This window comes from Streptomyces sp. NPDC041108 (assembly GCF_055592645.1).
In genome coordinates this window covers 342,710-455,072 of sequence record NZ_JBVIYK010000004.1, presented here as the reverse complement: position 1 = coordinate 455,072, position 112,363 = coordinate 342,710, and the positions used below count along the sequence as shown (strand labels likewise).

The 112,363-nt window shown below is 71.0% G+C and carries 104 protein-coding genes, 1 tRNA gene and 1 pseudogene (1 of these 106 only partly in view); 50 read left to right on the top strand and 56 right to left on the bottom strand.

The features are described from left to right. Positions 1–441 carry the start of a thiamine pyrophosphate-binding protein gene (locus ACZ6BB_RS15210; RefSeq protein WP_471615651.1) on the bottom strand. Its footprint begins 1,260 nt before the window's first position, so the window shows 441 of its 1,701 coding nt (coding positions 1–441); it begins with the start codon at positions 439–441; its stop codon lies off the left edge, out of view. Between the two features lie 44 nt (positions 442–485). Beyond that, positions 486–1,943: a benzaldehyde dehydrogenase gene (locus ACZ6BB_RS15205; RefSeq protein WP_471615650.1), complete on the bottom strand. Its 1,458-nt coding sequence runs from the start codon at positions 1,941–1,943 to the stop codon at positions 486–488. Between the two features lie 160 nt (positions 1,944–2,103). Between ACZ6BB_RS15205 and ACZ6BB_RS15200 the strand changes: the two genes are divergently transcribed. Then, a complete protein-coding gene (locus tag ACZ6BB_RS15200; RefSeq protein WP_050789665.1) occupies positions 2,104–2,574 on the top strand; it encodes a VOC family protein in 471 nt (156 codons plus the stop codon). After that, entirely contained in the window at positions 2,571–3,335 is a 765-nt protein-coding gene (locus ACZ6BB_RS15195; RefSeq protein ID WP_471615649.1) for a glucose 1-dehydrogenase, read from the top strand. Before ACZ6BB_RS15200 ends, ACZ6BB_RS15195 begins: the two co-directional genes overlap by 4 nt. Positions 3,336–3,681: 346 nt before the next feature. Here ACZ6BB_RS15195 and ACZ6BB_RS15190 read toward each other — a convergent pair whose 3' ends face one another. After that, positions 3,682–4,530 (bottom strand): SDR family NAD(P)-dependent oxidoreductase, encoded by an 849-nt coding sequence (locus ACZ6BB_RS15190; RefSeq protein WP_471615648.1) that lies wholly within the window; start codon positions 4,528–4,530, stop codon positions 3,682–3,684. A gap of 148 nt (positions 4,531–4,678) precedes the next feature. On the opposite strand from ACZ6BB_RS15190, the gene ACZ6BB_RS15185 reads away from it, so the two are divergent. Continuing rightward, on the top strand, positions 4,679–5,578 hold the full coding sequence (locus ACZ6BB_RS15185; RefSeq protein ID WP_471615647.1) for a TetR/AcrR family transcriptional regulator: 900 nt from the start codon (positions 4,679–4,681) through the stop codon (positions 5,576–5,578). On the opposite strand, the gene ACZ6BB_RS15180 is transcribed toward ACZ6BB_RS15185, so the two are convergent. Next, on the bottom strand, positions 5,535–6,125 hold the full coding sequence (locus ACZ6BB_RS15180) for a TetR/AcrR family transcriptional regulator (protein ID WP_471615646.1): 591 nt from the start codon (positions 6,123–6,125) through the stop codon (positions 5,535–5,537). The genes ACZ6BB_RS15185 and ACZ6BB_RS15180 overlap by 44 nt on opposite strands. Positions 6,126–6,230: 105 nt before the next feature. On the opposite strand from ACZ6BB_RS15180, the gene ACZ6BB_RS15175 reads away from it, so the two are divergent. After that, entirely contained in the window at positions 6,231–6,548 is a 318-nt protein-coding gene (locus ACZ6BB_RS15175) for a hypothetical protein (protein ID WP_471615645.1), read from the top strand. A gap of 123 nt (positions 6,549–6,671) precedes the next feature. Here the strand turns inward: ACZ6BB_RS15175 and ACZ6BB_RS15170 are convergent, their stop codons facing one another. The 8 genes from ACZ6BB_RS15170 to ACZ6BB_RS15135 all read right to left on the bottom strand — a co-directional run bounded on the left by ACZ6BB_RS15170 (position 6,672) and on the right by ACZ6BB_RS15135 (position 15,441). Further along, the gene (locus ACZ6BB_RS15170; RefSeq protein ID WP_470790012.1) at positions 6,672–8,282 is read right to left on the bottom strand and encodes an FAD-binding oxidoreductase; all 1,611 of its coding nucleotides are present in this window, start codon (positions 8,280–8,282) and stop codon (positions 6,672–6,674) included. Further along, positions 8,279–9,028, bottom strand: coding sequence for an ABC transporter ATP-binding protein (locus ACZ6BB_RS15165; RefSeq protein WP_470790014.1), 750 nt, complete (start codon positions 9,026–9,028; stop codon positions 8,279–8,281). Before ACZ6BB_RS15165 ends, ACZ6BB_RS15170 begins: the two co-directional genes overlap by 4 nt. Then, positions 9,025–9,741: an ABC transporter ATP-binding protein gene (locus tag ACZ6BB_RS15160; protein ID WP_469500698.1), complete on the bottom strand. Its 717-nt coding sequence runs from the start codon at positions 9,739–9,741 to the stop codon at positions 9,025–9,027. The genes ACZ6BB_RS15165 and ACZ6BB_RS15160 overlap by 4 nt, the downstream gene beginning before the upstream one ends. Next, entirely contained in the window at positions 9,738–10,814 is a 1,077-nt protein-coding gene (locus tag ACZ6BB_RS15155) for a branched-chain amino acid ABC transporter permease (RefSeq protein WP_471615644.1), read from the bottom strand. Before ACZ6BB_RS15155 ends, ACZ6BB_RS15160 begins: the two co-directional genes overlap by 4 nt. A gap of 3 nt (positions 10,815–10,817) precedes the next feature. Beyond that, positions 10,818–11,687 carry a branched-chain amino acid ABC transporter permease gene (locus tag ACZ6BB_RS15150; protein ID WP_471615643.1) on the bottom strand — a complete coding sequence of 290 codons (870 nt, stop codon included), beginning with the start codon at positions 11,685–11,687 and terminating at the stop codon, positions 10,818–10,820. 34 nt (positions 11,688–11,721) lie between these two features. After that, positions 11,722–13,053: an ABC transporter substrate-binding protein gene (locus tag ACZ6BB_RS15145; protein WP_471615642.1), complete on the bottom strand. Its 1,332-nt coding sequence runs from the start codon at positions 13,051–13,053 to the stop codon at positions 11,722–11,724. A 73-nt stretch (positions 13,054–13,126) separates the two neighbouring features. Further along, positions 13,127–14,737 (bottom strand): FAD-binding oxidoreductase, encoded by a 1,611-nt coding sequence (locus tag ACZ6BB_RS15140; protein WP_471615641.1) that lies wholly within the window; start codon positions 14,735–14,737, stop codon positions 13,127–13,129. 80 nt (positions 14,738–14,817) lie between these two features. Beyond that, positions 14,818–15,441, bottom strand: coding sequence for a hypothetical protein (locus ACZ6BB_RS15135; protein WP_471554529.1), 624 nt, complete (start codon positions 15,439–15,441; stop codon positions 14,818–14,820). Between the two features lie 108 nt (positions 15,442–15,549). Here ACZ6BB_RS15135 and ACZ6BB_RS15130 point away from each other — a divergent pair, with 108 nt between their 5' ends. Together ACZ6BB_RS15130 and ACZ6BB_RS15125 are read left to right on the top strand one after the other, a co-directional pair. Then, positions 15,550–16,305 carry a glucose 1-dehydrogenase gene (locus tag ACZ6BB_RS15130; RefSeq protein ID WP_099935560.1) on the top strand — a complete coding sequence of 252 codons (756 nt, stop codon included), beginning with the start codon at positions 15,550–15,552 and terminating at the stop codon, positions 16,303–16,305. 80 nt (positions 16,306–16,385) lie between these two features. Then, positions 16,386–16,955 (top strand): MarR family winged helix-turn-helix transcriptional regulator, encoded by a 570-nt coding sequence (locus tag ACZ6BB_RS15125; protein ID WP_471615640.1) that lies wholly within the window; start codon positions 16,386–16,388, stop codon positions 16,953–16,955. Positions 16,956–17,219: 264 nt separating this feature from the next. Here the strand turns inward: ACZ6BB_RS15125 and ACZ6BB_RS15120 are convergent, their stop codons facing one another. Genes ACZ6BB_RS15120 through ACZ6BB_RS15110 form a run of 3 tightly spaced genes read right to left on the bottom strand, consistent with a single transcriptional unit; the run spans position 17,220 to position 19,904 of the window. Beyond that, positions 17,220–18,182, bottom strand: coding sequence for a hypothetical protein (locus tag ACZ6BB_RS15120; RefSeq protein ID WP_471615639.1), 963 nt, complete (start codon positions 18,180–18,182; stop codon positions 17,220–17,222). 46 nt (positions 18,183–18,228) lie between these two features. Further along, positions 18,229–19,701, bottom strand: a complete 1,473-nt coding sequence (locus ACZ6BB_RS15115) for an aldehyde dehydrogenase family protein (RefSeq protein ID WP_471615638.1) — start codon at positions 19,699–19,701, stop codon at positions 18,229–18,231. Next, positions 19,698–19,904, bottom strand: a complete 207-nt coding sequence (locus ACZ6BB_RS15110) for a hypothetical protein (protein ID WP_471615637.1) — start codon at positions 19,902–19,904, stop codon at positions 19,698–19,700. The genes ACZ6BB_RS15115 and ACZ6BB_RS15110 overlap by 4 nt, the downstream gene beginning before the upstream one ends. Before the next feature lie 294 nt (positions 19,905–20,198). Here ACZ6BB_RS15110 and ACZ6BB_RS15105 point away from each other — a divergent pair, with 294 nt between their 5' ends. Genes ACZ6BB_RS15105 through ACZ6BB_RS15095 form a run of 3 tightly spaced genes read left to right on the top strand, consistent with a single transcriptional unit; the run spans position 20,199 to position 22,171 of the window. Further along, positions 20,199–21,419: a PucR family transcriptional regulator gene (locus ACZ6BB_RS15105; protein WP_471615743.1), complete on the top strand. Its 1,221-nt coding sequence runs from the start codon at positions 20,199–20,201 to the stop codon at positions 21,417–21,419. Continuing rightward, positions 21,420–21,830, top strand: coding sequence for a hypothetical protein (locus ACZ6BB_RS15100; protein ID WP_471615636.1), 411 nt, complete (start codon positions 21,420–21,422; stop codon positions 21,828–21,830). It begins immediately after the preceding gene. A 17-nt stretch (positions 21,831–21,847) separates the two neighbouring features. Continuing rightward, the gene (locus ACZ6BB_RS15095) at positions 21,848–22,171 is read left to right on the top strand and encodes a transposase (protein WP_469500735.1); all 324 of its coding nucleotides are present in this window, start codon (positions 21,848–21,850) and stop codon (positions 22,169–22,171) included. A gap of 119 nt (positions 22,172–22,290) precedes the next feature. On the opposite strand, the gene ACZ6BB_RS15090 is transcribed toward ACZ6BB_RS15095, so the two are convergent. Next, a complete protein-coding gene (locus ACZ6BB_RS15090) occupies positions 22,291–22,461 on the bottom strand; it encodes a hypothetical protein (RefSeq protein ID WP_469500737.1) in 171 nt (56 codons plus the stop codon). A 190-nt stretch (positions 22,462–22,651) separates the two neighbouring features. Between ACZ6BB_RS15090 and ACZ6BB_RS15085 the strand changes: the two genes are divergently transcribed. After that, complete coding sequence (locus ACZ6BB_RS15085; protein ID WP_471615635.1) at positions 22,652–26,077, top strand: DNA polymerase III subunit alpha; 3,426 nt, start codon at positions 22,652–22,654, stop codon at positions 26,075–26,077. Between the two features lie 5 nt (positions 26,078–26,082). Beyond that, on the top strand, positions 26,083–27,054 hold the full coding sequence (locus tag ACZ6BB_RS15080) for a DNA polymerase Y family protein (RefSeq protein WP_471615742.1): 972 nt from the start codon (positions 26,083–26,085) through the stop codon (positions 27,052–27,054). A gap of 69 nt (positions 27,055–27,123) precedes the next feature. On the opposite strand, the gene ACZ6BB_RS15075 is transcribed toward ACZ6BB_RS15080, so the two are convergent. Further along, positions 27,124–30,699 carry a hypothetical protein gene (locus ACZ6BB_RS15075; RefSeq protein ID WP_471615634.1) on the bottom strand — a complete coding sequence of 1,192 codons (3,576 nt, stop codon included), beginning with the start codon at positions 30,697–30,699 and terminating at the stop codon, positions 27,124–27,126. Then, on the bottom strand, positions 30,644–31,852 hold the full coding sequence (locus ACZ6BB_RS15070) for an ATP-binding protein (protein WP_471615633.1): 1,209 nt from the start codon (positions 31,850–31,852) through the stop codon (positions 30,644–30,646). Before ACZ6BB_RS15070 ends, ACZ6BB_RS15075 begins: the two co-directional genes overlap by 56 nt. Before the next feature lie 663 nt (positions 31,853–32,515). On the opposite strand from ACZ6BB_RS15070, the pseudogene ACZ6BB_RS15065 reads away from it, so the two are divergent. Together ACZ6BB_RS15065 and ACZ6BB_RS15060 are read left to right on the top strand one after the other, a co-directional pair. After that, positions 32,516–33,694: pseudogene (locus tag ACZ6BB_RS15065) on the top strand (helix-hairpin-helix domain-containing protein); the annotation flags it as partial. Then, positions 33,691–34,659: a DNA polymerase Y family protein gene (locus tag ACZ6BB_RS15060; RefSeq protein WP_471615632.1), complete on the top strand. Its 969-nt coding sequence runs from the start codon at positions 33,691–33,693 to the stop codon at positions 34,657–34,659. The pseudogene ACZ6BB_RS15065 and the gene ACZ6BB_RS15060, both read left to right, overlap by 4 nt. 17 nt (positions 34,660–34,676) lie before the next feature. On the opposite strand, the gene ACZ6BB_RS15055 is transcribed toward ACZ6BB_RS15060, so the two are convergent. Beyond that, entirely contained in the window at positions 34,677–35,051 is a 375-nt protein-coding gene (locus ACZ6BB_RS15055; protein WP_275459461.1) for a cupin domain-containing protein, read from the bottom strand. 181 nt (positions 35,052–35,232) lie between these two features. Here ACZ6BB_RS15055 and ACZ6BB_RS15050 point away from each other — a divergent pair, with 181 nt between their 5' ends. Together ACZ6BB_RS15050 and ACZ6BB_RS15045 are read left to right on the top strand one after the other, a co-directional pair. Then, on the top strand, positions 35,233–35,679 hold the full coding sequence (locus tag ACZ6BB_RS15050; RefSeq protein WP_471615631.1) for a MarR family winged helix-turn-helix transcriptional regulator: 447 nt from the start codon (positions 35,233–35,235) through the stop codon (positions 35,677–35,679). A 173-nt stretch (positions 35,680–35,852) separates the two neighbouring features. Continuing rightward, positions 35,853–36,722 (top strand): esterase/lipase family protein, encoded by an 870-nt coding sequence (locus ACZ6BB_RS15045; RefSeq protein ID WP_471615630.1) that lies wholly within the window; start codon positions 35,853–35,855, stop codon positions 36,720–36,722. A gap of 97 nt (positions 36,723–36,819) precedes the next feature. Here ACZ6BB_RS15045 and ACZ6BB_RS15040 read toward each other — a convergent pair whose 3' ends face one another. Further along, entirely contained in the window at positions 36,820–36,969 is a 150-nt protein-coding gene (locus ACZ6BB_RS15040; RefSeq protein WP_471615629.1) for a hypothetical protein, read from the bottom strand. Between the two features lie 289 nt (positions 36,970–37,258). Between ACZ6BB_RS15040 and ACZ6BB_RS15035 the strand changes: the two genes are divergently transcribed. Continuing rightward, a complete protein-coding gene (locus tag ACZ6BB_RS15035) occupies positions 37,259–38,023 on the top strand; it encodes a dienelactone hydrolase family protein (protein ID WP_471615628.1) in 765 nt (254 codons plus the stop codon). Between the two features lie 180 nt (positions 38,024–38,203). Here the strand turns inward: ACZ6BB_RS15035 and ACZ6BB_RS15030 are convergent, their stop codons facing one another. Next, entirely contained in the window at positions 38,204–38,338 is a 135-nt protein-coding gene (locus ACZ6BB_RS15030; protein ID WP_318810304.1) for a hypothetical protein, read from the bottom strand. Positions 38,339–38,475: 137 nt separating this feature from the next. On the opposite strand from ACZ6BB_RS15030, the gene ACZ6BB_RS15025 reads away from it, so the two are divergent. Beyond that, on the top strand, positions 38,476–39,150 hold the full coding sequence (locus tag ACZ6BB_RS15025; RefSeq protein ID WP_471615627.1) for a class I SAM-dependent methyltransferase: 675 nt from the start codon (positions 38,476–38,478) through the stop codon (positions 39,148–39,150). Here the strand turns inward: ACZ6BB_RS15025 and ACZ6BB_RS15020 are convergent. After that, complete coding sequence (locus ACZ6BB_RS15020; RefSeq protein WP_471615626.1) at positions 39,131–39,631, bottom strand: ribonuclease FAU-1 family protein; 501 nt, start codon at positions 39,629–39,631, stop codon at positions 39,131–39,133. The genes ACZ6BB_RS15025 and ACZ6BB_RS15020 overlap by 20 nt on opposite strands. After that, positions 39,612–40,541, bottom strand: coding sequence for a GNAT family N-acetyltransferase (locus tag ACZ6BB_RS15015; protein ID WP_471615625.1), 930 nt, complete (start codon positions 40,539–40,541; stop codon positions 39,612–39,614). The genes ACZ6BB_RS15020 and ACZ6BB_RS15015 overlap by 20 nt, the downstream gene beginning before the upstream one ends. Before the next feature lie 71 nt (positions 40,542–40,612). On the opposite strand from ACZ6BB_RS15015, the gene ACZ6BB_RS15010 reads away from it, so the two are divergent. Next, positions 40,613–40,981 carry a GntR family transcriptional regulator gene (locus ACZ6BB_RS15010; protein WP_471615624.1) on the top strand — a complete coding sequence of 123 codons (369 nt, stop codon included), beginning with the start codon at positions 40,613–40,615 and terminating at the stop codon, positions 40,979–40,981. A 78-nt stretch (positions 40,982–41,059) separates the two neighbouring features. Here ACZ6BB_RS15010 and ACZ6BB_RS15005 read toward each other — a convergent pair whose 3' ends face one another. Then, on the bottom strand, positions 41,060–41,836 hold the full coding sequence (locus ACZ6BB_RS15005; RefSeq protein ID WP_471615623.1) for a DUF72 domain-containing protein: 777 nt from the start codon (positions 41,834–41,836) through the stop codon (positions 41,060–41,062). A gap of 50 nt (positions 41,837–41,886) precedes the next feature. Then, positions 41,887–42,981, bottom strand: a complete 1,095-nt coding sequence (locus ACZ6BB_RS15000; protein WP_471615622.1) for a DUF5925 domain-containing protein — start codon at positions 42,979–42,981, stop codon at positions 41,887–41,889. Positions 42,982–43,259: 278 nt separating this feature from the next. Here ACZ6BB_RS15000 and ACZ6BB_RS14995 point away from each other — a divergent pair, with 278 nt between their 5' ends. After that, positions 43,260–44,066 (top strand): SGNH/GDSL hydrolase family protein, encoded by an 807-nt coding sequence (locus ACZ6BB_RS14995; RefSeq protein ID WP_471615621.1) that lies wholly within the window; start codon positions 43,260–43,262, stop codon positions 44,064–44,066. Here the strand turns inward: ACZ6BB_RS14995 and ACZ6BB_RS14990 are convergent. The 4 genes from ACZ6BB_RS14990 to ACZ6BB_RS14975 form a co-directional block, all read right to left on the bottom strand. Next, a complete protein-coding gene (locus ACZ6BB_RS14990; protein ID WP_471615620.1) occupies positions 44,050–45,807 on the bottom strand; it encodes a serine/threonine-protein kinase in 1,758 nt (585 codons plus the stop codon). The genes ACZ6BB_RS14995 and ACZ6BB_RS14990 overlap by 17 nt on opposite strands. A 60-nt stretch (positions 45,808–45,867) precedes the next feature. Then, positions 45,868–47,751 (bottom strand): HoxN/HupN/NixA family nickel/cobalt transporter, encoded by a 1,884-nt coding sequence (locus ACZ6BB_RS14985; protein WP_471615619.1) that lies wholly within the window; start codon positions 47,749–47,751, stop codon positions 45,868–45,870. Then, positions 47,748–49,427 (bottom strand): tetratricopeptide repeat protein, encoded by a 1,680-nt coding sequence (locus tag ACZ6BB_RS14980; RefSeq protein ID WP_471615618.1) that lies wholly within the window; start codon positions 49,425–49,427, stop codon positions 47,748–47,750. Before ACZ6BB_RS14980 ends, ACZ6BB_RS14985 begins: the two co-directional genes overlap by 4 nt. 136 nt (positions 49,428–49,563) lie before the next feature. Continuing rightward, entirely contained in the window at positions 49,564–51,087 is a 1,524-nt protein-coding gene (locus tag ACZ6BB_RS14975) for a DUF4331 domain-containing protein (protein WP_471615617.1), read from the bottom strand. Between the two features lie 265 nt (positions 51,088–51,352). Between ACZ6BB_RS14975 and ACZ6BB_RS14970 the strand changes: the two genes are divergently transcribed. The 3 genes from ACZ6BB_RS14970 (at position 51,353) to ACZ6BB_RS14960 (ending at position 53,172) form a co-directional block, all read left to right on the top strand. Continuing rightward, a complete protein-coding gene (locus tag ACZ6BB_RS14970) occupies positions 51,353–51,895 on the top strand; it encodes a sigma-70 family RNA polymerase sigma factor (RefSeq protein WP_471615616.1) in 543 nt (180 codons plus the stop codon). A gap of 82 nt (positions 51,896–51,977) precedes the next feature. After that, complete coding sequence (locus ACZ6BB_RS14965) at positions 51,978–52,790, top strand: anti-sigma factor (protein WP_471615615.1); 813 nt, start codon at positions 51,978–51,980, stop codon at positions 52,788–52,790. 115 nt (positions 52,791–52,905) lie between these two features. Beyond that, on the top strand, positions 52,906–53,172 hold the full coding sequence (locus ACZ6BB_RS14960) for a hypothetical protein (RefSeq protein WP_059082105.1): 267 nt from the start codon (positions 52,906–52,908) through the stop codon (positions 53,170–53,172). A 44-nt stretch (positions 53,173–53,216) separates the two neighbouring features. Here ACZ6BB_RS14960 and ACZ6BB_RS14955 read toward each other — a convergent pair whose 3' ends face one another. From ACZ6BB_RS14955 to ACZ6BB_RS14945, 3 genes are all read right to left on the bottom strand, one after another. After that, positions 53,217–54,440: a CaiB/BaiF CoA transferase family protein gene (locus tag ACZ6BB_RS14955; RefSeq protein WP_471615614.1), complete on the bottom strand. Its 1,224-nt coding sequence runs from the start codon at positions 54,438–54,440 to the stop codon at positions 53,217–53,219. A 104-nt stretch (positions 54,441–54,544) separates the two neighbouring features. Next, a complete protein-coding gene (locus tag ACZ6BB_RS14950) occupies positions 54,545–55,327 on the bottom strand; it encodes an ABC transporter permease (protein ID WP_471615613.1) in 783 nt (260 codons plus the stop codon). Continuing rightward, positions 55,324–56,292, bottom strand: a complete 969-nt coding sequence (locus ACZ6BB_RS14945) for an ATP-binding cassette domain-containing protein (protein WP_471615612.1) — start codon at positions 56,290–56,292, stop codon at positions 55,324–55,326. The genes ACZ6BB_RS14950 and ACZ6BB_RS14945 overlap by 4 nt, the downstream gene beginning before the upstream one ends. A 63-nt stretch (positions 56,293–56,355) precedes the next feature. Between ACZ6BB_RS14945 and ACZ6BB_RS14940 the strand changes: the two genes are divergently transcribed. Then, positions 56,356–57,063: a TetR/AcrR family transcriptional regulator gene (locus ACZ6BB_RS14940; RefSeq protein WP_471615611.1), complete on the top strand. Its 708-nt coding sequence runs from the start codon at positions 56,356–56,358 to the stop codon at positions 57,061–57,063. Between the two features lie 6 nt (positions 57,064–57,069). Here the strand turns inward: ACZ6BB_RS14940 and ACZ6BB_RS14935 are convergent, their stop codons facing one another. The 3 genes from ACZ6BB_RS14935 to hmgA are packed head-to-tail and all read right to left on the bottom strand — an operon-like array spanning position 57,070 to position 60,388. Next, positions 57,070–58,263 carry a type ISP restriction/modification enzyme gene (locus ACZ6BB_RS14935; protein WP_471615610.1) on the bottom strand — a complete coding sequence of 398 codons (1,194 nt, stop codon included), beginning with the start codon at positions 58,261–58,263 and terminating at the stop codon, positions 57,070–57,072. Between the two features lie 21 nt (positions 58,264–58,284). Further along, the gene (locus ACZ6BB_RS14930) at positions 58,285–59,034 is read right to left on the bottom strand and encodes a GntR family transcriptional regulator (protein ID WP_471615609.1); all 750 of its coding nucleotides are present in this window, start codon (positions 59,032–59,034) and stop codon (positions 58,285–58,287) included. 28 nt (positions 59,035–59,062) lie between these two features. Beyond that, on the bottom strand, positions 59,063–60,388 hold the full coding sequence (hmgA, locus tag ACZ6BB_RS14925) for a homogentisate 1,2-dioxygenase (RefSeq protein ID WP_471615608.1): 1,326 nt from the start codon (positions 60,386–60,388) through the stop codon (positions 59,063–59,065). A 346-nt stretch (positions 60,389–60,734) separates the two neighbouring features. Between hmgA and ACZ6BB_RS14920 the strand changes: the two genes are divergently transcribed. The 10 genes from ACZ6BB_RS14920 to ACZ6BB_RS14875 all read left to right on the top strand — a co-directional run bounded on the left by ACZ6BB_RS14920 (position 60,735) and on the right by ACZ6BB_RS14875 (position 73,332). After that, on the top strand, positions 60,735–61,352 hold the full coding sequence (locus ACZ6BB_RS14920; protein ID WP_471615607.1) for a TetR/AcrR family transcriptional regulator: 618 nt from the start codon (positions 60,735–60,737) through the stop codon (positions 61,350–61,352). A 274-nt stretch (positions 61,353–61,626) separates the two neighbouring features. Next, the gene (locus ACZ6BB_RS14915; protein ID WP_471615606.1) at positions 61,627–63,882 is read left to right on the top strand and encodes a molybdopterin oxidoreductase family protein; all 2,256 of its coding nucleotides are present in this window, start codon (positions 61,627–61,629) and stop codon (positions 63,880–63,882) included. Positions 63,883–64,003: 121 nt separating this feature from the next. Then, positions 64,004–65,461 carry a CitMHS family transporter gene (locus ACZ6BB_RS14910; protein ID WP_471615605.1) on the top strand — a complete coding sequence of 486 codons (1,458 nt, stop codon included), beginning with the start codon at positions 64,004–64,006 and terminating at the stop codon, positions 65,459–65,461. 79 nt (positions 65,462–65,540) lie between these two features. After that, on the top strand, positions 65,541–66,803 hold the full coding sequence (locus ACZ6BB_RS14905) for an MFS transporter (RefSeq protein ID WP_471615604.1): 1,263 nt from the start codon (positions 65,541–65,543) through the stop codon (positions 66,801–66,803). 100 nt (positions 66,804–66,903) lie between these two features. After that, positions 66,904–67,530 carry a hypothetical protein gene (locus tag ACZ6BB_RS14900; protein WP_471615603.1) on the top strand — a complete coding sequence of 209 codons (627 nt, stop codon included), beginning with the start codon at positions 66,904–66,906 and terminating at the stop codon, positions 67,528–67,530. Positions 67,531–67,588: 58 nt separating this feature from the next. Beyond that, on the top strand, positions 67,589–68,401 hold the full coding sequence (locus tag ACZ6BB_RS14895; protein ID WP_471615602.1) for a class F sortase: 813 nt from the start codon (positions 67,589–67,591) through the stop codon (positions 68,399–68,401). Between the two features lie 125 nt (positions 68,402–68,526). Continuing rightward, positions 68,527–68,997: a DUF3574 domain-containing protein gene (locus ACZ6BB_RS14890; protein WP_471615601.1), complete on the top strand. Its 471-nt coding sequence runs from the start codon at positions 68,527–68,529 to the stop codon at positions 68,995–68,997. A gap of 143 nt (positions 68,998–69,140) precedes the next feature. Beyond that, complete coding sequence (locus tag ACZ6BB_RS14885; RefSeq protein ID WP_471615600.1) at positions 69,141–70,529, top strand: aldehyde dehydrogenase family protein; 1,389 nt, start codon at positions 69,141–69,143, stop codon at positions 70,527–70,529. Between the two features lie 113 nt (positions 70,530–70,642). Next, positions 70,643–71,728, top strand: coding sequence for a Zn-dependent alcohol dehydrogenase (locus ACZ6BB_RS14880; RefSeq protein WP_471615599.1), 1,086 nt, complete (start codon positions 70,643–70,645; stop codon positions 71,726–71,728). A gap of 269 nt (positions 71,729–71,997) precedes the next feature. Beyond that, entirely contained in the window at positions 71,998–73,332 is a 1,335-nt protein-coding gene (locus ACZ6BB_RS14875) for an MFS transporter (protein WP_471615598.1), read from the top strand. Here ACZ6BB_RS14875 and ACZ6BB_RS14870 read toward each other — a convergent pair. After that, a complete protein-coding gene (locus ACZ6BB_RS14870; protein ID WP_471615597.1) occupies positions 73,329–74,306 on the bottom strand; it encodes a DMT family transporter in 978 nt (325 codons plus the stop codon). The genes ACZ6BB_RS14875 and ACZ6BB_RS14870 overlap by 4 nt on opposite strands. Before the next feature lie 122 nt (positions 74,307–74,428). Next, positions 74,429–75,088, bottom strand: coding sequence for a TetR/AcrR family transcriptional regulator (locus ACZ6BB_RS14865; protein WP_471615596.1), 660 nt, complete (start codon positions 75,086–75,088; stop codon positions 74,429–74,431). Positions 75,089–75,163: 75 nt separating this feature from the next. On the opposite strand from ACZ6BB_RS14865, the gene ACZ6BB_RS14860 reads away from it, so the two are divergent. The 5 genes from ACZ6BB_RS14860 to ACZ6BB_RS14840 all read left to right on the top strand — a co-directional run bounded on the left by ACZ6BB_RS14860 (position 75,164) and on the right by ACZ6BB_RS14840 (position 79,163). Beyond that, positions 75,164–76,315: an acyl-CoA dehydrogenase family protein gene (locus tag ACZ6BB_RS14860; RefSeq protein ID WP_471615741.1), complete on the top strand. Its 1,152-nt coding sequence runs from the start codon at positions 75,164–75,166 to the stop codon at positions 76,313–76,315. A gap of 90 nt (positions 76,316–76,405) precedes the next feature. Beyond that, on the top strand, positions 76,406–76,693 hold the full coding sequence (locus tag ACZ6BB_RS14855; RefSeq protein WP_319369262.1) for a YiaA/YiaB family inner membrane protein: 288 nt from the start codon (positions 76,406–76,408) through the stop codon (positions 76,691–76,693). Positions 76,694–76,811: 118 nt separating this feature from the next. Next, on the top strand, positions 76,812–77,438 hold the full coding sequence (locus ACZ6BB_RS14850) for a TetR/AcrR family transcriptional regulator (RefSeq protein ID WP_471615595.1): 627 nt from the start codon (positions 76,812–76,814) through the stop codon (positions 77,436–77,438). A 325-nt stretch (positions 77,439–77,763) separates the two neighbouring features. Next, positions 77,764–78,462 (top strand): glycoside hydrolase family 11 protein, encoded by a 699-nt coding sequence (locus ACZ6BB_RS14845; RefSeq protein ID WP_471615594.1) that lies wholly within the window; start codon positions 77,764–77,766, stop codon positions 78,460–78,462. Continuing rightward, on the top strand, positions 78,459–79,163 hold the full coding sequence (locus ACZ6BB_RS14840; RefSeq protein ID WP_471615593.1) for a polysaccharide deacetylase family protein: 705 nt from the start codon (positions 78,459–78,461) through the stop codon (positions 79,161–79,163). Before ACZ6BB_RS14845 ends, ACZ6BB_RS14840 begins: the two co-directional genes overlap by 4 nt. A gap of 60 nt (positions 79,164–79,223) precedes the next feature. On the opposite strand, the gene ACZ6BB_RS14835 is transcribed toward ACZ6BB_RS14840, so the two are convergent. After that, complete coding sequence (locus ACZ6BB_RS14835; RefSeq protein ID WP_471615592.1) at positions 79,224–79,685, bottom strand: MaoC family dehydratase; 462 nt, start codon at positions 79,683–79,685, stop codon at positions 79,224–79,226. A 108-nt stretch (positions 79,686–79,793) separates the two neighbouring features. Here ACZ6BB_RS14835 and soxR point away from each other — a divergent pair, with 108 nt between their 5' ends. Further along, positions 79,794–80,294, top strand: coding sequence for a redox-sensitive transcriptional activator SoxR (gene soxR, locus ACZ6BB_RS14830; RefSeq protein WP_471615591.1), 501 nt, complete (start codon positions 79,794–79,796; stop codon positions 80,292–80,294). A gap of 33 nt (positions 80,295–80,327) precedes the next feature. Here the strand turns inward: soxR and ACZ6BB_RS14825 are convergent, their stop codons facing one another. Continuing rightward, positions 80,328–81,404, bottom strand: a complete 1,077-nt coding sequence (locus tag ACZ6BB_RS14825) for an RNA ligase (ATP) (RefSeq protein ID WP_471615590.1) — start codon at positions 81,402–81,404, stop codon at positions 80,328–80,330. 268 nt (positions 81,405–81,672) lie between these two features. On the opposite strand from ACZ6BB_RS14825, the gene ACZ6BB_RS14820 reads away from it, so the two are divergent. Then, on the top strand, positions 81,673–82,194 hold the full coding sequence (locus tag ACZ6BB_RS14820) for a hypothetical protein (protein WP_471615589.1): 522 nt from the start codon (positions 81,673–81,675) through the stop codon (positions 82,192–82,194). A 115-nt stretch (positions 82,195–82,309) separates the two neighbouring features. Here ACZ6BB_RS14820 and ACZ6BB_RS14815 read toward each other — a convergent pair whose 3' ends face one another. Then, positions 82,310–82,912 carry a hypothetical protein gene (locus ACZ6BB_RS14815; protein ID WP_471615588.1) on the bottom strand — a complete coding sequence of 201 codons (603 nt, stop codon included), beginning with the start codon at positions 82,910–82,912 and terminating at the stop codon, positions 82,310–82,312. Positions 82,913–83,246: 334 nt separating this feature from the next. On the opposite strand from ACZ6BB_RS14815, the gene ACZ6BB_RS14810 reads away from it, so the two are divergent. Beyond that, positions 83,247–86,060 (top strand): penicillin acylase family protein, encoded by a 2,814-nt coding sequence (locus ACZ6BB_RS14810; RefSeq protein WP_471615587.1) that lies wholly within the window; start codon positions 83,247–83,249, stop codon positions 86,058–86,060. Positions 86,061–86,176: 116 nt separating this feature from the next. Here ACZ6BB_RS14810 and ACZ6BB_RS14805 read toward each other — a convergent pair whose 3' ends face one another. Then, positions 86,177–87,496, bottom strand: coding sequence for a serine-threonine protein kinase (locus tag ACZ6BB_RS14805; RefSeq protein ID WP_471615586.1), 1,320 nt, complete (start codon positions 87,494–87,496; stop codon positions 86,177–86,179). Positions 87,497–87,598: 102 nt separating this feature from the next. Then, positions 87,599–88,855 carry an exo-beta-N-acetylmuramidase NamZ family protein gene (locus ACZ6BB_RS14800; RefSeq protein WP_471615585.1) on the bottom strand — a complete coding sequence of 419 codons (1,257 nt, stop codon included), beginning with the start codon at positions 88,853–88,855 and terminating at the stop codon, positions 87,599–87,601. A gap of 245 nt (positions 88,856–89,100) precedes the next feature. Between ACZ6BB_RS14800 and ACZ6BB_RS14795 the strand changes: the two genes are divergently transcribed. Continuing rightward, entirely contained in the window at positions 89,101–89,865 is a 765-nt protein-coding gene (locus ACZ6BB_RS14795; protein WP_471615740.1) for an SDR family oxidoreductase, read from the top strand. Positions 89,866–90,005: 140 nt separating this feature from the next. Further along, positions 90,006–90,599, top strand: coding sequence for a TetR/AcrR family transcriptional regulator (locus ACZ6BB_RS14790; RefSeq protein ID WP_471615584.1), 594 nt, complete (start codon positions 90,006–90,008; stop codon positions 90,597–90,599). Between the two features lie 252 nt (positions 90,600–90,851). Here the strand turns inward: ACZ6BB_RS14790 and ACZ6BB_RS14785 are convergent, their stop codons facing one another. From ACZ6BB_RS14785 to ACZ6BB_RS14750, 8 genes are all read right to left on the bottom strand, one after another. Beyond that, positions 90,852–92,075: an acyl-CoA dehydrogenase family protein gene (locus ACZ6BB_RS14785; RefSeq protein WP_471615583.1), complete on the bottom strand. Its 1,224-nt coding sequence runs from the start codon at positions 92,073–92,075 to the stop codon at positions 90,852–90,854. A gap of 6 nt (positions 92,076–92,081) precedes the next feature. Continuing rightward, positions 92,082–93,116, bottom strand: a complete 1,035-nt coding sequence (locus tag ACZ6BB_RS14780) for a phosphotransferase family protein (protein ID WP_471615739.1) — start codon at positions 93,114–93,116, stop codon at positions 92,082–92,084. A 239-nt stretch (positions 93,117–93,355) separates the two neighbouring features. Next, on the bottom strand, positions 93,356–94,267 hold the full coding sequence (locus ACZ6BB_RS14775; protein ID WP_471615582.1) for an MBL fold metallo-hydrolase: 912 nt from the start codon (positions 94,265–94,267) through the stop codon (positions 93,356–93,358). 173 nt (positions 94,268–94,440) lie between these two features. After that, entirely contained in the window at positions 94,441–94,737 is a 297-nt protein-coding gene (locus tag ACZ6BB_RS14770) for a hypothetical protein (RefSeq protein WP_327743595.1), read from the bottom strand. Positions 94,738–94,879: 142 nt separating this feature from the next. Next, on the bottom strand, positions 94,880–95,212 hold the full coding sequence (locus ACZ6BB_RS14765; protein ID WP_471615581.1) for a DUF202 domain-containing protein: 333 nt from the start codon (positions 95,210–95,212) through the stop codon (positions 94,880–94,882). Then, the gene (locus tag ACZ6BB_RS14760) at positions 95,209–95,601 is read right to left on the bottom strand and encodes a YidH family protein (protein ID WP_471615580.1); all 393 of its coding nucleotides are present in this window, start codon (positions 95,599–95,601) and stop codon (positions 95,209–95,211) included. The genes ACZ6BB_RS14765 and ACZ6BB_RS14760 overlap by 4 nt, the downstream gene beginning before the upstream one ends. 171 nt (positions 95,602–95,772) lie before the next feature. Next, positions 95,773–96,288: an NUDIX hydrolase gene (locus ACZ6BB_RS14755; RefSeq protein ID WP_471615579.1), complete on the bottom strand. Its 516-nt coding sequence runs from the start codon at positions 96,286–96,288 to the stop codon at positions 95,773–95,775. 86 nt (positions 96,289–96,374) lie between these two features. Continuing rightward, positions 96,375–97,277, bottom strand: coding sequence for a DMT family transporter (locus ACZ6BB_RS14750; protein WP_471615578.1), 903 nt, complete (start codon positions 97,275–97,277; stop codon positions 96,375–96,377). A 304-nt stretch (positions 97,278–97,581) separates the two neighbouring features. Between ACZ6BB_RS14750 and ACZ6BB_RS14745 the strand changes: the two genes are divergently transcribed. From ACZ6BB_RS14745 to ACZ6BB_RS14735, 3 genes are all read left to right on the top strand, one after another. Beyond that, positions 97,582–99,237 (top strand): FAD-binding dehydrogenase, encoded by a 1,656-nt coding sequence (locus ACZ6BB_RS14745; RefSeq protein ID WP_471615577.1) that lies wholly within the window; start codon positions 97,582–97,584, stop codon positions 99,235–99,237. Between the two features lie 127 nt (positions 99,238–99,364). Then, positions 99,365–100,138, top strand: coding sequence for a molybdopterin-dependent oxidoreductase (locus ACZ6BB_RS14740; RefSeq protein WP_471615576.1), 774 nt, complete (start codon positions 99,365–99,367; stop codon positions 100,136–100,138). Further along, positions 100,122–100,745 (top strand): cytochrome b/b6 domain-containing protein, encoded by a 624-nt coding sequence (locus tag ACZ6BB_RS14735; protein ID WP_471615575.1) that lies wholly within the window; start codon positions 100,122–100,124, stop codon positions 100,743–100,745. Before ACZ6BB_RS14740 ends, ACZ6BB_RS14735 begins: the two co-directional genes overlap by 17 nt. A 96-nt stretch (positions 100,746–100,841) precedes the next feature. On the opposite strand, the gene ACZ6BB_RS14730 is transcribed toward ACZ6BB_RS14735, so the two are convergent. Beyond that, positions 100,842–102,239 (bottom strand): GntP family permease, encoded by a 1,398-nt coding sequence (locus ACZ6BB_RS14730; protein WP_471615574.1) that lies wholly within the window; start codon positions 102,237–102,239, stop codon positions 100,842–100,844. Positions 102,240–102,322: 83 nt separating this feature from the next. Beyond that, complete coding sequence (locus ACZ6BB_RS14725) at positions 102,323–102,841, bottom strand: gluconokinase (RefSeq protein ID WP_471615738.1); 519 nt, start codon at positions 102,839–102,841, stop codon at positions 102,323–102,325. Positions 102,842–102,985: 144 nt separating this feature from the next. Between ACZ6BB_RS14725 and ACZ6BB_RS14720 the strand changes: the two genes are divergently transcribed. After that, positions 102,986–103,711, top strand: a complete 726-nt coding sequence (locus tag ACZ6BB_RS14720) for a FadR/GntR family transcriptional regulator (protein ID WP_471615573.1) — start codon at positions 102,986–102,988, stop codon at positions 103,709–103,711. Positions 103,712–103,717: 6 nt separating this feature from the next. Here the strand turns inward: ACZ6BB_RS14720 and ACZ6BB_RS14715 are convergent, their stop codons facing one another. The 4 genes from ACZ6BB_RS14715 to ACZ6BB_RS14700 all read right to left on the bottom strand — a co-directional run bounded on the left by ACZ6BB_RS14715 (position 103,718) and on the right by ACZ6BB_RS14700 (position 109,884). After that, entirely contained in the window at positions 103,718–104,161 is a 444-nt protein-coding gene (locus ACZ6BB_RS14715) for a YchJ family protein (RefSeq protein ID WP_471615572.1), read from the bottom strand. 10 nt (positions 104,162–104,171) lie between these two features. Continuing rightward, on the bottom strand, positions 104,172–105,563 hold the full coding sequence (locus ACZ6BB_RS14710; protein ID WP_471615571.1) for a M1 family metallopeptidase: 1,392 nt from the start codon (positions 105,561–105,563) through the stop codon (positions 104,172–104,174). 77 nt (positions 105,564–105,640) lie between these two features. Then, positions 105,641–109,516 carry a Pls/PosA family non-ribosomal peptide synthetase gene (locus ACZ6BB_RS14705; RefSeq protein ID WP_471615570.1) on the bottom strand — a complete coding sequence of 1,292 codons (3,876 nt, stop codon included), beginning with the start codon at positions 109,514–109,516 and terminating at the stop codon, positions 105,641–105,643. A 283-nt stretch (positions 109,517–109,799) separates the two neighbouring features. Beyond that, positions 109,800–109,884: transfer RNA gene (locus ACZ6BB_RS14700), tRNA-Leu, on the bottom strand. 199 nt (positions 109,885–110,083) lie between these two features. Here ACZ6BB_RS14700 and ACZ6BB_RS14695 point away from each other — a divergent pair. The 3 genes from ACZ6BB_RS14695 to ACZ6BB_RS14685 all read left to right on the top strand — a co-directional run. Next, positions 110,084–111,409, top strand: coding sequence for a M20/M25/M40 family metallo-hydrolase (locus ACZ6BB_RS14695; protein WP_471615569.1), 1,326 nt, complete (start codon positions 110,084–110,086; stop codon positions 111,407–111,409). Positions 111,410–111,553: 144 nt separating this feature from the next. Beyond that, on the top strand, positions 111,554–111,787 hold the full coding sequence (chpH, locus tag ACZ6BB_RS14690; RefSeq protein WP_033531632.1) for a chaplin ChpH: 234 nt from the start codon (positions 111,554–111,556) through the stop codon (positions 111,785–111,787). 133 nt (positions 111,788–111,920) lie between these two features. Further along, positions 111,921–112,363, top strand: a 443-nt coding sequence (locus ACZ6BB_RS14685; RefSeq protein ID WP_471615568.1) for a chaplin, incomplete at its 3' end; no start/stop codon positions are given.

Here is a 112,363-nt window from a genome sequence, read left to right as displayed (position 1 = left end):
GGCGAAGCCCTGCCGCAGGACGTCGGTGAGGAGGTCGGCCCGGTCGACCCGGACCGACCACTTGGTGACGGGGGCGAACACCTGGTCGGTGGCGACCTCCTGGCTGGCGCCCCGGTGCGCGGTCGCCGTGGCGCCGCGGCCGCCGAGCACGATCATGGGCAGGGCCCCGACGTATGCCTCCGCGACCGCGGTGAGGGTGTTGGTGACGCCCGGTCCGGCGGTGACCAGGACCACGGCGGGCCGGCCGGTGAGCTGGGCGTACGCCGCCGCCATGGCTGCCGCATGATGCTCATGGCGTACCAGGAAGCTGCTGATGCCAGGCGTGCGGTGGATGGCGTCGTAGAGGGGCAGAACATGACCGCCGGGCATGCCGAAGACATGGCTGACGCCCTCGGCCCGCAAGGCATTGACGATGGCCTGACCGGCGTTGATCTCGCCCATGGCGGCGCGACTCCTGTTCTGGCGTGCTGGTTACGGGTGTCCGGTCAGAAGGGGTAGGGGGCGATCCGGGGGCGCGCGGTGAGCCACTGGGTCTCGGTGAAGGCCTCGATGTTGGCCTCGGGGCCGCCGAAGCGCGACCCGGTACCGGAGGCGCCGACGCCGCCGAAGGGGGCGTTCGCCTCGTCGGAGACGGTCTGCTCGTTGATGTGGACGATGCCGCTGGGAACCGCGTCCGCGATAGCCATGGCGTCGCCGACGTCACCGAGGATGCCGAGGGAGAGCCCGTACTCGCTCTCGGACGCGAGAGCGATGGCCTCCTGCGTCGTGGCGAAGGGCACGACGGGCGCCACGGGGCCGAACACCTCGTCCGTCCAGGCGGGCATCGCCGGGGTAACGGCCGCCAGCACGGTCGGGGCGTAGAAGAGGCCCTGGTAGGTGCCGCCGGCGGCGAGCCGGGCGCCGGCGGTCACGGTCCGCCGCACGAGGTCGTCGACGCGCCCGAGCTGCCGGTCGTCGATGAGCGGGCCCAGCGCGACCTCACCGGACGCCGGGTCGCCGACGGGCAGGTGGGCGGCCTTGGCGGACAGGGCTTCCACGTAGGCGTCGTGCAGGCTTTCGTGGACCAGGTGGCGGCCGGTGGACATGCATATCTGGCCCTGGTGCATGAAGGAGCCGAAGGCGCCGGCGGAGGCGGCCAGCGCCAGGTCCGCGCCGGGCAGCACGATGAGGGCGTTGTTCCCGCCGAGTTCCAGGTGCGTGCGCTTGAGATGGCGGGCACCCAGCTCTCCGACCCGGCGGCCCGCCGCCGTGGATCCGGTGAAGGAGACGACGCGGACCTCGGGAGCGGTCACCACGGCCTCGCCCACGTCGGCGCCGCCTGGCAGTAGTTGGAGGAGTCCCTCCGGCAGACCGGCTTCCTGGAAGATCCGTACGAGGGCGACTCCGCCGCACACCGCCGTGCGCGGGTCGGGCTTGAGGAGTACCGCGTTGCCCAGCGCGAGGGCCGGGGCGACGGAACGGATGGACAGGATGACCGGGAAGTTGAAGGGTGCGATGACGCTGACCACGCCCGCCGGGCGGCGCCGGGCGAAGCTCCAGCGTGCCTCGTCGGACGGCAGCACAGTGCCGTGCGGATGGCTGGGCAGCGCGGCGGCCTCGTAGCACTCCTGGGCGGCGATGTGGGTCTCCAGCGCCGCCTTGGAGCGGATGGCGCCGCTCTCGCGGACGATCCAGTCCTGGATCTCCTCGGCGTGCGCCTCCCACAGCGCGCCGGCCCTGCGCAGGACGGCGGCCCGCTCCCCGGGCGGCCGGGCCGCCCACTGTGCCTGCGCGGCCGCCGCTCGGGTGGCGGCCTTGCGCGCGTCCTCCGCGTCGGCCATCCCGATGGCGCCGAGCGGGTCCCCGGTGGCGGGCTCGATGACCGGGGCGGTCCCGCCGGAACCGCCGGACCAGCCGTCGGCAAAGATCTTCGCAGTCCATGTGTTCGCGTCGAGAAGGCTCACGATGCACTCCCTGAAGTGATTAGACTTCACAGTATTGTCGTGTGTTTCAATTTCGCAAGACCTGTGCACGGATGGTCCTTCCACCTGCAGAAGTCTTGTTGCCGACATCGCCAGACTGCTTAGATGTCTTAGATTGTTGACTACTCCACAGGAGGCAGCGATGTGCTCGATGCACCCTACGGCGGCAGCGGCACCCCAGGCCTCGGCCGCAACCACGGCCATCGACCATGTCGGACTGTCGGTCCGTGATCTCGACGCGGCCGTCGTCTTCTACACCAAAGCCCTCGGACTCACCGAGGAGTTCCGCTTCGAGGTCGAGGACCAGCGCATGCGTGCTGTGGTGCTGCGCGCCGCCGACGGCTACGCGGTGGAGCTCATGTCCCGCCCCGATTCGGTCCCCTCGCCCCCCGCGTCCGACCCGAACACGGCCGTACTGCGCCAGGGTTACGGGCATTTCTGCCTTCGGGTGAGCGACTTGGACGGCCTCTACGACCGAGTGCTCGCCGCGGGCGCCTCAGTGATCGTGCCACCGGGCCCGGCCCCCCACCCCGATGTCCGCTTCGGCTATCTCGCCGATCCTGAAGGCAACCTGATCGAGCTGATCCAGATTCGCGAGGGAGCAACGCTGTGACCGGCACACCGGTCATGGAGGGGAAGTCCGGACTGGTGACGGGCGGCGCCGGCGGTATCGGCCGGGCCAGCGCGCTCGCCTTCGCACGGGCGGGTGCCGCGGTGCTTGTCAGCGACCTGGAGAGCTGCCGGGACGGCGGGGAGCAGACGGTCGAGCTGATCGGGAAGGAGGGAGGCCGTGCCCGCTTCGTTCCCTGCGATGTCACCCGCGAAGCGGACCAGGAACGGCTGGTCGCCGAAACCGTACGAGCTTACGGGCGGCTGGACTTCGCGCTGAACAACGCCGGCGTCGAGCACCAGGCGAGCCTCGTCGACATGGAGGCCGCCGACTTCGACCGGGTCATCGCCGTCAACCTCAAGGGCGTCTGGCTGGGGCTGAAGCACCAGATCCGGCAGATGCTCGCCCAGGGCGGCACCGGCGCGATCGTCAACACATCCTCGCTGGCCGGGCTGGTGTCGCCGCCGCTGCTCGGAGCGTACGTGGCGAGCAAGCACGGTGTGCTCGGCCTCACCAAGACGGCCGCCGTGGAGTACGCCGAGTCCGGAATCCGGGTGAACGCCGTGTGTCCTGCCTCCATTCGCACACCGCTCATGGACGCGCTGACGGACGATCAGCTTGCCCAGTGGGTCAGCCGCATGGCCATCAAGCGGCTCGGTGAACCGGAGGAGGTCGCGGCGGCGGTGGTGTGGCTCTGCTCGGACCAGGCGAGCTTCGTGACGGGGGTCGGTCTGCCGGTCGACGCGGGGGCGTCGGCGATGTGAACCCTCCGGCGGAGGATGACGTGCCTGTTCTTGAGTTGACTCAGGAGTAGTTGACGAGATCCCGTCCGATCGGAAGATCGGGCGGGATCTTCGCTGCGCCACAACCGCGACCGTGCCCTGCTGGCGTTCTGGGTCTCCAACGGGGCGCGGGCGGAGGAACTTCTGACGTGCCGGCAGCGGGATGCTCTGCCCGGTGAGCAGCTGCTGGGGGTGGTGCGGAAGGGGGCGCGGGCGCATCAGCAGGTGCCGTCGTCAGCCGACGCGTTCGTGTGGCCGCGCCTGTATCAGGAGGGGGCGTGGTGGCCTTACCCCACACAAGATCACCAACAGAGTCCCGGTATTGAGTTCAGGCCGCCTCGGGAACCGGGAAGCTGCGGCGCATCAGGGCGTCGAAGGCGGCGTCGGGGAGCAGGCGCTTGGCCAGCATGGTGGCGCGGGCGAGCGCGCCGATCGCGTACCGGGCGCGGGGCTTGGCGGTGGTGGCGGCGCGGACGATCACCTTGGTGGCGGCCTCGGCGGGGACGGCGCCGCTGCGGCGGGTGAAGGCGTGGTTGGCGTACATGTCGGCGAGCCTGGCGCGGAAGCCGGCGTACGGGTCGGCGGCGTCCGTGGCGGGGGCCATGGTGTCGACCGCGGTGGTGCTGAACTCGGTGATGGTGGGCCCGGGTTGGACGACGACGACCTCGACGCCGAAGGGCGCGACCTCCAGGCGCAGCGAGTCGCTGATCGCCTCCACGGCGTGCTTGCTGGCGTGGTAGAAGGCGCCGCCGGGAGGGGAGAAGCGGCCGGCCATGGAGGAGAGGTTGACGATCCGGCCGTGCCCGGCGCGGCGCATGCCCGGCAGCACCAACTGGGCCATCCGGACCAGGCCGAAGACGTTGGTGTCGAACTGGGCGCGGACCTCGGCCGGGGTGGCGGACTCCACGGGCAGGTGCAGCCCGAATCCGGCGTTGTTGATCAGGATGTCGACGCTGCCGTGCTCGGCCTCGACGGCGGCCACCGCGTCCGCCATCGACTGCTCGTCGGTGACGTCGAGCGGCAGGGTGGATATGCCGAGAGCGGCCAGGTCGGCCAGGGTCTCGGGGCGGCGGGCGGTGGCGTACACGCGGTGGCCGAGCCGGTGCAGGGCCAGCGCGGCCTGCCGGCCCATGCCGGAGGAGCAGCCGGTGATCAGGATGGTCCGGGGCGGGGTCATGGGGTGGCCTTTCGGTGCAGGAGGTCCCGGACGGCGGCTTTGGCGCGGTCCAGGTCATCGGTGGGGAGGGGGTCGAGGCCGCCGGGGCGGTCGAGTTTCATCCTAAGCTAAGTTTGCAGCGGACTGCAACATTGCGGCGGGCTGTAACTTGCAAGCGTTCTGCGAGCAAGGTCTGCGGGAGCGCGGTAAGGCAAGGCGCAGCGAGGCGGTCATCCGTGCGGCCTTCGAGTTGTTCGCCGAGCAGGGCTACGACGCCACGACGGTCGCCGAGATCGCGGAACGGGCCGAGGTCTCGCCGCGCACGGTGGCCCTGTACTTCCGTTCCAAGCAGGACATCGCCATGTCCAAGTTCAGCGAGGGCGCGGACCGGCTGGCCGAGGCGATGCGTGAGCGGAGCCCCGATGAGCGTGCGGTGGACGTCCTCGGGCGGTGGCTGCTGGCGGAACACGAGTCGGGCGACGACGAGATGATGGAACTGGAACGCCGCATGTTCGTCGCCAACCCCGAGTTGGCGGCGCTGCGGACGGCACGGATGGACGCTGCCGTCCGCGAATCGACCAGAGTCGTCGCCGCGGACCTCGGCGTCGAGGGTCGGGCCATCATCATCGAGCCGTACCGCTGCGCACCACACCGCGCGGACACCGCACCGGCCCCGCCCCGGGTGCGCCCCGCCGCGTTCCAGCTCACCCGGGCGAACCGACGACCGGCCGCACCACCGGCCGCCGGCAGCGCACCCCGCGCTCCGCCTCGCCTTCGCGATCCCCGCGGCCTTGGCCCTCCTCCCGCTGGTGACCGCTCGCGCTTTCGCCCACGGGGTGCACCACTCCTGAAAATGTGGAGAGCCGGCGTGCGGTGCCAGTGCCGCGGCAGGCAACCTTCGCCCCGTCGCGACGCTTCCCCCGGCCCCAAGGGGGGTGGGGAGGTGCCCCATGCACGCTCGCCCAGCCTTCGACAGGGAGGCGCCCCTTCGCCGCAACTGGCCGAAAACCCAAGGGCACCCGGCGCTAGCCGGCGTCCCGGGGAAGGGACTCGATGGCCGCCTCGATGAGGCGCAGGGCGACCACCGCGGCCCGTTCGAGGTCGGACTCCTCGCCGCCCGTGAAGAGCTCGATGATGATGGCGGTCGCCGCGACGGCCACCATCCGGGGGCCGACGGAATCCGGGGCGACGCCGAGGTCCGCGGCGACGACTCTGGTCGATTCGCGGACGGCAGCGTCCATCCGTGCCGTCCGCAGCGCCGCCAACTCGGGGTTGGCGACGAACATGCGGCGTTCCAGTTCCATCATCTCGTCGTCGCCCGACTCGTGTTCCGCCAGCAGCCACCGCCCGAGGACGTCCACCGCACGCTCATCGGGGCTCCGCTCACGCATCGCCTCGGCCAGCCGGTCCGCGCCCTCGCTGAACTTGGACATGGCGATGTCCTGCTTGGAACGGAAGTGCAGGGCCACCGTGCGCGGCGAGACCTCGGCCCGTTCCGCGATCTCGGCGACCGTCGTGGCGTCGTAGCCCTGCTCGGCGAACAACTCGAAGGCCGCACGGATGACCGCCTCGCTGCGCCTTGCCTTACCGCGCTCCCGCAGACCTTGCTTCACCATGGCGCCAAGATTACTGCAAAGTTACAGCCCCTCGCAATGTTACAGTCTGCTGCAAATTTAACTTAGGCTGCAGCCGTCTCGACGGATCGGCGACAGGGAACAGTCATGGCTGGAAAGTTGTACGCACGCGGCCGGTGGGCGGCGCGCCGCCGGCGCTGGGTGGTGGTGGGCTGGCTGCTGCTCGCGGTGGTGGGCGGGCTCCGGATCGCCCTCCACGGGAACCTCTCCACGCAGCTCAGCGTGCCGGGGATCGAGGCGCAGCGGGCCACGGACCTGCTGAAGAAGGAGTTTCCGGAGGCCGCCGGGCCCGACGCGCGTGTGGTGTTCGCCGCGCCGCCCGGTGTGACGCTGCTCGGCGGGAAGGAGCAGGCCGCGATCGCCTCGAGCCTGCACAACGCCGCCTCGGTGCCCGGGGTGCTCTGACGAGGCAAGTGCCGGGCGGGACCCGCGAGTTCGGGCCCCCGGCACTCTTGTGTCCGAACACCTCTGCGTGAGGCACGTCGGGCCCGCGGCCTGGTGCCGCGGGCCCGACTCACGTATGTGCTGTCAGCGCAGCGCCCGCGCCCTGATCCCCTGCTTGCCGGGCGAGAAGATGCCCTGCGGGTCGAGGCAGTCCTTGACGGTTTCGTTGAAGCGGCGCTGGGCGTGGCCGCCGAAGTCGAAGGTGTCGGCGACAGCGTCCATGTGGCGCAGGTGTGTGCGGTAGACGCCGTAGCCGCGGCGGGCGCCTTCCGGGATGAGCCGGCCGATCACGTCGTACGCGTGCCGGGTCTGCGCCGCGTCGGCCGTGTTGAACCACAACGAGGTGATGTTGACGAAGGCGCGCGGGGTGAGCATCAGGGAGGTGGCGTAGTCCAGGCCTTCGGCCGCGAGGGCGGAGCGCAGCCAGCGGTTCTGCTCCAGCGCCTCCTCGCCGGTGAGCGGGGCGACGGGGGAATAGTCGAGGTGGCCGCCCACGCCGTGTTCGTCCCAGCTGAGGTTGTCCAGCAGGTCGAGCGTGGGGACGCCGGCCTGGGTGGTGTCGGACTGGTGCCGGATGCGCGGCAGGGCGGCGGCCGGCCCGTCCGGGACCGGTTCGACGGGCGCCGTGAGCCGGTCGACGGCGGTGGCGCCGTCGTATGCGCGAGCGGTGAGGCGGGCGCCGGGGATGGCCTCGAAGGCGCGGCGGCAGATCTCGTACTGCTGCTCCACGATTTCCGCGTGGCCGTACAGGGCGAAGCGCATGTACCAGCGGCCCGTGTCCGTCTCGCGGGCTATACGGTCGATGGCCTCCTCCGGAAGCGCGCCCTCTCCCCGGTACCAGTACTCGCGGGGGACACCGCTGAGCGCGCCGCCGACGAGCATCGTGTTGTACGCGATGGGGTAGTTGGGGATGGTGCGGTCCAGGAGCAGCGGGCGGACGGTGTCGACGAGGGCGACGATGTCCTCCTCGCGATCGACCCGCACGTCGCAGGACATGTACACCTCGGGCTGCGGTACGAGCCAGCAGCCCATCTTGGTGACGACGCCGTAGTTGGACTGCATGAACATCCCGTCGGCCGACGGACCGAAGCCGGGCTTGCGCACGGGCCAGGACGGGTTGCCCTCCATGGCGCCCATGCCGGTACGCAGCAGGGAGCCGTCAGCGAGGACGACCTCCATGCCGCTCTGGCGGCCGGGGTGGTCGCCGAGCGGGGTGAAGCCGACGCCGTGATCGAGGCAGTTGCCGATGACGCTGCCCCAGCCGAGGTCGGGGATGGAGGGCCACAGGGCGAGGCCGCGCCGCCGGATCTCCTCGAAGAGGTCGAAGAAGCGCACACCGGGCTCGACCACGCAGTACGCGAGGTCTTCGTCCAGTTCGAGGATGCGGTTCATGCGACGCAGGCTGACCGAGACCGAGCCGGTGGTGGCCGGGGCCGGACCGCCGTATCCGTTGTTGCGGCCCTGGGAGAACGTCCACAGCGGCAGGCTGTGTTCGCCGGCGATCCGGACGACGGCCTGGACCTCCTCGACGGTCGCGGGCGAGACGACAGCGGAGGGGATGTGCTCCTGCCAGGAGGCGTGGGCGTAGGGATCGCGGTACGGCAGCAGGTCCTCGGGGCGGTGCAGGACATGCTCCGGGCCGAGGGCGGCGGAGAGAGCGGCCAGAGCGTCGGCGGAGAGGGGCGGTCGGGTCATGACGGGGAGTCCTCGGCATTCGTGCGCAGCAGGTACGCGGCGCTCAGCTTCTCGGGGTTGTCCTTGAGCTCCTGTGCCGTGCCGCTGAAGCGGATGCGGCCGCCCTCCAGGATGTGGGCGGTGGTGGCCAGGGCGAGGGCGACGTGTGCGAACTGCTCGATGAGCAGGACGGCCGTGCCGGCGGCGGCGACGTCGGCCAGGACCGGCATCAGACGCTTCACCACGACCGGCGCCAGGCCCAGCGACAGCTCGTCCACGACCAGCACGGACGGCCGGGAGGCGAGTGCCTGGGCCAGGACGACCATCTGCTGCTGCCCGCCGGACAGGGCACGGGCGGGGGTGTGCCAGCGTTGCCTCAGCTCGGGGAAGAGCTCCAGCGCGTACTCGACTCCGGTCCGGCGGGCCTCTCGGCCGAGGGCGTAGACCGCGGCGTGCAGGTTGTCACGGACGGTCAGGCTGGGCAGCAGCCGCCGTCCTTCGGGTACGACTGCCACCCCGGCCGCCCGCACCTTCTCGGGCCGGCGTCCCGTCAGCTCGCGCTCGCCGAGCAGGAGGCGCCCGCCGGTGGGGCGCAGGATGCCGCCGAGCGCGAGGACCAGGGTGGACTTGCCCGCGCCGTTGGGACCGAGGAGAGCGGTGACCTCTCCGGCGGGGATGTCGAGACGTACGTCGTGCAGCACGGTCCGGCTTCCGCGCACGACACGGAGCTCTTCGACGTGCAGCGCGGGCGCGGTGGTGACGGTCATGCGATCTCCTCGGTACCGAGGTAGGCCCGCACGACATGCTCGTCGCGCAGGACCTCCTGGGTGGGACCGGCGGCGACGATCCGGCCGAAGTCGAGCACGGCGGTGACGTCGCAGCAGGCAGACACCAGGCTCATGTCGTGGTCGACCAGTACGGTCATGGCGTCCAGCTCCGCCGGGATGCGGCGGATCACGGCACCGATCCGGCCCGTCTCCTCGTCCGGCAGCCCCGCGGCGGGCTCGTCGAGCAGGACCACGCGGGGGCGGCCGACGACCGCACGGGCGAGCTCGACCAGCCGTCGTTCTCCCGCGCCCAGGGCGCCGACCGGGGCCGTGGGGCTGACGGAAAGGCCGACGAACTCCAGGGCGGTGAGCACGTCGCGGTGGCGGTCGCGGCGGTGGCCACCGGTGTGCTCGTGGACCATGGCCACGTTGTCGTACACCGACAGCTGCTCGATCGCCTGCTCGGTCTGGAAGGTGCGGCGCAGCCCCCAGCGGGCCCGGCGGTGGCCCGGCAGGGCCAGCAGGTCGTCACCGAATGCCAGGACGCGGCCGGTCGCCGGGGTGACGAAGCCGCTGAGTACGTTGAAGAAGGTGGTCTTGCCGGCGCCGTTGGGGCCGATCAGGCCGCAGGCGCCGCCGGGCAGCGTCAGATCCACGGCCTGGATGGGGGTGACGCCGCCGAAGCGTACGGTCAGCTCCCTGATCTCGATCATGACGTGGTCCTCCGCACCCGGACCCGGGCACCCAGCCGGGCCAGGTCCCGGCTCAGCTGGCCGACGATGCCCTCCGGCGAGGTGACCAGTGTCTGCACGAGGCCCACCCCGAAGACGATCAGCAGGACGTTGCCGCTGACCCCCCAGGTGTCGAGCAGGGCGGGCATCGCCTTCAGCAGCAGCCCTGCCACGACGGCTCCGGCGAAGTGGTACATGCCCGCCATCAGCAGGGCGGCCAGCAGAGTGATCGACTCCTGCGGGGGGAACTGGTAGACCGTCAGCCCGCCCGCGCTGGCTGCCAGGAGGGCCCCGGCCACACCGGTCATGAAGCACGCCAGGGCGAAGGCCCACAGCTTGTACAGGGTGACGTTGATCCCGGCGGCCACCGCCGCGTGCTCGCTCTGCCGGATCGCCGCCCAGGCCCTGCCCGGCCTGCCCCGGGTATGGGCGATGGCCAGCAGGAACATCAGGGCACAGACCACGACCGTGTAGCGGAAGTACGCGGTGTCGCCGGCGGCGACGGCGGGCCGGGCCAGCGGCACGGTGCCGGATTTCACGGGGTCGTAGCCGAGGAAGCCGGGTCCGCCGTTGGGGAAGTTGATGTTGGTCAGCACGATGGTGACCGCGGCGGCCAGCATGAGGGTGATCAGGGCCAGGTACAGGCCGGACAGCCGCAGGGCCGGAAGCCCGATGACGATCCCGATCAGACCGGTCACCACACCGGTGGCCAGCACTACCAGCCAGAACGGCAACGCGCCGGTCTGGCCCAGCCGCTGCGCGGTCCAGCCGCCGACCGCGAGCATCGCGATCTGGCCCAGTGAGATCAGCCCGACCCGCCCGTACAGCACGCTCAGACCCAGGGCCGCGACCGAGAACACCGCCGCGGCGGTGAGGACCTGGATCCAGTACGCGCTGGTGAACAGCGGCAGCAGGAGTGCGGCCGCCGCCGCCACACCGGCCGGCCAGGCCGCTGCCGACAGGGGCTGTCGCAGCCCGTGCCCGATGGCTGCCGTCGGGTGCCGCGCTTGGCCGCCCGGTGCGGTGGCGCGGTGCGCGTCTTCGAGGACGTTCATTCGTCAGACCCTTGTCTGTGACGGGCGGCGGACGGCCATGACCAGCACGACCGCTATCGCCACCAGGAACGGCGTCATGGACCGGTAGGAGGACAGGCTCGCCACGGAAGTGAGCAGGGACTGGGCGACCCCGATGACCAGGCCGGCAGCCAGCGTGGTCCACAGCGACTCCAGCCGTCCGACGAGGGCGGCGGCCAGCCCCGAGATGATCAGGAACGTCAGCCCGGTGATGTCGAGGCCGACCAGGTTGGACAGCACGATCCCCGCCACGCCGAAGACGACGCCGGAACCCAGCCAGGCGGCCGCCTCCACCCGGCGTACCGGTACGCCCAGCAGCGCGCTGCTCTCCCGGTCGTCGGCCAGCGCGCGCATCGCCGTGCCCAGCGCCGTGCGGTCCAAGGACAGCGCGGTGACGGCGGTGAGCAGCAGGCCGAGCGCCAGGCTGATCAGCTGGGTGCCGTTGACGTGGACGGTGCCGAGGACGATGCCCCAGGCGGTCGTGGGCAGGGAGAGGGAGTAGGTCTGCGCGCCCCAGATCCAGGACATGGTGCCCAGCAGGACGAGCGTCAGACCGAGCGTGGCCGCGGCCTTGACCAGCGGTTCGCGCTGGGCGAGTCGGGGACCGAGGAGCAGGCCGTACAGCAGGGTGATCGCCGCCGACAGCGCCACGCCGAGTGCGGCCGCGGGCCAGACGGACAGGCCCGCGGTGGTGGCCAGGGAGCAGGCGGTGAAGGCACCGACGGCGCCGACCGCTCCGCCCGCCAGATAGAGCACTCCGGTGGTGCGGTACAGGACCACGATGCCGACGCCGGAGAGCGAGAACACACCACCGAGAGCCAGTCCGAGAACGAGGAAGGGCAGAAGGCTCGGCATGGGAGACATCCTGTTCCGATCGGACAGTCGGCGGTCAGCCGAGACCGATCTGCTTCTCGTATGCGCGGATCTCGGCGAATTTGTTGTTCGGGAGGGCGGGCATCTCCGAGCAGTCCTGGGTCTGCGCCCACTGACCGCTCTTCGGAGTGATGGTCCGGGTGGTGTTGTTGGCGGTGTGGAACGCCTGGGTGCCGAAGTACCAGGGCTTGCAGTACAGGTCGGACCGGTAGTCCTTGACACCCTTGAACGCCGCGCCCACGGTGGCGGTGGTGTAGTCGCCGGACTTGATGCTCAGCAGCGCCTGGACGGCAATCCGTGCGGCGGTGAAGCCGAGCTGGCCGAAGTTTCCGAGCTGGGTCTTCGGGGCGTACTTCTGACGCAGCTGGAGATAGAGCTGGTTGTCCGGACCGGGCGAGCCGGCCAGGTTCACCTCGGCGTTGACACCCAGCTTGCCGTCCCAGGCGCTGCCCAGCTGCTGGAGCATGGACTGGTCGTTGCAGCCCGCCGGGCAGCCCCATAGGGCCTGGTCGATCAGGCCCTGCTGCTCGATGGCCTTGAACACTTTCAGCGCCTCACCCGCGTTGAGGTTCGCCACGACACCGCCGCCGGCGCCCGCGGCCTGGGCGGCCTTGAGCGCGAGGCCGTTGGCGTCGGCGATCGGGACGTTCTCCACCCAGGCGGTGACCGGTACGCCGGCCTTCTTGCCGAGCTCCTTGATGCTGGAGTTGACGGCGTTGGAGTCGGGTGTGTTGCTGGTGAAGACGACCAGTTTCTTGGCGCCTTTGTCGAGCAGGTACTGGGCGGTGGCCAGCGCGCTGTAACTTGCGCCGACGTTGACCGGCGCGATGGCGGGGGAGTTGAAGCAGTCGAGGGACAGGCCCGCGTCGATGCCGTAGACGGCCTTCTTCTCGTAGGTCTTGGCGTTGACCGAGCAGTCCAGGACGCTGCTGCTGGCGGTGAAGCCGACGATCTTCTCGGTGTCGATCAGCTTGGTCGCCAGGGACGCGGTCAACTGCGGGTCGAGCGCGTCCTTTTCCACGACGAGCTTCACGGGGCGGCCGTTGATGCCGCCGTTGGCGTTGACGCAGGAGAAGTACGCGTTCGCCATGTCGGTGACGTCGGTGAAGCTCAGCCCGGGGGTGTCAGAGACGATGGCACCGAGCTTGATGGCCGGCCCGGTGGCCGTCTTGCCGTTGCCGAGGCCGCACTTGGAGGCCTTGGACGGCTTCGCGGAGGAGGCCGCGGGGGCGCCGGTGCCGGTGGAGGCGCAGCCGGTGGCCAGCAGGGCCAGGAGGGGTGCGCAGGCGGCGACGGTGAGCACGCGGGTGCTCGTGGATCTGTGCGGGCGATTGCCGTTGGTCTTCACAATGGGCTCCGTTGCTCACGGTGGTCGACTGGGGCGAAGGGGAAGGGAGAGAGGGCGCGCGGGCGGAAGCGGGTCAGCGGCTGGGCGACACGTCGCGCAGGTGGCGCAGTCCGGAAGGCCAGACGCCCTGCTTGCCGGGGGAGAGAATGCCGTGTGGGTCGAGCGCGTCCTTGAGTCGCTCGTTGAAGCGGCGCAGCGCGTGATCGCCGAAGTCGAAGGTGTCGGCGACGGCGTCCATGAAGTCGACGTGCGTGCGGTAGACGCCGTAGCCGGCCCCGGCGAGGGCGCGGACCAGTTCGGGGTAGAGCCGGTAGGCGTCGCCGGTCTGCTTCTCGTCGCAGGGGTTGAAGTAGAGCTGGGCGACGTTGGTGATGTGCCGCTGGCCCAGGATCATGGCGGGGTCGTAGTCCAGCCCGCTGCCGCTCAGCTGGTCGTCCAGCAGGGCATGCACCCGTACGACGTCCTCCCCGCGCAGGGGTGAGACGGTGGAGAAGTCGAGATGGCCGCCTCCCTCGCCGCTGTACCAGGACAGTGCCCGCATCAGGTCCAGGCTGGGGATGCCCGCCTGGACCTGGGCGTTCTGATCTCGGGCGGTGTCGTGTACGGCGTGTCCGGCGAACTTCTCGCCGACGACGTGGACGCCGGGGATGACCGACAGTGCCTTCCTGATCCGGGCGAGGCGGGCGTCGACGATGCCCTCGGTGCCGTACAGCGCGAAGCGCATGTTCCAGCGGCCGAGGCCCATCCGTCGGGCGAGCCGGAGAACCGCGTCCTCGGGTACGGGGCCGGGACCGTCGTACACCTCGGCACGGGTGGGTGCGCCGTCCATGACGGAGGCGATAAAGAGCGGATGGCCGATGGCGGGGTGGTTCTGGAGGGTGCGGTCCAGCAGGAGGGGGCGAAGCGCGTCGATGAGGACGGGCAGGTCCTCCTTGCGGGGCACCTGGACGCCGCCGGAGAGATAGCACTCCGGCTCGGGCATCAACCACACTCCCGCCCGGGTGACGATGGAGAGTCCGGACTGCTTGAACAGACCGTCGGCCGTGGGACCGAAGCCACGGGGGTAAGCGTGCCAGGCACGGTTGCCGGACATCGCGCCCATGCCGGTGCGCAGCAGACTCCCGTCGGGCAGGACGACCTCCAGGCCGCACAGCCGGGCGGCGTGGTCGCCGTCGACGGTGTAGCCGATCCCGTGGTCGAGGGCGTTGCCGATGACGCTGCCCCAGCCGAGGTCGGGGGCGGAGGACCAGACCTTGTGACCGCCGGCCCGCAGGTGGTCGTACAGGTCGAAGAAGCGCACACCGGGCTCGACGACCGCGTAGGCCAGTTCCTCGTTCACTTCGAGGACGCGGTTCATGCGGCGCAGGCTGACCTGCACCGATCCGGGGACGCGGGGGGCGGGTCCGCCGTAGGCGTTGTTTCGGCCCTGGGAGAAGGTCCACAGCGGGACGCGGTGCTCGCCGGCGATGCGGACGACCGCCTGGACCTCTTCGACGGTGGCCGGCATGACGACGGCGGCCGCGGTGTGGTCGCTCCAGCCCGGGTGGGAGAAGGGGTCCCGGAAGTCGTCGACGGTTTCGGGGGCGGTGAGGACCGCGTCCGTGCCGAGCGCCGCGACGAAGGCGTTGGCGGCGGCGTCGGGGAGCGGGCGGACGGTGGTGTGGGAAGGTGGCTGGAAAGGCACGTCGGGCCTCCCGTACATGCGGGCCGACTCGGACCCGCGGGTGCAGAAAAATACTGAGAGATCTAACCGATTTCTGGAAGCTACGCCGGGGTCACACCCACGTCAATAGGTGGGTCGAGCAACGGTGCCAGCAGGTCAGCGGCCTGCTGCGGCGTGACGACGTCCGCTGGATCCATGCGGTGGACCTCGCGTGAGGCGCGGTCGATGTAGACGTGCTCGCCGAGCAGCTTGACGGCCTCGTCATAGGGCCAGACATTGGCCACTTTGTGGGTGACGAGGTAGTGGGCGTCGAGGTCGTCGACGTCCTCGCCCATCGCGGGCTTCATCAGCGCACCCGGGACGATCTGCCCCAGCAGTGACTCGATGGCCAGTCCCCAGTCCGCGACCGCGATGCGCTCGGTGAGCGGCACGAGCACGTTCAGTCCGGCGTCGGTCATCGTGCGGTAGAAGCCTTCGACGGCGTCATGGCCGTCGAAGACGGCGGTGTTGTCGCCTTCGGCGATGCGGTAGACGGGGTGAGGCACGGTCAGATCCGGGTCGAGGATCTCCGGCCACCGGCCGGACACCTCCAGCATGGCGTGGCGGCGGAAGTTGGTCAGGATCGCCCGTTGACGGGGATCGGTCGCGAGGCCGAGCTGGCGCTCTGCCTCGCGCGGGACGTTCAGGACGTCCAGTCGCGGCACGACGGCCGGAATGAGGCGCACGGTGCGCTCCTCTCACTCTGAAGCGGCCTCAACGTAGCAACCAATTAATTAGAGGTCTAGGTATTGAGCGGGTGTGAATTACTAAGACATCGAGCTAGTCTCGGAGGCATGGAGATCACAATGAAGGGCAAGGCCGGGCTGGTCACCGGCGCGGCAGGTGGCATCGGACGAGCCGCCGCCGTGGCATTCGGGCGCGCCGGGGCGGCGGTCGTCGTCGCCGATCTGGGCAGCCGACGCGCCGCCGGACTGGAGACCGTGCGGCTGGTCGAGCAGGCCGGCGGGCGGGCACTGTTCGTCGCGTGCGACGTCACCGAGGCCGACGAGTGCACCGCACTCGCGGCGACCGTGGCAGAGACGTACGGGCGGCTGGACTTCGCGCACAACAACGCGGGTATCGCCGTGCAGGGCAGCGTCACCGACACCGACGAGGCGGCCTTCGACCGTTGCCTCGCCGTGAACGTGAAAGGGGTCTGGCACGGGCTGCGGGCGCAGATCCCCCTCATGGCCGCGTCGGGTGGCGGTGCGATCGTCAACACCGCGTCGCTCGCCGGGCTCATCGGCCTTCCGCAGGGTGCCGCCTACTCCGCGAGCAAGCATGCCGTGATCGGTCTGACCAAGACCGCCGCCATCGAGTGCGCGGACCGGAACATCCGGGTCAACGCGGTCTGCCCGGCGGCGGTCCGCACCGACATGATCGCCGCTCTGCCGCCCGAACTCCAGGCGCAGGCCGTAGCCCCCCAGGCGATCAAGCGGTTCGCCGAACCGGAGGAGATCGCCGATGCCGTGCTCTGGCTCTGTTCCGACGCGTCTTCCTTCGTGACCGGGACCGCCCTGCCCGTGGACGCGGGGGCCACCGCCTCGTAACCGGGCAGAACGTAGGGCGAGTCGGCGATATGCTGAGACCTCTCAGTAACTTCTCCTATTGGTGAGGACAGATTCCCTTCATGCAGTCGAGCCAGTCCCAGCTCCCGATCCCCGGCGATCCGGCCGAGGCCGACGCCCAGGCCGTCGAGGCCGTGCGATCCTTCGCGCCGGACGCGGACATCGACGCCATGCTCATGATCTTCGGACTGGTAAGAGCGGCTGAACGGCTCCAGCAGGACTTCGAGGTCAGCGTCCAGCGCCCGGCCGGCCTCACCTGGGCGGGCTTTCGTGCCCTGTTCGCGGTCAAGACGGTCGGCGAACTGACCCCGCTGCAGCTCGCCCGGCTGACCAACGTCTCCCAGGCCAGCGTTTCGGCGGTGCTCAACACCCTGGAACGCAAGGGACTCATCCAGCGCAGCAGGTCGGACAAGGACGGCCGGTCCGTCACCATCCAGCTCACCGACTACGGACACGACGTGGTCGGTGAGCTCTTCGCACGCAACAACGCCCGCGAGGCCGAATGGGCCCGAGCCCTGACCGCCCGCGAGCGCGGCACCCTGATCCGGCTGCTGCGGAAGATCCGTCGACATGAGGTCAGCACGATCACGGACGCCACCCGAGTGGTGAACGGTGACGTCGGCACGCCGTGAGCCTTCGCAACGAACCGGTGGGTGAGGCGGCGGGCCGCGCCGTGTCGGCTGACGGCGTTGCCAGCGCCTCGGTCGGAGCGATCCGGGCAGCACGGACTGCCGGGTACAGGCCGGCAGTGGCCCTCACAAGGGTCGAGGAGACGCCGACCGCGACCGCCCGGCGGGGGACGGTAGCCGGCTGACGACCGCCGCGGGGTCGAGTTCGGGAGCCGGTGCGGACGGGGCGAGGATCCCGACGACCGTGTACCGGTCCCAGCCGACACGTCAGACGTCCGTACTCGTCGACCCGTCCGGCACGGGCCGTTCTCCCCTCATGCCGGCCAGAGCGGCCTTCAGCCGGCCGCCCATCGGGGTCTCCGGGCGGGGCTCGGCGAACGCGGCGCGGATCGGCGCCACCTCGACCGGGTCGGGCGCCCACCGGACCTGGACGGTGATGAGCGTGCGCAGTGTCCGCCGCAGGGTCCGGACCACGAGCGGTCGCGGGCCCTTGAGCCCGTGGACGGCGAGCAGGTCCGGGGTGGCAAGGGACAGCACGAGGGCACGACCGAGCCCGTGCAACGGGCGGGGGAACCAGCGGTCGCAGAACTGCTGCAGCATCGCCTCGGCGACGACGTTGCTCTCCGGAGCGGTCGAGTAGTCGTTGCGCTCGAAGTCGGAGAGGAAGGCGAGCATCCCGTCGAAGTCCGCCGGCAACGGGACGCCCTGGTCCGAACCGATACGGAACAGCCCGGCGATCTGCGACCAGTGCCGGTAGGCGGCCCGCTGCTCCTTGGCGCTGAAGCCGGGCAGACCGAGCCGCTGCATCACCCGGTGCGGCTCGGCGGCGAGGATGCAGATCGTGTACGTGTACTGGCGTACGTCCAGGATCGCGTCGGGGTACTTCCCCGCCCAGGCGTCGTGCTGCCGGTTGACCCGTTCGACGGACTCACGCACGCTCGGGTCGTGCGCACCCTCGCCGAGGTACCAGGTCCACACCGCGTGCATGGTGCCCTCTATACGACGCTGCTGGTGCAGGACGACCTTGCCCTTGCCGCCGCGGACGAGTGTGCGTGCGCCGCTGCCCGGCCCGACGAGCCGCAGGAAGCCCTGGCACACCGCCATGTTGAGGATCATCGGGCTGGTCCGGTAGGCGTTGCCGAGCTGCCAGATCCGGGCATGGTCGACGTCCGGGTCGAGCGCCTCGATCTCGGCGTTGATCCACTTGCGCGGTTTTTCCCTGGTGGTCACGTGTCCTCCTCGGGTTCCTGATCGGGTCTGGTGATTTCGTCACGCATCAGCGCTGGATCGCCTTGGTCTCCAGAAACTCCTCCAGTCCCTGGGCGCCGCCCTCGCGGCCGACGCCGGACTGCTTGTACCCGCCGAACGGCGCGCCCGGGTTGAACGCGGCCCCGTTCACCTCGATCTGACCGGCCCGCAGGCGCCGGGCCACCCGCAGCGCGCGTTCCGGATCGGCCGACCAGACCCCACCGGCCAGGCCGTACTCGGTGTCGTTGGCGATCCGGACGGCGTCGTCCTCATCCTGGTACGGCATGATCGACAGGACCGGGCCGAAGATCTCCTCACGGGCGATCGTCATCTCCGGGGTGACGCCGGAGAACACGGTGGCCGGCACGTAGTACCCCCGGCCCGGGTCGGCAGGGTCGCGCCCGCTCTCCACTCCGCCGACGACCAGGGTCGCGCCCTCGTCGATACCCTTCTGGATGTACGACCGGACTCGCTCCAGCTGGACCGAGCTGACCAGCGGCCCCAGCCGGGTCCCCGGGTCGGACGGATCGCCGTGCCGGTACTCGCCGGCCACCCGGGCGGCGATCTGCTCCGCCTCGGCCAGCCGGCCGACCGGCACCAGCATCCGGGTCAGCGCCGAGCAGGTCTGACCGGAATTGACGTAACACTTGGCCAGGCCGTCGGCTACCGCCCGCTCGAAGTCGGCATCGTCGAGCAGCACGTTGGCCGACTTCCCGCCGAGCTCCAGAGCGACCCGCTTGACCGTCTCGGCCGCCACCACCGCGACCCGCTTCCCGGCCCGGGTGGAGCCGGTGAACGACACCATGTCGACCCCGGGATGCGCCGCCAGCGCCTCGCCGACCACCGGGCCGAACCCGCTGAGCAGGTTGAAAACCCCGGCCGGCAGGCCGACGTCGTCGAAGATCGAGGCCAGCGCATGACCCGCCAGCGGAGCCACTTCGGTCGGCTTGACCACCACCGTGCAGCCGGCCGCGAGCGCAGCCGCCACCTTCAGCACGATCTGGTGCAGCGGGAAGTTCCAGGGGGTGATGCAGCCGACCACACCGATCGGTTCCCGCACGATCAGGGAGTTGCCGACCTCGGGGCCGTCGAACGTGAAGCTCCTGGCCAGCCGGGCGAAGTTCGCCAGGTTGAAGGCAGGCAGGCCGACCTGTATGGATGCGGCGGCCTGCAGCGGCATCCCCATGTCTCGGGAGATCAGCGCGGCGATCTCGTCGGTCCGGGCCACCAGCGCCTCGTGGGCTTTTTCCAGGTAGTCCGCCCGCTCGCCCGGCGGCCGGGCCGACCAGGCCGGCAGCGCCCGGCGCGCAGCGGCCACCGCGCGATCCACGTCCGCCGGTGTCCCGGCCGCGACCTGGGCGATCACTTCCTCGGTGGCCGGGTTCAGCACCTCGATCCGGTCGGTCCCGGCCGAGGTCACCCACTCACCGTCGATGTACAGGGAGGTCCGGTCCAGCACCTGGCCGCCTGCGGGGGTGCCGATGTAGGCCGGGGCGCTCAACGGTCGGCGTCCGTGTGGATCACCATGCCGCGAATGTTCTTGCCTTCTTTCATGTCCTGGTACTCCTGATCGATGTCTTCGAACCGGTACTTGTTGGTGATCAGCTCGTCCAGGTTCAACCGGCCGGCCTGGTAGAGGGAGAGCAGCGCGGGGATCTCGACTCGCGGGTGGCTCTTGACCCCAGAGATTCCGTGCGCGAGCAAAACGATCGGTGGGGCCCCTCGATCGTCGGAAGCGGCGGGACGGAAGATCGTTGCTTCACGCTCGCCATCACCGGACCTGAATCGCGCTTCAGCCCGGGGCCCTAGCACACGAGTCACCTGACTCTCCCATCGTCGTTCGCCTTTGTCCGATCGCGGGGCCGGCCGAGTGCACCGACGCACTCATGGTCGACCTGTGACAGGCGCCACTCAATGGTGGAGTGCACAGCACTACCCGAGAGACCAGTGCATAGTGCACAGTCGCAGGGCACAGGGAGGAGCGGTAGTGTGAGCGCTATGCATGGCGCCGGTTTGCGGGGCGACTCCGAAAAGTTGCTACGCACCATGTGCAAGGCATTCCTGGCCGATCCCTCCGTCTTGGGTCCGATCCAGGACGCACTTGTCAACGCAATCGATGCCCGCTTCGGATCGGACCCCTCCATTGCAGAGGCGATCGGTGAGGCGACCCGGGCCTACTCGCATCATTGGGCACGCTCGATGTACGAGGACCCGTGGCGGGACGTGGAGCCCCTCCTGACAAGCCAGATCGTCAACATCTCGCGCGACGGATATCGCTGGGGTGAGGAGGACACCTTCCGCGCTTCCAACTACGCCGCTCAACAGGCGATGTGGTCCATCTTGATGCGGATCGCATTTTCACTGTGCGATGAAACCGCCGTCCTGCAGCCCGCGCTTGACCGGGCCTCGCGCTCACTGTCGCTCTGGGTCGACCGCACAGTCACTGCCGTGATCGACATTCTGGAGCAGGAGCGCGCAGGTCTGTCGGGCGACGAGCACGTAAGACGCCTCGAGCTTGTCAATCTCATCCTGGGTGGAGCACCGGTTCCTGTGACCGGCGCTGATCAGAGTCTCGGATACTCGCTTTCAGCCAGACATTTGGGGGTAATCCTCTGGGCGCCACCACAGTTCGCCGATCGCGCGGCACTCGTGCAGGTGGCGAGCGAGCTCAGCCGGATCGCGGAGTCCAGAAGCCGACTGCTCGTTCATGCCAGCGCTTCGTCGCTGTGGCTGTGGCTGACGCCCGGAATCCCAGTTTCGGCCGAGGCGCTCGAGACCGCTCTAGCCCCGCACCGCGACGTCAGGCTTGCGATCGGTTCATTGGACGAGGGAGTGGACGGATTCCGACGCACCCACGACCGCGCGGTGGAGACCCAACGGCTGGTGCAGAGCAACAACGCGCACCGGGTCGCCTTCTATGACGACGTCGCCGCCGTCATATTGCTGGCCCGAGATGAAGCCCGGCTACGCGAATTCATCTACGCGACTCTCGGCCCGTTGGCCTCAGGCCCACAGGACCTACGTGACACGCTGCGAATGTTTATCCACCAGCGGTACAACGCATCCCGGACAGCAGAGCTGCTGTTCACCCACCGAAACACCATCCTGCAACGCATTCGCCGCGCCGAAGACCGCCTGCCCGTCACTCTGGACCGGCACGGCACCAATGTCGGCATCGCCCTGGACGCGATGCACTGGCTGAACCTCCAGGACGAGTAGGTGCAGCCCATCATCTGGGCCGGGGACGCCACACTGTCCAGCGGTACGCCCGCGCCGCCCGCCGGCAGGAGATGGTCAAAGGGCCACAAGCGCCAACGCCCCAGCAAACTCGACCGTTTCAAGCCCTACCTCGAACGACGCTGGGCCGAGACCGAGGGCCGGGTGGCGATTCTCGAACTCCGCCGCGAGATCTCCGCACGCGGCTTCCGCGGCGCCTACTCCACCGTCCACGACTGGGCCCGGCGCGACCTGCCCCGGCGAGAAGGCTTCACACCCGCCCCGCCACCGCCGTCCGTGCGGCAGGTGACCGGCTGGCGCACCCGGCACCCCGCCACCCTGACCGAGGAGGAGAAACTGCACCGCAAGACCGTGCTCGACCACTGCCCGGAACTCCCTCCGCCGCAGAGCTGACCAACTCGTTCGCGGAGATGCTCACCACGCTCAGCGGCGACCGCCTGCCCGAGTGGATCACCGAAGCCGGCGACGCCGACCTGCCCGGCACCAGCAGCTTCGCCACCGGCCTGTACAGCGACTTCGACGCGGTGACGGTCGGGCTGACCACCGACTGGAACTCCGGCCCGGTCGAAGGGGTAGTCAACCGGATCAAGATGCTCAAGCGGCAGATGTTCGGCCGCGCGGGCTTCCGCTCCTACGGAAACGCGTTCTCCTCGCGGGACGCTGCGTGGCCGGCTCACGGAACTTGTGCCAGACCCCAGAACTCGCGCCGCTACTCACAGCGGTGCGCGCGGTAGCCGAGGTGGTGGTGACGCGGATCCGCACACCGCCGAGCTTTTCCTTCAGATTGTCGATCCGTAACCCGGGTCATGTGTCAGGAGTTGCAGTTGCAGGAGCAGAGGGTGCCAGCCCGGCCCTACCGCGCGAAGTCGATCAGGCAGTTGTCGAGCAGGTGACGCACTCCCGGCCTGAGGATCTTGCATGCTTCCATCTTGCCTTCTTCGGCCGTGCATGGCGTGGAGCAGTTGACCGTAGCCAGGCGATCTTGTTCACGCTGGAACGCCTCACCTTGCGCGCGGCTGTCCACCACCGCGTCCAGGCGTGAACGGCAGCCAGGCACCTTCAGGGCCGGGCAAGGTCATCAGCAAATGCGTGTGACGCAACTGTGAGGTCCTTCCGCATGCGCCTATCGAACGAACGTGCGACCCTTGGGTTATGGTGAGGACCTCGCGGGATGGGACAGGCGAAGGGGGGCTTGTGGGTACCAGGAGGTGTGTATGTCGTTTACGCACCTTCACGTCGCCAGCGGCTACTCGCTGCGCTACGGGGCCAGCCATCCGCAGGCGCTTGCGGAGCGGGCGGCGGAACGCGGACTGGATGCTCTGGCGCTGACCGACAGGGACTCCCTTGCCGGCGCCGTGCGCTTTGCGAAGGCGTGCGAGCGAGCTGGAGTACGACCGCTGTTCGGCACTGATCTGGCGGTTCCCGGTGCGCCGGGATCCCGGTTGTCTGGGACGGAGCGGCAGCGCACTCCGGCCAAGGGTGGTGCCTTCGTGACGGAGGCCCCCTTCCGGGCGGTGTTCCTGGCTCGGTCCGCATCGGGCTGGGCCGAACTGTGCCGGCTGGTATCGACTGCGTCGGCTGAGGGGATCTCCTGGGAGGACCTGACGAGCGGGAGCGAGGGGTTGTTCGTGCTGCTCGGGGCGGGTTCCGAGGTGGGCCGCGCGCTGGCGTCGGGGCGGCCGGACCGAGCGGCGCTGCTGCTGGAGCCATGGCGGGAGCGGTTCGGGGAGGCACTGCGGCTGGAGGTGGTCTGTCACGGACGGCCTGGCGCCGGACCGGGGTCGCTGCGGCTGGCCGCGCGGATGGCGGGCTTCGCCGCCGAGCAGCAGGTGGAGGCCGTTCTCAGCAACAGTGTGCGATATGCCGACCCGTACCAGCGGGAGGTCGCTGACATCCTGGATTCCGCGCGTCTGCTGGTGCCGATCGACACCCGGGATGCGGCACGGCTGGACAGCGGGCAGCGATGGCTGAAGGACGCTGGAGAGATGGAACGGATAGCCGGGCAGGTCGCTGAGGCGATGGGCGGACGTGGCGCTGAGGCGCAGCAGCTGTTGAAAGCGACCGAGGAGACGGCGGCGGCCTGTGTGGTCGATCCGGGCGAGGCGTTCGGACTGGGGCGGCTGAATCTGCCGGAGCCCGATTTGGTGGGTGCCACTGCGGAGTCGGCTGACCGAGTACTGGCCGAACGGTGCGCGGCGGGAATGATGAACCGCGGCTATCACCGGGAAGTGGCGCGGTGGGACCGGCTGGAGGCTGAGCTTCGGATCATCGCCGGGCACAGCTTCGCCGGCTACTTCCTGACCGTCGCTGAGGTCGCGGCGGAGGCCAAGAAGCTGGGCATCCGGGTCGCTGCGCGTGGCTCGGGGGTCGGTTCGCTGGTCACTCACCTCCTGGGGATCAGCCCGGTCGATCCGGTGGCGCACGGCCTGGTCATGGAGCGGTTCCTGTCCGCGCGGCGATCCGCGCTGCCCGACATCGACCTGGATGTGGAGTCTGCTCGGAGGCTCGAGGTCTATCAGGCAGTACGCGAGAGATTCGGGGCCGCGAGAGTGGCGACGCTCGCGGTGTACAAGACGTACCGAGTGCGTGGGGCGATCGAGGACGTGGCGCGGGCGCGGGGCATGGACCCTGATCGGGCCGTGCAGCTCGCCAAGGCGTTTCCGCACATCCGGGCCCGGGACGCACGGGCGGCACTGATCGAACTGCCAGAGCTCCGAGAAGTCGCCGGTGAGGATCACGGCCGGTTGTGGGAGCTGGTGGAGATGCTGGACGGCCTGCCGCACGAGGCCGCGATGCACCCGTGCGGGCTCCTGGTGTCCAACGCCGGGCTGCTGGCGCGCACCCCCGTGATGCCGACCACCGTCGAGGACATCGCCATGGCCCAGTTCGACAAGGAGGACATCGAGGACACCGGCCACCCGAAGATCGACATCATCGGAGTGCGGATGCAGTCGGCACTCGCCCACGCGGTCGCCGAGATCGAACGGGTCACCGGCGAGCGCCTCGACCTGGACGACCCGGCACAGGTGCCGCCCGGCGATCCGGCAACCTACGACCTGATCACATCCGGTGACACCTTGGGCACGTTCCAGCTCGAAAGCCCAGGCCAACGTGAGCTGGTCAGAAATCTGCGGCCACGGTCGTTCCTCGATCTGATCATCGACATCAGCCTGTTCCGGCCGGGCCCGGTGGCAGCGAACATGGTGAGCCCGATGATCGAGGCCCGTGACGGTCGAACCCAAGCCCGCTATCCACATCCGCACCTGAAGCCCATCCTGGAGGAGACCAAAGGGCAGGTGGTCTTCCACGAACAGGTCATCGCGATCATGACGACCATGACCGGTTGCGACCGCGGAATGGCCGACGAGGCCCGCCGAGCGCTGTCCGAACCGGACCGACGTGGCCGTATGCGGGCCTGGTTCGCCGCTGAGGCCCGCGTTCGCGGCTACCAGGCGCAGGTCATCCGGGAGGTGTGGGAGATCCTGGAAAGCTTCGGAAGTTTCGGCTTCGCGAAGGCGCATGCAGCGGCATTCGCGCAGCCGGCCTACCAGTCCAGCTGGCTCAAGGCCCATCGGATGGCGGCTTTGCTGGCCGGACTGCTCACCCATGACCCGGGGATGTACCACAAGCGAGTCCTGGCCGCGGACGCTCGCAGGCACGGGGTGCCCCTCCTGCTGCCCGACATCAACCATTCCCAGTCCGCACACACAATCGAACTGGTGTCTGGTAAGTGGGGAGTTCGGGTAGGTCTGTCCCAAGTGCGTGGCATCGCCGAGGCCGAGGTCGAGCGCATCACCGGCGCGCAGCCCTACACCTCACTGGGCGATTTCTGGCAGCGCGCCCGCCCCAGCCGGCCGCTGGCCGAACGCCTGGCCCAGGTCGGGGCGATGGACGCCTTCGGTCCCCGGCGCGAGTTGCTGCTGCAGATCGCCGAGCTTCACCGATCCAGCCGAGGGCGTGACTCCACCTCGGGACAACTCCCCATGGACAACGACATCGACACGTCGGGGGACGGCAGCACTACGGCGGGGCTGCCGGTCATGAGCGCCTCCGAACAAATCGCCGCGGAACTCGACGTACTCGGCATGGACATCTCCCGGCACCTGCTGGAAGATCACCGATCCCTGCTGGCCGACATCGGCGCGACTCCCGCCGCCGACCTGCCGCACCTGCGGCATGGCGCCCCTGTCCTGGTCGCCGGCATCAAGGTCGCCACCCAGACCCCACCGATCCGCTCCGGCAAGCGCGTCATCTTCGCCACCCTCGACGATCCCAGCGGCCTGTCCGACCTGGCGTTTTTCGAGGACAGTCACGCACGCTGCGCCCACACGGTCTTCCACAGCAGCCTGTTGCTGGTGCGCGGGACAGTGGCCCGGCGCCCGCCGCGTGCCTTCAGCATCACCGGCACCGCCGCCTGGGATCTGGCCGAACTCATCGACCTGTATCGCGACAAAGGCCCAACCGCCGTCGCCGACCGCCTCGCCCGTCCGGCAGCCGCTGCTGCTCCAACCGCCGCACGCCGGACCATTACCCAGCCCACCGGCTACGAACTGCACCCCTGGGCCGACCTGAAGCCCCCCGGTGCCCCGGCCATCAACGGAAGAACCTTCCATCACTCCAGCCCCGGAAGCGCCGGGTGACCACGATGATCCTCTACATCCACTTCGGACCATGCAACGAAGAAACGTTTCGTCATCTTTTGGGAATGCTCGGCGAGATCACCCCGGTCGTGCAGGGACTGCCACCCGACGCGGCATTCGCTGACGTGTCGGGGAGCACGCGGTACTTTGACCGCGACGCCACGGGGCTGGCGGCCCTGATCCGTATGCGTGCTGCCGCGGGCTTCGACGCCGACTGCACGATCGGCGTCGCCCCCAACCCGCTGCTCGCTCAACTGGCCGCCAACCGTGGAGCACCCGGCGCGATTCGCACCATCCCCGACACTCCTCAGGACATCACCGCTTTCCTCGCAGGCATGCCTGTCGCTGCCCTGCCAGGAGTGGGGCCGGCGACGGTACGTACCTTGGCCTCCTACGGCCTGGCCACCCTCGACACGATCGCGGTCACCCCGCTGTCCACACTTCAACGCATCCTGGGCACGGCCGCCGGGCGGCAGCTACACCAGCGGGCGGCAGGTATTGACCCCACCCGTGTCATCCCAGGCGCCCCGGCTCGTTCCCTCTGCGCAGAGCACCGTTTCGGGCGAGACGAACTCAACCCCGATCAGCAGCGCCGTGTCCTGTCACACCTGGTCGAACGCCTCGGCGCCCAACTCCGCAGCGAACAGCAGGTCTGCCGATCCCTGAGCCTGACCGTCAGATACGCCGATCATTCGACGACCACACGCAACCGCACCTTGCCGGAGCCCACCGCACACAGCCCACAACTGCGCCTCGCCACCTACGCGTTGTTCGCCATCCTCGGCTTGCAGCGAGCCAGGGTCCGAGGCATCACCCTGCGGGCGGACGGTCTGTTCGACGCGGACTCGGCCACTCGACAGCTCACCTTCGGTACCAGCGACGACAAGACACGCCGGATTGAGGCCGCAGCTGATAGAGCTCGAGCCCGCTTCGGTCCCAACGCGGTGCGACCTGCCAGTACGGCGGGACTGACCTGACCCTTTCGGGATGCCGACAGCGTCGGACACGAACCGGGAGTCATCACGAGGTCATCGCCCCGAGGCAGATCACTGGCTTGCCCACTCGTCGGTCTTCCTGTCGATGTCGATCGCCCCGGCCTCGACCAAGGAGTCCAGGAGATCCAGAGTGCACTCACGCTCCGAGCTCCCTGCACGAGTACTGGCATAGAGGGAGAGAACGACATCGGCGACCTCGAAGGCGATCGCGGAGTCACGTGTACTGATGTCGCCCACAGTCCGAGTGCCAGCGCTCAGCCAGGTTTCGCACAGGGACAGACCCGCAGCAACCGGCAACTCCGTCCCTGCTTGGTCGAGTGCGTGAAAGACCTCCTGCGGGAAATCTGCGAATGCCAATGTCGGTACTAGAGCCATCAGGAGCGACTCGCGCCTGATCAACGATCCGTTTATATGGCGCACGAACCCGATCGCAGCTTTGCGCACACCTTGATCTTCATCGTTGAGTAGGCGTACAAGTAGCCCCTCATCCGCACTTACCTCGGCATCCGGGGTCCGGGATACCTGAGGCAGATCCTCGACGTGCACGGCCAGCGCTTCGGCCACTCCGCTGCGTGAAGCCGCATCACGGAGGCTCTGTTCGAACAGATCCTGCGGGTGCGGTCTCCGTTCCGGCTCCAAGGCCCCGATGCCCAGGATGGTGGCCATCGCAGCGAGGGCACCGCCACGGCGGCGGGCATCCGGTGAGTCGGCCTCCAGCATTCGTTGGACGAGCGTAAGTCCCAGATCCGCATTGCTACGGAGGAGTTGCCACGTGAGCCGGTCAAGGTAGGGGGCGACGAACTGGGCGTCATCGGCCAGGCTGAGCCAGCTTCGGCTCAATTCAGAGGCAGCACCCTGATCCGACAAATGGACGCGGGTCAGGATCACTGGACACCAGATGCGGACCTGGGCTGCGTCATCAACTACGAGACTCCGGATGGCCGGCAGGAGTGCCGTCAATCGCTCCGCTCTGTGCTCCCCGGGGCCAAGCAGTTGTGCGATGCAGAAAGCCGCAGCGCCTCGGTCCGAATTCAGACCCGCATTGGCGTGCTCCTCGCCGGGAGCGGGCGCCGCCCTCGGGATCGGGTCGACTGCAGTCGTAGCCACGGCGACGAGCCAGGCGAGTACCCGCTCAGGCAATTGCGCTCCCGCAAGCTTGTCCAGCAGTGAGCACAGTTGCCGATTGAAAGCTGCGACTCCCCAGCCTGACACAGTTGCGACCGTGTCGACGACCGCACTGAGTATCCCGTCAGAGGGCAGATCGAGAGCACTGCCAAGCCCGCGGAGGATAGCGAGCGTGCACCGGTGATCGTGCTGTGGACCGATACGAGCCGTCACCAATCGTGCAAACCGCACAGGCTGAGAACGCGCCGCTGACTCCAAAGTCCCCAGTCGGACTGGGGATTGGTCGTAGTTGTTGATTGCTTCGATCCATTGGTCATCGGTCAGCGGTCCCGGTTCAGATTCGGGGTCTCCTCCGCGGAGTTGGTGGACCCACGCGTCGGAGGTTGTCGGCGCCGACCCGAATAGTTCCGTCAGCCGAGTGAGCCGTTCACGTGCCGATTGTTCAAGCCGGGCACCGATCCGCCGTTCGATGATGGAGAGCACCACGAGCTGCTCATGGGCGAGTTGTTGATCCCTGCTCACGGACGTGGCGCCTGAACTGGATCTGCTCACCGGGGCGGAGGCGGCATCAAGGTCCAGCGATGCATACGGTTCGATGGCGAGAGCCACTGAGCTTTCTCGGACCGACTCTGTACCTGTGTCCGCGAGATGGGCCAGGACCTCACCCCAAGCCCACGCAACCGTGGAGTTCAGAGGAAGGCCACGTACATCGTCTCGTGAAGCCCAAGCCAGAGCAGCCGGGTGCAGTTCCGGCGCGCACTCACTGAAGGCTGAGGCAGCAAGTTGATGAGCCAAAAGAAGATCAGTCGAGGTGCACTGCTCAAGGTATTGCGCTCCCTCGGCCGGATGCGCGGCGGCAGCCAGACACAGCGCCGTCCGCAATCCCTCGACCGCTTCCCCTTCCAGATCAGGAGGCAGTCCGACGGCCGTGCCGAAACCTCCATTCCGTAGCCCTGGGCCGCTGTGATCCGGAGTCCCTGTGGGACGCCACCACACCTGGAAGTCGATCTCGTTGAGCTCTGCGAGCAACGGTTCGGTCAGCTTCTCCAGGAAAGCGACTGGATCACGCTCTGCGGCACGCTGGAAGATCCGAAGACCTGTTCCCTCCCGGGACCTAAAGATCGAATGATCGAAAGCGTTCCGAGCCCCAGAAGCCCTTGCGATCTGTGCCCGGGTTTCAAGCCAGGCACGCAGCGCGGTCGCGACTGGCGCCGTGGTACGTCCTGCAAGGGTACTGAGAGCATGGAATCCATCCGAGCCACACAGCGCGGCCACAGCCTTGCCCAATACGGTCTGTTGAGAGGTAGCTTCACCCGCTGCGGTCTCCGGCATGGCTGCGTAGCTGTTCCCGACCGTCATCGCGGTCGCACAATAGAGATCTACGGTGGCTTGACCTGCGGTGGGGCCAGCGAGAAAGACCGTCCACAGGAACATTGGTGTCCACGGCAGCGCGATGCTCGGGTCACGTGCCACAGGTATCAGGCCCGCGCAGATCTCTTCTGGTGAGACCCGCGCTGATTCGGTCAGCATCCACCGGGTTTGGTCTGAGGAAAACCCTGACAATCCGTTGCCTGGAGCTGCGGGTCGGCCGAAGGCACCGTCGAAGCTAGCACTGACACTGTCCATCAGCCCGTGGTTCAGCAGGTGGGGGACGAACCCAGAGCTCACTAGAACGCGCGTAGCATTTCGAGAGAGGGGGTCGGCTGAGTTGAGAGCAAGGTTGATGACATGCTCGAACTCATAAAGCTTCACTGACGCCATAGACTTCAGCCATGTCAGTACGGCTGCGCGGATGTGTGATCGGTGATCCGTTGCGTACGAGAGTATGGCTTCGAGGTCTTCTTTGTAATGATCCAGATCGAGTTCGCGTTCGAGGGAAAGCACAGCACGAACCAGGCGTCGGCACATCAAGTCCTGGGAGTTCCCCTGGATCAGACTGACGGCTGAACCGCTGGCTTGGATGTGCTGCCTCGCGAATGCATAGTCGAAGTACACCTCGTGGAAGAAGCGTACTCGGCCACGGTCCTCGACCAGCAGGCCTTCCCCAATGAGTGCGTCCAGCGTATCCGGACCGGGTTCACCGATTACATTGCGAGGGACAGAGAGGGATCCTGTGCCGCTGAGTCGGCGGGCGAACGCTGAGACACCCCGTGCATAATTGTCGACGCCAAGACGCTGATTGAGTCGTCTACGTATCTCGCCGTCAAAGGCATCAAGCAACTGAGTCAGTGTTGTGGTACGCGTGACGTCGAATTCTGCTCGCCCATCGCTGTCAGCATCGGAGACCAGTTCTGCGAGCAAGCGCAGAGCGAACGGACTGCTCAACAACTTCCGTTGTGTGACGGACAGTCCAGTGGGATCGACTCCCAATCCCATCAAAGCTTCGCGGATATGCGCATCGGTGAGGGGACCAAGGTCGATCACCGTGAGGTCGCCCAACAACCCTTTAAGTTGACGGTCGTTGTCCAGGTCGTAGCGACGGCAAGCGACGAGGAGTCGCATGTCTCCACTGGCTCGTGCGGTCTCGAGCACTTCCCGAACTCCACCAAGGACGGGATCGCCCTGGCCCGCTGAAACGGGACAGCGCGTCCAGCTGATCAATTACTAAGACACTTGGGGCACCGGCAGCCGCTCGCTCCAGAACCGCGGATGGAGAGGCGCCGAAGCCGACTGCATCCTGTGCTCCTAGTTGACGCGCCGTATGCGATGCGTCCGTCACATCGAGACGGAGTGCCCCAACAACTACGCCGTCCGCTGCCAGCCGCGCGCATACCTCAGCGAGAGCGGTGGATTTCCCGGCGCCAGGAGCGCCGGCCACGAGTACACCGGGACCTCCGGCCGGGGCCTTCAAGGCCTCGACGATCTGCTCGACCTCAGGGCGGGCGATCAACGAAAGTGATTGCGGCCTTCGTCGACGGACTCCTTCGACGTAGCGCTCACTGACTTCCCGGACGGTTACAACAGAAGAGTGGTCGTACCCATCGCGAGGCCTGTATCCCTCTTCTTTCAATGCCGACCACAGGAACTGAGCTGTCAACCGGGTAGAGATGTGTTCCAAGAGAAGATCGCCGAGGAATAGCATGGCATTCTTCGGATCCCCGGTTACCTGTGTCTCCAAGGCGCCTATTGCGGCGTCCTTGAGCGGATGATCGTTGATCAGGTGGAAGGTGAAGCCTCGAAGCAGACTACGCACTCCGGCATGGTCCGCTTCCCATGCGTCAAGGAGGGTGTCGACGTCTGCTTCTTCGGCTTCCGTGAAGGAGGCCGTCCAATCGTCCAGAGAGAGGCGCCGAGCCTTGTCCGACACGTTCTCCAAAGCGCATGACTTGCCCGAGGCAAACACCACCTCAGTTCCCTGCCTCAAATGGCGCTCGAACGGATCCAGCAGGCCCTCCGTCCGAAGGGCATTCAGCGTCCACGAAGAGGCACGGCTGCGCTTGCACTGATGCACCTGGTCCGGCCCTGACGGCTGATGACCGTAAAGGCGGAACTCCACTGCATCACCAGGAGGCCCTGGAACCTCGATCTGGATGGCGTCATAGTGGCCGCGGAGGACCGGAACCACGCCTCGCCAGATCGTCCACCAGCCTTCGTAGCGATTGCCTAGCTTGTCGGCAACCCCGCCACCCATGGCCGAGACTCGTTCACCTGTCACGGACCTGCCTCCTCCCCGCCGGTTAGTAGGAGCCTCTCATGAGATTGTCTCCGGTGCTGCTGGTCCTGGCAGTGGACTGTGATGAAGCACGGTGGCCGTATGTGACCGAGCGCTCGATGTTCCAGTCCTTATCCTGTGCCTTGAATAATGACCGTTCTTGAAGCGAAGATGCTTCGTTCCGCCGGTTCACATTCGATGACTTGATACTTGAAAGGAACGGGAGTGTCTGCGTCAGGGAATGTTGAGAATATCTCGTCCATGAGGCGAAGGGCGGCCGTGAAGCCCAGAGTCTCGCGTACGCTACGGAACTCTCGATTAGTTTTCCCTATTGGCAAACGTGACTCAAGATCAAAGAGGCTGCGATTCATCACTGCTTTCCTGTAAGCGAAATGGAGGCATTGCGCCCGACGTGGTCAAGGGCCGTCGAGACGTTTTGCAACTGACTGGAGGCGAAGACCGTGGCATTTAACACATGCGTTCCCCTCTCCGGGCTCGAACGCTAAGAAATCCCTCGATCGGATGAGTTTCGAGATAGATCTATTCCTGAAGTCCACTGTCTCACCCCGCCCGTCGGCGGGCTCCTATCTGATCATCCAAAACTCTGGGGAGATCTGCGTCGGCCGTTCAGGGCGATGTCTCATGAGACATGCAGATCGCGAAGAACGGGCACACGCGGTGGCGTTCGCGGTGCCGACGTACCAGTCGGCGTGGCTGAAGACGCACCATCCGGCGGCGTTCTACGCCGGGTTGCTCACGCACGACCCCGGGATGTACCCGAAGCGGCTGCTGCTCGCGGACGCGCGGCGGCGGGGGGTGCCGGTCCTGCCGCTGGACGTGAACCGGTCGGCGGTCGCTCACCGTATCGAACTGGTGTCTGAATCAAAGGGGTCGGGGGAGGAGCGGACCTGGGGGATCCGGCTCGCCCTCTCCGACGTGCACGGCATCAGCGAGGCCGAGGCGGCGCGGATCGCGGACGGGCAGCCGTACGCCTCGCTGCTGGACTTCTGGGAGCGGGCGCGGCCCAGCAGGCCGCTGGCCCAGCGGCTCGCCCAGGTCGGCGCGCTGGACGCCTTCGGCGCCAACCGGCGTGATCTGCAACTGCACCTGACCGAGCTGCACCGGGGCGCCCGGGGCGCGGGCGGCGGGCAGCTGCCGCTGTCCGGCGGCCGCAGGACCGCCTCCGCCGGGCTGCCGGACCTGTCCTCCGCCGAACGGCTCAGCGCCGAGCTGGGCGTGCTGTCGATGGACGTCTCCCGCAATCTGATGGACGACCACCGGGCGTTCCTCGACGAGCTGGGCGTGGTGTCGGCGCGGCGGCTGCGTGAGACGCGGCACGGGGAGACGGTCCTGGTCGCGGGCGCCAAGGCGGCGACCCAGACCCCGCCGATCCGCTCGGGCAAACGGGTCGTCTTCACCACCCTCGACGACGGCACCGGCCTGGTCGACCTCGCCTTCTTCGACGACTCCCACGACGCCTGCGCCCACACCGTCTTCCACTCCTGGCTGCTGCTGGTGCGCGGGGTGGTGCAGCGGCGCGGACCGCGCAGTCTCAGCGTGGTGGGCGCAGCGGCCTGGAACCTCGCCGAGCTGGTGGAGCTGCGGCGCGAGGGCGGCCTCGACGCGGTGGCACCCCGGCTGGCGGAACCCGTGGACACCGGCACCGCCCCCGGCGACGCGGCCCCCGACGGCGGACCGCGCGGGGACACCGGCCGCCGGATCCGTATGTCCACCGGCTATCGGATGCACCCCTGGGCCGATCTGCGGCCCGCGGGCGACGAGCCCTCTCAAGGTCCTTCTCAGGTACGGAAGTTGTGGCACCAGAGTCCAGGGAGTGCGGGATGACCATCCTCTGCGTACGTTTCCAGCTGCCGCCGAAGTACGAGGCCGCCCTGCCCGGTCTCCTCGGTGTGGTCGAGGACTTCACCCCGGTCGTGGAGGCGCTGCCGCCGGACGGCGCACTGGCCGATCTGCGGGGCGCCGAAAGGTACTTCGGCCGGGACGCCGAGGAACTGGCCCGGCTGATCCGGGTCCGCGCCCTCGCCCTGTACGGCGTCGACTGCCTGATCGGCGCCGGGCCCGGGCCGCTGACGGCGCGGCTCGCGCTGGGGGCGGCGGCGCCCGGATCGCCGTGCGCGGTGCCCGAGGACCTCGTCGTGGACTTCCTCGCCGAACTGCCCGTCGCCGCGCTGCCCGGCGTCGGCACCGCGACCGCCCGCACCCTGGGCGAGTACGGGCTGGACACCCTCGGCGCCGTCGCCCGCGCGCCCCTGTCCACGCTCCAGCGCCTGGTCGGGGCGAGGACGGGCCGCGACCTGCACGAGAAAGCCAACGGCGTCGACCGGGACCGGGTCGTACCGAACGCCGTCGCGCGCTCACTGGCCACCGAACAGACCTTCTCCCGCGACGAGCTGAACCCGGACCGGCACCGCCGCGCCCTGCTCGCCGGCACCGCGGAACTGGGCTCCCGGCTGCGCGCCCTGGAGAAGGTCTGCCGCACCCTGACCCTCACCGTCCGCTACGCCGACCGGTCCTCGACGACGCGCACCCGCACCCTCGAGGAGCCGACCGCGCACTCCCCGGCGCTGACCTCGACGGCCTACGCCCTGTACGACGCCCTCGGCCTCCAGCGGGCCCGTGTCCGCGCGATCGCCCTGCGCGCCGAGGGTCTCACCCCCGCCGACCGGGCCTCCCACCAGCTCGCCTTCGACCCCGTCGACGAGAAGGTCCGCCGTATCGAGGAGGTCGCCGACCGTGCCCGGGCGAAGTTCGGCCCCCACGCGGTGATGCCGGGGACACTGGCCGCGTAACCGTCCTCGTGCGGTGGTCAGTTGGCCCACGGGGGAACGATCCGCGTGCCGTCGGCCAGCTCCGCCTCCAGGCCGAGGGAGGTGGCGACCCAGGTGACGGCGGTCTCCGCCGCCGGGTTCTCGACGGTGAGGGTGGCCCCCGCGTTGACGATCAGGGTGTCACCGGCGGCGACCCGTTCGGTGCGGCCGTCCAGCGTGACCACCAGCTCGCCGCTGAGCAGATGCAGGATCTCCTCCCTGGTGACGGTGTGCGCGGGCGCCTTGGTCCCCGGCGGGATCTCGCCCCGCCAGGCGGCCAGTTCCCGGCTGCCGGTGCGCGGGGTGGCGTACGAGACGAAACGGGCGCCATGGATCTCGTGGGTGACGGCTTCGGACGGACGGACGACAGGCATGCGGGCCTCCTGGGGCCTCGGGGTCCCCTTCGGTCCTCAGGACCGGCGGACCGGCGGACGGGCGGACGGGCGGACGGACGGGCGGACGGACGGACGATGGAACAGATGGTCAAGCTGCTTGACCATCTGGCTATATGGTCAAGCAGCTTGACCAATTCGTCAAGGGTGTTTCAATGCAGGCGTGCAGAACTCCGAAGCCCTGGCCCTGACCGCCGTCCTGCTCGCCGCCGCCGGCGACCTGACGCGCCGCATCGACGAGGGGGTCGCGGCCCGCGGCTTCGAGGCGCGGCCCTCGTACGGCTTCGCGTTCACCCGGCTCGCCCCGGACGGGGCGACGGTCACCGACCTCGCCGCCCATCTCGGGGTGACCAAGCAGGCGGCCAGCCAGCTCGTCGACGAGCTGGTGCGCAAGGGGTACGTCGAGCGGCGGCCGCACCCCGCCGACGCCCGGGCCCGCCTGGTCGTGCTGACCGGGCGGGGGTGGGCCTGCACCCGGGCGGCGGAGGAGGCGGCGGCCGAGGTCGTCGCGGAATGGGCCGAATCGCTCGGCGGGGAGGGTGAGGTGCGGGCGTTGCGCGATCGGCTGGCGCGGATCGCGCCCTACGGTCCGATCAGGCCCGCCTGGTGACGATTCGGCGTCACGTGTCAGTGTTCCCGACCTTCACTTGAAGTTTTTACTGACACGTAACTTCCCACTTTTTCTACTCGCCCGTAACTTGGCGAACTAGAACAGCATCCTCGTGATCCGGATCACAGGGCGTACGCCGTCGCACATCCCTTGAGCCGCAAGGAGATCACCCGATGCTGCCCTGGAAGCGCCTGATCAGACCGCTGGCCGCCCTGTGCCTGGCCGCCGCGGCCACCGTCGTCCCCGCCACCGCCGCCGAGGCCGCCGACACGGCCGCCGCATCCAGCCGTGGCTGGAACGACTACTCCTGCAAACCCTCCAGCGCCCACCCCCGCCCCGTGGTCCTCGTCCACGGAACGTTCGCGAACTCCGTCGACAACTGGCTGGGCCTCGCCCCGTACCTCGTGAACCGGGGCTACTGCGTCTACTCCCTCGACTACGGCCAACTCCCCGGCGTCGCCTTCTTCAACGGCCTCGGCCCCATCGAGAAGTCGGCGGAGCAGCTCGACTCCTTCGTCGACCGGGTGCTCGCCGCCACCGGCGCCGCCGAGGCCGACCTCGTCGGTCACTCGCAGGGCGGCATGATGCCCCGCTACTACCTCAAGTTCCTCGGCGGAGCCGCGGAGGTGAACGCCCTCGTCGGCATCGCCCCCTCCAACCACGGCACCACCCTGAACGGCCTCACCGGACTCCTCCAGTACTTCCCCGGCGCCGGGGACCTGCTGTCCGGCGCGACCCCGGCCCTCGCCGACCAGGTGGTCGGCTCCCCCTTCCTGACCAAGCTCAACGCGGGCGGCGACACCGTCCCCGGCGTCACGTACACGGTCCTCGCCACCAAGTACGACGAGGTGGTCACCCCCTACCGGTCCCAGTTCCTCAGCGGACCGAACGTGCGCAACATCGTCATCCAGGACCTCTGCGCGCTCGACCTCTCCGAGCACGCGGCGATCGGACTCCTCGACCGCATCGCGTTCCACGAGGTCCTCAACGCCCTCGACCCGGCCCACGCCACCCCGACGACCTGCCTCTCGGCCGTCGGCTGACACGTGTGCGTACGCACCGCCGGGGCCGCCCGGCGGTGCGTACGTGTGCTGCCGGGGCCTGTCCGGCCTGAGCCGCCCGACAGGCCCCGGAGGTTCCTCAGCGGCCGTGCCGTCCGCCGGTGGTCGCGCGGAGGCGGGCGGCGCAGGCCGGCCCGGCGGCGCACCCGGCCAGGACGAGCGGGGTGGCGCCGGTGACGGCCGCGGTGACGAATGCGGCGGCCCTGCGGCGGGCGGCGGGCACGGGCATGACGGGGCGCTCCTCACACGGTCCTGGAAACGGCTCCGGGGTCGGTCCCGGGCGTCGGGGACGATCAGCAAGCTAGCCCCGGGAAACCGCGGAATCGCCTGTTGGAGGCAGGTGCGGCAGATCCTTATGGTGGCGTTAAGGATCGGCTAACCGAGGGCTCAGGAAAGGGGGTTCCCGGCCCGGCCGGTGATCCGTCTCTTACCCGGGCGCGGAACAATGCGCTCGCTCGCGTCAGTTGACGACCGGGCGAGGACCAGTCGCCCATCGCCCAGAAGAATGAGGAGCGCCCATGACCGCCGTACGCGGAACCACCGTGGACATCACCACCGAGGACGGCACGGCCGACGCCTACCTCGTCCACCCCGACGACGACACCGCGTATCCGGCGGTCCTGTTCTACATGGACGCGTTCGGACTGCGGCCCCATCTGCGGGGGATGGCCGACCGGCTGGCCGGTGCCGGGTACACGGTCCTCGTGCCCAACGTCTTCCACCGGTCGGGGCGGACCCCGGTGTTCGACCTGCCCGAGTTCATCGACCCGGCCGCACGGCCGGAGATATGGGGGCAGATCCTCCCGGCCATGCAGGCGCTGACACCTGAGCTCGCGCTGCGGGACGCGCCGGCCTACCTGGACACGCTGGCCGGCAGCCCGCATGCCGCCGCCGGGCCCGTCGGGATCACCGGGTACTGCATGGGCACCCGGCTCGCCCTGCACACCGCCGGTGCCTTCCCGGAGCGGGTCGCCGCCGTGGCCGGCTTCCACGGCGGGGGTCTGGCCACCGACGCACCGGACAGCCCGCACCTGGCGGTGGCCCGGATCACCGCCGAGGTGTACCTCGGCCACGCCGACGAGGACCCGTCCCTGCCGCCGGAGCAGATCGACCTGCTCGACAAGGCGCTCACCGAGGCGGGGGTCCGCCATCGCACCGAGGTCTACACGGGTGCCTCGCACGGCTACACCCAGGCCGACACCGCCGCCTACGACGCCGAGGCGACGGCACGCCACTGGACCGCGCTGCTGGACCTGCTGGACCGCAACCTGAAGCGGCCCTGACCGCATCCGGCCCGGGCCGCACACGAGCGTGCCCTCGGTCCGGGCCGAGGGCACTGACGCGGTCAGCGGGTGACGCGGAAAGGTGAGGAGGAGGGCCGTCCGGACGGCCGGGTCGGATGGTCGGCCGGGTCGGATGGCCGGCGAAACGGCATGCCGACGAGCCGGGGTGCCGGCGGGCGGTCAGCCGTCCGGCCACCAGGTGCGCGCGATGTCCTTGCGCACTTCCCGGCGCTCGGCGGGACGTTCCTCGGCCTCGTCCCGCACCCGGCGGGAGGTGGACTTCCTCAGGGGCTTCTGCACGGTCGTACGGCGCATGGCTGCCTCCTTGCGTCTACCGGGTTCCGCGTTTTCACGGAGGTAGACCCTTTCCGGGAGCGTTACTCATCGTTCGTGCTGTGTCAGTGGCGGCTGTCACCATCTGGACTGTCAGTGGCAGGTGTCACTCTGGCGGCATGACCAACATCGACGACGGTGAAACCTCCCCGGCCCTTCGAACACCGGACGACCCGGCGGCAGATGACCCTCCGGGAGCCGTCGACTGGGACGCGGAAGCCCCCTCTTTCGACGACGAACCCGATCACGGCCTGCGGGAACCCGCCGTCCGGGATGCCTGGGCGGCCCGCCTGCGGGACTGGCTGCCGCGCCGGGGCTGCGACGTGCTGGACCTGGGATGCGGCACCGGGAGCCTGTCACTCCTCGCCACCGAGCAGGGCCACCGGGTGACCGGTGTCGACGCCTCCCGGGCCATGGTCGGCCTCGCCCGCGCCAAACTCGCCGGACGCCCCGCGGTGTTCCTCGTCGGGGACGCGGCGGCCCCGCCGGTGGGGGAGGAGCGCTTCGACGTGGTCCTCGTCCGTCATGTGCTGTGGACGCTGCCCGACCCGGGCCGTGCCCTGCGCCACTGGTGCGGCCTGCTGCGGCCCGGAGGCCGCCTCGTGCTGGTCGAGGGCGTGTGGGGCACGCTCTCCCCGGTCGGCATACCCGCCGAGCGGCTGTACGGCCTGGTGGCGCCGCTGGTGTCCGACGCGGAGATCGTGCGGCTCGGGCACGACTCCGCGCTGTGGGGAAGGGAGGTCGAGGACGAGCGGTACGCGGTGGTGGCCCGGCTCAGTCCAGCAGGGCCGTGAAACCGCCCTCCCGGGCCAGGGCTTCCAGCGCGTCGAGAGCCGCCACGGCCGCCGCCGCGGCCTCCGGGTCGCTCGCCGCGAGCCCGCTCTCCTCGAACTCGTCCTCGTCCAGCCGCAGGACGTCCGTGCCGTCGGCGGAGCGCCACAGGTCCAGGTCGAGGTCCTCGACGACGAGTTCCCCGCCCGAGAGCGTGGCGGGCCTGGTGATGTCGCAGTACCAGCCCTTCAGCGCGCCCCGGGCGTCCCTGACCTCCTTCACGGCGTACCACCGGTCGCGCCAGTAGTACTCGGTGAACACGTCACCGGGCTCGAAGCGTACGAAGCCGAAGTCCCGTACGCCCTCGCTCGCCCAGGCGGCGCGGACCACGACCCGGACGCCGTCGTCGCTCACCGGCCGCGCGGGGTAACGGATCTTCGTACGGCCCGCCTTGAGCAGGACGACCTCCACCTCCGCCGCCGGCTCAGCCGAGTTCACGGACATACCGCACCTCCGTCGCACAGACCTCGTATCCGAACCATGTGTTGACCGCGAGCATCGGACCGTTGCCGGTGTCGTTGCCCGTGAACGCCTCCGTACAGCCGGCGGCCCGCGCGCGGTGCAGGGAGTCGTTCTTGGCGAGCTTGGCCAGACCCCGGCCGCGGAAGGCGCGGGCGGTGCCCGTCATCCCCGTGAAGTAGCGGTCCCGGCCGTCGGTGCGCACCGCGGTGAACGCGACGGGTGCGCCGTCCACGACGACCACCGTGCTCAGGGCGTGGTCCAGGAGGGGGTGACGATAGGTCTCCGCGAGCCACGACTCGTAGTCGTCGAACTCCGCCTCGAGGTCGCCGGGTTCGTCCGCCGAGACCTCCGCGTCCAGGTCGAACAGGGGGCGCGGGTCGTCGGCGAAGTCGGCGGCCGTACGCAGTTCCACGCCCGGGGGCGGGTCCGCGAGCGGGGGCAGGGTGCCGTGGGCCAGGTCCAGCCGGAGGAAGTGCGCGGAGCGGCTGGACGTGTAGCCGCGCCGCTCCGCGAACGCCCGGTTCTCCGGGGTGTCCAGCACCCATGCCAGCAGTCGCTTCGCCCCCACCGCCGTCAGCCGCTCCTCGGCGGCGCGCACCAGGAGCCCGCCGGCGCCCCGGCGTGGATGGTCCGGGTGGACGTACACGTTCAGACATCCCTGGTCCGGTACGGGGCTGTCGTCAGCGATGCCGAGCTGCGCGGTGCCGATCACCTCGCCGTCCGCCTCGGCGACCAGCAGCTGGTAATGGGCCGCGGGGGCCGCGTGGGCGGTGTCGTGGAGCAGGGACTCGGCGGTGCTGACCATGAAGGGCAGGGCCAGGCGCCGTACCTCGACGAAGGCCCCGGCGTCCACGGGGTCGGCGGCGCGGAGGGCGCGCACGATCACTGTCATGGGTGCGCACGCTACGGGGCCGCACGGTCGGGCTGCCTCCGAATTTCCGCCGGGTACGGGACAATCGCCGCGTGACCTTGAAGATTCGCATCGTGGAGGGGGGCGCGCCCTACGAGCAGGTGCGCGCCCAGATCTCGGAACAGGCCCGCTCCGGCGTGCTGCCCGTGGGGTTCCGGCTGCCGACCGTACGGGGGCTCGCCGAGCAGCTCGGGCTCGCGGCCAACACCGTCGCCAAGGCGTACCGGGCGCTGGAGACGGACGGGGTGATCGAGACGCGGGGGCGCAACGGCACGTTCGTGGCGGCCGCCGGCTCGGCCGCGGAGCGCGAGGCCGCGGCGGCCGCCGGGGCGTACGCGGAGCGCGTGCGCCGCCTCGGCCTCGACGAGGCGGAGGCGCTGGCGGTGGCCCGGGACGCACTGCGGGCCGCGTACGCGGAGTAGAAGCAGGGACAGGGACAGGGACAGAAGCAGAAGCTGGGGCTGGGGCTGGGGCTGGGGCAGAGGTAGGACGCCGGCGGCTCAGGGCCGCGTCGGCCGGACCGGTTCCGGTGTGCGGGTCGGCCGCAGGCCCGCCCGCCGGGCCGCGCTCGCGAACGCCGTCGCGTCCCGCACCGCCGCCGCGTGGGGGTCGTTGTTGAAGTAGACATGGGCGTCGGCGTCGGCGGGCCAGGTGTCGGCGATGCGGTGCGCCCAGGTCGTCAGCGCCTGGCGGCCGTAGTGGGGCCAGGGGCGGGCCCGGCCCTGGTGGAGGCGGAGGTAGCACCAGTCGGTGGTGCGCCACAGGGGGGTCGCCGGGCGGGACCGGGTGTCGGCCCAGCACAGGGCCGCGCGGTGGGACTCCAGTACCTCGCGGATCCCGGGGGTCCACCAGGAGTCGTGGCGGGGCTCGACCGCGATCCGGGTGCCGGAGGGGAAGCATGCCAGGCAGGCACTCAGGAGGTCCGCGTCGGCCCGCAGGGTCGGCGGCAGCTGGAGCAGGACCGGGCCCAGCCGGTCGCCCAGGCCGAGCGCGTGGCTCATCAGGCGGTGCACCGGCTCCTCGGGGTCCCGCAGCCGCTTGATGTGCGTCAGGTACCGGCTCGCCTTCACCGCGACCACGAAGTCCTCCGGCACCCTCTCCCGCCACGCCTCGAAGTTCTCCCGCGTCGGCAGCCGGTAGAACGCGTTGTTGATCTCGACCGTGGCGAAGCGGGCCGCGTACTCCTCCAGCCACAGCCGGGCCGGGCAGCCCTGCGGATAGAGGGCGCCCCGCCAGTCCTTGTACTGCCACCCCGACGTGCCGACGAAGAGGGTCATACATCCATGAAAACACCGCGGCGGGCAGGGGAACATCGCGGCGGGACCGCCTACAGGTACAGGCCCGCGTCCGCCCCGCCCCTCGGCTCCGGCAGCGATGTCGGTGACGTGCCGCGGCGCAGCGCGTACAGCTCGGCGAGGGTCGCGCCCTCGCGGCCGACGCCCGCTTCCGTGCCGAGCCAGCTCACCGCCTCCGCGCGGGTCAGGGCGCCCACCTCGATCCGGGCGAGGCAGCGACCGGGGCGCACCACGGCGGGGTGCAGGCGCTCCAGGTCCTCGTTGGTGGTGACGCCGACCAGGACGTTGCGGCCCTGTCCGAGGAGGCCGTCCGTGAGGTTCAGCAGCCGGGAGAGGGCCTGGCCCGCCGTGTGCTTGGCCTCGCCGCGGATCAGTTCGTCGCAGTCCTCCAGGAGCAGCAGGCGCCAGCGCCCCTTGCCGTTGGAGTCGTCCTCGCCGATCGCGATGTCCATCAGATAGCCGACGTCGGAGAAGAGCCGCTCGGGGTCCAGGACGCAGTCGACCTGACACCAGTCCCGCCAGGAACGGGCCAGCGTGCGCAGGGCGGAGGTCTTGCCCGTGCCGGGCGGACCGTGCAGCAGCAGCAGGCGGCCCGCGATGTCCTCGGGGGTCGTCTTCATCAGCCGGTCCATCGCGTCCGCCACGGGCGCGGTGTAGTTCGGCCGTACCTCTTCCCAGGTGCCCGCCGAGATCTGCCGGGTCGTGCGGTGCGGGCCCCGGCGCGGCGAGACGTACCAGAAGCCCATCGTCACGTTCTCCGGCTGTGGCTCGGGCTCGTCGGCCGCGCCGTCGGTGGCCTGGCCGAGCACCTTCTGGGCCAGCTCGGCGGTGGTCGCGGTGACCGTGACGTCGGCGCCCCTGTTCCAGCGGGAGACCAGTACGGTCCAGCCGTCGCCCTCGGCGAGGGTCGCGCTGCGGTCGTCGTCCCGCGCGACGCGCAGGACACGTGCGCCCGGCGGCAGCAGGGTGGCACCGGACCGTACCCGGTCGATGTTCGCCGCGTGCGCGTACGGCTGCTCGCCCGTCGCGAAACGGCCGAGGAACAGCGCGTCGACGACGTCGGACGGTGAGTCGCTGTCGTCGACGTTGAGCCGGATCGGCAGTGCGTCGTGTGGGTTGGCAGACATGGCGCCATGATCCGTCACCGGGGCTCCCCGCGCACCCGCTTTCCGCGGCGCGCCGCCGGGCACGGGAGTTCCCCGGAGGAGGGGCGCGCCTCCTCCGGGGAACTCCTGTTCACACGGTGGTGGTTGTCGTCACGGGACGGGAAGTGCGAGGAGGCGTCGGCACTGGAGCGGGGCGGGTCCGTCTGTTGCGGACAGGAAAGTATTGACATGGACACTTCCGATCAACACGCGTAGTTGCTACGACGGTTGAGGCAGAGATCCTGCTAAAGGGAGGTTCCATGAGACGTTCCCGACTTGCGGCATACCTGACCTCATTCCTCCTCGCCGCCGGCGTCGCCCTCACCGGGGCCGCGACGGCGCAGGCGTCCCAACAGGCCGCCGCCACCGGCTATGTGGCGCTCGGAGACTCCTACTCCTCGGGCGTCGGCGCGGGGAGCTACATCTCCTCCAGCGGCGACTGCAAGCGCAGCACGAAGGCATATCCGTACCTCTGGGCGGTCGCCAACTCACCCTCGTCCTTCAACTTCACGGCCTGCTCGGGCGCCCGAACGGGTGATGTTCTGGCGAACCAGCTGGGACCGCTCGGCCCGGGCACGGGGCTGGTCTCCGTGAGCGTCGGCGGCAACGACGCAGGCTTCGCCGACGTCATGACCACCTGCGTGCTGCAGTCCGACAGCTCCTGCGTCGCACGCATCAACACCGCGAAGGCGTACGTCGACTCGACGCTCCCCGGCCGGCTCGACGAGGTCTACTCGGCGATCAGTGCCAAGGCACCGGCCGCCCATGTGGTGGTGCTCGGCTACCCCCGCTTCTACCAGCTGGGCGGCACCTGCCCCGGCCTCTCGCAGGCCAAGCGGTCCGCCATCAACAACGCGGCCGACTACCTGAACACCGCGATCGCCAAGCGCGCCGCCGACCACGGTTTCACGTTCGGCGACGTCCGCTCCACGTTCACCGGGCACGAACTGTGCTCGGGCAGCGCGTGGCTGCACAGCCTCAACCTGCTGAACGTGGGCGAGTCCTACCACCCGAAGGCCGCCGGGCAGTCGGGCGGCTATCTGCCCGTCTTCAGGAACGCGGCCTGACGGCTCCGCCTCGGGCCACCCCGGTGAGGGCGCCGGCCTCGTCGTCGTAGTCGGCGTCGGAGTCGCTGTACTCGCCGGGGTTCTCCCCGTCGTCGCCGGGGGAGGTCCCGCCCGTGGTCGGGGCCTCCGTCTCGCACGTCACCGAGAACGCGACGGAGTTGGACTTCTTGTTCACCGGGCCGCGGACCTCGACGCTGATCTCGTCCTCGTGACTGCCGTTCGTCGAGACGACGACCTGGTCCCGTCTGGTCTTCTCGCCGCCGGCCGGGAAGGACAGCGTCTTCCAGCCGGTGTCGTCGATCTGGCCGTTCTTCGCCACCCACCGGTACTGGACGTCCACCGGGACGCTGCCCACGGTGAACGTCGCGGTGAAGTTGGGCACCTGGTCGTCAGGGGGTGGACAGGTACCGGAGTAGTCGGTGTTCGCGCCGGTCACCGTCACGTCGACCGACTGCGCGGGCGGCTTGGTGGTCGGCTTCTCCTCGGGTGTCTCGGAGGGGGTCTCGCTGTCCTCGTCCGTGGCGCCGCCGCCGGGCTCCTCCTCGCCGGTACCGCCGTCCGTCGTCCCGCCGTCGGTCCCGCCCACCGTGCCCGCCCCGTTGGTGGGGGTGCCCTCCTTCCCGCCGTCGTCACGGTTGACCCAGGCGTACGTCAGTCCGGCGATGGCGAGGGCGATCGCCGCGATACCGGCGACCAGGAAGACGAGGGCGCGGCGGTCGCGCTGCGGCCCGCCGGCCGGCATCGCGGAGGGGTGCGTCGCGGCGGCCGGGACGGGACGGGGCGGTGTCGGCGCCCCGTCCCGGTTCGTGCTCCGCCCCGCACCCGCGGCGGGGAAGGCGGCCACCGTCGGGTCGTACGCCCCCGACGCGAGCGGGGCGGAGCGTGTGGTGCCCGTGCCGGAGGGCGTACCGCCGGCGCCGATGATCCGCAGGTCCCGCTCCGCCTGCTCGGCGGGCATCCGGTCGGCCGGATCCTTGCGCAGCAGCCCCTCGATCACCGGGGCCAGCGGACCGGCCCGGTGCGGCGGCGGAAGCTCCTCGTCGACGACCGCGCGCAAGGTGCTCAGCGGGGTGTTCTGCCGGAAGGGGGAGTTGCCCTCGACCGCCGCGTACAGCAGCACGCCGAGCGACCACAGGTCCGACTCGGGACCGAAGGAGCGGCCGAGCGCGCGTTCGGGGGCGAGGAACTCGGGGGAGCCGATGACCTCGCCCGTCATGGTGAGCGCGGAGCTGCCCTCGACCGTCGCGATACCGAAGTCGGTGAGGACGACCCGGCCGTCGTTGGACATCAGCACGTTGGCCGGTTTCACGTCCCGGTGCAAGACTCCGGCCTCGTGCGCGGCGCGCAGCGCGGACAGCACCTCGGCGCCGATGTGCGCGGCGCGCTGCGGGTCGAGCGGGCCCTCGGCGTCCAGGAGGTCGGCGAGCGACACCCCGCGCACCAGCTCCATCACGATCCACGGGCGGCCGTCCTCCATGGCCACGTCGTACACGGTGACCACGTTGCGGTTGGCGACCCGGGCGGCCGCCCACGCCTCGCGCTCCAGCCGGGCGTACATCCGCTCGACGTCGGACATCGGGATCCCGCCCGGCGCCTTCACCTCCTTGACGGCGACCTCGCGGTGCAGCACCTCGTCACGGGCCCGCCACACGGTCCCCATGCCGCCCTCGCCCAGCGGGGTCAGCAGCCGGTACCGGCCCGCGATCACCCGTTCACTGCCCGGTTCTTCGGACACGGCCATCCCCCGTCACTCGCATCCGTCCGAAATCTCCACTCCGAGCGATTTCCCCACAAAAGTAGCTCAGCCGAGGGCGGATGTTGCCCCCCTGAACACCAAACCAGCCCCCAGGGCGACAACCAGCAGGGCCGACGCCAGCGGCACGGTCCGGCGCACCAGCGCGGCCGTCGGCCCGCCGAGCCGGCCCTCGCCCCGGTCCATCACCCGCGTCACCCAGCCGCCCGCCTTCACGACGGCGTACCCGGCCGCCGTCAGCGTGAGGGCCAGCCCGACGCCGTACGCCACCACGAGCAGCAGCCCGAACCACGCCTTGCCCAGCGCCGCCGCGCCGACCAGGACGACCACGGCCGACGGGCTCGGCACCATGCCGCCCGCGAAGCCGAGCAGGATCGTGCCGCGCAGGGTCGGAGCGGTGGGATGGGTGTGGGTGAAGCCGCCGTGGGTGTGCGTGACTCCGCCACCGAAGAGGGAGCGCTTCTGGTCGGGGGCATGGGTGTGGTCGTGGCCGTGCGCGTGATCGTGCTGGTGACCGTGACCGTGACCGTGACCGTGACCGTGACCGTGACCGTGACCGTGACCGTGACCGTGATCGGGGTCGTGGGTGTGCTGGTGGCCAGGGCCGTGGCTGTGGGTGGGTGTCTCGGCCGGCGCGTGGTCGTGGGTGTGGGTCGCGACCGACGCGTGGGTGTGCGCGTGGGTGGCTGACGGGGTGGCCAGGACGAGTTCGCGGTCGGGCTCGGGCGCGTGATCGTGCGTGTGGGAGTCGCCCTCGCCATGACGGTGGGAGTGCCCGTGCTCGTGGTGGTGCTGCTCGTGGTCGTGCCCGTGCGTGTGTCCGTGATCGTGATCGTGCGTGTGATCGTGGTTGTGGTTGTGGTTGTGGTTGTGGTCGTGGGCCTTCGCATGGGTGAGCGTCAGCTTGCGGTTCAGCCAGGCGCGTCGTGCGAGCGTCACTCCCGCGCCCATCACGAACAGGCCGCTCGCGATGCCCAGCCAGGTGATCACGGACGGGGCGGCGGCGGAGCCGGCGAGGACGAGCAGGCCGAGGGCGACGACGCCCAGGGTGTGGGTGACCGTCACGGACGCGGCCATGGGCAGCACGTCGCGCATCCGGGCCCGGTCGCGGGCGGCGGCCGTCGCGGCCATCAGGGTCTTGCCGTGACCCGGGCCGAGCGCGTGCATGGCGCCCAGGAACATGGCGATGCCGAAGGCCAGGGCGCCGAAGCCGAGGGTGAGGTCGTGGCTGGAGACCAGGTCGTCCAGCGCCCTGGTCCAGCGGTCCGCGCCCCGCGGGAGGATCGAGGCGCCGGGCGCGTCGCCGCGCTGCTCGGCCAGGGCCGGGCCGCCCGGCTTCACCTGGAGGGAGGCCGTCGCCGTGTCCTCCGGCGACTGCAGCAACTCCTCGGGGTAGCTGGTGAGCCGCTTCGAGACCGACTCCTCGGGCACGTCCGACCCGGTCAGGGTCGTCCGGTCGCCCTGCGCGGTGACCTCGCGCCACCCGGGCCCGGAGTCGACCGCCGCGTGGAAGCGCACGTCGGCGGCCCGGTCGGGCAGCGCGGCTGTCAGCCGGCACTCCACGCGCAGCGTCTTCAGCCCCGCCTGGCCGGGCCGTTCCTCGGCCCGGCTCGACCCGAGCCGCACGTCCACGGCGTTCCCGTCGACGGTGACCTCGCTGCCCTCGGCGGCCTTCTCGCACCGCTCCCGGGCCCAGTCGCCCATGCCCTGCCGCTCGATGGCGGGCGCGGCCTGGGTCGCCGGGATCTCCGCGAGGTCCTCGACATGGAGGACCTTCAGCTGTCCGGGGGTGGCGACCAGGCCGTCGTACCGGTTGACGGTGAAGTTGCCGAGCGGATGCGCGCTCGCCGCCCCGGTGGGGACGAGGACGAGTGCGCAGGCGGCCAGGAAGACCGCCGTGCCGGAGGCGAACACACGCCGGGGAGCGGTCACTTGGCGGTCTCCAGAGCCTTCAGGGTCTTACGGGCCTGTGCCGCGCCGAGCGGCGAGAAGCCGGCGTTGAGGGCGAGCGCCTCCTTCAGCGAGGCCCTGGCCTCCTTCTTGTCGCCGGCCGCGTTCTCGACCATGCCCCGGTGGTACAGGAACGTCGCGTCCCGGTAGCCGGTGGCGGTGGCGCGGCGGGCGTACGGCAGTGCCTCGTCGTCGTGGCCGTTGACGTGCAGTGCCCAGGCGAGCGCGTCCGCGGTGTGGACCGTCTCGCGGCGCTTCCACTCGGCCTCGGCGGCCTTGAGGGCGGCCTTGCGGTCACCGTGGTCGGCGGCGGCGAGGGCGGTGTCGAGGTCGGCGTTGACGCCGTATGACCGGGCGATGGCGGTGTAGGCGTCCACCAGCGCGTACTGGTCGCGGGCCTTGGCCCTGTCGCCCTTCGCCTCGTACAGCTCGCCGAGGACGACGAGCGGTCCCGGCAGCGGATAGGAGGCCACGACCTGCTCCAGGCCGCGGATCGCCTCCGCGCGGTCGCCGCTCGCGGCCTGGGCGCGGGCGCGGCCCTCCAGCGCGGGAAGGTAGGTGTCGTCGGCGCCGAGGGCGCGCGCGTAGTGGGTGAGCGCGGTCTTGTAGTCGCCCTGCCGCCAGGCGAGTTGGCCGAGCTGGGTGGCCACGTAGGCGATGTCGCCCCGCGTGGCCGCCGACCTCAGGGCCATGTTCAGGACACGGCGGGCGGTCTTCACGTCGCCGCGCAGCTCGTGGACGTAGGCGTACCGCGTGAACACCGGGATGCCGGGACGGCGGGTGTCGGCGAGCTTCACGGCCTTCAGCGCGTCGTCGTAGCGGCCGAGTTCGACCAGGGCGTCGACGCGGCTGCACAACGCCCGCTCGCTGTACGGGTTCTCCTTGAGGGCCCGGTCCGCGTACCGCAGCGCCTCGCCGAACTCGTGGCGGGCGGCGGCGAGGGCGGCGAGGCCCGCGAGCGCCGGGTCGTTGTCCGGTCGCAGCTTCAGCGACCGTCGCAGGGCCTTCTCGGCCTGCGGGTAACGGGAGGAGTCGCCCTTGACGCGGGCCTGCTCGACATAGGCGAGGCCGAGTGTGGACCAGGACCCGAAGTCCTTGGGCTGCTGCCTGAGATGGGCCTGGAGCAGCTTGACGCCGGTGTCGAGGTCGCCGTGGGAGAGCTGGGCGGCCGAGACTCCCGGCGAGGTCGAGACGGCCACCGTCGCCCGGTCGTCGTCCTTGGCCCCCACCGCCACGGCGAACCCGGTGAACGCGACGGCCAGCGCGGCCGCGCACGCGGTGAGCCGCGCCGCCCGCCGCCGAGCGGACTCGGGCACCGGCCGACGACCGCGCCCGGAACCGGCGGGCGCCGGCCCCGTCCCGGCCTCGGAGGCCGGAACGGACGCGGCGCCGCGGGTCCCGGCGTCGGCCGCGGTGACATCGGGACCGGTCGCGGTGACATCGGCAGGGGAGACGTCGGCAGGGGAGACGTCGGCGGAGGACACATCAGGGGAGGACATGTCCGCGGAGGACACATCGGAGGAGGAAACGTCGGGCCCGGCGTCGGAGGCGGACGGGGACGCGGAGCTGGTGCCCTCGTCGGCTTCGGCCCCGGGAGCCCCTGCGCCGGGACGCGGACGCCCGTCCTGCGACGCGCTGTCGTTCGTACGCGGGGACATGCCCTCTCCTCAACATCCTTGCCGGGCGCGGTGTTCGTGATCGTGGGGCGCGGCCCGCACCGTGGGGGATGGATACGGGCGGGCCGCGCCGGCCTCGATGACCGGGCCCCCTGGGGGAGGGCCCGGTCGGAGCGGCCTAGTAGTAGGCGCGGTCGTTCCGACGGCGCCACCACAGCAGGCCACCGCCGATGAGCAGGACACCGGCCGCGCCGGCGCCGGCCGAGGCGGCGATCAGCGTGGTGTCGTCGCTGCCGCTCTCGACACCGGTGCCGATCGAGCTGCGGACGCTGTTGGTGGTGTTGCCCTTGACGGTCTTGCCGCGCGAACCGGCCGTCGGCAGACCGACGTACGGGAACGAGTGGCCGAACTTCTTGTCGTTCTTGTTCACCGCGTCACCCAGGTCGTTGGGCGCGTCGACGAGTTCGCCCTCGACGACCTGCAGCGCGATGTCGATCACGTCGTCGGTGAGCCGGCGTCCGTTCGGGAAGCCCTGGTTGTCACCGTCCAGCACACCGAGCCGCTTCGGCTTCTTGGTGGGCTCGATGGAGGTGTTGAGGCGCAGCTGCTCCGACGGGGTCACGCGCGGCGGCTGGTTGAGGCCCTCGACACCCTTGAGGAACACGTCGACGAGGTCGTTGCGCGGCGTCTTCGGCGCCGGGATCTTGTAGATCGCCTCGATGAGCTTGGGCAGCTCCGGCTCGGTGACGTTCTTCAGGAACTGGGCGTCGTCCGCCGGCGAGGACGCGTTGAACTTGTCCTTGTCGCCGATGGGGTTGACGACCTCGTTCACCAGCGGCATGCCGAGGCGCGAGACCTGGCGGTACTGGCCGTCGGCGCCCACACGCTGGGTCGTCGACCAGATACCGACGATCGGCTGGTCCTTGGACTGCACGAGCGCTTCGCTCGGGACCTGCAGCGCGATCGAGTTGACGTTGTAGCCCTTGAGGGTGTCCCGCCCGACCTCGGAGAGGTCGCCGCCGTAGAGCAGGTCGAAGACGCGCAGGTCCAGGAAGAACGGGTCGTCGGCCTGGCCGGCGTACGTCGTCACCCCGCTCGCCGTCTTGTAGACCGCCTCGTCGCGCAGCTTCTTGAAGTTCGGCATCGACGCCTTGCCGACGTTCGACGGCGCCACCCACACGTCGTCCGCGAGCTTCGTCTTGGAGACCGCGCGACGGTTCTTCAGCTTGATGAGGTCGATGTCGTAGGTCTGCGTGATGTTGAGGTCCGGGTCGTCGAGGCTCTCCACGACGCCCGTGTTGTACAGGAAGGTCTTGTCGTTCTTCGTCTTCGTGTCGAACGTGTACCGGAAGACCAGGTCTTCCTGCGCGTCGCCGTCCTGGTCGACGCGGATGTCGTACTGCGCGTCCTCGGAGAAGGTGAAGAAGTTCGGTCCGCCCGCGGGCTCCTCGAAGGGGATCCAGTTCGCGATGACCGTCGTCGTGTCCGGCTTGTCGGGGCTGACGAACGCGTAGACGTCGGTGTTGTCGAACTGGGGCTGCCCTGAGATCAGCGGAGCCTCGCGGTGGCTGGAGGCCGAGGCGGCCCCCGGCTCCAGCACGGTCACGCCGGCGGCTGCGAGCCCTCCGGCGGCCAGCGAAGCACAGATGAGGGACGCGATGCTCCGCCGTCCCGAGCCGCTCCTGGAAGTAGGTGTCGTCATGCCGTCCGTCCTCTGTCCCAACTTGCCTGACGAACGCCATTCGGAGCGGTCGGCAGGGTGGATTGGTCGAATCCCAAACCTTCTTACGGAGCGTTTGAAAGGTTGTCTCAGCGGAGAGCACGATTCGTTGATCCGATGTTCGGATCGGTCGACCGGAGACCCGCGTTTTGGGCAGCCTGATCCGTAACCCCATCCGGAGGTGGGTCGGTTGCGAATGCCTTACGCGCGGGGATGGCCGTGCTCGGCCGGAGACGAGGGGGAGCGTGTGGAGGCGGACAAGCTTCTGGTCCGGGTGGCCGGAGGCGACCAACGGGCGTTCGAGGAGCTGTACGCAGTGGTGTCCGGTCCGGTCTTCGGGCTGGTCCGCCGGGTCGTACGCGACCCCGCGCAGTCGGAGGAGGTGGCTCAGGAGGTGCTGCTCGAACTCTGGCGTTCCGCGGGCCGCTTCGATCCGGCCCGGGGCAGCGCCCTGTCCTGGATACTCACCCTCGCGCACCGGCGCGCGGTGGACCGGGTGCGCAGCGCCCGTGCCGCCACCGAGCGCGAGCAGCGCGAGGGACGGCGCAACCACCACCCCGCCTTCGACCAGGTCGCCGAGGAGGTCGAGGCCGGCCTCGAACGCCAGTGGGTGCGCCACTGCCTGGACAAGCTGACCACCCTCCAGCGCGAGTCCGTCACCCTCGCCTACTACGACGGCTACACCTACCGTGAAGTGGCCGAGCGGCTCTCCTGCCCCCTCGGCACGGTCAAGACCCGTATGCGCGACGGACTCACTCGGCTGCGCGAATGCCTGGGAGGAGTCGCATGAGCGTCCTGATCCACCGCGTGGAATCCGGAGGTCCACGCGCCCGAGCGGCCCGCCGGGCGTGCGGGCCGAGGGGAGGCGCGGCATGAGCCTCTTCCGCCGCGAGGACCTCCACTCGCTCGCCGCTCCCTACGCGCTCGACGCCCTGGAACCCGACGAGCGGCGCCGCTTCGAGAGACACCTGGAGGGCTGCGACCGCTGTCCCGCCGAGGTGCGTGCCCTGTCCGAGGACGCCGTCCGTCTCGCCTGGTCGACGGCCGTCCCGGCGCCGACGGCGATGCGCGACCGGGTCTTCGCCGCCGTACGCAACACCCCCCAGGAGAACCTGTCCTGGAGCGCGCAGCCCTCGCGGCCGCAGCATCTGCCGCGCCATGTGTGGGGCACCGAGCCGCCGCCGAGGTCGCGCGCCCGTGCGCCCCGTCTGCGCTCTTGGCTCGTCCCGCTGGCCACCGTCACGGCCGCCGCCGCGCTCGTGGTGGCCTCCCTCTTCGCCGTCCAGGCCGACCGCACCCGTGACGAACTGGCCTCCGAGCGGGCACGGGGCAGTGAGATCGCCCACGTTCTCGCCGCGCCGGACGTCCGCGCGAGCAGCGACCGGGACACGGAGGGGCATGCGATCGGAGTGATCGCTTCCGCGGAGGAGGGGAGTGCGATCGTCACCCTCAGCGGATTCGAGGACCTCCCGAAGAACCGGGTGCACCAGCTCTGGCTCATGCGCCCCGACGTGCAACCACGCTCCCTGGGTCTCTTCGCCGGCGACACGCCCTTGGTCGCGGACGGAATGAACACCGACGCGACGTCACTCGCGGTGACCGTCGAACCCGACGGTGGATCAGCGCAGCCCACCGGCCAGCCGGTTGTCCAACTCGCCCTGGAATCGGTCGGATTCGGAGAGTAGTCAACAACCCCCTTGCGGGGTAGAGGAATAGCGGGGACGTGATTCCCGAGTGCTCCAACGGGGCGATATGGTTACGCTGCCCGGGCCGGGTGGACTCGTACGGGTGGGGAGTGACATGGAACAGATAGCAGTGCGTAGGGCGCGAGTCCCTGCGATCACGTGCGGGAGCACCGCGACCAGTTCGCGGCTCGACCGCCATCTCTCGGTGCTGAGCGGCCCCGCCGTGCCGCAGCGCGAGGCGGCCGAGGCGACCTCGCTGATGCGTGAGATAACGTCACGTTCCCCGCAGGAGCGAAGCAGCCGCAAGGACACACGCGTCGGCCGCGTCTCGCTGTTCGCGCCGCTGAAGAGGCTGCGCCGCTCGTTGTTCGGCAGCCGCTAGCCCCTCCCCGCAGATCAAGGGCCTTTTCCGCAGGAGGCCCGCGTTCAGGCGACCACACCGTCCCGGCGCAACGCTGCGATCTCTTCGTCCGTCATCCCCGCGGCACGGAGCAGCGACCCGGTGTGCTCCCCGAGCGCGGGCACCGCTCCCATCCGTGCCTCGTCCCCGCCCGGCAGCGTGATGGGTGGCAGCAGTGCCCTGAGCGGACCCACCGGTGACGCCACGTCACGCCACCGGTCCCGGGCCGCCAGCTGCGGATGCTCCGCCACCTCCGTGACGTCCCTCAGCCGCGCGCAGGCGATCCCCGCCGCCTCCAGCCGCTCCAGCGCCGCGTCGGTGTCCAGCGCCCCGAGCGCCGTCGCGACCAGCTCGTCGGTACGTTCCCGCCGCTCGACCCGCGCCGGATTCGTCGCGAACGCCGAGTCGTGGGCCAACTCCGGCCGCCCCAGCACCTGTTCGGCGAGCCGCCGCCACTCCCGGTCGTTCTGTACGGACAGCAGCACCCGCCCGCCGTCCGCCGTGGCGTAGGCGTCGTACGGCGCGATCACCGCGTGCCCGAGCCCCGTGCGCGCCGGCGCGGTCCCGCCGTGCAGGGTGTGGTGCAGCGGATGCCCCATCCACTCGGCCAGCGCCTCCAGCATCGACACCTCCACCGGCCCGCCCCGTCCGGTCGTCCCCCGCCGGACGAGCGCCGCCAGCACCCCCGAGAACGCGTACATCCCGGCGGCGATGTCCGCCACCGGGATGCCCGCCTTCGCCGGCTGCTCCGGTGTCCCCGTCACCGACACCAGACCGGCCTCGCACTGCACGAGCATGTCGTACGCCCGTTTGTCCGCGTACGGCCCCGACGCCCCGTAACCCGAGATGTCCACGGCGATCAGCCGGGGATGCGCCGCGCACAGCGTGGCCGCGTCCAGGCCGAGCCGGGCCGCGGCGCCCTGCGCGAGGTTCTGCACGAAGACGTCGGCGTCCGCCACCAGCCGCGTGACGAGGGCCAGGCCGCGCGGGTCCTTCAGGTCCAGCGCCAGGGACTCCTTGCCCCGGTTGCACCACACGAAGTGCGAGGCCAGGCCCCGGGCGGCGGTGTCGTAGCCGCGGGCGAAGTCGCCGCCGTCCACCCGCTCGACCTTGATCACCCGCGCCCCCAGGTCGGCGAGCTGCCGGGTGGCGAAGGGCGCGGCGACGGCCTGCTCGACGGCGACGACCGTGATGCCGTCGAGGGGCAGCGGATCGCCGGTGCGGGGAAGTGGGCGCATGCCGTGGATCATGACCCCGCCCGGACGCCGTTGTCATCAGGGCGTGCCGAGTCTCACGTGGGCCACCCGCGCCCCGGCTCACCCGGCTCCGGCCCGTCCCCCGACCGGGCCGGAGGTCACCGGGGTCCGGCCGCGTAGGTGCGGACCGTGAGCGGCACGAACACCGCGAGCAGGACGCCGCACCACAGCAGCGACCCGGCGACGGGGTGGGCCACCGGCCAGGCGGCGCCCTCGGGGACGGGCGCGTTGCCGAAGAGGTCGCGCAGGGCCGTGGCGACCGCGCTGATCGGGTTCCACTCGGCGGCCGTGCGCAGCCGGCCGGGCAGGCCCTCGGCCGGGATGTACGCGGTGGACAGCAGCGGCAGCAGGAACGTCGCGCCGCCCAGCTGTCCGGCCGCCTCCTCGTTGCGGGTGAGCAGGCCCAGGAAGATGCCCGTCCACACGGCGGCGAACCGGAACAGCAGCAACAGCCCGAACGCGCCCACCGCCGCGGGCGCGCTCCCCTCCACGCGCCAGCCCACCGCGAGTCCGACCAGCAGGAACAGCACCGAGCCGGCGGCCGTGACGAGCACGTCGGCCAGCGCCTGCCCGAGCGGCACGGCGGCCCGGCTCATCGGCAGGGCGCGAAAGCGGTCCATCACGCCCCGGTGCGTGTCCCGCGCGGCCTCGAACATGCCGGTCATGATCCCGCCGGCCGCCGTCGCCACCAGCAGACCGGGCACCAGGAACCGCCGGTACTCCTCGCCCGGCACCGCGAGCGCGCTGCCGAAGACGTACCCGAAGAACAGCAGCATCGACACGGGCATGGTCTGCGTGAGGATCAGCAGCCCCGGGTTGTTCCGCAGCCGCCGCAGCTGCCGGCCCAGCATCGCCGTGCCGTCGTACGCCAACGCGTTCACGCGGCACGCTCCTTGAGGTCGGCGGGGCTCTCGGCGGGGCCTCGAGTGAGGCGGAGGAACACGTCGTCGAGGGTCGGCGGGCGCAGGCCGGCGTCCAGCAACGGCACGCCGGCCGCGTCGAGTTCGCGTACCAGGCGGGGGAGCGTGAGCGTCGGGTCGAGGGTGACCACGCCGACCGCGTGCCGCTCGTCGTCGAACGACGGCCGCGCGCCGGTGAGCTGGTCGAGGACGGCCGCGGCCCCGGTCATCGCGCCCGCGTGGGCGACGACGACCTCCGCGTACGAGCCGACGAGCGCCTTGAGCTCGGGCGGTGAGCCGCTGTGCGCGATCCGGCCCCGGTCCATCAGCACGACCCGGTCGGCGAGCTGGTCGGCCTCCTCCAGATACTGCGTGGTGAGCAGCACGGTCGTCCCCTCCTCCTTCAGGTCGCGCACGGCGTCCCGGATCTGGTTGCGGCTGACGGGGTCCAGCCCGGTGGTGGGCTCGTCCAGGAAGAGCACCGCCGGGCGCCGGATCAGGCTGGCCGCCAGGTCGAGCCGGCGGCGCATGCCGCCCGAGTAGGTGGAGGCCGGCCGGTCGGCGGCCGCTGACAGGCCGAAGCGGTCGAGGAGTTCGCCCGCGCGGCCCGCCGTATCGCGGACGCGGTGCAGCCGTGCGAACAGCCGCAGGTTCTGCCGCCCGGTCAGATCGCCGTCCACCGACGCGTACTGCCCCGTCACACCGATCGCCCGCCGGACCGCGCCCGGCTCCCGCACCAGGTCGTGACCCGCGATGCGCGCCGAGCCCGCGTCCGGCCGCAGCAGTGTCGCCAGCAGCCGTACGGCCGTCGTCTTGCCCGCCCCGTTCGGGCCGAGCATCCCGACCACCGTGCCCGCGGCCACGGCCAGATCGAGGCCGCGTACGGCGTGGACGTCTCCGAAACGCTTCTCCAGACCTTCACTAAGTACAGCGTACGTAGTTGTCATGGGTCGACCATAGCGCACTACGTACGCCGTACGTAACTAGGATGGTGACCGAGGTGATGATCGATGGCTGGCCGAGCGGACGAACCCGCGGTGATCTGGGCGCGCCCCGAGCGCACCGGCCGGGGCCCCAGACCCGCGTTCAGCCGCGCTGACATCGCGGCGGTGGCGGTGCGGCTCGCCGACGCGGGCGGCCTCGACGCGGTGTCCATGCGGCACGTGGCGGCCGAACTGGGCTGCGGCACGATGTCGCTGTACAACTACGTCCCCCGCAAGGAGGACCTGTACGAGCTGATGGTCGACGCGGTCGGCGGGGAGCACGAGTTGTGGGAGCCCGGCGAGGACTGGCGGGCCGAGATGCGGCGGGTGGCGTACCAGACGCGTGACCTGCTGCGGCGGCACCCCTGGATGCCTCGGCTCATGTCACCGGTCTACGGGTTCAGCCCCCACGCGATGCGGTACCTGGAGCACTGCCTCGCCTGCATGGATACCCTCGACGCGCCCTACGGGACGAAGATGCAGCTCCTGGGCATGCTGAACGGGTGCGTGACGACCTATGCGGCGAACGAGCTGGCGACGGCCGAGCGGGTGCGGTCGCTGCCGTGGTCGGAGGAGAGGGAGAACGAGGTCCGGATCGCCTATCTCGGGGGGCAGATCGCGAGCGGCGCCTATCCCCGGCTGGCCGCGGCGTTCACGGAGGACCCGGGGCCGATCGATCTGGAGGCCGCGTTCGAGTGGATGGTGGGGAGGGTGCTGGATTCGTTCGCGCCGTAGGCGGCCCTACAACAGCGTGAACTGGCCTTCCGGGCCCTCCTCCTGGTGGTCCAGGACCGAGGCGGGCCTGCGGGCCGGCTCCGGGACCGGGAGCACGCCGGCCTCGCGCAGATCCGCGGTCGTGATCGGCCGGCCGACCGTCGACTCCCGCAGTGCGGGGCGCACTTCCGCCAGCAGCGCCAGCACCGTGATCAGCTCCAGCAGCTCCGACGTCCAGCTCTGCGGCCAGGTCGTCGGGCGGATCGCCTCCAGCGTGCCCGGCTCCGCCTGCTCCGTTCTGCGGGCCAGCCACTCCTCCAGCACACGGACACCGCCGACGTGGAGGTCCCAGGCGTCGGACGGGACGGGGGAGATGCGGCCCTCGTCGATGAAGAGGGTCTCCTCCTCGCGGTCGTAGCGGACCTCCACGGGCCGGGCGGGCAGCGGCGCGCGCACATACGGGCGGCGGCCGCCCGGGAGCTTGGGGCGGTCGCCGTCGCGGCGCATCAGCCACAGGGTCCGCCGGCCCAGCTCCACCCCGTGGGACCAGACGTCCGGTTCGGCGGGCAGCGGAACCCCGACGCCGTGCGGCCCGGAGCGCGCGGCGACCAGGATCCAGGCGAGGACGTCCACGGGATCGAGGGGGCCGGTGCCCAGGCGCCCGCCGAGGTACTCCGGCAGGCCCGGTGCGAGGTTCGGCTCGACGGCCCCCGGGCGGCGGTACAGCGGGTGGACACGGCCGGCGCGCGGGCCGTGCGGTGGGGCGAGCGGAAGGACGCCCGACGCGAGGAGCACGGGACCGGACGCGTCCGGGGCAGCCGTCTGCTCGACCACGAAGACCTGGCGCTCGTCCGCCACGCGCCACAGCTCGGGGCGGGCGGCGTCGATCAGCCGGTGGTCGGGGATGAGCCACTGTTCGTCGAACGGGGCGGCGAGGACCCGGACCGGCTCGGCGCAGGGGCCCGACTCGCGGGCCAGCCGGCCGGTGCCGCCGGACCGGCCCGGCAGCTGGGCCACCGCCGAGGCCGGGGTGCGGGAGCGGGTGGGGGAGAACAGGGCCTCGCGGTCCGGGCCCTCCGCTTTCATCAGCGCGTCCCAGCGGGCCTTCAGGGATGCCGCGTCCGGGGCCGCCGGCCACCCCCGGCCCAGCCGTGGCGGTGCGACCGACCACGGCATGAGGTCCGCGAGGAGCGGAGTGTCGTCGAGCGTCACGGTGGGCATCGTACGACCTGGTCCTCCGGGTCAGTGGGCGTCGAGGGTGACCGTGAACGAGAAGCGGTCGCCGCGGTAGTGGATGACCGCCACGTCGAGGACGCGGCCGGTGTCGTCGTAGGTGACACCCGTGTAGTGGAGGATCGGGCTGAGCAGGGGGACCTGGAGGAGGCGGGCCGTCTCCGGGTCGGCGATACGGGCCTCGACGGTGTCGGTGATCCGGCCGATGGCCACGCCCACGACATCGCGCAGGACCTTCGTCATCGGCCAGCGGAGCAGGTCGTCGCGGTCGATGAGGGCGGCCAGCTCGGGACGGACGTAGTTGCGGGCGTGGTTGGTGGGCTCGCCCGTCTTCTCGTCGCCGCGCAGCCGGTGGTACGTGGTGACCTCGGTCAAGTCGGGAAAGTACTCGGAGAGTTCACCTGACAGGGGGGTGCTGCCCTGGTCCAGCAGCTCGGTCGTCATGCCCGACTGCTGGGCCACGATCGCGTCCACCGAACCGAGCAGGCGCACGGGCGAGCCCCGCCGGGCGCTCGGCTCGATGAACGTGCCGCGCCGGCGGTGCCGGGAGATCAGCCCCTCGTCCTCCAGCTCCTTCAGCGCCTGCCGCATGGTCAGCACGCTCACCCCGTAGTGCCCGGCCAGCTGCTCCTCGGTCGGCAGCCGCAGGGGATCCTGGGGCGACCGGCCGAGTATCGAGGCACGCAGGGACTGCGACACCTGATACCAGAGCGGCAGTTTGCGGTTCAGGACGATCGAGTCCGGAGCGAATGAGGTCACGACGCTATCCGTACCCGGCGTGACACGTTCAGTGCAACGGGCCGAAGTGGCGCTGGAGCCCGGACCACACGTCGTCGTACCCCTGTTGCAGGTGCTCCGCGCGGGCCGCCTGCCCGGTCACGAGGATCGGCCAGCGCGTCTCGAACATGAAGGCGAGGCCGTCGTCGACCCGCTGCGGCTCCAGCTCCGCCGCGCTCGCCCTGTCGAAGGTCTCCCGGTCCGGTCCGTGCGCCGACATCATGCTGTGCAGCGAGCCGCCACCGGGCACGAAGCCCCCTTCTCCGGCCGTCTTCGCGTCGTACGCGCCCTCGATCAGGCCCATGTACTCGCTCATCACGTTCCGGTGGAAGTACGGCGGCCGGAACGTGTCCTCGCCGACCAGCCAGCGTGGCGCGAAGACGACGAAGTCCACCCCGGCCAGACCGGGGGTGTCGCTCGGCGATGTCAGCACCGTGAAGATCGACGGGTCCGGGTGGTCGTACGAGATCGTCCCGATGACGTTGAAGCGGCGCAGGTCGTAGACGTACGGCGTGTAGTTGCCGTGCCAGGCGACCACGTCGAGCGGGGAGTGGTCGTAGGTGGCCGTCCAGAGGTTGCCGCAGTACTTGTTCACCACCTCCACCGGACCCTCGGTGTCCTCGTACGCGGCCACCGGCGCCCGGAAGTCGCGGGCGTTCGCCAGGCCGTTGGCGCCGATCGGGCCGAGGTCGGGAAGGCGGAAGGGGGTGCCGTAGTTCTCGCAGACGTAGCCGCGGGCGGAGGCGTCGAGGAGGTCGACGCGGAAGCGGACGCCCCGCGGGATCAGGGCGATCTCGCCGGGCTCGGCGTGGAGCAGGCCGAACTCGGTGCGCAGCAGGAGGCCGCCGCGCTCCGGGACGATGAGGAGTTCGCCGTCCGCGTCGCTGAAGACCCGCTCCATCGCGGAATCGGCGTGATACAGGTGCACGGCCATGCCGGAGCGCTGGGCCGCGTCGCCGTTGCCGCCGAGGGTCCACAGGCCGGCGAGGAAATCGGTGCCGGCCGGGGGCTCCGGGAGGGGGTTCCAGCGCAGGCGGTTGGGGTCGGGGACCGCGTCGGTGAAGGGGGCCGTGCGCAGGGCGCCGTTGTCCGTGCGGGTGAAGGCGGGGTGGGCGGCCGAGGGGCGGATCCGGTAGAGCCAGGAACGGCGGTTGTGGGACCTCGGCTCGGTGAACGCGGTGCCGCTGAGCTGCTCCGCGTAGAGCCCGAGCGGAGCGCGCTGCGGGGAGTTGCGGCCGTGCGGCAGCGCGCCCGGGACCGCCTCCGAGGCGTGCTCGTTGCCGAAACCGGTGAGGTACTCCAGTCCCTCGGCCGTCTTCCTCGCGTCCCCGCTCATGCCCGCTCCCTCACCGTTCTCGATTCCTATGCTTCACCGTAGGATTCCACCGGGGCGGGCGCAAGGGGAGCGGGCGGCAACGGGGCCGAGCGGCAAGGGGACCGAGCGGCAAACGGCACCGGGTGGCAACGGGCCGTCGGCGGACGTCCGTGGATCGGGTGCATCGGGCGGAGGAGGAGAACCGGATCGCCGGGGGATCCGTCCTGTCAGTGCGGTGCTCTAGTCTCCCGGCAGGCCATGGACGCGCGGACGTCCGCGGCCGGTCGTGCGCCACGGCTGAGCGGGAGCGGTGGCACCGGCCGTACTGATATTCGGACAGCTCATCGGACCTCGGCGGAAAGGCATCATGAAGCCCGTGTCCCAGGCGACCTCCCTGCGCCGCGCACCCGTGCAGCGGCGCAGTGCCGAACGACTGACCAGGATCCTCGACGCCTGTGCCGACCTCCTCGACGAGGTGGGCTACGACGCGTTGAGCACTCGTGCCGTGGCGTTGCGCGCGGGTGTGCCCATCGGCTCCGTCTATCGCTTCTTCGGCAACAAGCGTGCGATGGCCGACGCGCTCGCCGAACGCAACCTGGACCGCTTCACCGACCGGGTCACCCACCGCCTCCGGGAGACGGGCGGCCGGGACTGGCGCACCGCGATGGACGCCGTCCTCGACGAGTACCTCGACATGAAGCGCAACGCCCCCGGCTTCGCCCTCATCGACTTCGGCAACCAGATCCCGGTCGGCGGCAGCCGGCAACAACCCAACCATCTCGTCGCCGACCGGCTGTCCGAACTGCTCTCCGCCTTCATCGACCGCACCCCCGACGACGACCTCCGCCGCACGTTCCTCATCGCCGTCGAGACCGCCGACACCCTCGTCCACCTTGCCTTCAGGGTCGCCCCGCAGGGCGATCCGCGGATCATCCAGGAGATGCGGGAGCTGCTGCGGGCCTATCTCGCGCGCGTGCTGGACTGACCGCCCGGCCCCGCTCTCGCGCGCGTGCCGGGCCGACCGTCCGGCCCCGCCCCGGGACCGGACCGCGGGGCCGGAGCCGTCCGGCCCCACCGCCCTCCGGCCGCGGGTGTCAGGGGCCTCGTTCCGGGTGCGGCCTCGCGAATTCCCGACAAGACGCCGGGGGCCCTCCCCCCAGCGCATACCGCTCGGTATGCTCGGCCTCGGTGCCGCGTGCCTCACCGCCCGCCGCCCCTGCCCGAGCGTCACCGTCGCCGCCGCCCCTCCGGGAGGACCCGTGTCCACCACCACCGACTCCCGCACCGCCCTGCGCGTCTGCCCGCTCTGCGAGGCGACCTGCGGGCTCACCCTCACCATCGAGGGCAGCCGGGTGACCAAGGCCCGCGGCGACCGGGACGACGTGTTCAGCAAGGGGTTCATCTGCCCGAAGGGCGCCTCGTTCGGTGCCGCCGACGCGGACCCCGACCGGCTGCGCACCCCGCTGGTCCGCATGGACGGCGAACTGCGGGAGGCCACCTGGCAGGAGGCGTTCGACGCCGTCGCGGCAGGACTCCGGCCCGTCGTCGAGGCCCACGGCCCGAACGCCGTCGGCATCGTCCTCGGCAACCCGAACGTCCATACGATGGCAGGCGCCCTCTACCCGCCCGCCCTCATCGCCGGCCTCGGCACCCGCAGCCTGTTCAGCGCCTCCACGGTCGACCAGATGCCCAAGCACGTCTCCAGCGGACTGCTCTACGGCGACGCCAACGCCATCCCCGTCCCCGACCTCGACCGCACCGACCACCTGCTGCTCCTGGGCGCCAACCCCCTGGAGTCCAACGGCAGTCTGTGCACCGCGCCCGACTTCCCCGGCAAGCTCAAGGCCCTCAAGGCGCGCGGCGGCACCCTCACCGTCGTCGACCCGCGCACGACCCGTACGGCCAGGCTCGCCGACCGGCACGTGGCGATCCGCCCCGGCACGGACGCGCTGCTGCTCGCGGCGATGGCGCAGGTCCTCTTCGAGGAGGACCTCGTCGACCTCGGCGACCTCGCGCCGCTGGTGCTCGGGGTCGAGGAACTGGCCTCCGCCATGCGGGAGTTCACGCCCGAGGCCGTCGCGGACGCCTGTGACGTCGACGCCGGGACCATCCGCGCGCTCGCCCGTGAACTGGCCGCCGCGCCCACCGCCGCCGTATACGGCCGCATCGGCAGCTGCACCGTCCCGCACGGCACCCTCGCCAGCTGGCTCGTGGACGTCCTCAACATCCTCACCGGAAACCTCGACCGGCCCGGCGGCGCCCTCTTCCCGCGGTCCGCGACCGACAAGCCGTCCCGGCCCGCCGGACCCGGCCGCGGCTTCGCGCTGGGCCGCTGGCGCAGCCGGGTCAGCGGCCACCCGGAGGCGAAGGGTGAACTGCCGCTGTCCGCGCTCGCCGAGGAGATCGACACCGCCACCCCCGAGGGCAGCCCGGTCCGCGCCCTCATCACGATCGCCGCCAACCCCGTGCTCTCCGCCCCCGACGGCGACCGTCTCGACAAGGCCCTCGACTCCCTGGACTTCATGGTCAGCGTCGACCCCTACCTGGGCGAGACCGCCCGTCACGCCGACGTCGTTCTGCCCCCGCCCCCGCCCTCCCAGGCCCCGCACTACGACTTCGCCTTCAACTCCTTCGCCGTGCACAACCAGGTCCGCTACAACCGCGCCGCCGTCCCCCTGGAGGACGGCCGCATGGCCGAGACGGAGATCCTCGCCCGTCTCGTCCTCGCCGCCACCGGCATGCACGGCGCCGACCCCTCCGCCGTGGACGACCTGGTCATCGGCCAGACCCTGGGCAAGGCCGTCAGGGATGCCCACTCACCCGTCCACGGCCGCGACCCCGAGGAACTCGCCGGCCTGCTCACCGGCGACAGCGGCCCCGAGCGCCGCCTCGACATGATGCTGCGCCTCGGCCCGTACGGCGACGGCTTCGGCGCCGACACCGGCGGGTTGACCCTCGCGACACTGCTCGCCCACCCGCACGGCATCGACCTCGGCCCGTTGCGGCCGCGCCTGCCCCAGCCCCTGAAGACGGTCAGCGGCCGCATCGAACTGCTGCCCGGCCCGATCGTCGACGATCTGCCGAGGCTCCGCTCCGCCCTGCGGGAGCGCCCGGACGGCCTCGTCCTCATCGGCCGCCGCCATCTGAGGTCCAACAACAGCTGGCTGCACAACATCCCCGCCCTCACCGGCGGCACCAACCGCTGCACCCTGCACATCCACCCCGACGACGCAGACCGCCTTCAGATCGCCGACGGCGACGCCGTACGGATCAAGGGCGCCGGGGGAGAGGTCACCGCGCCCGTCGAGGTCACCGACGTCGTACGACGCGGTGTGGTGAGCCTTCCGCACGGCTGGGGGCACGACCGTCCTGGCACCCGGATGCGGCACGCCGCGATCGACCCCGGCGTGAACGTGAACCAGCTTCTCGACGGGTCCCTGCTGGACCCCCTGTCGGGCAACGCGGTCCTCAACGGCGTCCCCGTGGAGCTGTCGCGAGCAGGCGCAACGCTGTGACCAGGAGTTCTGCTCTTATTGCTCGCATGTCAACTCCTTGTTAAGACTTGTGGGGCCGCCCTAACGTCGACGCACCGCCGGTGCCCTGGTGGGAGTTCAAGGGCGAACGTTAGGTATCCACATGTTGACCATCCTCGGCTTCGCCATGATCGCGACCTTCCTGGTCCTGATCATGATGAAGAAGATGTCGCCGATCGCGGCACTCGTACTGATCCCGGCACTCTTCTGCGTGTTCGTCGGAAAGGGAGCCCATCTCGGCGACTACGTCATCGAGGGGGTGGGCAACCTCGCGCCCACCGCCGCGATGCTGATGTTCGCCATCGTCTACTTCGGCCTGATGATCGACGTCGGTCTCTTCGACCCGATCGTCCGGGGCATCCTGAAGTTCTGCAAGGCAGACCCGCTGCGCATCGTCGTCGGCACGGCCCTGCTCGCCGCCATCGTCTCCCTGGACGGCGACGGCTCCACGACCTTCATGATCACCGTCTCGGCGATGTACCCGCTCTACAAGCGCCTGAAGATGAGCCTGGTCGTGATGACCGGCGTCGCCGCCACCGCCAACGGCGTGATGAACACGCTGCCCTGGGGCGGCCCGACCGCCCGCGCCGCCACCGCGCTCAAGCTGGACGCCGCCGACATCTTCGTCCCGATGATCCCCGCGCTCCTCGTCGGCCTGCTCTTCGTCTTCATCCTGGCCTACTTCCTGGGCCTGCGGGAGCGCAAGCGCCTCGGTGTGCTGAGCCTCGACGAGGTGCTGGAGCAGGAGAAGATCGTCAAGGACGAGGAGACGTCCGGCTCCGAGGAGACCGTGCTCGTCGGCGCCGGCGCCTCCGCCGCGGGATCCGGCTCCGGTGACGACAAGGTCCGTACGGCGAAGACCACCGGCGGCGCGGGCTCCGGCACCGACGCCGAGGACGACGACGCGGACGACGTGCGCCTCCAGGGCCTGGACCCCGACCGCCCGACGCTGCGCCCCAAGCTGTACTGGTTCAACGCGCTGCTCACGGTCGTGCTGCTCACCGCCATGATCATGGAGTGGCTGCCGATCCCGGTCCTCTTCCTGCTCGGCGCCGCGCTCGCGCTGACGGTCAACTTCCCCCACATCCCCGACCAGAAGGAACGGCTGGCCGCCCACGCCGACAACGTCCTGAACGTCTCCGGCATGGTCTTCGCCGCCGCCGTCTTCACCGGCGTCCTCCAGGGCACCGGCATGGTCGACTCGATGGCCAAGTGGATCGTCGACGGCATCCCGGGCGGCATGGGCCCGCACATGGCGCTCGTCACCGGCTTCCTGAGCCTGCCGCTCACCTACTTCATGTCCAACGACGGCTTCTACTTCGGTGTCCTCCCGGTGCTCGCCGAGGCCGGCGCCGCCCACGGGGTCTCGCCGCTGGAGATCGCCCGCGCCTCCCTCGTCGGCCAGCCGCTGCACATGTCCAGCCCGCTGGTGCCGGCCGTGTACGTGCTCGTCGGCATGGCCAAGGTCGAGTTCGGCGACCACACGAAGTTCGTGGTGAAGTGGGCGGCGGCGACCTCGCTCATCATCCTCGGCGCCGGTGTGCTGTTCGGCATCATCTGACCCCCGTCGGTCCGACTGCCCCGATCCGGCGCGTACGTGCCTCGCACCGGCGTGAACGTCCCCCAGGAGGAACCGCATCGTGAGGCCCGGCAGGAACCGCGGCTGGCTGCTCCGCCTCGTCATCGCCTTCGGCTTCGCGCAGGGGGCGGTGTCGATGGCCCGGCCCGCCGTGTCCTACCGGGCCCTCGCGCTGGGCGCCGACGAGCGCGCCGTCGGTGTGATCGCGGGGGTCTACGCCCTGCTCCCGCTGTTCGCCGCGGTCCCGCTCGGCCGCAGGACCGACCACGGCCGGTGCGCGCCCCTGCTGCCGATCGGCGTCGTGCTCATAGCCGGCGGCTGTGTGCTGAGCGGCCTGGCGAACTCGCTGGAGGCGATGGCCGTATGGAGCGGTGTGATGGGCCTCGGCCACCTCTCCTTCGTGATCGGCGCCCAGTCGCTGGTGGCCCGCCAGTCCGCGCCGCACGAACACGACCGCAACTTCGGTCACTTCACCATCGGCGCCTCCCTCGGCCAGCTGGTCGGCCCGATCGCCGCGGGCGCCCTGATCGGCGGCCCGGACATGGCCCGCACGAGCGCCCTGGCCCTGGTGGTCGCGGGCGCCGGGGCCGCGGTCGCGTTCACCTCGCTGTGGCGGATAGAGCGCCCGGCGGAGCCCAAGTCCCGTACCGGGCGGGGCGACCGGGTCCCCGTGCACCGGATCCTGCGCACCCGGGGCGTGCCGGGCGGCATCTTCATCAGCCTCGCCGTGCTGTCGGCGACGGACATCCTCACGGCGTATCTGCCGGTCGTCGGTGAGCACCGGGGCATCGCGCCCTCGGTGATCGGTGTCCTGCTCAGTCTGCGGGCGGCGGCGACCATCGCGTGCCGTCTGGTGATGACGCCGATGCTGCGTCTGCTCGGCCGGACCGCCCTGCTCACCGTCACCTGTGTGCTCGGGGCCGTGCTGTGCGCCGGGATCGCGCTGCCGGTGCCGGTGTGGGCGCTGGCCCTGATCCTCGCCGCGCTCGGGTTCTGCCTCGGGGTCGGACAGCCGCTGTCCATGACGACGGTGGTGCAGGCCGCGCCGGACGAGGCCCGCTCCACCGCCCTCGCGCTGCGGCTGACGGGGAACCGGCTCGGCCAGGCCGGGGCACCCGCCGCGGCGGGTCTGGTCGCCGGTGTCGTCGGCGTGGCCGCGCCGTTCGTGATGCTCGGCGCGCTGCTGCTGGTGTCCTCGGGCATCGCCCTGCGTTCACCGGCCCAGCCGGGGCGGGGGAGCGGCGAGCCGGAGGCGGGGACCGGCGAGGGGAAGGGCAAGGCTTCCCGGTTCGGTGCCCGCCTGGGCCGGAAGGGGGACATCTGACGGGGCGTCGGGCGCGGCTCCCCCCGTGCCGGGTGCGATGTGACAGAGAGTCAGGCGAAAGAACGATTTGTGTGAAAATCGTCTGACTCGGAGGTTCTGCATGTCCACCTCGTCCCGCCCGCGTCCCGCCGGAGTGCGCGCGAGTGCCGCCACCGTCCTCGCGGCACTCACCGTCACGGGAGCCAGCCTGATCACGGCACCGGCCGCCGTCGCCGCCCCGGGCGACCCCGACGTCGTGATCCACAAGGTGGGCTTCCCGTTCGACAACCAGCGCAACCAGCCGCTGGTCTGCGACTTCTATCTCTCCGCCTTCAACTTCCCCGAGGACCCCACGCCGTCGCAGCGCATCAGCTGGACCATCGACAACCAGCCTCCCGCCCCGCGCACCGACCCCGTCGCCACGGGCGAGATCACGCTCGCGGCCGACGGCACCGGACACAGCACGCCCGTGGCGCCCGAGAACGCGGCGCGGCTTCCCGACGGGGAGTACGTGCTGACCTGGCGGACCATCGGCGGCACGCTGGAGGAAGGGCGCAGGAGCATCAACGTCAACTGCCCGCCCCCCGGTCTCGCCGGGCCTGAGGGCGCCGTCCCGGCGGGAGCCGGAGGTCTTGCCCTGACCCAGGACTTCGGGCCGGTCGCGGGTGCGGCCGCAGTGGGCCTCGCCGCGGCCGGCGGGGTGGTCTACCTGCGGCTGCGCCGTCGCCGCGCCGATGGCGCCGCGTAGACGCCGGCCGAGGCCCTGGTACCGGACGCGCGCCTACCGCCTGGCACGGACGGTCGTGATGACCGTGGCGCTGGTGGTGGGCGGCGTCCACCTGGCGGAGCACCGGGAGCGGGCGACGGCGGCAGAGGCCCCCTCCGCCCCGCCCGGCTCCGGGGCGCGCGCCGCGGGCGCGCCCGGCGCTCAGGCGTCCCCGTACGTCACGCCTCCGCCACCGGGCGAGACCGCACGTACCCCGCCGTCCGACGCGCCCCCGGCCACGGCACCCGACCAGGGCGCCGATCCGAGCGGGCGCACGCCCCCGGCCGGGCGGGCGCGCCGGGCTCCCGCCGAGGCGGCGCGGCACGCCCCCGGCAACGGACGGGCCGCGCCGAAGCGGTCCGCCGTTCCCCGTACGCTGCCGCCCTCCCCGGCGAGGACCGTCACCATCCGGTACCTCGGCATCGAGGCACCGGTGACCGGGCTCCGCCTCGACAGCCGGCGGCGGCTCCCCGCGCCGCCGGACGACAAGCCCGCGCTGGTCGGCTGGTACACGCAGGGGCCCGCCCCCGGTGGGCCCGGCACGGCGGTCGTCGTCGGCCACCGGGACACCCGGACCGGTCCCGCCGTCTTCGCCGCGCTGGACGTGATCGAGCCCGGCCGGATCGTGGAGGTCCTGCGGGCCGACGGCCGCACCGCCGTCTACACCGTGGACGCCGTGCGGACGTACGAGAAGAGGCGTTTCCCCGACAAGAAGGTGTACGGACACCGCGGCCGGCCCGAGCTGCGCCTGATCACCTGCGGCGGCACCTACGACCGGCGGAAGGGGTACGCGAGCAACGTCGTCGTCTTCGCCCACCTCACGGCGACCCGGGAACCCCCCCGCAAGCCGTGAACCCGGCGGCGCGGAGTGTGTGCCGTACGCCCCAGGCGAGCCCCGGGGGCGTACGGGCGCACACGCGGCCCGGCACCGGCGCGGCCGACGGATCCGGAACGAGTGACACCGCTAGAGCTGAACGCATGACCCAGCACTCCAGCCCCACCCGTACCCGCGTGCCCCTCGGGGTCGCCGTCTGTCTGCTGGCCGTCGGCGCCCCGGCCGCGTACGCCGCCCTCGCCGAGGACGCCCCCGCCGGTTCCGTCGTCGCCCCGGCGCGCGGGATGCCGTACATCGAGACGCGGCTGTTCTTCGGTACCGAGCGCCCGGGCGGCGGTCCGGCCGTCACCGCGGAGCAGTTCATGGCGTTCGTCGACCGCGAGGTCACCCCCGGGTTCCCGGGCGGGCTGACCGTGCGGGAGGGGCACGGACAGTGGCGGGACACGCGCGGCACGATCGAGAAGGAGCGGTCGTACGAGCTGATGCTGCTGTATCCGGTGGCGGCGGCCGTCGCGAGCGACCGGAAGATCGAGGAGATCCGCGGCGACTACCGCGAGGAGTTCGCGCAGGAGGCGGTGGCGCGGGTCGACGACCGGACCCGCGTCGATCTCTGAGGCGGCCCCCACCACGACCGGGGGCGGCCCTCCGTGGCCGGCGGAGAGAAGAGTCCTGCCTCACTGCCCGAGGCTCTGGTGCCGGAAAACTATCAGGGCTAGTTTTTGGGGCGGACGTCCATGCCCGCTCGGAAGGCAGCGCGATGAAAGCACACGACGGTATGTACATCGACGGCGACTGGCGGCCCGCCGCCGGGACCGGCACGATCGAGGTCGTGAACCCGGCCGACGAGCAGGTGATCGACCGGGTCCCGGCGGGCTCCGCCGAGGACGTCGACGCGGCCGTACGCGCCGCGCGCGCCGCCCTGCCCGGCTGGGCGGCGACCCCGCCCGCCGAACGGGGCGCGCTCATCGGCGCGCTGCGCGACGCGCTCGCCGCGCGCCGGCAGGAGATCGCCGAGACGGTGACGGCCGAACTGGGCGCGCCGCTGCCCTTCTCCCAGCGGGTGCACGCGGACCTGCCGGTCGCGGTCGCCGGCTCGTACGCCGAACTGGCCGCCGAGCACGTCTTCGAGGAGCGGATCGGCAACTCGACCGTCCACCACGAGCCCATCGGCGTCGTCGGCGCCATCACCCCCTGGAACTACCCCCTCCACCAGATCGTGGCCAAGGTCGCCCCGGCCCTCGCCGCCGGTTGCACGGTCGTCCTGAAGCCCGCCGAGGACACCCCGCTGGTGGCCCAGCTCTTCGCCGAGGCCGTCCACGAGGCGGGCGTACCCGCCGGGGTGTTCAACCTGGTCACCGGTCTGGGCCCGGTGGCCGGACAGGCGCTCGCCGAGCACGACGGCGTCGACCTGGTCTCCTTCACCGGCTCCACGGCCGTGGGCCGGAGCATCGCCGCGACCGCCGGGGCCGCCATCAAGAAGGTGGCGCTGGAACTCGGCGGCAAGTCCGCCAACGTCATCCTCCCGAGCGCGGACCTGGGCAGGGCGGTCGCCACCGGCGTCGCCAACGTCATGTCCAACTCCGGCCAGACGTGCAGCGCCTGGACCCGCATGCTCGTCCACACCTCCCAGTACGACGAGGCCGTCGAACTGGCCGCCGAGGCCGCCGCGAAGTACGGCGACCGCATCGGCCCGCTCGTCAACGCCAAACAGCGGGAGCGGGTGCGGGGCTACATCGAGAAGGGTGTCGCCGAGGGCGCCCGGCTGATCGCGGGCGGCCCCGAATCCCCGCGTGAGCGCGGCTGGTACGTCAGCCCCACCGTCCTCGCCGACGTGACGGAGGAGATGACCGTCGCCCAGGAGGAGATCTTCGGCCCGGTCCTGTCGATCCTCCGCTACGAGGACGAGGAGGACGCCCTGCGCATCGCCAACGGCACGGTGTACGGGCTGGCCGGCGCGGTCTGGGCCGGCGACGACGGCGAGGCCGTGGCCTTCGCCCGCCGGATGGACACCGGCCAGGTCGACATCAACGGCGGCCGCTTCAACCCGCTGGCCCCGTTCGGCGGTTACAAGCAGTCGGGGGTGGGACGCGAACTCGGCGCCCACGGCCTGGCGGAGTATCTGCAGACCAAGTCCCTTCAGTTCTGAGCGACCCAGTCCTGAGCGATCAGTTCTGGGCCGATCGGTTCTGAGCGATCCGTTCTGAGCCGATCGGTTCTGCGTGAACCGTCACCCCCGCGAACGTAGGAGAGTCGTCCCTCATGGCCGTCCGAGCCGCCGTACTGCCCGCCGTCGGTGCCCCGTTGGAGATCACCGGGATCGAACTGCCGGACCCCGGGCCCGGCCGGGTCCGGGTGCGGCTCGCCGCCGCCGGGGTCTGCCACTCCGACCTGTCGCTCTCCGACGGCACCATGCGGGTGCCGGTGCCCGCCGTGCTCGGGCATGAGGGCGCGGGCACGGTCCTCGCGGTCGGCGACGGGGTCACCCATGTCTCGCCCGGCGACGGCGTGGTCCTCAACTGGGCGCCGTCCTGCGGGACATGCCACGCCTGCTCGCTCGGCGAGGTGTGGCTGTGCGCGAACGCGCTGCTCGGCGCCGGAGAGGTGTACGCCCGCCGCGCCTCCGACGGCGCGGATCTCCACCCCGGTCTGAACGTGGCCGCCTTCGCGGAGGAGACGGTGGTCGCCGCCGGGTGTGTGCTGCCCGCCCCGGACGGTGTTCCGCTCACCGACGCGGCCCTGCTCGGCTGTGCCGTCCTCACCGGATACGGCGCGGTCCACCACTCGGCTCGGGTCCGGGAGGGAGAGACCGTCGCCGTGTTCGGGGTGGGCGGTGTGGGGCTGGCCGCCCTGCAGGCCGCGCGGATCGCGGGCGCGTCCCGGATCGTCGCCGTGGACGTCTCCCCGGCGAAGGAGGAGCTGGCCCGCGCGGCGGGAGCCACGGACTACGTGATCGCCTCCGAGGACACCGCCCGCGAGATCCGTGGCCTGACCGGCAAGCAGGGGGTCGACGTCTCCGTGGAGTGCGTCGGCCGCGCGGTCACCATCCGCACCGCCTGGGAGTCGACCCGGCGCGGCGGCCGCACCACGGTCGTCGGCATCGGCGGCAAGGACCAGCAGGTCACCTTCAACGCGCTGGAGATCTTCCACTGGGGCCGCACCCTCTCCGGCTGCGTCTACGGCAACTCCGACCCGGCCCGCGACGTCCCGATCCTCGCGGAGCACATCAGGGCCGGCCGCCTGGACCTGTCCGTCCTGGTGACCGACCGCATCGCCCTGGACGACATCCCGCTGGCCTTCGACAACATGCGAGCGGGCAAGGGCGGCCGGGCGCTGGTGACGTTCTGACCCGGCCGCGGGTGCTTCGTGGTCGCTCGCGCAGTTCCCCGGGGCCCTCAGAAGCACGGGCCGAGCCCGGAGTCCTTCAGGGGCGTGGGGAACTGCGCGACCGGTCCCCCCACCCGCACCCGAGACACTCACCCCGCCACCGAAACGCTCACCCCCACCCGAAGAACTCACCCCCTCCCGCGAAGCAACCGGCGCACGACCGTTGACCTCCATACCGTCCGGTCAGTACGTTCCCCGGAACGTCCCCGCACCCACCGGAGTGTGCTCGTATGGACATCGCTCCCGCCCCCGTCACCACCTCCCGTCCCCAGAGCCATCGCAAGGTCGCCACCGCCGCGGCACTCGCCTCGGCCGTGGAGTGGTACGACTACTTCGTCTTCGGCATAGCCGCCGCCCTCGTCCTGGGCGACCTCTACTTCCCGGCCGGCAGCTCCTCCGCGGGCGTGCTCGCCGCGTTCGCCGCCTTCGCCGTCGGCTTCCTCGCCCGCCCCCTCGGCGGCATCGTCGCCGGTCACCTCGGCGACAAACGGGGCCGCAAGCCCATGCTGGTGATGGCCCTCACCCTGATGGGCCTGGCCACCACGGCGATCGGCCTCCTCCCCACGTACGAGACGATCGGTATCGCCGCTCCGGTCCTGCTCGTCCTCCTGCGGGTCGCCCAGGGCGTCGCCGTCGGCGCCCAGTGGGGCGGCGCGATGCTGCTGGCCACCGAGTACGCCCCCGAGGGCAAACGGGGGGTGTACGGCAGCTTCGTCCAGCTCGGCGTCCCCATCGGCGTGGTGAGCGCCAACACGATGTTCCTCCTGGTGGGCGCGACCACCGACGACTCGGCGTTCACCGCCTGGGGCTGGCGCGTGCCCTTCCTGGTCGGCCTGTTCGTCCTCGGCCTCGCCTGGTACATCCACCGCCACGTGGAGGAGACCCCCGAGTTCCGGGCGGCGGAACGGAAGCTGGCGGAGGAGGAGAAGGGGGAGAGGAGTTCCCCGCTCAGGACGATCCTGCGCGGTCATCTCGGCACGGTCTTCCTGGCCGGCGGCTCCTTCGCCGTGAACACCGCGACCTTCTACATCCTCATCACCGGTGTCCTCGACTACACCACCCGCGAACTCGACATGAAGCGCGGTGCCGTCCTCGCGGTGTCGCTCTGCGTCAGCCTCACCCAGCTGGTGCTGATCCCCGCCGCCGCGGCCCTCTCCGACCGGGTCGGCCGGATCCGGATCTACGCGTTCGGCGCGGCCGGCATCGCCCTGTGGGCCGTCCCGCTGTTCCTGCTCATCGACACCGGCTCGCTGCTGTGGCTCGCCGTCGGCACCTTCGTCGCGAGCTGCTTCCTCAGCATCATGTACGGGCCGCAGGCAGCCCTGTTCGCCGAGCTGTTCACCCCCGAGATGCGCTACACGGGAGCCTCCCTCGGCTACCAGATCGCCGCGGTCCTCGGCGGCGGCCTCGCCCCGTTCCTGATGGTCCTGCTCCTGGAGGCCACCGGCACGTCCATGGCGGTCTCCGCGTACATCATCGGGCTCTCGGTCGTCGCCCTCGTGTCGATCAAGATCCTCGCGGGGAGGGCGAGTTCACGAGCGGAGGAACAGGACGCGCGGCACTAGCCCCGCGCGGGCGGCCCGGGCCGCGGCTCCGGAACGGCGTCCGGGGCCACGGCCCCGGCGCCCGGCGCCGCCCGCCGCGTACGCGCCCGGGACCGCGACACCGCCACCCCCGCCAGACACAGCGCGCCACCGGCGAGGGTGAGCGGTCCCGGCACCTCGCCCAGCGCCAGCCACGACATCAGCACGACCAGCGCGGGCACGGCGTACGTCGTCGCGCCCATACGGCTCGCCGTCGTACGGGCCAGGGCGTACGCCCAGGTCGTGAAGGCCAGCGCGGTCGGGAACACGCCCAGGTACACCATGTTGAGGGTCGACTGGACGGGCGCGGCCGCGGCCTCCCGCACCAGTTGCCCGGCGAACGGCAGGCACACCACGGCCCCCACGAGACAGCCGAAGGTGGTCACCTGCAGGGGGCTCGCCGCGCCCAGCACGGGCTTCTGCGCGACGACCCCGGCCGCGTAGGCGACGGCCGCGAGCAGGCAGAGGACGACGCCCAGGACCGAGGCACCGCCCTCGCCGGACATCGACAGGCCCACGGCGACCGCCCCCGCGAACGACACCGCCATGCCGGCGAGCAGCCGGGGCGGCATCGGGTCGCCCAGCAGCCGGGCGCCGAGCAGCGCGATGAGAATCGGCCCGATGTTCACGACCAGCGCCGCCGTCCCCGCGTCGACCCGCTGCTCGCCCCAGTTCAGGGCGACCATGTAGAACCCGAACCACAGCACCCCGGACACGGTGATGCCCCGCCATGCACTGCGCGGCGGCAACCCCTCCCCGCGCCACCACCAGATCGCCCCCAGCGCCATCACCCCGGCCAGCAGCCGTCCGAGCGCCAGCGCGCCGGGGGAGTACGCCTCTCCGGCGCTGCGGATCGACACGAAGGCCGAGGCCCACAGCACGACGGTGACGGCCGCCGCCCCCGCCGCGAGCAGTTCGACCTTGCGGGTGGGTGCGGCCTGGGAGGTGTTCGCCATGGGGTCGAGGCTAGGTGGGGGAACCCTGTCGGGGCTCGCGGTTTTCCGACGAGGGCCTCCGCCGGAGGAGACCTCCGCGACGAGGTCCCCGGGAAGGGGCGTCGCGACGCCACGGAGAACCGTCAGAAGGGCCCCTGGGCGTCCTGCCGCCCGGCCACCGCCTCGTACTGCTGCTCCAACCCGTCCAGCAACGCCCGCAGGCCCACCTCGAACGCCCGCTCGTCGATCTTCTCCTGCTGCTCGGCCAGCAGATGAGCCTGCCCGAGATGGGGATAGTCGGCCGGGTCGTAGGCGCTCTCGTCGTCCACGAAGCCCCCGGCGAACGACCCGACCGCGGACCCCATGATGAAGTACCGCATCAGCGCCCCGATGGAGGTGGCCTGCGCCGCCGGCCAGCCCGCCTCGACCATCGCCCCGAACACGACGTCGGCGACCCTCAGCCCGGCGGGCCGCCGTCCGGGCCCCCGCGCGAGCACCGGCACGATGTGGGGATGGTCGCGCAGCGCGGCCCGGTACGAGACCGCCCAGTCGTGCAGTGCGGTCCGCCACGGCCGACCGTCCTCGAACATCGACAGGTCGACCTGCGCGCTCACCGAGTCGGCGACGGCCTCCAGGATCTGGTCCATGGTGCGGAAGTGGTTGTAGAGCGAGGGCCCGCTCACGCCCAGTTCGGCGGCCAGCCGTCGCGTCGAGACCGCCGCCAGACCCTCCTCGTCCACCAGCGCCCGCGCCGTCTCCACGATGCGGTCGGTGCTCAGCAGGGGCTTGCGCGGTCTGGCCATGGCGCACATAGTAGGGGCTGCGAGCCTAAAACTAGCAGTGGTAATTTAATGGATGACGAACGAGAGGCGGGTCGCGTGAACCTGGAGCTGAGCGAGGAGCAGACCGCCGTACGCCGGCTCGCGCGGGACTTCGTGGAACGCGAGATCGCCCCCCACGTCATCGCCTGGGACCGGGCGGAGCAGGTCGACCGGGCCATCGTGAAGAAGCTCGGCGAGGTCGGCTTCCTGGGGCTGACCGTCGAGGAGGAGTACGGCGGCTCCGGCGGCGACCATCTCGCGTACTGCCTGGTCACCGAGGAGCTGGGCCGGGGGGACTCCTCCGTGCGCGGGATCGTCTCCGTCTCCCTCGGCCTGGTCGCGAAGACCGTCGCGGCCTGGGGCGACGAGGAGCACAAGCGCCGCTGGCTGCCGGGGCTCACGGCGGGGGAGTACGTCGGCTGCTTCGGCCTCACCGAACCCGGCACCGGCTCCGACGCGGGCAACCTCACCACCCGCGCGGTCCGGGACGGCGACGACTTCGTCATCAGCGGCACCAAGACGTTCATCACGAACGGCACCTGGGCCGACGTCGTCCTCCTCTTCGCCCGTTCCACCGACGCCCCCGGCCACAAGGGGGTCTCCGCCTTCCTCGTCCCCACCGACACCCCCGGCCTGACCCGCCGAGCCATCCACGGGAAGCTCGGTCTGCGCGGCCAGGCCACCGCCGAACTGGTGCTGGAGGAGGTCCGCGTCCCCGCCTCCGCCCTGCTCGGCCCGGAGGGCAAGGGCTTCACCGTCGCCATGTCCGCGCTCGCCAAGGGCCGGATGTCGGTCGCGGCGGGCTGTGTCGGCATCGCCCAGGCCGCCCTGGACGCGGCGGTCCGGCACGCGGGGGAGCGCGAGCAGTTCGGCAGAACCATCGCGCACCACCAGCTCGTCCAGGAGCTCATCACCGACATCGCGGTCGACGTCGACGCCGCCCGCCTCCTGACCTGGCGTGTCGCCGACCTCGTCGACCGGGGGCAGCCCTTCGCGACCGAGGCCAGCAAGGCCAAGCTCTTCGCCTCCGAGGCCGCCGTCCGCGCGGCGAACAACGCCCTCCAGGTCTTCGGGGGATACGGCTACATCGACGAGTACCCGGCCGGCAAGCTCCTGCGCGACGCCCGCGTGATGACCCTCTACGAGGGCACCAGCCAGATCCAGAAACTGCTCATCGGGCGGGCGCTGACGGGGGTCTCGGCGTTCTGATACGCGTGCGCGCCGGTCTGAGTACCTGGGATCGCCCTCTGAGTATCCCGACGGATGTGGTGCGGGCCACAGCTGCCGAACCATGTCCCCATGAGTGAGACACCGGTCAAGCAGCAGAACACGGCGGCCTTCTACGGCCAGTCCGTCGCGTCCTTCGCCGTCGCCATGACGGCCACCACCGTCGGTATCTACCAGCTCGACGCCGACACCTGGGTCCGCGCCTTCCTGGCCGTCGCGGTCCTCTACCTCGTCACCTCGTCCTTCACCCTGGCCAAGGTGATCCGTGACCGCCAGGAGGCCGGGCGCATCGTCAGCCGGGTCGACCAGGCCAGACTGGAGAAGCTCCTCGCGGAGCACGACCCGTTCGAAAAGCTCTGACGTGCCCCGGCCCGACGGTGCCCGGCCCGTACGGCACAGCCCTGAACGGGCCTTCTAAGCGCTCGCTCACCTTTCGGCGGTATGGTGGTGACCAGCCATCGGAAGGGGCGAACGAGCGATGAGTACGGCGGAGGAGACGGCGGGCGGCGAGCCGCAGCCGTGGGGCGAGGTCAACCCGGACGCGGCCCGGCGGCTGCTGGTGGCCGCCGTGGAGGCCTTCGCCGAGCGGGGCTACCACGCGACGACGACCCGTGACATCGCGGGCCGCGCGGGCATGAGCCCCGCCGCGCTGTACATCCACTACAAGACGAAGGAAGAGCTGCTCCACCGGATCAGCCGCATCGGCCACGAGAAGGCCCTCGACGTGCTGCGCACGGCGGCCGAGGGCGACGGCAGCCCGGCCGACCGCCTCGCCGAGGCCGTCCGCTCCTTCGTCCGCTGGCACGCGGGGCAGCACACCGTGGCCCGTGTCGTGCAGTACGAGCTGGACGCCCTCGGCCCCGAGGCCCGCGCAGAGATCGTCACCCTCCGCCGTCAGAACGACGCGGCCGTGCGCGGCATCATCGAGGACGGCGTCGCCGCCGGTGACTTCGACGTCCCCGACGTGCGGGGCACCACCGTCGCCATCCTCTCCCTCTGCATCGACGTCGCCCGCTGGTTCAACGTCAACGGTCCGCGCACCCCCGACGAGGTCGGTTCCCTCTACGCGGACCTCGTCCTGCGCATGGTGACCGCGCCGAAGTAGCCGGGACCGGCCGGCGGCGGCCCGTTCGGCCCTGAACGGTCTGTTCAGCCCTGAACGGTCCGTTCGGTCCGTGGGCCCTGCCGGCTGTCCTCGCCCTCCTCGCTCTCCCTGCTTATCCCGGTGTGTTCGGTCGGCGGAACCTTCGAAACATTCGAGGATCTGAGGCGCGAAAGCGATCGGCGCTCCACGCCTGGGATGGATCATGGCTGGTACAGCCTGCGAATGTTTCGGGATCATTGCCGAAACCATTGACAGTTGACAGGGGCAGGCCAACACTCCGGGGGTGACAGGGCGAACCCCCCGACAGCCCGAGGAGGACGCGCGCATGAACGACGCATCCGCACCCACTCCCACCCCGCCCCCGAGCCGCAGGCTCTTCATCGGCGGTCTCTGCACGACCGCGCTGGCCGCCGCGACCGCGGTGGCCCTGCCCGGCACCGCCCACGCGGACACGGTCATCACCAGCAACCGGACCGGCACCGACAACGGGTTCTATTACTCCTTCTGGACCGACGCCCCCGGCACGGTCTCCATGACCCTGGCCTCCGGCGGCAACTACCGGACCTCCTGGAGCAACACCGGGAACTTCGTCGCGGGCAAGGGCTGGAGCAACGGCTCCCGCAGGACCGTGAGCTACTCCGGCTCGTTCAATCCGTCCGGCAACGCCTACCTGACCCTCTACGGCTGGACGGCCAACCCGCTCGTCGAGTACTACATCGTCGACAACTGGGGCAACTACCGGCCCACCGGAACCTACCGGGGCACGGTCAACAGTGACGGCGGCACGTACGACATCTACCGGACGACGCGGTACAACGCCCCCTCCGTCGAGGGCGTCCGCACCTTCGACCAGTACTGGAGCGTCCGTCAGTCGAGGCGGACGGGCGGGAGCATCACCACCGGCAACCACTTCGACGCCTGGGCCCGCGCGGGCATGCCCCTCGGCAGCTTCCGTTACTACATGATCATGGCCACCGAGGGGTACCGGAGCAGCGGCAACTCCTCGATCACGGTGGCCCCGTGACCGGCGGACCGCGCCGCTCGCTCCGGCGGGCGGGGAGGCGGTCGCTCGTCGTCGCCACCGCCCTCGCGAGCACCGTGCCGCTCTTGCTCACCGCCGCCGAGGCGAGCCCGGCGCGGGCCGCCGCCTGCAACGGGTACGTCGGTCTCACCTTCGACGACGGTCCGTCCGCGAACACGCCGGCCCTGCTCAACTCGCTCCGGCAGAACGGGCTGCGGGCCACGATGTTCAACCAGGGCCAGTACGCCGCCGCCAACCCAGCCCAGGTCCGGGCGCAGGTCGCCGCCGGCATGTGGGTGGCCAATCACAGCTACACCCATCCGCACCTGACCCAGCTGGGCCAGGCGCAGATCGACTCGGAGATCTCCCGGACCCAGCAGGCCATCGCCGCGGCGGGCGGCGGCACTGCCAAGCTGTTCCGGCCGCCGTACGGCGAGACCAACGCGACGGTACGGTCGGTGGCCGCCCGGTACGGGCTGACCGAGATCCTCTGGAACGTCGACTCGCAGGACTGGAACGGGGCCGGCACCGATGCCATCGTGCAGGCCGCCGCCCGGCTCACCAACGGCCAGGCCATCCTCATGCACGACTGGTCCGCGAACACGCTCGCGGCGATCCCGCGCATCGCACGGGGCCTGGCGGGCCGGGGCCTGTGCGCCGGGATGATCTCACCGCAGACCGGCCGGGCCGTGGCACCCGCGTAGGGACGCGGTCGTGGCGCCCGCACAGCACCCGGCGACGGTGCGGTGGGGGCGCCGCTCGGCTCAGAAGTAGTAGCGGGACACCGACTCCGCGACACACACCGGCTTGTCCCCGCCCTCGCGCTCCACGACGACCGCGGCCGTGACCTGCACGCCGCCGCCGACCTCCGTGACCTCCTGGAGGGTCGCCGTGGCGCGCAGCCGTGAACCGACCGGCACCGGTGCCGGGAAACGGACCTTGTTGGTGCCGTAGTTGACGCCCATCTTCACGTTCTCGACGCGGAGGATCTGCGGCACCAGCAGCGGGAGCAGCGACAGGGTCAGATAGCCGTGGGCGATGGTCGTGCCGAAGGGGCCGGCCGCCGCCTTCTCCGGGTCCACGTGGATCCACTGGTGGTCGCCGGTGGCCTCGGCGAAGAGGTCGATCCGCTTCTGGTCGACCTCCAGCCAGTCGCTGTGCCCCAGCTGCTCACCCACCGCCGCCGTCAACTCCTCGGCGGACGTGAAGATCCTCGGCTCTGCCATGTCCCGGCCTCCCTGATCCCAAATCTCTAAGCGACTGCTTAGCATGGTCGGCGTCGGGGCCCCTGTCAACGGACCCTGACCCTTTCGGGTGTGGGTAGGCTCGGAGGGGTGCCCCAGATCCCTGAGAAGATCCACGAGTTGACCGTCGGCCAGCTGTCGGCCCGTAGCGGTGCCGCCGTCTCCGCGCTGCACTTCTACGAGTCCAAGGGGCTGATCAGCAGCCGCCGCACCACCGGCAACCAACGCCGCTACAGCCGTGACGCCCTGCGCCGGGTCGCCTTCGTCCGGGCCGCGCAGCGCGTCGGCATCCCGCTCGCCACGATCCGGGAGGCGCTCGCCGAGCTGCCCGAGGAGCGGACGCCGACCCGCGAGGACTGGGCCCGTCTGTCCGAGGCGTGGCGGTCCGAGCTGGACGAACGGATCAAGCAGCTCAACCGGCTGCGCGACCATCTCACCGACTGCATCGGGTGCGGCTGCCTCTCCCTGGCCACCTGTGTGCTGTCGAACCCCGACGACGCCTTCGGTCAACGGCAGAGCGGTTCGCGTCTTCTGGTCGAGCGTCCAGGGCCGGCCGGGCCGGGGCGGAAGGAGCCCGGGAGTTGCCGCTGAGCGGCGACTCCCGGGCCCCGGGCGCCTCGGTCCTCACTCGTACTCGGTGCCGCCCTTGCGGGTCAGATACGCCGGACTGACCGCCTTGGCGACGGCCCGCCCGCCGGTCACCGGGCTGTACCGCTCGGTGGCCGGCCGGATCACGACACCCTCGCGCAGATGCAGACCGCTCCCGGAGACCGTCTCCCGGCCGGTGGCCACCTCCAGCACCCGGTCGATGGCGTACGGGCCCTCGTACAGCCGTGGCACCAGCGGCAGTTCGCCGTCGAGCAGTTCGGACAACTCGGCCGGGTCCAGCCAGCGGACCCGGCCGTCGATGTCGGCGGAGACGTCGAACACGGCGTACCCGAGGGTGTCGCGACGGCCGTCGGCGCCGTACGACAGGTCCTGCACCCCGGCACCGTAGACCTCGCCGAAGATCCCGACCCGGCGGGCCCCCAGCCGCTCGGCGAGCCGGGCCGCGGCCTCGGCGACCCCGTGGCCGTGGACGGCGCGCCAGTACAGGTTCCGCGGGTCCTCCTTCAGCGCGAGGGACTTGGCGCCGAAGCCCTTCGAGGAGACCTGGACGCGGCCGTCCTCGGCGAAGTACGTCACCAGGCAGGCCGTGCCGTGCAGCTTCTCCGTCAGGACGATCTGTTCGCCGGGCGTGAAGATGTCGGGGTAGCGCTGGATGTTCTCGATGTCGACCCAGGGCAGCAGATCCGGCGCCGACTCGACCTCGCCGCTCATCGTCGGCGGGATCGGCGGCACCCATTTGACGATGCCGAGCCGCTCCGCGAAGTCCGTGCCGTCCGTGACGGCGGCCGTGAGGTCCACGTCCGCGAGCGCCCGGGGCAGGCAGACGATGCCCTGCGACAGCTCGCCCCGCAGCCGTACCGCCTTCACCCGGTCCGCCCCGCTTCCCGCGAGCCGCCCCGTCAGCCCCAGCTCCTCGATCAGTCCGGCCGGGAGCACGGACTGTTCGGGGATGTAGAGGGCCGTGTCCCCGGTCCGGTACACGCCCTTCGCCACGACGGCCCGGTACAGCCCCACCTGGGCCAGTTCGAGCGCGTCGGCGTTCGGGTGTTCGTGGATCGTCAGCACTTCGGCGGTGACGCGCAGCGTCGACATCGGGGCTCTCCCTCGGTTCCTGGGTCGCTCAGGGCGGTGTCATCGCCCTCAACTGTCGTCCGGGGAAAGGGGTGGAGCGAGGGAATTTGGCGCTGGTACAGTCCCGCCCCCGGCCGCCGGACAGGCGCCCGAGCGCGCCCGGCGCGAACCTGTGAATCTCCGGCTCTCCGACGCGTTCTCGCCCTGTGCCGCAACCGCTCTCCCCTCGACCGTGTCATGCACACGAGGGGGTGGAACGGCATCCTCCGGCAAGGGGAAAGGGGCGGCGATGAGCGTCGTCATATGTTCGCTGAAGTGGGAGAAGGCACACTCGGGCGGGCAGCGGATCACCTACGACTCCGACGGCTACCACCTGGTGCGCTTTCCGTACGAGAGGGCCCGGGAGTCCTACGACCCCTGGAAGATGCACGATCCGGCGAACGGCGGCGGCTCCGCTTCGAAGTTCCCCGATCCGCGCTCCGGGCTGATCTGGCCCAGCCACGACGGCTGGGGCGTGCTCTCGGCGATGGTCTTCTGGGAGGCGGACCCGAGAGCGGTGGAGTACCGCGCCCGCTTCGTACGCGATCCGCTGAACCTGACGAAGAAGAAGTACGACTCGACGGGCACGACGGACGGCGTGTCCACCCGGGGCGGGCAGTACCGCACCTTCATGTGGCAGATGTTCGTGCACGAGGGCATGCCGCTCGGGCTGAAGACATCCGCGCGCGGGCCGGGGGACACCAGGCGGGCCACGGCACTCACCCTCGCCGAGTTCAAGCTCGCCATCCACACGGACGTCGAGGAGCCGTAGATGCCGGGGCGTACCGGCGGCCGTGCCCTCGCGCCGTACGCGCGCGGACCGGGATCCGCGCAGTGGCATCCGCACATACACGGGGGTGCGGCATCCCCGGCGCACCCCCGTCGCGCTACGCCGAGATCAACAGCCGTCCGCGCCTGGTCTCCGCCAGGGCCTCGGGCGTGAGCACCGGACGCGGCACCACGATTCCGCACTCCGTGCAGACCGGGCCCGAGGACGGTTCGTGGGCCAGGTCGTACCGCCAGACGAGCCGCTCGCCCTCGCACACCGGGCAGGTCGAGCCCGGCTCGCGCTCCAGCGCGGCGATGAGCCGGCGCAGCACCTCCGCCATCGGTTCACGGGGATGGACCCCCGGGTCGTCGCACCAGGCGACTCCGAACCCTCCCCAGGTCAGCCGGTGCCAGTCGTCCACACTGCCCGGCCTGCGCAGCCCGTCGTGCTTCTCCTTCTTGCGGCGCCGCGCGAACTGCACCTCGTAGTCGAGCCACACGGAGCGGGCCTCCTCCAACTCCTCCAGTGCGGCCACGAGCCGCGCCGGGTCGGGGTTGCGGTCCTCGGGGCCGAACCCGGCCCGTGAGCACAGGTGGTCCCAGGTCGCCCGATGCCCGTAGGGGGCGAAGCGCTCAAGGCACTTGCGCAGCGAATAACGCCGCAGCGCCAGATCGCACCTGGGATCTCGCACCTGTCTTGCCAGACTCCGGAAACCAGCCATCGCCCTGCACCTCCGTCACACCTGCACCTGTACTTCGGTCACTTCGGCGTCGTCGTCGGGACGTCGCCGAATAGACGTATCGACACCCGATTCGGCTCCATCCGATTTCCGATGACCTCCATAAGTCGTCCACTGAGCCGTTCATGGGCCGTTCCTGCCTACGTCTGACTGCCTCTTACTTCTTCTTGTCTGCTTACGCCTACTTCTGAGTACCCGTTCATGCTGTGTGGTGCCTGTCCGAGGGTGATGATCCTGAAAACGTGACGCATGTTCATCTTCAAAGCCGGGGATACCGGCGGTAACATCCGGCCCACCCTCGTCGGCAGGAGCTGCCATGCACCGGCGCATCCCACGCACCTCACGCAACGCCCTCGACAGACTGAGAACTCCCCGTAGATTCCCGGAGTTCCTCAAGGCCGCTTCGATATGCGCACTCGTTGCCGGTCTTTTGTCGCCTCTTTCCCCTGCTGCCCCAGCCGCGGCGGCCGACACGTCCGCCGACGCGGCCGCAGCGGTCACCGACCACTGCGCCGGGCAGTGTTCCGACATCCTGCCGCCCGGCCAGAACGGCAACGCCACCCTGGCCCAGATCCTGCTCAACCAGGCATTCGGCTCCATGCCGGAGAACGCGAGCAACCAGCTGGGCCCCTACAACAACCTGGCCACCGGCTACCCGGGCCTCACCAACTCCACCATCAACACCTTCTTCAACGACGCCTCCTTCGGCGTCCCCTCCGGCCAGGTCGCCTCCACCCTGAGCCCGGCGGGCCGCACGGACGTCACGATCGTCCGTGACAAGAAGACGGGTGTGCCGCACATCACGGGCACCACCCGGTACGGCACCGAGTTCGGCGCGGGATACGCGGCGGCCCAGGACCGGCTGTGGCTGATGGACGTCTTCCGCCATGTCGGCCGCGGCAAGCTGACCCCGTTCGCCGGCGGCGCCCCGTCCAACCAGGGCCTTGAACAGGAGTTCTGGCGCCACGCCCCCTACACCGAGGCGGACCTCCAGGCCCAGATCGACAAGGCCGTGGCCAGTAACGGCGAGCGCGGGCAGCTGGCCCTCGCCGACGTCAACGCCTACGTCGCCGGCATCAACGCCTACATCGACGCCTCCGACAGCGGCCGCTACTTCCCCGGCGAGTACGTCCTGACCGGCCACAAGGACTCCGTCACCAACGCCGGCACCATCGAGAAGTTCAAGCCCACCGACCTCGTCGCCCTGGCCTCCGTCATCGGCGCCCTCTTCGGCTCGGGCGGCGGCGGCGAGGTCAACAACGCCCTCTCCCTGCTGGCCGCCCAGGAGAAGTACGGCGTCACCGAGGGCACCAAGGTCTGGGAGTCCTTCCGCGAGCGCAACGACCCCGAGGCCGCCCTCACCGTCCACGACGGCAGCTTCCCGTACGCCACCAAGCCCGCGAACCCGCAGGGCACGGCCCTCCCCGACGGCGGCACGGTGGCCGAGGAACCCCTCGTGTACGACCGCACCGGCAGCGCGGCCACGTCGGCCTCCACGCGCCTGTCCGCCAAGGCCACCGACAACGCCCTCAGCTCCGCCCGGCGCGGCATGTCCAACGCCCTGGTCGTCAGTGGCAAGCACACCGCGAGCGGACACCCCGTCGCCGTCTTCGGCCCGCAGACCGGTTACTTCGCCCCGCAGTTGCTCATGCTCCAGGAGATCCAGGGCCCGGGCATCAGCGCCCGCGGAGCCTCCTTCGCCGGCCTGAGCATGTACGTCGAACTCGGCCGGGGCCAGGACTACGCCTGGAGCGCCACCACCTCCGGCCAGGACATCATCGACGCGTACGCCGTCGAGCTGTGCCAGGACGACGTCCACTACCTCTACCACGGCACCTGCACGGCCATGGAGAAGATCGAGCAGACCAACTCCTGGAAGCCCACCACCGCCGACTCCACCCCGGCCGGCTCCTACCGCATGCAGGTCTGGCGCACCAAGTACGGCCCCGTGACGCACCGCGCCACCGTCGACGGCAAGAAGGTCGCCTACACCACCCTGCGCTCCTCGTACCTGAACGAGGCCGAGTCGATCATCGGCTTCCAGATGCTGAACGATCCGGACTACGTCAAGGGCCCCGAGTCCTTCCAGAAGGCCGTCCAGAACATCAACTACACCTTCAACTGGTTCTACGCGGACTCCACCCACACCGCGTACTACAACAGCGGCGACAACCCGGTGCGCCCCGCGAGCATGGACCCCGAGTTCCCGGCCTGGGCCCGGTCCGCGTACGAGTGGCGGGGCTGGAACCCGGCCACCAACGCCGCCGACTACACCCCGCCCGCCCAGCACCCCAACTCCGTCGACCAGGACTACTACATCTCCTGGAACAACAAGCAGGCCGCGGACTACACCACCGCCCCCTGGGGCAACGGCTCCGTCCACCGCGGCAACCTCCTCGACGACCGGGTGAGGAAACTGGTCGCCGCGGGCGGTGTCACCCGGGCGTCGCTGACGAAGGCCATGGCCGAGGCGGGCCTCGCCGACCTGCGGGCCGAGGACGTCGTCCCCGACCTGCTCAAGGTCATCAACAGCAGCACCGTCACCGACTCCGCGGCCGCCGCGGCGGTCACCAAGCTCCAAGCCTGGGTCACCTCCGGTTCGAAGCGCACGGAGACCTCCGCCGGTTCCAAGACCTACGCCAACGCCGAGGCGATCCGCATCCTGGACGCCTGGTGGCCGCTGCTGGTGAAGGCCGAGTTCGCACCCGGTCTCGGCACCGATCTGTACAACGCCATCACCGCCAACCTCCCCATCGACGAGTCCCCGTCGGCCTCGCACGGCCCGACCGGCTCCCACGCCGGCAGCTCCTTCCAGTACGGCTGGTGGAGCTACGTCGACAAGGACCTCCGCTCGGTGCTGGGTGAGACGGTGCGGGGTCCGCTGGCGAAGCAGTACTGCGGCGGCGGCAGCCTCGGCGCCTGCCGCACCGTCCTGATCGACACCCTCAAGGAGGCGGCCGGCAAGACCGCCGCACAGGTCTACCCCGGCGACGCGAACTGCTCGGCCGGCGACCAGTGGTGCGCCGACTCGATCATCCAGCGGACCCTGGGCGGCATCAAGCACAACAAGATCAGCTGGCAGAACCGGCCGACCTTCCAGCAGGTCGTGGAGTTCACCTCGCACCGGTGAACCAGCCGGTGAACGTGCCGGTGCGCGCGTGGGTGAACGCACCCGCGCACGCATGGGTGCACGCACCGGTGCGCGCACCGGTGTGAGCGAGTCCGCGTGACGGCGGCGGGCCGGGATCAGGCGATACGGCCCGCCGCCAGCACCACCCGCGCCAGCTCCCGGTGGCAGATGTCGCCGTGCGCTCCGGACGGCGCCCCGCCGCGTCGCACCACCGCCGACGCGTCGACGTTCACGCAGCCCGAGGCCGGCAGCCGGACCCGCAGGGCGTCGGCCAGGGTGAACGACCGGGTGCCCTCGACCGCCCGCACCCCTCCGTAGCCGAGGGCTCCCCACTTGGTGCCGAGGAGGCTGTTCACACTCAGTCCCAGCACCGTCCGCGCGTCGCCCGCCATCCGGGAGGCCAGCGGGTAGATGGTCCCGAGCGCCGAGTCGTGCCGGGAGTGACAGCACACCAACGGCCCGTCGACACGCCTGTACCGGCCGTCGAGGACCCCGCTCGCGCCGTGGTCGTGGGGCAGGCGCGCCGCGAACGCGTAGTGCGAGAAGGCCGCCTGGAGGAGCGTCACCGACTTCACCGTGCGCACGCCCTCGGGCAGCCCGCGCAGCGCGAACGACACCAGGCGCGCGCCGAAGCTGTGCCCGACCAGATGCACCCGCACGTCCGGTGCCGTGCGCGCCAGCTGCCCGAGCAGCCGCCCGAGCCCGCGCTCGCCGACCGCCCCCGCCCGCCGTTTCATCGCGAAGTACGTGGCCTGACGCAGGAGTTCGTGCGCGCCGTCCCACACCTGCGCAGGAGCGGGCACGGTCCCGGTCATCACCCCCGCGGTCCCGACCTCCGCCAGCGCCGCCGCGAAGTCCGCGCACACGGCCGGCGTGTCCCCGCACAGCATCCCGGGCAGGTCCTCCGGCGCCCCCGCCCCGACGGTGTCCGCCGCGCACACGCCCTGCGGCCCCTGGGGCGGCACCTCCACCAGCAGCCGTACCAGCCGCCCGAACTCCTCCAGCGACGGACCGTCGTCCGTACGGCTCTCCAGCAGCCCGGCGAGCCGCTCGACGACGACCGACCGCCCCGGAAACACCTCCGCCAGCGCGCTCCGGGTCCTCTTGTCGAGCGCGGGGCGGCCGGACGCCACGGCCGGGGCCGGTTCGATGTCCGGGATCGGCTCGTCCGAGAACCGCATCGAGGGCCACAGCACGCCCACGTACCCGAGCCTCGCGTGCGGCGCGAGGTCCGGGAACGGGGCGAAGAAGCGGCTGTAGAGCGCGGTCGCGCCGGACCGGTCGCTGTTCCAGCCGTGCGCGAAGACGACCAGGTCGGCGATGCCGCGGCCGCGTACCCCGGCGAACAGCCGGTCCCGCCGACCGGTGTCGACGTCGCCGTCGGCGTCGAAGGTCAGTTCCCAGTAGGGAGTCACGCTCATTACCGGATCCGCCATGACGAGCCCCCTTCGGCCCCGCTGGTGCTGCGCTCACGCGCATGGTCCTGCCAACGGCGAAGGATGGCCATACGTCACGTACGCGGATCCTCGGCGCCCCCGCTACCGGTACAGCAGATACTCCTTGCGCACCCTGCGGAACGCCGCCAGTTCCTCCTGCCAGCCCGCCACGACCTCGTCGGTGTCCGCACCCGCGTCGATCATGATCCGCACCCGCGCCGAGCCGGTCAGCTTGTCGATCCAGTTGTCCGGCCGCCAGGCGAACCCGCTCCACACCCGCTTGGCGGTCACGAGGAGGCCGATCCCGGTGCGCACGGGGTCGTACGCGGCGCGGTCGTGGACATGGATCTGTACGCCCCCGATGGTCTTCCCCTGGAACTTGGAGAACGTCGGCGCGAAGTACGCCTCCCTGAAGTGGGCGCCGGGCAGGGCGAGTTCGTTCACGGCGGCCGCCCACCGCCGGTCGACGCCCTCCGCGCCGAGCAGTTCGAACGGCCGCGTGGTGCCGCGCCCCTCCGACAGGTTCGTCCCCTCGAACAGACACGTCCCCGCGTACACCAGGGCGGTGTCCGGCGTCGGCATGTTCGGGCTCGGCGGCACCCAGGGCAGCCCGGAGTCCTCGTGGAACCGCGACCGTTTCCACCCCGACATCAGTACGGTCTCCAGCGGTACGGGCGAGGTGAGGAACTCCCCGTTGAACAGCCGTGCCAGCTCCGCGACCGTCATCCCGTGCGCCTGCGAGACGGGCTGCCGCCCGACGAACGTCGCGAACTCCTTGTGCAGCACGGGCCCCTGGGCGCTCCGCCCGGTCACCGGGTTCGGCCGGTCCAGCACGACGAAACGCTTCCCCGCCAGCCGGGCCGCCTCCATGCAGTCGTACAGCGTCCAGATGTACGTGTAGAAGCGGGCGCCCACGTCCTGGATGTCGAAGACGACCGTGTCCACGCCGGAGGCGGTGAAGACGTCGGCGAGGGGACGGCCGCTCTTCAGGTACGTGTCGTAGACCGGCAGCCCGGTCGCCGGGTCGTCGTGCCGGCCCTCGGAGCCGCCGGCCTGGGCGGTGCCCCGGAAGCCGTGCTCGGGGCCGAAGACGGCCCTGAGGTCCACGCGGTCGTCGGCGTGCATCACGTCGACGATGTGGCGGGCGTCCCGGGTGACGCCGGTGGGGTTGGTGACGATGCCGACCTTCTGACCGCCGAGGAGTGCGTAGCCGTCCTGTACGAGGCGTTCGAACCCGGTGCGGAGCCCTTGGCGGGCGGCCTCGGCCGGGGGCGCGGTGGCGAGGCCGGCGGTGGAGGCGGTGGCCGTGGCCGCCGTGGCCGTGGAGGCGGCGAGGAAGGTGCGGCGGGAGAGGTGCATGGGGGGTGGACCTCCGGTCGCGGTGGGGGAAGAGGCGTACAGGCAGGCTAAGCGCTTGTGCGGGTGGTTCGTCGTCCGCGGGGCGCGTGTGGCTGGTCGCGCCCGGGCGGCGGAGCCCCACGGGCCACGGCCCCGTGCCTCTGAGGGGCACGGCGACACCCTTCCTCAAGGACATACCGACCGGTTAGTCTGGTGGTCTTGGTGGACCGATTCTTGATACGTCGCATCGAAGTCGAAGGAGACCGATCGTGGGAGCCGTGCAGGGTGCGGGTGTGGTCGTCACGGGGGCCGGTGGCGGGATCGGGGCCGCCCTGGCCCGCCGGTTCGCGGCCGAGGGCGCGCGGGTCGTCGTGAACGACCTGGACGGCGACCGGGCGAAGGCCGTGGCCGACGAGATCGGCGGGATCGCGGTCCCCGGGGACGCGTCCGTCGTCGTCCCGGCGGCGCGCGAGGCCCTCGGCGGCACCGTGGACGTGTACTGCGCGAACGCCGGACTCGCCTCCGGCGGGACGGAGGCGGCCGACGAGAAGGTCTGGGCGCTCGCCTGGGACGTCAACGTCATGGCCCACGTCCGGGCGGCCCACGAGCTGCTTCCGGCGTGGCTGGAGCGGGGCAGCGGGCGTTTCGTCTCGACGGTCTCGGCCGCCGGGCTGCTCACGATGATCGGCGCGGCGCCCTACAGCGTCACCAAGCACGGGGCGTACGCCTTCGCCGAATGGCTGTCCCTCACCTATCGGCACCGGGGCGTCAAGGTCCACGCGATCTGCCCGCAGGGCGTGCGCACCGACATGCTGACCGCCTCCGGCAGCGCGGGCGACCTGGTGCTCGCGCCGACCGCGATCGATCCGGAGGACGTGGCCGACGCGCTCTTCGAGGGCATCGACAAGGACCGTTTCCTGATCCTGCCGCACCCCGAAGTGGCCGGTTTCTACCAGGCCAGGGCGGCCGACCCGGACCGCTGGCTGACGAACATGAACCACATCCAGCAGAAGTGGGAGACGACGGGCTGACCGCCCTGCCCGGCGGGCGCGTGCCGGAGAGTGGGATGATCCTCCGGCGGAAGCGCCCGATTCCGGCCGGTCGGGAACCGGCCGAGGGCCGGCGGGCGACCGGCAGGCGACGACAGAACCTCGGAAGGCAGGTGGCGGCAGTGCCCAGGACGACGGACGGAGACGGTACGCCCGTCCCGCAGCGGCTGCTCGCCGCCGCCACCCGGCTCTTCGCCGAGCGGGGCTACGACCGCACCTCGGTGCAGGAGATCGTCGAGGCGGCGGGCGTCACCAAGGGCGCGCTGTATCACTACTTCGGTTCCAAGGACGACCTGCTGCACGAGGTGTACGCGCGCGTGCTGCGTATCCAGCAGGAGCGGCTCGACGCGTTCGCGGGAGCCGACGCGCCCGTCGAGGAGCGGTTGCGGGGTGCCGCCGCCGATGTCGTCGTCACCACCATCGACAACCTCGACGACGCGATGATCTTCTTCCGGTCCATGCACCACCTGAGCCCGGAGAAGAACAAGCAGGTCCGCGCGGAACGCCGGCGGTACCACGAGCGTTTCCGGGCGCTCGTGGAGGAGGGGCAGGAGGCCGGCGTCTTCTCGACGGCGACCCCGGCCGATCTGGTCGTCGACTACCACTTCGGTTCGGTCCACCACCTGTCGACGTGGTACCGCCCCGACGGCCCGATGGGTCCGCAGGAGGTCGCGGACCACTTGGCGGACCTGCTGCTGAGGGCGCTCCGGCCGTAGGGGTGCGTTGTCGGGTGCGGGCCCGGTGGGGCTTCTCGCGCAGTTCCCCGCGCCCCTGAGTAGCAGGGGCTGCGCCCCGTGCTCTTCAGGCCCGCGGGGCCGTGTCTTTCAGGCCCGCAGGGGGCCTGGGCTCATAAGGGCGCAGGGGCCCGGGCTCGCAGGGGCGCGGGGAACTGCGCGAGAAGCCCCCACTCACCCGCACCCGGCAATGCACCCCACACTCACCCGCACCCGACAACACACCCCCACCGCTCACACGTACCGCTTGAGCTCCCGTCGCGCCAGCGACCGCTGGTGCACCTCGTCCGGCCCGTCCGCGATCATCAGCGTCCGCGCCCCCGCGTACAGCTCGGCCAGCGGGAAGTCCTGGCTGACACCCCCCGCGCCGTGCAGCTGGATCGCGCGGTCGATGATGTCCACCACCGTCCGCGGGGTGGCGATCTTGATCGCCTGGATCTCCGTGTGGGCCCCCTTGTTGCCCACCGTGTCCATCATCCACGCCGTCTTCAGCACCAGCAGCCGCAGCTGCTCCACCGCCACCCGCGCGTCGGCGATCCAGTTGTGCACGACCCCCTGCTGCGCCAGCGCCTTGCCGAAGGCCTCCCGGGCCACCGCGCGCCGGCACATCAGCTCGATCGCCCGCTCGGCCATCCCGATGAGCCGCATGCAGTGGTGGATGCGACCCGGACCGAGCCGCGCCTGCGCGATGGCGAAACCGCCGCCCTCCTCGCCGATCAGGTTGGAGGCCGGCACCCGCGCGTTCTCGAAGACCACCTCGGCGTGACCGCCGTGCGAGTGGTCCTCGTACCCGAACACCTGCATCGCCCGCTTCACCGTGACACCCGGAGTGTCACGCGGGACCAGGATCATCGACTGCTGGCGGCGGATGTCGGCCCCGTCCGGGTCCGTCTTGCCCATGACGATGAAGATCTTGCAGTCGGGGTTCATGGCCCCGGAGATGTACCACTTGCGCCCGTTGACGATGTAGTCGCCCGTGCCGTCGGAGTCTCGCTCGATCAGCGTGGTGATGTTGGTGGCGTCCGAGGAGGCCACCTCCGGCTCGGTCATCGCGAACGCCGACCGGATCTCACCGGCGAGCAGCGGCTCCAGCCACTGCTTCTTCTGCGCCTCGTCACCGAACTGGCTCAGCACCTCCATGTTGCCCGTGTCGGGCGCGGCACAGTTCAGCGCGGTCGGCGCCAGCTGCGGGGAGCGGCCCGTGATCTCGGCGAGCGGCGCGTACTGCAGGTTGGTGAGCCCCGCCCCGTACTCGGAGTCGGGCAGGAAGAGGTTCCACAGGCCCTGCCGGCGGGCCTCGGCCTTCAGCTCCTCCACCACGGCGGGCGTGTCCCAGGGTGAGGCCAGCCGGGCCCGCTGCTCCTCGGCCACGGCCTCCGCCGGGTACACGTACGCGTCCATGAAGGCGAGGAGCCTGGCGCGCAGCTCCTCCGTGCGGGCGTCGAATGCGAAGTCCATGGCGGGTCAGCCTTCCTGGGTGCCGGCGCCGAGCGTCGTCAGGCCGTGTTCGATGAAGACGGGGACCAGGTCGCCGATGCGGTCGAAGCCGCGGCCGACCGTCTGGCCGAGTGTGTAGCGGTAGTGGATGCCCTCCAGGATCACGGCGAGCTTGAACCACGCGAACGCCGTGTACCAGGACACCGAGGAGACGTCACGGCCCGAGCGGGCCGCGTACCGCTCCACGATCTCGGACGGGTCCGGGTGCCCGGCGGCCGCCGCGGTCGTGGAGACGGGCGAGTCGGGCGTGGCGAGCGGGACGCTGTACATCACCAGCAGGCCCAGGTCGGTGAGCGGATCGCCGAGCGTGGACATCTCCCAGTCGAGGATGGCTCTGATCCGGTCGTCGTCGCCGAGGAGCACGTTGTCCAGGCGATAGTCGCCGTGCACGACGGTGGGAGCGGGGGAGTGGGGCAGCCGGCGTCCCAGCACCGCGTGCAGTTCGTCGATGCCGGCCAGATCGCGGTTGCGGGACGCGTCCAACTGCTTGCCCCAGCGCCGCAGTTGCCGGTCCAGGAAGCCCTCCGGGCGCCCGAAGTCGGCGAGGCCCACCTCGGCGGGGTCCACCGCGTGCAGCTCGACGAGGGTGTCGACCAGGCTCAGCACGGCGGCCCGGGTGCGCTCCGGGCCCAGCGGGGCCAGCTGCTCGGCGGTGCGGTAGGGGGTGCCCTCGACGAAGTCCATGACGTAGAAGGGCGCGCCGAGCACGTCCTCGTCGTCGCAGAACAGCACGGGGCTCGGCACCGGCACGTCCGTGGCGTGCAGCGCGCTGATGACACGGTGTTCGCGTCTCATGTCGTGCGCGGTCGCCAGCACATGGCCCAGCGGAGGCCGTCGAACGACCCACTTCGCGGTGCCGTCCGTGACCTCGTACGTCAGGTTCGACCGTCCGCCCTCGATCAGCCGGCCGGTGAGCGGGCCGCGCACGAGTCCGGGCCGCTCGGTGTCGAGCAGGACGCGGAGCCGGTCGGGATCGAGACCTGGCGGGTGGTCTGGGTGCATCATCGCTCCTACACGCGGCGTATCGGGACCCGTCCCATGATGCCGACCGGTCGGTATGTCGTCCAGTGGGCGACCCGAAAGTGATCGGAGTCTCGGCGGGATCCCGGGCAGCGTGGCGGGTTCCCGCCGGACTCCGGCGGGATCCCGGGGCCGGATCGCCTCGTCCGGGCCTCTCGTCCGGATCCCTCGTCCGGATCCCGTCCTCCGATCCCCCGTCCGGATCCCCGGCCCGGCTGCCGTCAGGCGTGGCAGGTCATCATCTCCCCGCCGTTCACGGTCGCCATGTCCATGAACCCGGCGAACGGGTCGACGCCCTCGCCCTCGGGCTTCCCGTCCAGTTCGGCGTAGGCCCGGTGCAGGTTCGCCACCAGCCGCTCGCTCTCGGGCAGCGCGGCGTACTCGCCGAGATCCGTGCTCCGCGCGGCCTCCAGCGGTGTCAGCCCCGCCGCGTGCGCCTTCTGCGCGACCTCGGCCACGAACCGGATGTACCGCTCGGCCCTGTCGAACGCGGACGGGTCGGTGACCGGACCGTGCCCCGGGACGACGGTCTCGGCGCCCAGCTCGCGCAGCAGCGCCAGCGCCCGCAGTGAACCGCTGAGCGAGCCCATCAGGAAGAACGGAGTCCCGCCCTCGAAGACCAGGTCCCCCGCGAACAGCACCCGCCGGTGCGGCAGCCACACGACGGAGTCGCCGACCGTGTGCGAGATGCCGGGGTGGATGACCTGGGCCTCGATGTCACCGACGTGGAGCGTCACGCGGTCGTGGTACGTCAGGTCCGCGCCCCGGATCTCCACATCACCGAAGTCGGTCCCCGGCCACAGCAGATGGAGGTGCTGCCCGCTGGCGAGAGCCTCGCGGCGGCAGGCCGTGTGCGAGACCAGGGTGGCGGAGGGAGTGAAGAAGCCGTTGCCGTAGGTGTGGTCGCCGTGGTGGTGGGTGTTGACCAGGAGGCGGGGCCTCGGGACCCCGGTCGCGTCCAGCGCGGCGCCCAGTGCGAGGGTCCGGCGCTCGGTCGCGGCCGTGTCCACGAGCAGCGTGGTGGTCCCGTCGCTCACGAAACCCGAGTTGTTCAGGCACCACCCACCGTCCGGCTGCACATACGCGTACACGTCGCTCGCGAGTTCGACGGTGTACGGCTCTTCCGCGGTCATCGTGACCCCTTCCGTCCCCCCGGATCGTCGCCAACTGGTGGTCAGAGCCTGCCAGTCGGCGACGAACCGGGGAAACCGGGGGTGCGGAAGCGGTGCGGGCGGCGGTGCCGGAGTCGGCGCCAGGGTCGGCGCAGGGAACTGGTGCCGGTCGTCGCCGCCGTACGTGCCGTCGGTCAGTGGTCGTCCCAGTGCCCGTCGTGGGCGGCGTGCCGGTGTCCGTCGTGCACGTAGTCCACGTGGTCCCCGTGGGTGACCGCCTGGTGCCCGCAGTCCTCGCCGTGCTCGTGGCTGTGCCCGTCGTGCGCGGTGTGCCCGCTCGGCTCGCATTCGTCCCAGTGGCCGGAGTGCTCGCGGTGGAGATGCCCGTCGTGCGCGTAGTCGGTGTGGTCCCCGTGCGACACCGCGGTGTGCCCGCAGGCGGGGCCGTGGTCGTGGTCGTGGACGGGGTGCTCCTGGTGCAGGGTGGTCATCGCGCTCACCTTCGGTGGGACATGGGGTGACAAATCCAGGCTAGTCACACAAACCCCAATTCTCCCTTTGGAAACTCCATGCACAGACCAAGATCTGGCCAGGCTTCGATTCGCCCGGCTGCGCCTCGACGCGTCCGCGCGGTCAGAACACCAGGGCCGCACCGCAGACCGCGAGGGCGATCACGCACAGGGCGGCCGTCGTGGCGATCCGGGGCGTGAGGACGGGCGGGCGGGAGGCCGCCAGGGCGTGGATACGGCGATGGGCGAGCGCCAGGCAGCCCAGCCACAGCACCGCGCACAGCGCCGCGGCCACCACGCCGGCCGTCGACGGCCCGCCGTGCAGGGCGGACTTGGCCGCGAGGACGGCGACCACGGCACCCGTGAGGGTCGTCCGCCGCCAGGCGAGCCGGGTGCGTTCGGGTTGCAGGCCGGGGTCGCGGTCGGCCGGCTCCGGGGGAGCGGACGACGGGCTCACCCCTCCCGCCGGAGCAGGACCACGACGACCATGGCGACGGCCACCACGGCGACGACGATGCCGAGCACGGCCGGGAAGCGGGACACCGGAAGGTCCTCCCCGCGCCGCATCGCCCGCTCGCAGCGCACCCAGTGGTTGACCGCCCGCAACGCGCACAGCACCCCGGAGGCCAACAGGACCAGGGCGAGCCCGACGCGCCAGCCCCAGCGCAGGTCCGGCAGGAACTGGTCCACCGCGAAACCGCCGCCGATCAGGGCGAGCGAGGTGCGCAGCCAGGCCAGGAACGTCCGCTCGTTGGCCAGGGAGAACCGGTAGTCCGGGGTCCGGCCCTCCGCCCGGATTTCCTCGGGGACGAACCAGAGGCGGACGTTCCGTGCAAATTCGCTCACGTGCAGGACATTACCGGTCGACTTCGGAGGGAAGGCCGCCCTCCCCACCCGTCATCTGCCCTCGCCACCCGTCATCTGCCCTCGCCACCCGTCATCCGGCGGCCCCACCCGTCGTCCGGCGCTGCCACCCGTCGTCCGGCGCTCCCGCACGTCATCCGGTGACCCAGCCCGTCATCCGGCGCTCCCACGCGCCCTCAGCCGCTCGTACGCCGCCACCCCGTCCGGCACCCACTCCCACTCGCGCAGCCGCCGCTCCACCTCCGCCTCCGGCAGGAAGCCGTGCCAGGCGACCTCCTCCGCCTGCGGGTCCACCGGCAGCTCGCAGCGAACCTCGTACACCGCCGACCACCAGGTACGCCCGGCCCCGTCGTCGTACAGGAACCGGAACAGCGGGTCCGGCCGGGGCAGTCCGGAGACGCCCAGCTCCTCCTCGGCCTCGCGCAGCGCCGCGTCGTCGTAGGACTCGCCCGCTCCCACGACCCCGCCCACGAACATGTCGTACAGCGACGGGAAGATCAGCTTCGTCGGAGTCCGGCGGTGCACGAACACCCGCCCGGACCCGTCCCTGACCAGCACGAACACGGCCCGATGCCGCAGTCCTCGGGCATACACCTCCCCTCGTGGAAGCTGCCCGATGACCTGGTCGCTCTCGTCCACGATGTCGAGGATCTCGTCGGCGGCACTCATGGCCCCCATTGTGGGCGCCCGAGGAACAAGGGGCGCAGCCCCTCCGCGCCACCGACCCCACCCGGCGTGCGAACCGCACCCCCGAGCTATACGGCGCTCGCGCCCGCCCCCACCACACCCTTCCGCGCCCCGGCGGGGCCGCACGGCATCGCCGGATGCATCCCGAGGAGCACCACCCCCACCACGGCCCCCGCCAGCCCGGCCGCCTCCCACGCGAGCGCCCCCGCGTCCGTCCGCAGCCGGTCACCCAGGAACCCCACCCCGCACGCGATCCCCGCCAGCGGCTGCGCGACGGTCAGCGCCGGCAGCGACATCCGCAGCGGCGCCGTCTCGAACGCGCTCTGGACGAGGAGGAGCCCGGTCACCCCGAGCAGTACGACCCCGTAGGGCTGCCACGAGGTGAGCAGCCCGCTCCAGCCTCCCGCGCCGAACAGTTGCCCGCTGATCCGGGTGAGCGCGTCCTGGACGCCGTACAGGAGCCCGGCGGCGACCGCCAGGAGCACCGGCGCGGCGCTGCTGCGGGACCGCTTCGCGTAGGCGGTGAGCAGCAGTGCGAGCCCCACCATGACGCCGATGATCAGCCACTGCCGGAAGGGGCCGCCGACCGCCGCTCCACCCTCCGGTCGCCCGGCGACGATGAACGCGGTGACCCCGCCCGCGAGCAGCACCAGCCCCGCCCATCCCTGGCGGCCCAGCGGCTGACGGGTGTGCCGGCGGGAGAGGGCGAGCGCGAAGAGGAGGTTGGTCGCGAGGAGCGGCTCCACGAGGGTGACCTCGCCCCGGCCGAGCGCGACCGCGCCCAGTGCCATCCCGCACACCATCAGCCCGATCCCGCCGAGCCAGCGCGGCACCCGGATCAGGTCGAGCAGCAGCCGGGGCGAGAGGAAGTCGCCCAGCGGGGCGTGCGCGGCGGCCTGCTGCTGGAGGACGAAGCCGAAACCCAGACAGCAGGCGGCGCCCACGGAGAGGAGGAGAACGAGAACCGACACGCGGAGTACCTCGGGTCGTCGGACGGGCCGCGGCGGAACTTCCGGGGTGTCCGCCGGACGTCCCGGCCGGGGAGTGATATGTGCCCCGACGGGCGGCCCGATACGTATTGGACCGACTGTAGCCGCCCCGGCCGGATGCTGTCGGTGGGAGGAGACACACCTCGGCGGTTGACTAGGTCACTCCTTCTGCCGAAGGATCTGAGGCCAGCGCTGCTGACCGGCCGGTAACAAGGCGCGAGGCCGTGCCTGGCCCGCTTCGGCCTGCCTTTCTTCGCCCGACCCGTTCCCGAGAGGACGTCCTCGAATGTCGTACGACGCAGATGTGATCGTGATCGGGGCGGGCCTCGCGGGGCTCACGGCGACCGCGGAGCTCGTCGACGCGGGCCGCAAGGTGATCCTCCTCGACCAGGAGCCGGAGCAGTCGATCGGGGGCCAGGCGCACTGGTCCTTCGGCGGGCTCTTCTTCGTCGACTCGCCCGAGCAGCGCCGCCTGCGGATCAAGGACAGCCACGCGCTCGCCCTCCAGGACTGGATGGGCACGGCCGCCTTCGACCGCGAGGAGGACCACTGGCCGCGCAAGTGGGCCGAGGCGTACGTCGACTTCGCGGCCGGCGAGAAGCGGTCCTGGCTGCACGGGCAGGGCGTCCGGTTCTTCCCGGTCGTCGGCTGGGCCGAGCGCGGCGGCTACGACGCCAACGGACACGGCAACTCGGTCCCCCGCTTCCACATCACCTGGGGCACCGGCCCCGGCCTCGTCGAGCCCTTCGAGCGGCGGGTGCGCGAGGGTGTGGCCCGAGGGCTCGTCCAGCTGAAGTTCCGGCACCGGGTGACCGGCCTCTCGCGCAGCGCGGGCACCGTCGACACCGTCACCGGCGAGATCCTGGAGCCGTCGTCCATCGAACGCGGCCGGCCGAGCACCCGCAACGTCACCGGCGCCTTCGAACTGAAGGCCCAGGCCGTGATCGTCACCTCCGGCGGCATCGGCGGCAACCACGACCTCGTCCGCGCCAACTGGCCCGAGCGGCTCGGCAACCCCCCGGAGAAGATGATCTCCGGCGTGCCCGCGCACGTCGACGGCCGGATGCTCGGCATCGCCGAGGAGGCGGGCGCCCACCTCATCAACCGCGACCGGATGTGGCACTACACCGAGGGCATCCAGAACTGGAACCCCATCTGGGAGAACCACGGCATCCGCGTCCTGCCCGGCCCGTCCTCGCTCTGGCTGGACGCCCGCGGCAAGCGGCTCCCGGTCCCGCTGTTCCCCGGCTTCGACACCCTCGGCACGCTCGAACACATCATGAAGACCGGCTACGACTACACCTGGTTCGTCCTCGACCAGAAGATCATCGGCAAGGAGTTCGCCCTCTCCGGCTCCGAGCAGAACCCCGACCTGACCGGCAAGTCCATCAAGGACGTCTTCATCCGGGCTCGCGCGGACGTCCCCGGCCCGGTCAAGGCCTTCATGGACCACGGCGTCGACTTCGTCGTCGAGAAGGACCTCGGCTCCCTGGTCCGCGGCATGAACGCGCTCACCAAGGAGCCGCTGATCGACGAGGCCGAGCTGCGCCGCGAGATCGTCTCCCGGGACCGCGAGGTCGCCAACCCCTTCACCAAGGACCTCCAGGTCATGGCGATCCGGGGGGCCCGCAACTACCTCGGCGACAAGCTCATCCGCACCGCCACCCCGCACCGCATCCTCGACCCCAAGGCGGGTCCGCTGATCGCCGTCCGCCTGAACATCCTCACCCGCAAGACCCTCGGCGGCCTGGAGACCGACCTGTCCTCCCGGGTCCTCACCGAGGGCGGCGACCCGCTGGAGGGCGTGTACGCGGCGGGCGAGGCGGCGGGCTTCGGCGGCGGCGGTGTCCACGGCTACCGCTCGCTGGAGGGCACCTTCCTCGGCGGCTGCCTGTTCTCGGGCCGCACGGCGGGCCGGGCGGCGGCGAAGGCGACGGGCTGAGCCGCGGCGCGTCGGCGCTGAACCGGAGGCCGCAGAGGCCGAGTTCGGGCCCTGCGGGGCTTACGGAATCCTGACGGATCTCCGCCGTCGCTGGCCCGACGGGGGCGGCGGATGGTCGAATCAGTACGTGAACCCCGAACATCCAGCGGCGCGGCAGGCGCCGGCGGAACACCCCGAAGACGTGGACAGGGAACCGGGGCGCGGTGCGCCCGTGGGCCGCCGGGTCCTCCTCGGCACCCTCGGACTCGGCGCCCTCGGCGTGGTCGCCGCGCCCGTCCTCCAGCGCGGCATGGAGGCGTTCCTCGGCGAGGCGGCCGAGAAGGACCCCACCGGCCTGACCGGCCTGCTCCCCAACGGCGGCGGCTTCCGCTACTACTCGGTGACGTCGTCCGTACCCCGCAGGACCGCGAAGAACTACCGCCTCACGGTCGGCGGGCTGGTCGACAAGCCCGGCTCCTACACCCTTGCCGACCTGCGGGCCCTGCCGCAGACCCGGATGGTCAAGGACGTGCAGTGCGTCACCGGCTGGCGGGTCCCGGACACCCCCTTCGAGGGCGTACGGCTCTCCACGCTGCTGGACGCGGCCGGGGTGCGCTCCTCGGCGGGCGCGATCCGCTTCACCTGCTTCGACGGGGCGTACACCGAGAGCCTCACCCTGGAGCAGGCCCGCCGCGCGGACGTCCTGGTGGCCCTGCGCATGCGGGACAAGGACCTCAGCCACAACCACGGCGGTCCGGTCCGGCTGTACGTCGCCCCCATGTACTTCTACAAGTCGGCCAAGTGGCTCTCCGGCATCGAGGTCACCGAGAAGGTCGAGCCGGGCTACTGGGAGGAGCGGGGCTACGACATCGACGCGTGGGTCGGCCGATCGAACGGGCGGGACGATGAACCGACGACTTGAGGAGCCACCGGTCCTGGCGCAGGCCCGTGTCGCGCGTTTCGCGACCGCCGAGCGCTGGATCCACCGCACGACGGCCGCCCTGATGGGCATCTGCGTGGCAACGGCGGCCTGCCTGTACATCCCCGCGTTCGCCGAACTGGTCGGCCGCCGGGCGCTCGTGGTGACGGTCCACGAGTGGGCCGGGCTGCTCCTGCCCCTCCCCGTCCTGGCGGGCCTGGCCTCCCGCGCGTTTCGCGCGGACCTCGGCCGGCTGAACCGCTGGGGCCCGCACGACCGCGTCTGGCTCCGCGCCGCCCGCCGCCGTACGCCGGGCGCACGCCCCGCCGCGAAGTTCAACGCCGGCCAGAAGCTCTACGCCTCCTGGATCGCCGGCGCCACCCTCGTCATGCTCGCCACCGGCCTGATGATGTGGTTCACCCACCTCACCCCGCTGATGTGGCGCACCAGCGCGACGTTCGTCCACGACTGGCTGGCCCTGACCATCGGCATCGTCCTGGCGGGCCACATCGGCATGGCCCTGGGCGACCCGGAGGCGCGGCGGGGGCTGCGGACCGGGTCGGTGAGCAGGCAGTGGGCGGACCGGGAACACCCGCTGTGGCGGCCGTAGCGCGGCCCACCGCGCAGAGCCCCCGGCCCCCACCTCCTGGATCACCGGCGTCACCGAGACCACCGGCCTCACCGGCCGCGCCGTTGCCCCGTACGCCTAGATCACCAGCGACAGCAGCAGCACGATCGCCCCCGCCACCACCGAGATGATCGTCTCCATCACCGACCAGGTCTTGATGGTCTGGCCGACGGTCATCCCGAAGTACTCCTTGACCATCCAGAACCCGGCGTCGTTGACGTGGCTGAAGAAGAGCGAGCCGGCGCCGATCGCGAGGACCAGCAGGGCCGTGTGCGTGGTCGACATGTCCGCGGCGAGCGGGGCCACCAGCCCCGCCGCCGAGATCGTGGCGACCGTGGCCGAGCCGGTGGCCAGCCGGATCGCGACCGCGATCAGCCAGGCGAGCACGAGCGCGGGGATCGACCAGTCCTCGGAGATCTCCAGGATCATCTGCCCGACCCCGGAGTCGATGAGGGTCTGCTTGAATCCGCCGCCGGCGCCCACGATCAGCAGGATGCCCGCGATGGGCGCGAGGGACTTCTCGACCGTCGACCCCAGCCGCTCCTTGGTGAACCCGGCCGCCCGCCCCAGCGTGAACATGCCCACGATCACGGACGCGAGCAGCGCGATCAGCGGCGAACCGACCACGTCGAAGACCCGCTGGACCATCTGCTCGGGGTCGTCCACGACGATGTCCACCAGAGCCTTGGCCAGCATGAGCACCACCGGCAGCAGCATGGTCGCGATGGTCGCGCCGAACCCCGGCCGCTTCTCCAGCTCCTCCGAGGCCCGCGCGGGGATCATCCGCTCGGGGACGGGCACGTCCACCCAGCGCGCCGCGTACTTCGAGAACAGCGGCCCGGCGATGATCACGGTCGGTATCGCCACCAGCAGCCCCAGCGCCAGCGTGACGCCCAGATCGGCCTTCACCGCGTCGATCGCGACCAGCGGGCCGGGGTGCGGCGGGATCAGCCCGTGCATGACGGACAGACCGGCGAGGGCCGGGATGCCGATACGCATCAGTGAGTAGTTGCCGCGCTTGGCGACCATCAGCACCACCGGGATCAGCAGCACGATCCCGACCTCGAAGAACAGCGGCAGCCCGATCACGGAGGCGATCAGCACCATCGCCCAGGGCATCGCCCGTCCGCCCGCCTTGGCGAGGATGGTGTCCACGATCTGGTCGGCGCCGCCGGAGTCCGCCAGCAGCTTGCCGAGGATCGCACCCAGCGCGATGAGCACACCCACCCCGGCCACGGTCGACCCGAGCCCGGTGGTGAAGCTCAGGATCGCCTTGTCCAGCGGTGCCCCGGCGAACGCGCCGAGCGCGAGCGAGCCGATGGTCAGCGCCAGGAAGGCGTGCACCTTGAACCTGGTGATGAGGACGACGATCACGGCGATGCCGGCCAGTACGGCCAGGCCCAGCTGCGCGTGTCCCGCCGAGGTGATCGGCTCGACGGGGTCCGCTGCCAGCAGCTCGACGTTGAGTCTGGTCACGGTGATTCCTTGAGTGGGGAAGGTGGGGGAGGAAGAGAGGGAGGCGAGGAGGAGGAGAGAGAGGCGAACCGGCGACGGCGGCCCTACGGCACGGCCGGGTCGATCTCCCGCAGCGCGGTGACCGCCCGCTCGGCGATCTCCTCGGGCGAGCCCGCCACGTCGACCGCGACGCCCGCCTCGTCCGCCTGGAGCGGCTGGAGCGTGGCGAACTGCGAGTCCAGCAGCGCCGTCGGCATGAAGTGGCCCTGCCGGTGGGACATCCGGTCCTCGATGAGCGCCCGGTCACCCGCGAGATGCAGGAAGACGACACCGGGCGCGGCGGCCCTCAGCCGGTCCCGGTACGCGCGCTTCAACGCGGAACAGCTGACCACCCCGCCGAGCCCGTCCCGGCCGTGGGCCCACGTGCCGATGGCGTCCAGCCACGGTCCCCGGTCCGCGTCGTCCAGCGGTGTCCCGGCCGACATCTTGGCGATGTTGGCCTCGGGGTGGAAGTCGTCGCCCTCGGCGTACGGAACGCCGAGCCGGGACGCGAGCAGGGGACCGATCGTGGTCTTCCCGGTTCCTGCCACGCCCATCACCACGACGACATGAGGGGTACGCATCACTACCTCGCTGTCTGTCGTCGACATCTGGGACGTCACCCGATGTCGACGACACTGAAGCCCATTAGGTACGACGAATTCAAGCCCTGGACCCAAATAAGTCTGACTTTTTCTTCGCCCTCCCCTCCTCGTACCCTGAACCCCATGACCACACCGGGCCGGGGGCTGCACGGCCGAGTACTGGACACCCTCGGACCGGCGATCACGGCGGGCGAGTACCCGCCCGGGAGCGTGCTGCGCACGGACCAACTCGCCCAGACCTTCGAGGTGTCCCGCTCGGTGATGCGGGAGGCGGTCCGCGTCCTGGAGTCCATGCATCTCGTCGAGTCCCGCCGCCGTGTCGGCGTGATCGTCCGCCCGTCCGCCGCGTGGAACGTCTACGACCCGCAGGTCATCCGCTGGCGCCTGGCCGGCGCGGACCGCCCCCGCCAGCTGCGCTCGCTGACCGTGCTGCGCGGCGCCGTCGAACCGATCGCCGCGGGCCTCGCCGCGCGCCACGCCACGGCCGAGCAGTGCGCCGCGCTCACCGAGTGCGCCATCGGCATGGTCGCCCACTCGCGGGGCCACAAGCTGGAGGGCTACCTCCGATACGACGTCGCCTTCCACCGACTGATCCTCGACGCCTCCGGCAACGAGATGTTCGCCCGCCTCGGCGACGTCGTCGAGGAGGTCCTCGCCGGCCGCACCCACCACGCCGTCATGTTCCACGACCCCGACCCGGCCGCCGTCAGCCTCCACGTCCAGGTCGCCGAGGCCGTCCGCGAACACGACGCCCCCCGGGCCGAGCGGCTCACCAGGGAGATCACCGCGGGCGCCCTCCAGGAACTCGACATCCTGGCCCCCAACGGCCACGCACCGACCGCCGGTTGACCGGACCTAGCCGAGGAACTCCCCGTCCACGTACACCCAGGCCCCGTCCACCCGCTCGAACCGGCTCCGCTCGTGCAGCGAGCCGCCCCGGAACGAGGCGCGGAAGGTGACCGTGCCGGTGCTGTGGAAGGCCGACCCGTCCCGGGTGTCCAGGATCTCCAGGCCGGTCCAGCGCATGGTCGTGTCGAAGTCGACGGTGGCGGGCCGCGTCCGGGGATGCCAGCTGCGCAGCAGATACGCCTCGTCGCGCACGACGAACGCGCTGTACCGCGACCGCATCAGGGCCTCGGCGGTCGGCGCCGCTGCAGCGCCCGAGTGCCGGCGCCCGCAACAGGCCTCGTACGCCTCGGGCAGCCCGCAGGGGCAGGCGCGGGGGACCGGCGAAGGCACCCGTGCGGCACTCTTCGACCCGGCCCTGGAACCACTGCGGCGCGACGACATGGCAGCCATTGTGCCCCGCCTACGCCGACCCCGCGTTCGTCGGCGGATACGGCGGCCGCGCCGGGACCCCGGGGCTGCTGACGGACGGCGGGGACGGCAGGGGCGGCAGCGCGGGCTCCTGGAGCCACGCGCGGAACAGGGCGTCCAGCGGTCCGTCCGCGTAACGGCCGGCGTGGGCCGTGAACCCGGCGGTCGTCACGGCGCCGCCGCGGTGGGCGCTCGCCCAGCCGCGCAGCATCCGGAAGAACGCCTCGTCGCCGAGCGCGCAGCGCACCGCGTGGACGGTGAGACCGCCGCGCTCGTAGAGCCGGTCGTCGAACATCAGCTTGCGGCCCGGGTCCGCCAGCCGCAGATCCTGGGGGAGCGCGGCGAGCTTCTGGTGCGCGGCGGCGGCCAGTCGGTGCGCGCTGCGCCCGCCGGAGCGCTCCGACCACAGCCACTCCGCGTACTTGGCGAACCCCTCGTTCAGCCAGATGTGCCGCCAGTCGGCGATGGACACGCTGTTGCCGAACCACTGGTGGGCCAGCTCGTGCGCGACCAGCCGCTCCGAACCCCTCGCCCCGTCCACGTGGTTGGCGCCGAACAGCGACAACCCCTGCGCCTCGACCGGGACATCGAGCTCCTCCTCGGTCACCACGACCGCGTACTCCCCGAAGGGATACGGCCCGAACAGCTCCTCGAACAGCCCCATCATGGCGGGCTGCCGCGCGAAGTCCCGCGAGAACTCCGTGAGGAGGTGCGCCGGGATGTGCCCGTGCTGCGGCACCCCGCCCGGCCCGGGATCGCCGAGCAGCACCGTCTGGTACTTGCCGATCGACAGGCCCACCAGATAGCTCGACGTCGGCGCCGACTGCTCGTACACCCACGTCGTCGTGGACGCCTTCGCCGTCCGGGTGAGCAGCCGCCCGCCCGCCACCACCTGGTACGCGGACGGCGTCGTGACCGAGATCTGGTACGAGGCCTTGTCGGCGGGCCGGTCGTTGCACGGATACCAGGACGGCGCCCCGACCGGCTGGCTCGCCACCAGCGCCCCGTCCGTCAGCTCCTCCCAACCGAGCCCGCCCCAGGGGCTGTTCACCGGCTTGGGATTGCCCGACCAATGGACCTCGACCGTGAACGCGGCCCCCGGCCGGACCGGCTTCGCGGGCCGGACCCGCAGCCGGCCGCCCCGGTGGGTGTAGTGCGGAGCCCGGCCGTCGACCCGGATCCGGCCGATCTTGAAGTCGGCGAGGTTCAGCTGGAACTCGGTGAGCGCCGCCCGGCCCGCTATGGCGTTGAGCCGTGCGGTGCCCGACAGCCGGTTCGGCCCCGGCCGGTAGTCCACAGCCAGCTCGTACCGATGCACCCGGTAACGGGAATCACCGTTCGCCGGGAAGTACGGGTCCGGACCCACTGACTGCTGAACCGCCACTGCCGCTTCTGCTCCCCGCTCCGCATTCGTACGACGTCCATCGTCCCCAGAGTCCCCCGCCGCCGCACGAGCCGCACTCAGCGGCGCCACGCCTCGATCGGGTTGCCCAGCCACCGGGTGTCGTCGGGAACGGACTCCGCGGCCATGACCAGCGACGCCGGCCCCAGCGTGGTGCGGGCCCCGACCACGCTGCCGGGCAGGACGATTCCGCCCGGGCCCAAGGTGGCACCCTCACGGAGTTCAACAGTATCCGTCCGCAAGATCCGGTCGTGGAAGAGGTGGGTCTGGAGCACACACCCCCGGTTCACCGTCGCCCCGTCGCCGAGCGTGACGAGGTCGGTCTCGGGTAGCCAGTAACTCTCCACCCACACCCCCCTGCCGATGGTCGCCCCGAGCCCGCGCAGCCAGACGTTCAGCACCGGCGTCCCCGGCACCGACCCTGCCAGCCACGGCACGGCCAGCACCTCCACGAAGGTGTCCGCCAGCTCGTTGCGCCACACGAAACCGCTCCACAGCGGATGCTCACCCCTGCGGTGCCGCCCCACGAGCAGCCACTTCGCGACGATCGAGAGCACGCAACCGAGAACCCCGGCGCCGAGCAGCACCACCCCGCCCAGCAGCCACGCCCAGCCGCCCAGCGCGCTGAGCGCCGCCACCGTCAGCAGCGCGAGACCCGCCGAGCAGAACACCGGCACGATCCGGCACAGCTCCACCAGGGCACGCGCCCACAGCAGCCGCGCGGGCGGCTCGTACGTCAGGCTCTGGTCGCCGTCCGCGGCCGACCGGGGCAGCCTGACCGGCGGCAGCCCGAGGTACGAGCTGCCCTTCTTGGCCTTCTTCGGCGTCGCCGACAGCACACCCACCAGACCGCCCTCCGGCACGGAGCGCCCCGGCGCGGTCATCCCCGAGTTCCCGAGGAACGCCCGCCGCCCGATCTCCGCCCGCCCGATCCGCAGCCAGCCGCCCCCCAGCTCGTACGGCGCGGTCAGCGTGTCGTCCGCGAGGAACGCCCCGTCGCCGACCGTCGTCAGACTCGGCAGCGCCAGGACGGTGGACACCTCGGCGCCCTTGCCGATCCGCATCCCGAGCAACCGCAGCCACACCGGCGTCACCAGCCCGGCGTACAGCGGGAACAGCGTCTGCCGCGAGCGGTCCATGAGCTGCGTGACCGTCCACGCCTGCCACCCGACCCGGCTGTGCGTCGGATGCGTGCCCTCCCGCAGCCCCAGACTCAGCAGCCGTACGGCCGCGAGCAGCAGCAGCGCGTACGCCGCCCCGAAGGCCAGCGTGGCCGGCACCAGCCCGAGTGCCGCGCCCCTCGTCGCCGCACCGAGCCCGGCGTCCGGGTCCACGAACAGACCCAGCACGGCCAGCGCGGCACACCCGGCGAGCACCGGCAGCGCGGTCAGCCCGAACCCCGTCACGCCGTACGAGACCCGCCAGAACAGGCCACGCTGCGGCCGCTCCTTGGGCCAGTTCCGCTTCGCCTTGCCCAGCTTGCCCGCCGGCGCCCCGGCCCAGCGCTGCCCGGTGGGGATCTGTCCGGCCACCGCCGACCCCGGCGCCACCTCGGCCCGCTTGCCGACCCTGGCGCCCGGCAGCAGCATGCTGCGCGTCCCCACGACCGCGCCGGCCCCGACCTTGACGGTCCCGATCTCCAGCCGGTCCCCGTCGAGCCAGTACCCGGAGAGATCCACCTCGGACTCCACGGCCGCGCCCCGCCCGAGCTTCAGCATCCCGGTCACCGGAGGCAGCGCGTGCAGATCGACATCCGTGCCGACCCTGCAGCCCAGCGCCCGCGCGTACCGCTCCAGCCACACCCCGGTCAGCGAGGTCGCCCCGCTGAACTCGGCCAGCCGCTCCGCCGCCCACAGCCGCAGGTGCACGCTCCCGCCGCGCGCGTACCGCCCGGCCGCGACCCCGCGCAGCAGCAGCCGCGCCCCGCCCGCCGCGACCGCCAGCCGCCCCGGCGGGGTGTACAACAGCACCGCCCCCACCGCCACGGCCCACCAGGGCGCGGTCGGCAGCCAGGCGTACGGCCCGAGCAGGTTCCCGAGCGCGGCCAGCGGGACGACCCACCGCAGCCCGAGCAGGGTGAACAGCGGCAGGAGCAGCAGGAACTGGACGAGTCGCGCCCGCACGGGCACGGGCTCCACTGCCCGGCGCGGACCGTCCTCCCCGCCCGACTCCTCCAGATACCGGGCCAGCTTCCGCAGGGTCGGCCGCTGGTAGATGTCCACCACCGCGACGCTCGGGTACCGGGTCCGCAGCCGGGTCGTCAGCTGCGCGGCCGCCAGGCTGCCCCCGCCGATCGCGAAGAAGTCGTCGCCCGCGCCGCCGACCGGGATGCCCAGCACCTGCGTCCACTGCTCGGCGAGCCACGCCTCGGTCCCGTACAGCTCCTCGGCCGGCCCGGCGCTCTCCAGCTCCGCGAGCGGCCACGGCAGGGCGTCGCGGTCCACCTTCCCCGAGGTCCGGGTCGGCAGCTCCGCCACCGGCGCCGGCAGCGGCACCAACGCGGCCGGCAGCTCCGCCCGCAGCTTCTCCACGGCCGCCGCCCGGTCCCATCCGTCCTGGGTGACCACATAGCCGACGAGCAGCTGGTTCCCGCTCCGCGCGGTCCGTACGGCCGCCGCGGCGCCCGCGACGCCGGGCAGTGCCTGCAGCGCGGCGTCGACCTCGCCCAGCTCGATCCGCCGCCCGCCGAGCTTGATCTGCTCGTCGGCGCGCCCGAGGAAGACCAGCCCTTCCGGCTCCGCCTTCACCAGGTCGCCGCTGCGATAGGCGCGCTCCCAGCCCAGCGACTCCAGCGGCGCGTATTTCTCCGCGTCCTTCTCGGCGTCGAGATACCGCGCGAGCCCCACTCCACCGATCACGAGCTGCCCGCTGCCGCCCATCGGCACGGGCTCCCCGGCCTCGTCGACGACGGCCAGTTCCCATCCGTCGAGCGGCAGCCCGATCCGGATCGGCTCCTCGCCGGACATCAGCGAGGCACAGGCGACGACGGTGGCCTCGGTCGGCCCGTAGGTGTTCCAGACCTCGCGGCCCTCCGTCACCAGCCGCTGCGCCAGCTCCGGCGGGCATGCCTCACCGCCGAAGATCAGCAGCCGGACGTCGTTGAGGGTCTCGGGCTCCCAGAGCGCGGCCAGCGTCGGCACGGTCGACACGACCGTGATCTCCTGCTCGACCAGCCAGGGCCCCAGATCGGCGCCGCTCCTGACCTGGGAGCGCGGCACCGGCACCAGACAGGCCCCGTACCGCCAGGCCAGCCACATCTCCTCGCAGGACGCGTCGAAGGCCACGGACAGCCCGGCCATCACCCGGTCCCCGGGCCCGATCGGCTCCTCGGCCAGGAACAGCTCCGCCTCGGCGTCCACGAACGCGGCGGCACTGCGATGGCTGACGGCCACGCCCTTGGGCTTCCCGGTCGACCCGGAGGTGAAGATGATCCACGCGTCGTGACCGGCCCCGGGCCGGGCGGCGGGGAACTCGGACGCGCCGTCGACGGTCAGCTCGTGCCCGGCCCCGACGACGGCCCGCACCCCCGCCTCCCCGAACACCAGCTCGGCCCGCTCGTCGGGATCCTCGGCGTCGACGGGCACATAGGCGGCACCGGCCGCGAGCACCGCGAGGATCGCGACGTACAGGTCGTTCGTGCCCGACGGCACCCGCACCCCGACCCGGTCGCCCAGTCCGACCCCGGCCGCCCCGAGGCGCTGCCGCAGGTGCTCCACCTCGACCGCCAGCGCGCGGTAGGTCAGCCGCCGCCTCCCGTCGTCCAGCGCCGGCTCGTCCGGGTAGGACCGCACGGACGCCTCGAAGACGTCCACGAGCGTGCGCGGCGAGGCCGCAGGACCGGCCGAGAAGAGCGCCGCCCCGCCGAACCCCCCGGTCGCCTCCGCCAGCTCCCCGTCGAGCAGCGTCAGGTCAGGACTCTCGTGCACGGCGGCCATCGGATCCTCGCCTCTCGAACCCGGACCATCCGGGGGCGCCGACGGGCCCGCAGGTCTGCCTGGGGATATTTCCGTATCGGCACCGAACAAGCCCAATACTCTAGTGCTCGGGTGACTACGGCCTGTCGTGTCGGCCAAGCGGGGGCGTCCACCGGGTGACCCCGAGGGGCGAGCAGACGGGGCGTGACCTGGGGCTTTCCTGGTGGGGAGAGACGTCGCCCACATTTCGTCAGTCTAACGCGACGAAGGCCGCGACCCTCGGGTCGCGGCCTTCGCCACTCTGTGTCCGAGGGGGGACTTGAACCCCCACGCCCGATAAAGGGCACTAGCACCTCAAGCTAGCGCGTCTGCCATTCCGCCACCCGGACAGGGTGTGTGTCGTGCGGGTTTCCCTCGCGGCGACGAAGGAAACATTACCAGGCTTTCCAGGGCCCCCGATCACCCCCGGTCCCCGGGGCGGCCGGGTGTGAACGGCGTGTGACCCGGCCGGTCCCGGTCTTGGGGCGGGCGGTGGGGCAGGAGGAGGATGAGGGGGAACCACCAGCAGCGACAGCGGGAGGAACCAGCGTGAACGAGACGGACACGGGCAGGCGCGTGACCGGTGAGGACGAGGTCGTCGACCTCTGCCGCGAGCTGATCCGGATCGACACCAGCAACTTCGGCGACCACTCGGGGCCCGGGGAGCGCAAGGCCGCCGAGTACGTCGCCGAGAAGCTGGCCGAGGTCGGGCTGGAGCCGCAGATCTTCGAGTCGCACCCGGGACGCGCGTCGACGGTGGCCCGTATCGAGGGCGAGGACCGGTCTCGGCCCGCGCTGCTCATCCACGGTCACACCGACGTGGTCCCGGCCAACGCGGCGGACTGGACCCACCACCCGTTCTCCGGCGAGGTCGCGGACGGCTGTGTGTGGGGTCGCGGCGCGGTCGACATGAAGGACATGGACGCCATGACGCTGGCGGTCGTCCGCGACCGCATGCGCAGCGGCCGCAAGCCCCCGCGCGACATCGTGCTCGCCTTCCTCGCGGACGAGGAGGCCGGCGGCACCTACGGGGCGAAGCACCTCGTGAAGAACCACGCCGACCTCTTCGAGGGCGTCACCGAGGGGATCAGCGAGGTCGGCGGGTTCTCGTTCACCGTGAACGAGCAGCGGCGGCTCTATCTGATCCAGACGGCCGAGAAGGGCATGCACTGGATGAAGCTCACCGTGGCCGGCACGGCCGGGCACGGCTCGATGATCCACCGGGACAACGCCATCACGGAGCTGTCCGAGGCCGTCGCCCGCCTCGGCCGCCACCAGTTCCCGGTACGGGTCACCAAGACCACCCGGGCCTTCCTCGACGAACTCGGGGACGCGCTCGGCACCACACTCGACCCGGAGGACATGGAGGGCACCCTCGCCAGGCTCGGCGGGATCGCCAAGCTGATCGGCGCGACCCTGCGCAACACCGCCAACCCCACCCAGCTCGGCGCCGGCTACAAGGTCAACGTCATCCCGGGCGAGGCCACCGCACACGTCGACGGGCGGTTCCTGCCCGGCTTCGAGGAGGAGTTCCTCTCCGACCTCGACAAGATCCTCGGCCCGCACGTGCGGCGCGAGGACGTGCACTCCGACAAGGCGCTGGAGACGTCCTTCGACGGGGCGATCGTCGACGCCATGCAGTCGGCGCTGCTCGCCGAGGACCCGGCCGCGAAGGCCGTCCCGTACATGCTCTCCGGCGGTACGGACGCCAAGTCCTTCGACGACCTCGGGATCCGGGGCTTCGGCTTCGCGCCGCTCAAGCTGCCGCCGGAGCTGGACTTCGCGGGCATGTTCCACGGCGTCGACGAGAGGGTGCCGGTGGACGGCCTGAAGTTCGGTGTGCGCGTCCTCGACCGTTTCATCGACGCGTCCTGACCTGTTCGGCTTTTATTCGGCAGCGCGTACGACGATCGACCGGGTCGAGTGAATCGGACCATAAGCTCGTAGCTCCATTACTCCCTCCTCGTTACAGGTGGTGTGACTCGCTACTTGGGGTCGCTTTGCCAACAAGGAGGAATAATGCTCAAGAAGGTCGTCGCCGCTGCGGCTGCCACTGGTGGTCTGGTTCTCGCGGGCGCGGGTCTGGCCGTCGCCGACGCCGGGGCTCAGGGTGCCGCCGTCGGCTCCCCGGGTGTCGCGTCCGGCAATGTCGTCCAGGTGCCGGTTCACGTCCCCGTGAACGTGTGCGGCAACACGATCTCGGTGATCGGGCTGCTGAACCCCGCCTTCGGCAACACCTGCATCAACAAGTGACGTCGTGCCTCACCAGGTGAGGGACTGAAACGACCGCCGGCCCCGGAGTGCGCGCCATGCACTCCGGGGCCGACCGGTATTCCCACAAGGCGCAGAAAATCAGAACATCAGGGCTAAGGCAGGTAATTCAGCAATGCGACAGGTCACCCGCAAAGGCCTCATGACGATGGCGGCCGCGTCCGGTGTGCTCGCCGCGGCGGGCGGTGCCGCGCACGCCGACGCCGGTGCGCAGGGATCCGCCACCCACTCGCCAGGCGTGCTCTCCGGCAACACCGTGCAGGCGCCGGTGGAGACCGAGGTCAACGTCTGCGGCAACACGGTGAGCGTGGTCGGACTGCTCAACCCGGCGGCGGGCAACAAGTGTTCCAACGGCGGAGGCGGCAAGCACGCACGCGGCGGCCAGGGCGGCGGTCACGGTTCGTCGTACGGCGGCTCCCGCGCGGACGGCCACGCCGGTGACTCGCCGGGTGTGGCCTCCGGCAACAGCGTGCAGGTTCCGGTGCACATCCCGGTCAACGTGTGCGGCAACAGCGTCGACGTGGTCGGCATCGGCAACCCGGCCACCGGCAACGACTG

What these genes read in the sequence shown, in the direction of transcription:
- ACZ6BB_RS14980 (WP_471615618.1), bottom strand. Translation starts at nt 49,427, where the DNA reads ATGTCCCCGCGTACGAACGACAGCGCGTCGCAGGACGGGCGTCCGCGT.
- ACZ6BB_RS15200 (WP_050789665.1), top strand. Translation starts at nt 2,104, where the DNA reads ATGTGCTCGATGCACCCTACGGCGGCAGCGGCACCCCAGGCCTCGGCC.
- ACZ6BB_RS14720 (WP_471615573.1), top strand. Translation starts at nt 102,986, where the DNA reads ATGACCACACCGGGCCGGGGGCTGCACGGCCGAGTACTGGACACCCTC.
- ACZ6BB_RS15105 (WP_471615743.1), top strand. Translation starts at nt 20,199, where the DNA reads ATGCATGGCGCCGGTTTGCGGGGCGACTCCGAAAAGTTGCTACGCACC.
- ACZ6BB_RS14705 (WP_471615570.1), bottom strand. Translation starts at nt 109,516, where the DNA reads ATGGCCGCCGTGCACGAGAGTCCTGACCTGACGCTGCTCGACGGGGAG.
- hmgA (WP_471615608.1), bottom strand. Translation starts at nt 60,388, where the DNA reads ATGAGCGGGGACGCGAGGAAGACGGCCGAGGGACTGGAGTACCTCACC.
- ACZ6BB_RS15155 (WP_471615644.1), bottom strand. Translation starts at nt 10,814, where the DNA reads ATGAACGTCCTCGAAGACGCGCACCGCGCCACCGCACCGGGCGGCCAA.
- ACZ6BB_RS14945 (WP_471615612.1), bottom strand. Translation starts at nt 56,292, where the DNA reads ATGACAACTACGTACGCTGTACTTAGTGAAGGTCTGGAGAAGCGTTTC.
- ACZ6BB_RS15040 (WP_471615629.1), bottom strand. Translation starts at nt 36,969, where the DNA reads ATGCCCGTGCCCGCCGCCCGCCGCAGGGCCGCCGCATTCGTCACCGCG.
- ACZ6BB_RS15175 (WP_471615645.1), top strand. Translation starts at nt 6,231, where the DNA reads ATGGCTGGAAAGTTGTACGCACGCGGCCGGTGGGCGGCGCGCCGCCGG.
- chpH (WP_033531632.1), top strand. Translation starts at nt 111,554, where the DNA reads ATGCTCAAGAAGGTCGTCGCCGCTGCGGCTGCCACTGGTGGTCTGGTT.
- ACZ6BB_RS14890 (WP_471615601.1), top strand. Translation starts at nt 68,527, where the DNA reads ATGACCCAGCACTCCAGCCCCACCCGTACCCGCGTGCCCCTCGGGGTC.
- ACZ6BB_RS15060 (WP_471615632.1), top strand. Translation starts at nt 33,691, where the DNA reads ATGACCATCCTCTGCGTACGTTTCCAGCTGCCGCCGAAGTACGAGGCC.
- ACZ6BB_RS14920 (WP_471615607.1), top strand. Translation starts at nt 60,735, where the DNA reads ATGAAGCCCGTGTCCCAGGCGACCTCCCTGCGCCGCGCACCCGTGCAG.
- ACZ6BB_RS15075 (WP_471615634.1), bottom strand. Translation starts at nt 30,699, where the DNA reads ATGCGACTCCTCGTCGCTTGCCGTCGCTACGACCTGGACAACGACCGT.
- ACZ6BB_RS14900 (WP_471615603.1), top strand. Translation starts at nt 66,904, where the DNA reads ATGTCCACCTCGTCCCGCCCGCGTCCCGCCGGAGTGCGCGCGAGTGCC.
- ACZ6BB_RS15055 (WP_275459461.1), bottom strand. Translation starts at nt 35,051, where the DNA reads ATGCCTGTCGTCCGTCCGTCCGAAGCCGTCACCCACGAGATCCATGGC.
- ACZ6BB_RS15020 (WP_471615626.1), bottom strand. Translation starts at nt 39,631, where the DNA reads ATGTCCGTGAACTCGGCTGAGCCGGCGGCGGAGGTGGAGGTCGTCCTG.
- ACZ6BB_RS14770 (WP_327743595.1), bottom strand. Translation starts at nt 94,737, where the DNA reads ATGACCACCCTGCACCAGGAGCACCCCGTCCACGACCACGACCACGGC.
- ACZ6BB_RS14815 (WP_471615588.1), bottom strand. Translation starts at nt 82,912, where the DNA reads ATGGCTGGTTTCCGGAGTCTGGCAAGACAGGTGCGAGATCCCAGGTGC.
- ACZ6BB_RS14955 (WP_471615614.1), bottom strand. Translation starts at nt 54,440, where the DNA reads ATGATCCACGGCATGCGCCCACTTCCCCGCACCGGCGATCCGCTGCCC.
- ACZ6BB_RS14880 (WP_471615599.1), top strand. Translation starts at nt 70,643, where the DNA reads ATGGCCGTCCGAGCCGCCGTACTGCCCGCCGTCGGTGCCCCGTTGGAG.
- ACZ6BB_RS15035 (WP_471615628.1), top strand. Translation starts at nt 37,259, where the DNA reads ATGACCGCCGTACGCGGAACCACCGTGGACATCACCACCGAGGACGGC.
- ACZ6BB_RS14995 (WP_471615621.1), top strand. Translation starts at nt 43,260, where the DNA reads ATGAGACGTTCCCGACTTGCGGCATACCTGACCTCATTCCTCCTCGCC.
- ACZ6BB_RS15095 (WP_469500735.1), top strand. Translation starts at nt 21,848, where the DNA reads ATGCTCACCACGCTCAGCGGCGACCGCCTGCCCGAGTGGATCACCGAA.
- ACZ6BB_RS14820 (WP_471615589.1), top strand. Translation starts at nt 81,673, where the DNA reads ATGAGCGTCGTCATATGTTCGCTGAAGTGGGAGAAGGCACACTCGGGC.
- ACZ6BB_RS14960 (WP_059082105.1), top strand. Translation starts at nt 52,906, where the DNA reads ATGGAACAGATAGCAGTGCGTAGGGCGCGAGTCCCTGCGATCACGTGC.
- ACZ6BB_RS14735 (WP_471615575.1), top strand. Translation starts at nt 100,122, where the DNA reads ATGAACCGACGACTTGAGGAGCCACCGGTCCTGGCGCAGGCCCGTGTC.
- ACZ6BB_RS15190 (WP_471615648.1), bottom strand. Translation starts at nt 4,530, where the DNA reads ATGACCCCGCCCCGGACCATCCTGATCACCGGCTGCTCCTCCGGCATG.
- ACZ6BB_RS14935 (WP_471615610.1), bottom strand. Translation starts at nt 58,263, where the DNA reads ATGCCCACCGTGACGCTCGACGACACTCCGCTCCTCGCGGACCTCATG.
- ACZ6BB_RS14850 (WP_471615595.1), top strand. Translation starts at nt 76,812, where the DNA reads ATGAGTACGGCGGAGGAGACGGCGGGCGGCGAGCCGCAGCCGTGGGGC.
- ACZ6BB_RS15030 (WP_318810304.1), bottom strand. Translation starts at nt 38,338, where the DNA reads ATGCGCCGTACGACCGTGCAGAAGCCCCTGAGGAAGTCCACCTCCCGC.
- ACZ6BB_RS15085 (WP_471615635.1), top strand. Translation starts at nt 22,652, where the DNA reads ATGTCGTTTACGCACCTTCACGTCGCCAGCGGCTACTCGCTGCGCTAC.
- ACZ6BB_RS14895 (WP_471615602.1), top strand. Translation starts at nt 67,589, where the DNA reads ATGACCGTGGCGCTGGTGGTGGGCGGCGTCCACCTGGCGGAGCACCGG.
- ACZ6BB_RS15045 (WP_471615630.1), top strand. Translation starts at nt 35,853, where the DNA reads ATGCTGCCCTGGAAGCGCCTGATCAGACCGCTGGCCGCCCTGTGCCTG.
- ACZ6BB_RS14715 (WP_471615572.1), bottom strand. Translation starts at nt 104,161, where the DNA reads ATGGCTGCCATGTCGTCGCGCCGCAGTGGTTCCAGGGCCGGGTCGAAG.
- ACZ6BB_RS15160 (WP_469500698.1), bottom strand. Translation starts at nt 9,741, where the DNA reads ATGATCGAGATCAGGGAGCTGACCGTACGCTTCGGCGGCGTCACCCCC.
- ACZ6BB_RS14885 (WP_471615600.1), top strand. Translation starts at nt 69,141, where the DNA reads ATGAAAGCACACGACGGTATGTACATCGACGGCGACTGGCGGCCCGCC.
- ACZ6BB_RS14725 (WP_471615738.1), bottom strand. Translation starts at nt 102,841, where the DNA reads ATGCGTACCCCTCATGTCGTCGTGGTGATGGGCGTGGCAGGAACCGGG.
- ACZ6BB_RS15025 (WP_471615627.1), top strand. Translation starts at nt 38,476, where the DNA reads ATGACCAACATCGACGACGGTGAAACCTCCCCGGCCCTTCGAACACCG.
- ACZ6BB_RS15170 (WP_470790012.1), bottom strand. Translation starts at nt 8,282, where the DNA reads ATGACCCGACCGCCCCTCTCCGCCGACGCTCTGGCCGCTCTCTCCGCC.
- ACZ6BB_RS14965 (WP_471615615.1), top strand. Translation starts at nt 51,978, where the DNA reads ATGAGCCTCTTCCGCCGCGAGGACCTCCACTCGCTCGCCGCTCCCTAC.
- ACZ6BB_RS14775 (WP_471615582.1), bottom strand. Translation starts at nt 94,267, where the DNA reads ATGACCGCGGAAGAGCCGTACACCGTCGAACTCGCGAGCGACGTGTAC.
- ACZ6BB_RS14810 (WP_471615587.1), top strand. Translation starts at nt 83,247, where the DNA reads ATGCACCGGCGCATCCCACGCACCTCACGCAACGCCCTCGACAGACTG.
- ACZ6BB_RS14835 (WP_471615592.1), bottom strand. Translation starts at nt 79,685, where the DNA reads ATGGCAGAGCCGAGGATCTTCACGTCCGCCGAGGAGTTGACGGCGGCG.
- ACZ6BB_RS14785 (WP_471615583.1), bottom strand. Translation starts at nt 92,075, where the DNA reads ATGGACTTCGCATTCGACGCCCGCACGGAGGAGCTGCGCGCCAGGCTC.
- ACZ6BB_RS14940 (WP_471615611.1), top strand. Translation starts at nt 56,356, where the DNA reads ATGGCTGGCCGAGCGGACGAACCCGCGGTGATCTGGGCGCGCCCCGAG.
- ACZ6BB_RS14745 (WP_471615577.1), top strand. Translation starts at nt 97,582, where the DNA reads ATGTCGTACGACGCAGATGTGATCGTGATCGGGGCGGGCCTCGCGGGG.
- ACZ6BB_RS15015 (WP_471615625.1), bottom strand. Translation starts at nt 40,541, where the DNA reads ATGACAGTGATCGTGCGCGCCCTCCGCGCCGCCGACCCCGTGGACGCC.
- ACZ6BB_RS14780 (WP_471615739.1), bottom strand. Translation starts at nt 93,116, where the DNA reads ATGCACCCAGACCACCCGCCAGGTCTCGATCCCGACCGGCTCCGCGTC.
- ACZ6BB_RS14855 (WP_319369262.1), top strand. Translation starts at nt 76,406, where the DNA reads ATGAGTGAGACACCGGTCAAGCAGCAGAACACGGCGGCCTTCTACGGC.
- ACZ6BB_RS15180 (WP_471615646.1), bottom strand. Translation starts at nt 6,125, where the DNA reads ATGGTGAAGCAAGGTCTGCGGGAGCGCGGTAAGGCAAGGCGCAGCGAG.
- ACZ6BB_RS14975 (WP_471615617.1), bottom strand. Translation starts at nt 51,087, where the DNA reads ATGACGACACCTACTTCCAGGAGCGGCTCGGGACGGCGGAGCATCGCG.
- ACZ6BB_RS14870 (WP_471615597.1), bottom strand. Translation starts at nt 74,306, where the DNA reads ATGGCGAACACCTCCCAGGCCGCACCCACCCGCAAGGTCGAACTGCTC.
- ACZ6BB_RS14910 (WP_471615605.1), top strand. Translation starts at nt 64,004, where the DNA reads ATGTTGACCATCCTCGGCTTCGCCATGATCGCGACCTTCCTGGTCCTG.
- ACZ6BB_RS15130 (WP_099935560.1), top strand. Translation starts at nt 15,550, where the DNA reads ATGGAGATCACAATGAAGGGCAAGGCCGGGCTGGTCACCGGCGCGGCA.
- ACZ6BB_RS14825 (WP_471615590.1), bottom strand. Translation starts at nt 81,404, where the DNA reads ATGTCGACGCTGCGCGTCACCGCCGAAGTGCTGACGATCCACGAACAC.
- ACZ6BB_RS14875 (WP_471615598.1), top strand. Translation starts at nt 71,998, where the DNA reads ATGGACATCGCTCCCGCCCCCGTCACCACCTCCCGTCCCCAGAGCCAT.
- ACZ6BB_RS15000 (WP_471615622.1), bottom strand. Translation starts at nt 42,981, where the DNA reads ATGTCTGCCAACCCACACGACGCACTGCCGATCCGGCTCAACGTCGAC.
- ACZ6BB_RS14845 (WP_471615594.1), top strand. Translation starts at nt 77,764, where the DNA reads ATGAACGACGCATCCGCACCCACTCCCACCCCGCCCCCGAGCCGCAGG.
- ACZ6BB_RS14755 (WP_471615579.1), bottom strand. Translation starts at nt 96,288, where the DNA reads ATGAGTGCCGCCGACGAGATCCTCGACATCGTGGACGAGAGCGACCAG.
- ACZ6BB_RS15080 (WP_471615742.1), top strand. Translation starts at nt 26,083, where the DNA reads ATGATCCTCTACATCCACTTCGGACCATGCAACGAAGAAACGTTTCGT.
- ACZ6BB_RS15150 (WP_471615643.1), bottom strand. Translation starts at nt 11,687, where the DNA reads ATGCCGAGCCTTCTGCCCTTCCTCGTTCTCGGACTGGCTCTCGGTGGT.
- ACZ6BB_RS14805 (WP_471615586.1), bottom strand. Translation starts at nt 87,496, where the DNA reads ATGGCGGATCCGGTAATGAGCGTGACTCCCTACTGGGAACTGACCTTC.
- ACZ6BB_RS14865 (WP_471615596.1), bottom strand. Translation starts at nt 75,088, where the DNA reads ATGGCCAGACCGCGCAAGCCCCTGCTGAGCACCGACCGCATCGTGGAG.
- ACZ6BB_RS15005 (WP_471615623.1), bottom strand. Translation starts at nt 41,836, where the DNA reads ATGACCCTCTTCGTCGGCACGTCGGGGTGGCAGTACAAGGACTGGCGG.
- ACZ6BB_RS14800 (WP_471615585.1), bottom strand. Translation starts at nt 88,855, where the DNA reads ATGCACCTCTCCCGCCGCACCTTCCTCGCCGCCTCCACGGCCACGGCG.
- ACZ6BB_RS14990 (WP_471615620.1), bottom strand. Translation starts at nt 45,807, where the DNA reads ATGGCCGTGTCCGAAGAACCGGGCAGTGAACGGGTGATCGCGGGCCGG.
- ACZ6BB_RS15165 (WP_470790014.1), bottom strand. Translation starts at nt 9,028, where the DNA reads ATGACCGTCACCACCGCGCCCGCGCTGCACGTCGAAGAGCTCCGTGTC.
- ACZ6BB_RS15125 (WP_471615640.1), top strand. Translation starts at nt 16,386, where the DNA reads ATGCAGTCGAGCCAGTCCCAGCTCCCGATCCCCGGCGATCCGGCCGAG.